The sequence below is a fragment of the Erwinia sp. L03-1 genome (assembly GCF_058686115.1).
In genome coordinates this window covers 4,248,531-4,363,873 of the sequence record NZ_CM178762.1, presented here as the reverse complement: position 1 = coordinate 4,363,873, position 115,343 = coordinate 4,248,531, and the positions used below count along the sequence as shown (strand labels likewise).

The following is a 115,343-nucleotide window of genomic DNA, read 5'->3' as shown; positions in this document are numbered from 1 at the left end:
GCCGGTGTTCCGCCTCGGTGCGGTAGAGGTCAAACTCAAGCCCGCCGCGCGATGGCAGCAGGGCAATGCCGATCTCAAGCGAGCCGCTGACCGCAACGGGTCGTAGCCATTGCACATCCGCCACCTGCGACAGGGCAGGCAAATCGCCCGTCGCGGGCAGCGCGTTCCCTTTCAGGGCGAGTTCGCTGGCGGTTAGCGCCATTTCAATGCAGGCGGCACCGGGCAGGATGCGATTCTCGCCCAGCCGGTGGTCATTTAGCAGGAACTCGTCTGCGCGCAGCGTTTTGTGAAAAGCCTGTTCGGCAAGGGTAGAAATATTGCTATCAATCAGCGGATGCAGCGCGGCGGTGCGCGGTGTTGCAGGGGCGGCCGGCGCCCAGCAATCCTGACGCTGGAAGGCGTAGCCGGGCAGCGAGACGCGTCGACGTAAATGACCGGCGTGCAGTGCGTACCAGTCGACGGCGTGGCCATTCGCCCAGGCCTCACCCAGCGCACCAAGGCGGCCCTGGCGGATCCACTCGGCCAGCGGCGGCGTGTTCGTCGCCTGACGGGCGTTATCACGATGGCCCGTCATCAGCCCGGAGAGATGCTGCTGCGTAAAGGCGCGCAGCGCTTTGACGGCATCCCCGGCTTTCTCCGCCACCAGCGCCAGCCGGTGTTCGTGTGCAACGCGCCCAACCTGGAGCGTCCAGGCCGCGTCCTGTAGCGACAGGTCGGGATGCTGCTCAATAAAGGTGGCCAGCCGTTCGGCCATCGTCAGCAGCGCCGCTTCGCGACGGGCAGAGAGCACGATAAGCGCGGGCTGGCCCGTCTCATCCGCTGCGCGCAGGGGTTCAGCGTACTCCTCCACAATCATATGCGCGTTGCTGCCGCCGGCACCGAAGGCGCTAATCCCGGCGATGCGCGGCAGCTCGCGGGGAACGGCGGTGCCTCCCTCTGAGAGGCCGTTCACCACCGGGCGCTGCCACGGGGCCAGCGTCTGCTGAACGTGGAAGGGACCGCTCTGAAAGTCGATAAAAGGGTTGATAACCTGTGACTGAATGGAGGGCACCAGCGTCTGATGCTTGAGTTGCAGCAGCACTTTGGTCAGCGATGCCATCCCGGCCGCCGCCTCCAGATGCCCGATATTGGCCTTGACCGAGCCAATGGCGCAGCGGCCAGCAGGTTCGCCCGCCACGGTGAAAGCCTTGTTCAGCCCGCTGATTTCAATAGGATCGCCGAGTTTCGTTCCCGTTCCGTGTGCTTCAACGTAGCTGATATGGCGCGGGTCAACGCCCGCCGACGCCAGCGCATCCGTCACCAGATCGGCCTGCCGTTTCGCATTCGGCACGGTGAAGCCGGACGCTTTCCCGCCGTGATTGACCGCGCTGCCGCGGATCACGCCGTAGATAGCGTCGCCATCCGCCTGCGCCTGCGCGAGGGGTTTAAGCACCACTGCGCCGACGCCTTCACCCGGGACATAACCGCTGCCACCTTCGCCAAAGCTGCGGCAGCGGCCATCCGTCGAGAGGAAGTGCATATTAGAGAGCAAATGGTACTTGTACGGATGCAGGGACAGGTTGACGCCGCCCGCGATGGCAACCGATATCTCGCCGCTGCGAAGGGCATTGCAGGCCAGATGGATGGCGGTAATGGAGGAGGAGCAGGCGGTATCAATCGCCAGGCTCGGGCCGGAAAAATTGAAGAAGTGCGAAACCCGATTGGCCACCGACCAGTAAGAGGAGTGCGACGTGGTCCACTCCGCTTCGGGGCTGGTGACCGCGTGGAGCTGATAGTCGCCCCACATAATGCCGACGTACACGCCGACGCGGTTTTCCTGACCGCGCAGCGGGGAAGCCAGCCGGTCAGCGGTATAGCCTGAATCCTCAATGGCCTGCGCGGCGGTTTCCAGAAAGAGCCACTCGTTGGGATCCATAATCTCCGTTTCTTTCGGGGAGATATTGAAATAGCGTGGATCAAAACGCCCGACGTCGGAGAGGAAGCCGCCCCAGCGGCTGTAGCTTTTACCGGGCGTTGCCGCCCCTGGCTGGAACCAGCGCGCCTCTTCCCAGCGTTCAGCAGGGACCTCAGTCACAGAATCACGTCCCTGGCTCAGGTTCTGCCAGAACTGCTCAAGATTTTCTGCTGCGGGATAGCGTCCGGCAAGGCCGGTAATGGCAATATCCCCCTCATAGCCGTGCTGCGTTTTAAACGCCGTCTCCGCTGCCCCGGCGGATGCCGCGCTGTCCTGTCGTGCCGGGCGCAGGGATGCGGATCCCTGCTGGACAGGACGTACGGATGCGGCCGTGTCCTGTGGGGCCAGGCGTAAGGCGGCAGCGGTCGGGGCGGCAGGCGCAGCCGTCTCAGGCAGCAGCGCGCTGCAGGCCTGCTGATAATTGTCGACCAGAAAGCGGCTCAGTTCTTCCATAGTGGGATGCTCGAAGAACAGCGTCATTGGCAGCGATTTGCCAAATACCTTTTGCAGCTCGCTGACCAGCTCTATCGCCACCACTGAATCGAAGCCGTAGTCACGGAAGAAGCCGTGGCGCTCGAAATGCGGCGGGATGCGCAGCCGACGGGCAAACAGGTCGGAAAGATAGCCAACCACCGTATCCTGCACCGCGTGAGGGGCGTCGTGGCCCTGGGGTTCACCGACCGGCGCGGGGTCGACCACGTTCAGCGCTTCCGCGATGCGCGCGGCATCCCCTGGCATTACCACCACCTGCGAGGCGCGGCTGTTAAGGGCATATTCGAAGATGGCGGTGCCCTCATCGGTCAGCAGCGGCACAATCCCGAAATGGCGGTTCAGAATGGCCTCTTCCCTGTCGGTGAGGCGCATACCGCCCTCTTTCCAGTAAGGCCAGTTGATCGACAGCGTTTTGCCGGGGCGTTCACCCCGCTGCTGGAGCCGGTTACGGTGGCTGGCGAAATAATCCTCAAACGCGTTGCCAAAGGCATAATCGCACTGGCCGATATTGCCCAGCACGCCGGTGACGGAGGAGAACAGGGCAAAAAAGTCGAGCGGACAGTCCTGCGTTTCGGCATCCAGCAGCCAGCTTCCCATCAGCTTCGGCGTGATAACCCGTTTAAAGGCCTCCGGACTCTTGCGCAGAATGAAGTTGTCTTCAATCACGCCCGCCGAGTGGATAATGCCGTTAAGCGCGCGGCCCGACTGGCGAACGCTGTCGATCAGCCGCTGTACGTCATCGCGCTCGCTGATATCACAGGCGACATAGTGGGCGGCTCCCCCCTGTTCGGTCAGCGCGATCAGCTGCTGCTGCTGTTTTTCACCGGGCTGCGAGCGGCCGCTCAAATAGACGGTGGCGTCAAAGCGCGAGCAGAGGAAGCGGGCGAAGATCAGGCCCAGCCCGCCCAGCCCACCGGTGATCAGGTAGGTTCCCTGCTGGCGCAGCCTGACCGGCTCACAGAGCGACGGATTCACGCTGGACTGGGCGGCGCTGGCGGTGTGTGGCCGTATCTGATGCGCAACAGGCAACTGCGCCTGGGCGGCAAAGCGGCGCACCAGGCGCACCCCCTGCACGTAGCGTACATCGGCCTCTTTTGAAGGGTCGCTAAATTCGTTGCTGATAAGCGCCGCCAGTCGTGCGGCGTCGTTTTCGCCCTCACAGCACAGTACGCGGCCCGCGTAGGCCGGTTTTTCAATGCGCAGGGTGCGATAAAAACCGCTGAGGGCTTCGACATCGGGCAGGCGCGGGGTGGCAAGATGAAGATGAATAAAGCGTACGCTCTTCACCTTGCGCATCAGCGCCCGGGTTAGCGCAAACAGGCTCTCCGGCCCGGCGCACAGGCGCGCAGCAAAGTCCTCTTCGGCAAGCGTGGGGGCGGCCCACAGGATACGATCCAGCGTGGCGCCCTGCGCCAGCAGCCCATCAACCGCCGCGATAAAATCTTCACTGTTTCCCGGCCGCACAGAGACAACGCCCTGTTGACTCCCGGTGTTGGCCGCGGATGCAAACTGAATTTGCTGGATCTGCGGAGGGGTTTCCCCCTGCGCCAGCAGGCTGGCGAGCCGCTCAGTATCCTGCGCTGCACCGATAATCAGCACCTGGCGGACCGGCGCTTCTGCCTCTGTCGCCGCCTGTGGGATCCACCAGGGCTGGTAAAGGCTCGCCGCTTCATGAGGGGTCAGAGAGGGGGCGGCGGCGCGATGTGCGTTTTCCTGCGCGGCACGCTCCCCGGACAGGCGAAGCGTAACGCCATAGAAACGCAGCGCGATCTGCTCCGGGTTCGCCGCATCGGCCAGGCTGATATCTACCCTGGCCACGCCTTCGCTAAGCGTATTTTCTCCCGCAAGCGTGACGGTAGCCGTCATCGTCGCGCTACAGGAGCCCAGCACCTCCAGCCTCTCCAGCGCAAAGGGAACGATCGGGCCGTTCAGCTTCTCGTCCGGCTGCACGGCGTCCAGCATTCCGGCGACCCAAATCACCGCGGCCTGTAGCGCACCATCCGCCAGGCTGGGGTGAATAACCCAGTTGGCAGGGGCGGCCGTCCCCCGGGCATCAGGCAGCGCCAGGCTGGCGACGCAGGTACGCGGGCCGGCAGCAAGCTGACGCAGAGCGGTTAACCCCTCGCCGTAGTGCATTTGCAGTGCATCGAGCTGTTGGTAGCAGGCTTCCGCATCCAGCAGGCGCACGCCGCTATCACTCTCCGCACGCGGGGATGCGTCAGGCGCAGCTCCCTCCACACGCGAAGATAAGTCAGACGAAACCCCTTCCACACGCGGAGATGAATCTGGCGCGATCCCTTCTGCCGCTACCGTTCCCTGGCAGTAGAGGGTGTCGTCGCTGCCGAGGATCTGAAAGCCCCAGTGCGCCGCTTCCTGCGGGTCCAGCTGAACGTGCAGGTCCTGCGACGCGTTTTGATAGGTCAGCGGTCGTAGCCAGGCCACCTGTGAAAAACTCAGCCGGTGATCATTTTTCAGCGTGGCCGCATCGGTGAGGGCGGCGCGAACCAGTTCCAGGTACATCACGCCCGGCAGGACAGCCTGTCCGGCGATCTGGTGATCGGCAAAAAAGAATTCGTCCCCCTCAAGCTGCCCCTGATAGCGGGAGCGACCGCCGTCAGCCCTGCGTCTGAGCCGGGCGGGCAGGGCGGCGCGCGGTGACGCGGCGCGGCAGGCTGTCGGGATCCAAAAATGGCTGCGGGTAAAGGGATAGCCGGGCAGCCCGATTGGGCGGAAACGCGCCTGCTTAAACAGCTGGCCCCAGGTACCCTCCGCCCCGCGCTGATAGCAGTCGCACAGCCGTTGCAGGAGTGCTGCAAACGCGGCCGACTCCCCCGCTACGCCGACGATTTCATCGAGCAGCGCGGCCGCTTCGACGCTGGCTTGCTCTGCCTCCTGCCTCGCGTGCTCGGGCACCTTAAGCGGGCCGGGGGCGATAGCGCTTTCCAGCGCGGCGATCAGGCCCGGCACATCGCGGGTTACGCAGCTAAAACGGCAGGCGAAGCTGTCGCGACGCGTCAGCAGCGTGGTACTGATATCGGCCAGCGGCACAGCGGGATTTTCACTGAGCCAGTGCGCAAGATCCCGCTGGCTTTGCAGCAGCGCCTCCGGCGTTTTTGCCGACAGCGCGATCGGGTAGTCGCGATACGCCGCAGGCTCATCTGCCGCGAGCCCGCGATCGGCATCGGCAGGCGGCTCTTCCAGCACCAGATGGGCATTGGTGCCGCCAAACCCGAACGAACTGACGCCCGCGCGCAGCGGCGTGTTCGGCTCGATTCGCGCCCAGTCACTTACCCGATCCACGAAGAAGAACGGGGTGGCGGTGGCGTCAATGCGGGGGTTCAGCGCCGAAAAGCTGCGCAGCGGGGGCAGCCTGCGGTTTTTGAAGGCCTGCAACACCTTGATGATCCCCGCCACGCCTGCGGCAGCCTCGAGGTGGCCGATATTAGATTTTGCCGACGTCAGGCCACAGAACGCCTTTTCCAGCGAGACCTTCTGCTGTTCCGCCAGGGTGCCAAATGCCCTGACCAGCCCCTCGAACTCAATGGGGTCGCCCTTCGGGGTGCCCGTGCCGTGTGTTTCAATCAGGCCCACAGTATTGATGGGAATGCCCGCGCGCAGATGGGCGGCCACGATGACGTCGGCCTGCGCAGAGGCGCTGGGGTAGGTGAGGGTGTAGGTCGAGCCGCAATGGTTTATCGCGCTGCCTTTGATCACGCCGTGGATATTGTCGCCGTCGATCAGCGCCTTATCTAAAGGCTTAAGCAGCAGCACGCCAGCGCCTTCTCCCCGCACGTAGCCATCGGCTTCGGCATCGAAGGAGTGGCAGGCGCCGGTTGGCGACAACATGCCCATTTTTTCAAAAGAGGTGTGCCGGGTCGGCGTGAGGATAAGGTTAATCCCCCCGCTGAGGGCGATGTCGCAGTCACCGTGCTGAATGGCCTGGATTGCGCTGTGAATTGCGCTCAGCGAGCTGGAGCAGGCCGAGTCGATCGGCATGCTTGGCCCGCGGAAATCAAAAAAGTGTGAGATGCGGTTAGCAATAATCGAGGTAGCCGTGCCGGTGGCATGATGCGCCTCAACAGGGCTGCCAGCGTTTTCCTGTAGCTCTTTGTAATCGTTATTGAAAACGCCGATAACCACGCCAACCTTGCTCCCCCGCAGCGTGGAGGGAGGGATCCCGGCATCCTCCAGGCAGGACCAGGTCAGTTCCAGCATAATCCTCTGCTGTGGGTCCATAGTTTCAGCAACTTTTGGAATGACGCCAAAGAATTGGTTGTCAAAACAGCCAATTCTGTCCAGAAAAGCTCCCCATTGCGGTCGGGGCTTATCAGAATAATCGTCTGAATTTCCCCTTAAGCCTGAACTATTCCAGCGCAATCCTGAGGCTTCTGTAACAGAATTACGATGGTTTATGACATTATTCCAAAATTCGCTATAATTTTCTGCATCAGGAAATTGACAAGAAACTCCAATGATTGCTATGTCCATTTACTTCTCATTGATTAGGTTGACAGGTGGTTTAAAAACGCACGATATTTTTATATCTAATTGATTAAAAGGACATAATTAATCAGTACAACATTTTTTATTAGTCAGTAAGGTAATCGCAGATTATATTAATAACATTAATTATATTATTTTAATGTATGTATTTTGTTTGCTAGATGTTTCATTGAGCGCGCTAAGCCGCACGAATTGCTGGTTTTACGCCGCAGAAGTAAGTGCTGTGGAAGCCCCGCAGGGATGTGGAGCGCTGAAAACACCCGGTGTTTCCAGAACGACCCTGATGAGTTCAGTAATTTTGAAGGGAAAAGGCGTGGGTGAGCATTGCTCTTATCTTTGCTGGTCTCAGAATCGATAAGTTAGTGTTTCTGATAAAAGAGCAGCCCGATCGGGAGGGTGGCGACGGTAGCCGCGCTTGATGGTTTCCTCAACAGGCGGTTTGCCGCAGAGGTTTTGGGGCAGAGTCACAGTAAAAGAACTGCTCGTCATTGCTGTTTAATGATGATGAATTTGTTGCAGACGTGAAAGCACATGCAGAAGTTCAGAATCACTAACTGGCGCAGCGACAACAACGCTCTTATCAACCATGGTCAGGTTGCAGAGTCTCTGGCCATGGTGCGTGCGCTGAACAAAATGACGAAGGCAGGAATGCCAGAAAGTGTGCGTATTTCCTGAGAGCAGTAACCGGCTATGGGGATGCTTATCCAAAATCTGATTTATTCAGCAAAGCCCCGCTCAGGATACGTTCAGCGCGGATCGATAAGATCGACCACCAGGGACAATATCTCATCCATATCATGTGGCTCAACCGTGGCGGCATAGCTCGCTCTGCATGCCGTCAGGTCAAGCGAGCGCAGCTGATAGCACAGCGCTACCTCGCCGCTGTTCGGAAGGTTATTCAGCACCAGGCTTACGATGCTGGCAATCCGGTATTTTTGCCCCTCAGCTGTTCAAACAGCCGTTAATTGGCGTTATTAATCAGGGCGCAGGTTTATGCCGTACCGTCATGGTGACCGCATATATCGCCATAGCGGCGGCATATCACCGCCACAATACCGCGCAGTACCGGGTGACTCGCCTGAAACCGTACGTTACCTCGACCCGCCATATTCACGGGTTATCTCCTTCGCCGCGCCGATAACCAGCGCGCCCAGCTCGGTTACGCGGTCATCCGTGACGCGGGACACCGGGCCGGAAATGGAGATGGCGGCAAAGGGCTCGCGGTGTTCGTCGTAGATGCAGGCCGCGACGCAGCGCAGCCCCAGGGCGTGTTCTTCATCATCGAAGGAAAAACCGATCTTGCGCACCAGTGCCAGGTTCTCCTTCAGACTGTGCGGCGACATCAGGGTGCGCGGCGTGTAGTAATGCAGCCCCTGCCGGTGCAGCAGCTCGCTGACCTGCGCCTCGGAGAGGTTGGCCAGAAAGGCTTTGCCGGCGCCGGAAGCATGCATCGGCAACTTGCCGCCAATGGGGGCAGACATGCGCATCAGCTGGGTACACTGCACCTGATCGATAATCACTGCCTGACGATCGCTAATGTCCAGCACGGCCAGATTGACCGTCTCTCCCGAATCCTCCATTAGCTTGCGCAGCATCGGGTGGACCAGCGCCAGCAGGTTACGACTCTGCAAAAAGCTGCTGCCCACCACAAAGGCGTGTGCGCCGATGGTCCACAGGCCGAGGTCGCCCACCTGACGGACAAATCCCTGCTGCTGCATTGTGGTAAGCAGGCGATGGGTAGTCGAGTTGGGTAATCCCGCCTGCTGCGCCAGCTCGGTCAGCGCCACGCTGCCGTGGGCATCGGCAATAAACTCCAGCAGCTTCAGGCCGCGGGTCAGCGACTGGACCTGGCCGGCGGGCTGGGCGGGCTGCGCCTGGGCGGCGCGGGGTTTCTTGCCGCGTTTGATAACTGCTGGCGTGGTCATAGCGGATCCCTTCGTTTTCACATTATGGAAACCATTTTCGTTTTATCAGGCGATTTTGCAAGCGGCGCGATCTGGTCGGATCAGTATGCAGCAGAGGCTGAGGTAATCCCCCCATTCTTAACGTAGGTGATAAGTAGAATCAGATCGTGCGTTGTCTATGCTGCATCGGCGTGTAGCCATTCAGCGCCATATTCGGACGTTCGTGATTATGAAACCATTGCCATCGCGTGGCATAGCTCTGCAACTCCTCCAGTGATGTAAACAGGTGCTGCCCCAGCCAGTCATAACGCACCGTCCGGTTAAATCGCTCAATATAAGCGTTTTGTTGAGGGTAACCGGGCTGAATAAAGCGAAGTGTTATATTCTGCTCAGCCGCCCATGATATCAGTATCTTACCGGTATATTCTGGCCCGTTATCGCATCGTTTCGCTGCCGGTTTACCTTTCCATTCAATGAGTTGCTCGAGAGTCCTCACCACACGATTTGCAGGCAGAGAAAAATCCACCTCAATGGCCAGGGCCTCACGATTAAAGTCATCGATAACATTCAGTAAACGGACGGAACGGCCATCCGATAGCTGATCATGCATGAAGTCCATCGACCAGCATTCGTTGCTGTTTTCAGGCACAGCCAGCAGTTCAGGTTTATTCCGTTTCAGTCTTTTTTGCGGTTTGATCCGCATGTTCAGCGACAACTCGCAGTAAATCCGGTACACCCTTTTGCCATGGCTTACTGAATGATTTCGGCTTTGAGTCGTTCTTCGGCATACATCTTTTTGAGACGGCGATTTTCGTCTTCGAGCTCTTTCAGTCGGGCCATCATGGAAGCATCCATACCGCCAAAGCGAGAACGCCACTTGTAGAAACTGGCATTGCTCATGCCGTGCTCGCGGCACAGTTCAGCCACTGGCGTTCCGGCTTCGGCCTGCTTCAGGATGGCTATTATCTGGCTGTCGGTAAAACGTGATTTTTTCATAGAAATCTCCCCGGTTCAGATTACGAGAAAACTCTACTTATGGACACACCGGTTTTTTGGGGGGGATTACCTTACCGTCGGCTACCGCCCGAAAGGCGGAGATCGCGATACGCCACAGGTGAGCGTCACGTGCAAATGGCTGGCGGAGGCGGGTTTTGCGGTGGGAACCGGCGTAAGCCAGACGGTGCTGGACGGCTGTCTGCTGCTGATCCCCGACAGCCGCGAGGAGAGGTGGCTGCGGGCAATGGAACAGCAGCTAAAGGCGCAGCAGCAGGAGCTGGAGCAGGCTAAGCAGCGGATGATCGCCATGCTGGCGTGAAGGTAAAAGCCGGAAGGATCTTTGGGGGATCTCTTCCGGCTTATTTATATTTATTATCCCAGCATATGTTTTAATCTTGCTAAAAATTCTTTACATGCGTCTTCTTCGTTAGCGTAAAATTTCTCTTCAGTACGCTGCCCTCTTTCGCTATAAAATATTCTCCAAAGCATTCCTTCATAAATTAGACACAAAGATTCATTGGATATAACACCAATTGAATAACTATCTCTTGGTATCTTCATTGAAGATAAAATACTCATTAAATCAGACTTATCCACAGTTCCTTCCTGTTTTAACTACTTTTAAATGTTTGGAATCAATTAAAGATTGCACTGACTCGGGTAAAAGGTATTGCGTACCTAAACCAACCTCACCAAACCAGGGTGCTATTTTACTTTCAAGCACTCCTGGAATAGGCTTCATAACTTTATAAACTGTGTATGGTTTAGTTTCCGTTCCTGGAGCCAATGCTCTCATTGAATAAGGGGTTCCGACCGGAGAAGTATATTTACCACCGGGATAACCATAACGGTCAATTAATGTTCCCTTTTCCAAAACCGAAACTTTTACCGGCCCGAAAGCACCATCGTTAGGCGGCCAAAATGTCACCAGCTCCTTACTCAACCCCAGCGGATCAACCCAGCTAAGCGGATTTGGTGCATATTGATACAGGTTCACCCCACCCGCCAGCCCTATCGGGTCCTGCACCGTAAAGCGTCCGACCTGCGGATCGTAATACCGGAACAGATTATAGTGCAGCCCGGTTTCGCTGTCAGCATACTGCCCGGCATAGCGCAGCGGCTGATGGTGCAGGGCAGTTTGCTGCACGATTTTGTGAAAACCTGCCGTCTGTCGGGTAACCTCGCCAAAACTGCCGTAATGCCCGCTCCACCGGAGCTGTCCCTGTTCATCAGTGATTTCCAGCGGGGCACCGTTCAGGTCGGTACTGAACCAGAGAATCTCTCCGCGACTGTCGTCCCGCAGGTGGTCAACCCGCGCCAGCGGGCTGTATGCCTCTTTGGGGTCGTATATGTATGTCTGATACTGACCGTTCTGCTGCTGTTCCTGTAACAGTCGGAAGCCCTGCCACAGGAAGCGGGTCTCAGTGATGCCACGCTGCGTGGTGACGGTTTTACGGATGCGACGGCCCAGGGCATCATAATGGTAGCGTGCCGTAAAGCGGCCCTGCGGGCCGGTGCCTTCTGCCTGTATCAGCCGGTTTTCCGCGTCGTATTCGTAATGTTGCTCATGCAGGCCGCTACGGCGACTGACCAGGTTTCCCCACCCGTCGTATTTCATAAACAGATTTTGCCAGTGCGTCAGGCGGTTATCCGTCAGCGGCAGGGCAGACAGGTCATTATCCGGCAGGAGGTTATCCGCGGCGTCGTAACGGAACGTCCTGGTGCTGTGGTCCGGGCGGGCTTCGTAGTGCCTGAGAAGACGACCTTCCTCATCATAGCCATAAATGGTGTTGCCACGCAGCGTGTCGCTGACGTCAGAGAGTTCTCCCCGCCTGGTGTAGTTGAAGGCGCGTTCGAAGATAGCCTGTTCCGGCAGGTCGGGTGCTAAGCCGCCGATACTGCGTTGCCGGGTACGTCTGCCCAGACTGTCATACTGGCGGGTCTGTTCACGGGTTCCCTGAGTGCGGGACACCTCCCGGTGCAGGCGGTCGCGGGTAAATTCGCTGACCGTCTGCTGATTAAAGCGGATGGCACTGACGTGACCGGAACCGTAGTGCAGCCAGCTTATCTGCTGCCCGCCGGGCAGGGTCAGCGCGGTGAGGTTGTCCAGGGCGTCATAGTCGTAATGCAGTTCACCGTTCACCCCCTGTTCAGTGAGCAGTTTTCCTGCTGCATCAAAGGTAAACTGAATATCATCTGCTTCAATTCCCAGCGCCACGCCTTCAGCGGTCGGCGTGCGCGTCAGGCCGGTAAGCTTCCCGATGTTGTTACGCTGGTAATGGTACCGGGCATCGCGGGTTGTCCGGGAGGTCAGCAGGCCGCTGCTGTCATAGCTGAACTGCTGAACACGCCGGGGAATGCCGCCATCGTTGTCCGGTCTGCCGCTTTCCATAAGAGTGGTAAGCAGTCCCCGTTCATTCCATTCCATCTGCCGGGATGTGTGGTCCGGGCGAATCTCATTTAAAGGACGTCCTGAGGGGTCATAAGTAAACCGGTACTCACCGCCGTTGCCGTTTTCCAGACGCAGCAGATTGCCTCGTGCATCATAGTGCCAGCGACGCATGATACCGTTGCGGCCGGTCTGACTGAGCGGCTGGCCCAGGCGGTTATACGTCCAGGACACTTCGCTTTCCAGCGGGTCACGCCAGGCGTTGAGCTGTCCGTGTTCGTTCCACAGTAGCGTTTCCTGACTGCCATCGGCACGAATAACGGCGGTAAGCTGGCCTGCATCGTTCCACTCCCTCCGGGTGACGTTACCTTCTGCATCCTCGCTGCTCAGGAGCTGACCGAAGCGGTCATACGTAAAGCGGGCTACGCTACCGGAGCAGTCGGTGCGCTGTGTCAGCAGTCCCTGGCGGTTCCACACCAGCAGCACGTCACCGCCACTGGCATCGGTGATGCGGTCCGGCAGCGTTTCTTCGTCGTCAGGATAGTGGTAAGTGCTGGAGTGATTCAGCGCGTCGCTTTCCGACAGCAGGCGACCGTTTAAATCATATGTCGCCTGTGTGGCTGTTAAATCCGGGAAAACCGTGCGGGCGATGCGGTCAGTGTTGCGAAACCAGTAATACTCTGTGGTGCGGCCTGCCGGGTCGGTCTCTGACGTCAGGCGGCCATAACGGTCCCACTGGCTGCGCCGCATGGCTCCGTCAGGCAGGATAACATCGCATAACTCACCGTCGCGGTAAACGAAGCTGGTCTGGCGACCGTCATAATCTGTGAAACGTGCGACGTTATTATCGTCGTCAACCAGCCAGTGTGCCTGTGCGCCATCCTCGCGGGTGGCACGACGGGTGCCGTTTTCAAAATCGTATTCAAAATCAAGCTGCTCACCCGCGCTGTTGCGGTATGCCACCACGCGCGGCAGACCATCAATGTTCCGCCACAGATATTCATTCAGCAGACCGTTGCTGTCCTCATGGCTGCGCAGTAAATCCATGCCATGCCGGCCGTCATACCAGCTGAAACGCCGGCGTACCTGACCGCCGCGTCCGGTGACGCTAATCACCCTGGCCTTATCATCGAAGCCGTAGCTGACCAGGCAGATTTCATCATCCAGCCAGGCCCCGGTCAGGCGAACCTGTCCGCTGACGGTTGTGTAGCGGCAGACTACACTTTGCCCGGCGCTGTCGGTGAGCGCATGCAGGGTATGGTCGTCGTTCCAGTCAAAAAGAATATCGTTACCACAGGGTTCTGTGAGGCGTAGCGGCAGGGAAGGGGAATCGTCCCGCAGGGATGAGTAATGCCAGCGCTCGCCGCTGATATCATACAGTGACCAGCTGTCGTCCTGATGATGTTCCAGCCAGCGTTTCTCGGTTTCACAGAAGGTTCGCTCTCCTTTTGGCACCATCGGGAAGGAAATGTAATCTCCCGAAGGCGCACGCCATACCAGCCCGTCCTGATACCGTTCAAGGCGGGTTTCCCAGAAAAGTGACCAGCCACGGCCCAGCACGCTGTCGCCGGGATTGCCACTGCGCCAGTAACGCTGCCAGACCACCGGCAGACGGGAGGGTAATACAAAGTCCAGCTCGTCATCGCCCGCGAGGAATTTCTGCCCACTGACGATATCCACCGGACGCGCGATGATGCCCGCGGCAGCGGCACCGGTCATCAGCACGCCGGCGCGGCAGGCGATACGGGCCAGTTTGTTGATACCCGGGATTTTACTGAACAGCTTCGCCAGCGCCCCGGCCTTCGCGGCACCCCCTGCGCCACCGATAAGCCCGGCAAATAACAACGTCAGGTCAGAGGCTTTATACAGTTTTTCAGGGACTTCAGACTGTATCGGCAGTGTCTGTTCCGGCTCACCGCCAATGCGCACGTTCCCTGAACCGGTCATGACCTTTCCGCCACAGGTGGTCTGGTCACCGATGCGGGCAGCAGGCAGGCCGTTAATAAATACGCGTGAGGAGCCTTCGGCCATCTGCTGTGAACCACCGTCCTTAGCGCATTCCACCATGCTGTTGGTCGCAATGGCGGCAGGTCTGCCGTTAATGAACACGTTATGCGAGCCGGTGGCGATAACGCCTTCCTTCTGGATGCTGGCCGCGTCCGCATTCGCAATACTGTCCCGTGCTGCCGTCGCCAGTTCACCGGTCAGGTATCCCACCGCCAGGCTGGCCCCGACCAGAAGGACGCCAATGCCGAGACAGGACGCACCGAGACCGGCAATCATCATTGCCCCGGCGGCAATGCCACCGGCAGCCGCAATCAGTCCACCGACAATCGTTCCGGCAATCATCCCTGCCAGCGCATGAGAATGGCCGATATCATCGCCCACGCGTGCCGCTTCAAACATAACAACGTTCCTTAATTGTCAGGTGTTAAACCGAAAACTGCCGAGGAGTGCCTGAAAGCACTGGCTGTCCATGTCCCTGATTTTTTCCACACGGGACATAGTGAACACCAGAATATGCTTCTCCGCTGTATTAAAGACGGCCTGCTGCTGAAAGACCTTCTGGTTATCACGAAAGTAGCTGGCATGCACACATTCACCGTGTGCAATATTTTCCCCCAGCACGGCTGCTTCGCGCAGAGACAGTTTCCATCCTTTAAGATGTTTATCCATGAGCGCTGTCTGGCGGTCAATATAGTCTTGCAGCACCTCTCCATTACTGAGGGTATCTCGTGAGATGTTAAATGCGGGGGCGTTCTCGCCGGGTAGAGTAAAAACATTAACCGTGCGGTCCTGATACTGGTCAGGAAGCGTTATCCGGCCTTCTGTGAACAGACAGGTAGCATGGCTTTCGGACATTGAGCAGATTCCCTGTGCCTGAGAAAACGTAAGTTTGCCACAGGGTATGCCCACTGGCTATATGCGCAACCGGGTTTCATTACGTGAGTAGGATCAATGACCATTAATATCGTGAATAACAACGTCGGCGATAATGCCTTGCCTGGTAAAGTGCTGAAGAACAAAGAGGTTAGGAGGATTAGGTTGTTTGTCAATAATGGGGGAGATACTTTATGCAAAGGATTTGTTAATCCTATAAACACTGCTTGTTATGTTAGAATTCAGTATGCTGACGATTGCTTTACAATTAGTATTGATGATACAGTTAAAGAATAAATAACTGCGCTTAATACCGCTTCACTTTCGTTAGCCCGTGTTTGTTGCTAGGGAAAGGTGAAGCGACTTCCATAAATTGTCTGACATTATTCAATAATTGCCACATTGTTTTGCAGCGATGATTGCGCGTGACGGTTTCGTGCAAGGCCAACCATAAGAGCTCTATTTTGTTTATCCACGGAGAGTAAATTGGCTGATAAATAACAATAAATTTCGGATTATCCTTCAACCATTTCAACGTTTTTTTGCTCTTGTGAATGATGTAATTATCAACGATTAGCGTAATTGTTTTTGCACTGCGGTATGTGCTTTTCAACTTACGTAAAATATTGATAAATAAACCTGAGTTCTTACTTGTCCCGCTGACGTAGTCCACCCGGCCTGTTCCCGCATGAAGGGCTCCTGCAAGGTAATGCTTTTCATTTTTTCCCGGCGTAGGTATACGTTTTTGCTGCCCTTTTTTCTGCCAGTCAGCGCCGATTTTGGGATTCAAATCGATATCCACTTCATCCTCGTAAAAGACCGGATGGTCAGCGCAGTTTTTTTCTAATGCTTCATCAATCGCTGCCAGTTTTTCCTCTTTGTGAGGATCGCGAATATGCAGTGTCGGAGCCGCTCTTCGCCAGACAATTCCCGCCCCGGGTAACCAACGGCGAACTGAGCCAGGATGCAACGTTGAGTTAAATAACTTATTAAGTTCAATCGTTAACATCTCGGTGCTCCACCGTGACCGCAGATACCCGAAGTCCTGAGGAGAGCGCTGAATCAGTAAATCAAGCATGCGCAACATCGCTTCCACTGGCCACTTTTTTTGACGTCCGGCCGGAAGACTTTTTAGACCTTCGATACCAAATAATGTGAACCAGTTAATCCAGCGACCGACAGAGGAACGCGCTGCACACAGGGTTTTAGCGACATAACTGAGCGATTCACCACGATGCAACATCAGCATGGCCATAAGGCGTCTGGAATGGTTTTTATCTGTTGTTTTATGGACAATTTTTTCCATCTGGCGTCTTTCATTATTGGGTATCGGTGCTATGATCGGCATAACTCAGTCCGGTTGTGATGATTTGTGATGTTTGGCGATTGATCAGATCGCTCAAACCGGATTGAGTTCCCTTCAGTGATCTACTATTAAGCGCAGTTATTTATATCCTCAGTAAAGCATTGTTATCTGGGTTCATTTGATTTTTTTAATTATAAAACACTGCTTTATAATGCATCTCTATATATTTTTAGTGCTGCCGATCATCTTCTGATGAACTATTTTTCTGGTGTGTTAGGAAAAGGTTGGAATTAGTTATTTATCACGAATGAAGGAATAAAGATGAAACTTAAACTGTCTACTCTGTATCTATTAAGTGTATGATTTTTTATGCTCAAGCAGATGTGTTATCTAAAGTCGTTTCTGATAATAATAGATGGGCAGTAAAATTTGCCTGTCATAAAAAGAAAGAAAATGAATCATTAACAAATGTTGAAAAACTTCATAATCTTGTATATTTCCCAGTGTCAGGATACGTGTCAACCCCATCAAATACGCTAATGGGGCGATGGGGCGATGGGGCGATGGGGCCATGGTATGAAACGCATTTCACCGAAACGAAAGGCTACCACACAGGCCAAATTACTCCCTCCCTACAACATGACGGTCTCCGCAGTTGCGCAAATGGAAGGGATATCGGAAGCGACTCTCTACAACTGGCGTAGTCAGGCAAGAGAAGGGGAAAATCGGTGCCGGGTGCAGACAAAAACAGCGAACAGTGCCCGGCGCAAGCCCGCCTGGCGGTGATTATCGAGACCGCCACACTCAGTGAGACCGACATCGCGGCGTACTGCCGTAGAAGGTCTGTATCCGGAGCAGATAATGGGGTTTGAGGGTAAACCGTGTAAAAAACCACGCTAATAACATAAGGTATTGTTTTAAATTAAATTTAATTAATCAGGCATTCGTTAAGAAAACCCGGCAAGCGCCAGGTTTGTTCTGAGGATTACTTTGCTGGGTTTTGTGCGGTTTCTTGTCTGACCTCGTCAATCGTGTCACGCATATTGCTCAGACATTCTGCGGCAGCAGCTCCAGCCTTTTCCAGCACGGGTACTGCCTTCGCGAAATACTCATCAATCTTCATCTGATTTGCATGTGTGATTAAAGGTATACCGCATACCATTGATGTGCCGAACCGCTGCTTTAAGGAGTCGGTACTCTTGTCCAGCGAGTTGGTTGCGTTAATCACAGATATTGGATCTTTAATCAACGCCACGCTAAGAGCTGTAGTCAATTCCTCTGTATGATCAGCATCAAGGGTATCACCAATACTGTCAATTTTCCCCGCAAACGCATGGAGCGTTTTGTTGTCTGCCTGCTCTATCAGTTGGATATAAGCTTTCCATTCATTTGATGATGCCATGCAGGAGGACGAGAGAATGCAGGCTGTCAGCAAGATGATCCGCGAAATCATCTCACTACCTCCAGCGTTTTATCTGTTGACTGAATGATTTTTGTGCGAATAACCGGTTTAGGTATTATGCAACCCTCAGAGGCGAATCCAGGTACTTTCGGCGGCTTCCTTTCCCCGTGTATACGAAATAAAGAGCGGCCATAACTTTCGCCAGAGGTCTGTGTCAAAATTGGTGGTATATCCATGCCATGTGTTGTTCTCCTATGCCGCGCTGCGCTCTTTCCAGGAATCAGAGTGAATAATATTGCCGTCCAGATATTTCCAGGTGATTTTTTCATACGTCATTTCGAGCAATTCAAGGTGATCGTGACGTTCGTAGTCCGGGTCTTTAACATCTTCCATAAAGGGGACGACACAGGTAATGCGGGCATTCTCAAGGAGTACGTTAAAATATTCTTCTTCCTGTCCGGCGTAATTAATGCGATAGAATTTAAGCTCGGCAGATTTTAAGAGCTTCCCGGCGCTGACGAACTGATAAAGGTACGGGCTGGAAGAGTCCAGCGCTTTGGTGAGGATAAAGGGAGCATGTTCGCGAGTGGCCGTTATCTTACCGGACAGATCATCTGTGGGGAGAGATACGCTGTGAGCCAGCGCGGTTATCTCTATGCTTCCCTCGCGTTGCTGCACATCAACAGAGCCTTTGACGGGATTTCCCCCATCGTCCTTCAGCCATAAATAAACAGGTATTGCCATTCTGTGAACTCCTTTTCGTGATTAAAGGGGGAATTATCACTTTCTGTTCCTTTATGGAGAAAACACTACTTGATTTTTTATTGATTTAGATCAATAGAATGAATTGCTTTTGATTTTCGTTTCAGACGGAAATACGTGGCGCGGGATATGCCCGTTTTCTCTGCCACCGTTTTAAATGACTGCCCGCCGCCTCCACGCTGACAAGGATTATTGGTGAAGTAAGTGAACGAGTTAATCGTCGTCTGTGGAGAAAGCTGGCGTCGCTGCCTGACAGCTGGCAGACAGCACAACTGGCTGGTGAACCGCGCGTGATAACGTCCTGCTTATCTCCCTGGTAACGCCCGAAGCACGACGGGGACTATCTGACTCAGCGCCTGGGCTATCAGGCCTCTATTTAGTGCGAAGCTGCACATAAACGGATCGAAAGCCGCGCATAAAGCCCGGGCGGCTGCTATCTCAGTTAAGGGCAGTTTAGGGCTTCAGGTGTTGGCCGCCTGACATCCGCCCATGCCTGCGTCTTTTCATAAAACTGTCATCTCGCCAGGTTAGATTGGCGCGGATCTTGCTGGATTGATCCAGAAATCCCCTCAACGACCCACCCGGAGCAGCAGTGATGAAACCAATATTCGCATCTGTTTTAGTCAGTGCCCTTCTTCTGAACCTCACCGGCGCCCGCGCGGCGGACGGCGACCTCGCTGCGCTGGAGAAAGCGGCAAAAAGTGAAGGGGAGGTGAACAGCGTCGGGATGCCGGACAGCTGGGCCAACTGGAAGCAAACCTGGGATGACCTCAGCAACAGGTACGGTATTAAGCACAGCGACACCGATATGTCGTCGGCGCAGGAGCTGGCGAAGTTCGCGGCAGAAAAGAGCCAGGCCAGCGCGGATATCGGTGACGTAGGGTCCTCTTTTGGGCCGATCGCGGTACAGAAGGGGCTGGCGCAGCCCTATAAGCCCAGCACCTGGGAGCAGATCCCGGCGTGGGCGAAGGATAAAGAGGGCAACTGGGCGCTGGCCTACACCGGTACCATCGCGTTTATCGTGAATAAGGACCAGGTGAAGGAGGTGCCGCACAGCTGGGCCGACCTGAAAAAGGGCAAATACGTGGTGACCATCGGCGACGTTGGCGTGGCGGCCCAGGCGGCCAACGGCGTGCTGGCGGCCAGCTATGCGCTGGGCGGCAGCGAGACCAACCTCAAGCCTGCGCTGGCGTTCTTTGGCGAACTGGCGAAAGAGGGACGGCTGGGGGTAAGCGATCCGGTGATTGCCAACATCGAGAAGGGCGAGATTCAGGTGGCGGTGGTGTGGGACTTTAACGGCCTGAACTATCGCGATCGCATCGACAGGAACCGCTTTGAGGTCGTTATCCCGTCCGATGGATCCATCACCTCGGGCTACACCACCCTCATCAACAAATATGCGCGGCACCCTAATGCCGCGAAGCTGGCGCGGGAGTATATTTTCTCTGACGCCGGGCAGATTAACCTTGCGCGCGGCTACGCCCGCCCGATCCGCGCTGAACATCTGACGCTGCCCGCCGACGTGCAGGCCAAACTGCTGCCCGCCTCCGCCTATAAGAGCGCACACCCCATCGCCGATCCGGCTGCGTGGGATAAAGCCGCTAAAATGCTGCCGCGCCTGTGGCAGGAAAACGTCATCGTTAATATGAAGCAGTAGGGAGTCGGAATGAAAACGATTCTGGTGGTGCTGGACGGGCTGAATTATGAGGTGGCTGAGGCGACGATGGGCTATCTCCAGGCAGAGTGCGCACAGGGTAACGGGCAGCTCTATCAGCTGACCTGTGAGCTTCCCTCGCTGTCGCGCCCCTTGTATGAGTGCATTCTTACCGGCGTCACGCCGGTCAAAAGCGGGGTGGTGCATAACGGCGTCAATCGCCTGAGCCGGGAACGCAGCGTGTTCCACTATGCGCGCGAGGCCGGGCTGACCACGGCGGCTGCGGCCTACCACTGGGTGAGCGAGCTGTATAACCGTTCGCCCTGGCAGCCCGCCCGCGATCGTCATACCGTCGATGCGGCGCTGCCCATCCAGTACGGTCACTTCTATTATGACGACGGCTACCCGGATTCCCATCTGTTTGAGGATGCGGAAAGCCTGCGGCTGCGTCATAACCCCGATTTCCTGCTGATCCATCCGATGAATATTGATGACGCCGGACATAAGTTTGGCCTCTCCACGCCGCAGTACCGTAACCGCGCGCGGATGGCGGACGGTTATCTGTCGCACTGGATGCCGGGCTGGCTGGAGGCGGGGTATCAGGTGCTGGTCACCGCCGACCATGGCATGAATGACGATCGCAGCCACGGCGGCGTTTTGCCGGAAGAAACCTCGGTGCCGCTGTTCGTTTTCGGCCAGGCTTTTTCACTGCAAATGGATGCCGCGCCGCTGCAAACCGAGCTGTGCGGCACGCTGTGTGAACTTCTCGGCGTCGATCATGATAAGCCTCTCTGCCCCGAGCTGCTGGCGCGGCGGGAGGCAGAATGATGAGGGGCAAAGGGTTAGCGCTGCTGTGCCTGCTGCCGTTTACGCTGTTCTATATTGCCTTTCAGGTTGCACCGCTGGTGTGGATTGCCATCCACAGCTTCTACAGCGAGATGTATGAAGCCTGGGGCTGGGGCAACTACAGCGATATTCTGACCTCCTCTTTTTACCGTCAGGCGATGCGCTTCTCGCTGGATATCTCGTTCTGGTCCAGCGTCTGGGGCCTGCTTATTGCCCTGGCGGGCGGGTATTCGCTGCATCAGCTCGGCGGCGGCAGGCTGCACCGCTTCCTGATGTCATTCACCAATATGACCAGCAACTTCGCCGGGGTGCCGCTGGCCTTCGCCTTTGTGATTTTGCTGGGGCTAAACGGCTGCGTGACGCTGCTGATGCACAAATATGGCCTGATGCAGACCTTCAACCTCTACTCGGCCGACGGGCTGATTGTGGTTTACAGCTGGTTTCAGATCCCGCTGGGGATCCTGCTGCTCTATCCGGCCTTCGACGGGCTGAAGAAGGAGTGGCAGGAGTCGGCGGCGCTATTAGGTGCCGGACGCTGGCACTACTGGCGGCATATTGGTCTGCCGATCCTGTCGCCCGCGCTGCTCGGCACCTTTGTGATTCTGCTGGCGAATGCGCTGGGGGCTTACGCCACCATTTATGCGCTGACCACCGGTAACTTCAACCTGGTCCCGGTGCGGATTGCCGCGCTGGTCTCGGGCGATATCTCTCTCGATCCCAATATGGGCAGCGCGCTGGCGATGCTGCTGGTGCTGCTGATGGTGGCGATCACCCTGGTGCACCAGTGGCTGCTGCGCCGCAGCTACCAGTACGCAGGCCGGAGGAGCTGACGGATGTCACGGCGTGAATATCTCTATCATCAAGTGGTGGTGTGGCTGGTGTTTTTGATTCTGGCGCTGCCGCTGCTGGCGACGCTGCTCTATGCGCTTTCCACCACCTGGGGAGCCACCATTTTGCCGCAGGGCTTTACCCTCAGGTGGATGGCGCAGCTGTGGAGCGATCCGCGCTTTATGACCGCGCTGGGCCACTCCCTGCTGATTTGCCTGGGTGCGCTTATCTTCTCGCTGGTGCTGGTGCTGCCTGCCATGTTTGTGATTGCTTACTATTTTCCCCGGCTGGACGCGGTAATGAACGTGCTGATCCTGATGCCGTTTGCCGTGCCGCCGGTGGTCTCCTCGGTGGGCCTGCTCCAGCTCTACTCCGACCCGCCGCTGATGCTAACCGGTACGCCCTGGATTTTGATCGGCTGCTACTTCACCCTCGCGCTGCCCTTTATCTACCGTGCGCTGGCCAACAATATGCAGGCGATCAATATGCGTGAGCTGATTGATGCCGCGCATCTGCTGGGGGCCAGTACCTGGCAGGCCGCGCTGCTGGTGGTGCTGCCGAATCTGCGCAAGGGGGCCTTTATTGCCGTGCTGCTCTCCTTCTCATTCCTGATAGGTGAGTTTGTGCTTGCTAACCTGCTGGTCGGCACCCGCTATGAAACGCTACAGGTTTATCTCTATAACGTGCGCAATGAAAGCGGTCACTTCAGCAGCGCCTTAGTGATTTCCTACTTCCTGGTCGTCCTGCTGATCACCTGGCTGGCGAACGCCCTGAACCGCGAGAGAGGCTGAATATGAGCTGGCTGAACGTCACCCGCCTGAGTAAAAGCTACGGTCCGACGATGATTTTTCAGGATATTGATTTTTCCGCCCGCGAGGGGGAGTTTGTTACCCTGCTCGGCCCCAGCGGCTGTGGTAAATCTACTCTGCTGCGCTGTATCGCGGGGCTGACCCCGGTCGATGGCGGGCAGATCCTCCTGGACGGGCAGGACATTGCCCCGCTGACGCCGCAGAATCGCGCCGTCGGCATGGTATTTCAAAGCTACGCGCTGTTTCCCAATATGACCGTGGAGCGCAACGTCGCCTTCGGCCTGAAGATGCAGAAACTTCCGGCATCCGCGATTTCGCAGCGCGTCGCGGAGGTGCTGGAGCTGGTGGAGATGAACGACTACGCCCGTCGCTACCCGCATCAGCTTTCCGGTGGGCAGTGCCAGCGCGTGGCGCTGGCGCGATCGCTGGTGACGCGGCCACGTCTGCTGCTGCTGGATGAGCCGCTTTCGGCGCTGGATGCGCGTATTCGCCGCCACCTTCGCGATCGTATTCGCAGCATCCAAAAGGAGCTTAACCTGACCACGCTTTTCGTCACGCACGATCAGGAGGAGGCGCTGGTGCTTTCCGATCGCATCGTGCTGATGGACCAGGGCAGAATTGTGCAGACCGGTAATGCCGAGGCACTCTATACCCAGCCCGTCAACCTGTTTGCCGCCGGTTTTATCGGCCACTATAACCTGCTGACGGCAGAGCAGGCAGCGCGGCTGACCGGCGAGACCTTCCACCGCCAGGTGGCGCTGCGGCCCGAATCCGTGGTTTTCTGTCCGTCCGGGCAGGGCATTCCGGCGCAGATACTCGGCCACAGCCTGTTGGGGAACGTTATTCGCTACCGGGTTAAGGCAAAAGAGGTTGAGCTGTGGGTCGACGTGCTGAACCGGTCGGTAGAGAGCCTGCATCCGGCGGGCTTTCAGGTCGGCCTGCTGCTGGCGCCGGGCACGCTGCGCGAAGTTGCCTGATAGTGACCAGATATCACGCTGATTAAACACATTTTTTCACCAAATCGACTACGCTTAAGGCGGTAAGCGGGGCGGACAGAATCGCCCCGATGGCATGTTTGTGATGTAACGAGGTCGATACCGGTGTTAACCCTGCTTAATTTACTTTCTGCCGTGGCGCTGCTGATTTGGGGAACGCATATTGTGCGTACCGGGATTATGCGCGTTTACGGTGCTGATTTACGCCGCGTGCTGAGCCGCAGCGTGGCCAAAAAACCGATGGCATTTATGGCGGGTATTGGCGTCACCGCGCTGGTACAGAGCAGTAATGCCACCACGCTGCTGGTGACGTCCTTTGTGGCGCAGGAGCTGGTGGGACTGACGCCCGCGCTGGTGATTATTCTGGGGGCCGACGTCGGTACCGCGCTGATGGCGCGTATTCTGACCTTTGACCTCTCCTGGCTTTCCCCACTGTTTATCTTCTTCGGCGTGGTGTTTTTTCTGGGCCGTAAGCAGACGCGCGCCGGACAGTTGGGTCGCGCCAGCATCGGACTGGGGCTGATCTTGCTGGCGCTACAGCTGATCGTCGCCGCCGCCACGCCGATTACTCAGGCCTCCGGGGTGAAGGTTATCTTTTCGTCGCTGACCGGGGACGTGATGCTGGATGCGCTGATTGGCGCGGTGTTTGCCATTATCAGCTACTCCAGCCTGGCCGCCGTGCTGATCACCGCAACGCTGACGGCCACAGGGGTTATCTCCTTCAAGGTGGCTCTGTGCCTGGTGATCGGTGCTAACCTCGGGAGCGGGCTGCTGGCGATGCTCAATAACAGCACCGCCAACGCGGCGGGCAAGCGCGTGGCGCTGGGCAGCCTGCTGTTTAAATTTATCGGCTCGCTGGTGGTCCTGCCGTTTGTGGATATCCTGGCCGTCTGGCTGCATAAGCTGCCGGTAAACGACGAAGAGCTGGTGATATTCTTCCACGTTTTCTACAACCTGATCCGCTGCCTGATTATGGTGCCCTTTGCCGAGCCGATGGCCAGGCTGTGCCGCCGCCTGATCCGCGAGGAGCCCGAGAGCGATCTGCGGCTGAAACCGCGCCACCTCGATCCCAGCGCGCTGGATACGCCCGCGCTGGCGCTGGCAAATGCCTCGCGCGAGACGCTGCGTATGGGCGACGTGCTGGACCAGATGCTGGCGACCTTCGCTAAGGTCATTCACGGCGAGGTGCGGGAGGATCGCGAAATTCGTCGGCTGGACGACGATGTGGACGTTCTCTATACCGCCATCAAGCTCTATCTCGCCCAGATGCCGAAGGAGGATCTGCCTGAGGACGACTCCCGCCGCTGGGCGGAAATTATTGAGATGGCGCTTAACCTGGAGATGGCGGGCGATATTCTGGAACGGATGAGCGGAGACGTGGCGGACAAATCCCTTAACGCCGGTCGGCCTTTCTCCGTAGACGGGCTGAACGAGCTGGATGCGCTGCTGGAGCAGCTCACCAGTAATCTGCGCCTGAGCCTGTCGGTGTTTTTATCGCAGGATATGACCAGCGCAAAACGGCTACGCCGCGCCAAGCATCGCTTCCGAATCACCAACCGGCGCTACTCGCATAAGCATGTCGATCGCCTGCACCAGCAAAACGTGCAGAGTATTGAAACCAGCTCGCTGCATCTGGGCCTGCTGGGCGATATGAAGCGTCTTAACTCGCTGTTTTGCGCGGTGGCCTACAGCGTGCTGGAGCAGCCAGATGATGAAAGGGATGAGGAGTAGGACAAGGTCAGCCACGACAGGATTCGGGAAAGTGCCTGTATCAACGAATTACCCGAAATGTGGCTTGTCCGCGGGTTTCATCTTCGTTGGGGCGCGATCCGGGAACGGATACGCCTGTAGCGCATTACGCTTGACGTTCTTTAGATTAGCAAGGGCATTTTCCACTTTTCAAGTCAGTCTGAGAAAAATAGCACCGTAGCAATCATGCTTAATGTTCCGCTATATGAGATGTGATTCACAAAAATAAATATTACGGGCTGCTATAAAAAGCGTTGAATATTTTTTAATTTAAAAGGAATTTTATGAAAATGTTAACAGCTTCCGAATGCAATCTTATATCTGGAATGGGGTCAGCCTCTGATTTATATATGCAAATGGTTGCTCAGGATATCGCAAAAGCTATGCTGGCTAATAAATATAAATGCAATGTTAACGATCTCACTAAAGACGTGATTGCATCAGCATTAACCGGTGGGGTAACGGGAGCTTTTGGTGCGGGAGTCGTTGTGCCGGGCGTGGGCATAGTTCCCGGATGGTTGATTGGAGCCGCTTCTGGGGCTGGTATGGCAGCATTCACATACGGAGTATCATGCTGGTGGTAGAAAATAAATCAAAAAAGGCGATACTCAGCTCACTGGGAATGATCTTTACACTTTCAGTGCTAAAATATTTCACTACTGATAGCTTTTTTGAATACAAGAACATTTTCCAGATTTTAACAACTGCAATTTTATTCGGCGCATTAAGCTACAGGTTCATATTCAGATAAGCCCCGGCGAATCGCGCTGACTCCAACAGGCCGTAAAAGAGGTTAGCCTGGCAATATAAACGGTACGCACATTTTCTTCCTTTCTGATACTGCTTCCTTTCAGATACGAAAAAACCGGCTTGCTGACCTCTACGCCGAACAGGCGTATTTCAGGATGAGATAACGCCTTCACCGCAAATCCAGACTGTTCTGGAATCTCTCTCTGTCACCTGTTCTTTCTGATAAAGAACGCTATGCTCTCCTGTCTGACGATGGTGTTTTTTTTTGATTTTTTTTGAGGATGAGATGGGTATGCGTAAACTTCCAGTATTTGTTGTGACCCTTGGCCTGCTGATGTCTGCAACGTCACAGGTTGAAGCGGCAGGCTGTATCAAAGGTGCCGCGGTAGGCGGCGTGGCGGGTCATATCAAGCATCACGGTGTAGCGGGTGCGGCAGCGGGTTGTGCCGTCGGTCATCATATGGCGAAAAAGAAGGCTAAAAAAGCGGACGAAAAGCAGCAGCAACAGCAGCAGCAGAACGCGCAGTAAAGGACGTTGGGGGGTAATCAGACCGCGTTACCCCTTAGCTCTCCCTTCTCACTCCTGCGAACGGGAAGGGATATAAGCCGTTATTTCTTTTTGACGGGTTTACCCGACCAGTATCCTGCCAGCAGCGATCCGGAGAGGTTATGCCAGACCGAGAAGAGGGCGCCAGGCAGCGCCGCCAGCGGGGAGAAGTACAACTTGCCCAGCGTAGCGGCCAGCCCTGAGTTCTGCATACCGACCTCCAGCGCCAGCGTGCGACAGGTTGACTCGTCAAAGCCAAACAGTTTGCCGCCCCAGTATCCACCCAGCAGCCCGATGGCGTTATGCAGAATGACCGCCGCGATCACCATCAGTCCCACTGAACCGATAAAGCCCTGGCTGCCCGCTACCACCGCGCTGATGATCAGCAGAATGCAGACCATGGAAAACGCGGGAAGATACGGCTCCACGCGCCTGACCACGCCGTTGAGCGTATGGTGAATAATCAGGCCAATGCCGATCGGCACCACAACAATCTTGATAATACTCAGCAGCATACCGACCACATCAACCTGAATATGGGTGTCTACATAGAGCTTAGTCAGCAGCGGTGTCGCGAATACCCCGACCAGCGCCGACACCGAAGAGATGGTCACCGACAGGGCCACGTCGCCCTTTGCCAGATAGATCATTACGTTTGACGCGGTGCCGCTGGCGACGCTGCCAACCAGAATCATACCGGCGGCCAGTTCCGACGGCATATGAAAGAGCTTTGCCAGGCCCCAGGCGGCAAGCGGCATTACCAGATAGTGCAGAAAGGTCCCGGCGATAACCGGCGCGGGTCGCGTCAGCACCCGTTTGAAATCGTTGATATTTAGCGTCACGCCCATGCCGAACATAATCAGCATTAACAGCGAGGTAACCCATGGCCCAATACTCAGAAAGGGGGCAGGGGAGTACCAGGCGGCGGCGGAGAGCAGGACTGCCCAGAGTGGAAACAGTCGCGTAACGGTGGCGAGCATAGCCAGACTTCCTTTTTTCAGTCGTTATTGTGGTGTGCAGGATTTGCCATCAGCATTCGGAAGCGTTACTCGAACAAATTGTGATGCAGTTTCTGAATGACTTTTTCAGCGTCCTGGCCGGGGACCAGGAAGCAGAGGTTGTAGCTGCTGGCACCGTAGCAAATCAGGCGCAGATTGACCCCCTCCAGCACGCCAAACACCTCTTTCCCTACGCCCGCGGCCTGGGAGAGCTTATTGCCGATCAGCGCGACCAGCGCCAGGTTCTCTTCCACCTCGACCCGGCACAGCGACGACAGCTCCGTTAGCAGCGCCTGCGTCAGCAGACTGGTGCCCGTTGAGGTGGAACCGGTGGTATCCAGCGTCAGCGCCACGCTGACTTCCGAGGTGGTTATCAGGTCAACGGAGATACTGTGACGCGCCAGAATATTGAACACTTCGGCCAGGAAGCCGCGCGCGTGCAGCATATTCAGGCTGTGCAGCGTCAACAGGGTTTGCTTACGGCGCAGCGCCAGCGCGCGGAACAGCGGGGGATTCTGTGTCTGATTGCACACGCGGGTGCCGCCCGCTTCCGGGTCCCGGCTCGAGCCGACAAAGACCGGGATGTCGCTGCGCACCGCGGGCATCAGCGTGGCGGGGTGCAGCACTTTCGCACCGAAGGTCGCCATCTCTGCCGCTTCTTCGAAGGTGATTTCGTCAATGCGTTTCGCTGAGGGCACCACGCGCGGATCGGTGGTGTAGATGCCCGGCACGTCGGTCCAGATATCAATGCGGCTGGCGTGCAGCGCTTCGCCCAGCAGCGCGGCGGTATAGTCGCTGCCGCCCCGGCCCAGCGTGGTGGTGCGGCCTTTGGCTTCGCTGCCGATAAAGCCCTGGGTAACGATCAGCGCTTCTGCCATACGGGGGGCAAGCTGGGTCTGCACAAGGTCAGCAAGCAGCGCAACGTCAGGTTCGGCGCGGCCAAAGTGATCGTCGGTGCGCATCACTTTGCGCACGTCAAACCACAGAGAGGGGGCGTCGCGCTGGCGCAGCACTTCGACGAACAGCAGGCTGGACATCAGTTCGCCGTGGCTGACCAGTTCGTCGGTCAGGGCGGTTGAGGTTGCCAGCGCCGCCGCTTCGGAGAGCATGGTAATGTTTTCCAGCACGCGATCAATTTCGTCACGGATAATCTCGGGCTGGGCGAGCTGGTCGATGATGGCATACTGAATACGGCGGATTTCGTCCAGCAGCCAGGCGCGCTGCATCTGCTCCTGGCCTTCAGCCAGCGTGACCAGCAGATTGGTCACGCCCGCCGAGGCGGAAAGCACCACCAAACGCGTACCCGGATTGGCAAGCACCACGTCGGCGCTGCGGTTCATGGCGGCGAAATCGGCCACGCTGGTTCCGCCAAATTTAGCCACTATCAGTGTTTGGGACATGTGTTGACATACCTCGTGTCAGGTTAGTTTGCATCAGCGTTGGCACAAGGGAGGAGCAGAAAGGGGGAAGACGTAGAAAAGCGTTTAACTACGCGTCACCCAGAAGCGCCCCACCTTGTTTACCCGCTTACCTGACGCGGCGGCTATGCTCTCTGCGCTAACTTACCGGTTCACTTTTAACAGTTTATCGGAACGCATTTGCCTGCCGCAACGTCAACTAATCAGGATAGGGCGCGGGATATCGTCGCACGCGCCCGGTGACAACCCAGGGGATTCAGCCCCTGTAGTCGATGCTCACCACGCCGCAGGGTTCGCACCTCGGCGTCGCTCCCCCTGATGTGTTTTCGATGGATTCGGCTCCTCAAACACACTGCCTGGGCGACGCGCCTCTTCTGGCTTGCGCATCAGATACGCAAGTAGCCGACTACAAATATCGGGTTATGCGTTCGCTGTCAATCCCTGCCGGTTGAGGGGATCTCATTTTGCACCAGCGCAATCAGCGTGCAGGGGAGCGGCGGCGTCTGCTCACCCTTAACCGCACTCAGCTTTCCCTGCTCGTTATAAACAAACAGCGGGATCACCCCCTGGTTTTTCTCCAGGTACTCTAGCCAGCCAAAGTTTTCATTCAGCCGCGTGGCTTTGAGCGTCGCCCCCTTCGCCAGCAGGCTGCTCAGCCGGGCATAGGTCTGCTGTGGGCCAAACAATACTTCATGCCGGCGGAAGCGCGGACTTTCACTGTCCCGTCGCCCCTTCAGCGTGGCCCCCGAGCGAATGGCGGCCACTTTATCGGCACCAAAAATATGGCTGAAGTGATAGACCGCCAGCGCGTTCTGATGGCGATTAGGGGACAGGGCCAGCACCTGTGCGGTGTCGCTCAGGTCGAGGAAGTTTTCTGCATACTCGGACCAGGCGTTGCCATACCACGCCGGGATCCCCTCCATGCGCGCCTGACGATAGTATTCCCAGCTGCTGTCGGTGACCCGAACCGGAATATCCAGCTTTTTGAGGGCCACGGCCAGCGCACGAGCCACGCTGTTCGCCCCGATAATCAGCACGCCGTGTGGCTCGCGCTGCCTGACGCGCAGCACCCGCGCCAGCACGGCGCTGGTGAGGCTCTGAAGCACCACGGTGCCAATAATCACCGCAAAAACCACCGTCACCAGCCTGTCCGCGCCCTGATAGCCGATTTTTTCCAGCGTCAGCGCAAACAGCGAGCTGACGGCAGCGGCAACAATCCCGCGCGGTGAGATCCAGCTGAGCATCAGCTTTTCACGCCAGTGCAGGTTTGACCCCAGGGTCGAGGCGGCAATACAGAGCGGGCGGGCGATAAACTGCACCACCAGCAGCAGGCCAATCAGCGGCCAGCCCATCGCCACCAGCGCGCTGACGTCCAGCCGGGCGGCCAGAATAATGAACAGCGCGGAGATCAGCAGCGCCGACAGCTCCTCTTTGAACGCGATAATGTCCGTGAGATCGACATCGCGCATATTGGCCAGCCAGACGCCCATCACCGTCACCGTCAGCAGCCCGGACTCATCTGCAATGGCGTTGGAGAGGCCAAAGGCGGTCAGCATCACGGCAAGCACCGCAAAGTTTTGCAGGTATCCCGGCAGCCAGACGCGCTTCAGCGCGATGCCCAGCAGCCAGCCAAAGAGCGCTCCGGCAATCAGGCCGACGGCGGCGGTAAAGCCCAGCGTCCAGAACAGATGCGTTAAGGATTCAGCTTTCTGACGCAGAACAATGAATTCAAACACCATCAGGGTAAAAATAGCGCCAATGGGATCGATAAGAATGCCTTCCCAGCGCAGGATCTGATTAATGGCTTTATTAGGCCGCACCACGCGCATCAGCGGCGCAATCACCGTCGGGCCGGTCACCACGGTAACCGCACCGACCAGCGCTGCCAGCTCCGGGGGGACGTTCAGCAGCCCCCAGCAGGCCACGCTAATGACCAGGAAGGTGAGCAGCATGCCAATGCTAACCAGATTACGTACCACGCTGCCGAGGCCGTCAATTTCATCAAAGCGCAGAGTCAGCGCGCCTTCAAAGAGGATGATGGCCACAGAAAGTGAGACTAAGGGGAAGAGCAGGCTGCCAAACAGCGCATCCGGCTGCAAAACGTGGCAAAAAGGCCCCAGGACAATGCCGAAAATGAGCAGGGGCAGAATAGCAGGCAATCGCAGCAGCCAGGCTACCCACTGGGCTACCAGTGAACTTAATCCGATGATAACCAACAGCAGTGGGGCGGATAACTCCATAAAATTTTTCCTTTCGACGGTAAGAATAGTCATACTGAAAAGCTGAACGGCGTTAATCCCCGTCGCATGAATTATAAATAACCCCGGACAAAAGGGTGGGAAAATCCTGCCCCTGATAGTTTTAGCCTGTTGCAGCAAAAGAGGTGTTGCAGATGACGCTTCCGCTAACATGGCGTCCGGTCTGATTTACGGTTCTTAAATAAAAAGAGTGTGTTGCTATGAAAAATATCAATCCGACACAAACCGCTGCCTGGCAGGCTCTGCAGCAGCATTATGAAGAAATGAAAGATATCAGCATCGCGGACCTGTTTGCCAAAGATGGCGACCGCTTTGCCAAATTTTCTGCCACTTTTGACGATCAGATGCTGGTGGATTTCTCGAAAAACCGCATTACTACCGAAACGCTTGAGAAGCTCCAGGCGCTGGCAAAAGAGACCGACCTGCAGGACGCCATTAAATCGATGTTCTCCGGTGAGAAGATCAACCGCACCGAAGACCGGGCGGTACTGCACGTGGCGTTGCGTAACCGCAGCAATACCCCGATTGTGGTTGACGGCAAAGATGTGATGCCCGAAGTGAATGCGGTGCTGGAGAAGATGAAGTCATTTTCTGAGCGCATCATCAGCGGTGAGTGGAAAGGCTATACCGGCAAAGCGATCACCGACGTGGTGAATATCGGTATCGGCGGCTCCGATCTCGGTCCGTTTATGGTCACCGAGGCGCTACGCCCGTATAAAAACCACCTGAATATGCATTTTGTCTCCAACGTTGACGGCACCCATATTGCCGAAACGGTCAAGGGTCTCAGCCCGGAAACCACGCTGTTCCTGGTGGCGTCAAAAACATTCACCACCCAGGAAACCATGACCAACGCCCACAGCGCGCGCGACTGGTTTTTGAAAACTGCGGGCGATGAGAAGCACGTTGCGAAGCACTTTGCCGCGCTCTCTACCAATGCTAAAGCGGTGGGCGAATTCGGCATTGATACCGCCAATATGTTCGAGTTCTGGGACTGGGTCGGCGGACGCTACTCGCTGTGGTCAGCGATTGGCCTGTCAATCATTCTGTCGGTGGGCTTTGATAATTTTGAGAAACTGCTTAGCGGCGCACACGCGATGGACAGGCATTTCTCCACCACGCCAGCCGAGAAGAACCTGCCGGTGATCCTGGCGCTGATTGGTATCTGGTATAACAATTTCTTCGGCGCTGAAACCGAAGCGATTCTGCCTTACGATCAGTATATGCATCGCTTTGCGGCCTACTTCCAGCAGGGCAATATGGAGTCCAACGGCAAGTACGTTGATCGCAACGGTACGCCGGTTACCTATGAAACTGGCCCTATTATCTGGGGCGAGCCGGGTACTAACGGCCAGCACGCGTTTTATCAGCTGATTCACCAGGGCACCAAGATGGTCCCCTGTGACTTTATTGCCCCGGCCGTGACGCATAACAAGCTGGGCGATCACCACGCCAAGCTGCTATCAAACTTCTTTGCGCAGACCGAAGCGCTGGCATTTGGGAAGTCGCGCGAGGTAGTGGAGAAAGAGTTTACCGATGCGGGCAAATCGGCCAGCGAAGTTGAACACGTGGTGCCGTTCAAGGTGTTTGAAGGTAACCGACCCACCAACTCCATTCTGCTGCGCGATATCACCCCGTTCAGCCTGGGCGCGCTGATTGCGCTCTATGAGCACAAAATCTTCACCCAGGGCGCAATCCTTAACATCTTCACTTTCGATCAGTGGGGCGTTGAGCTGGGTAAACAGCTGGCTAACCGTATTCTGCCCGAGCTTTCCGGCAGCGAGCAGATCAGCAGCCACGACAGCTCCACTAACGGGCTGATTAACCGCTATAAAAACTGGCGCGGTTAATTAATCTCGCTCGCGCAGCGCGCTAAGCGGGTCTGCAGGGCCGGGGGGATCCGCTTCCGGCTCTGTTATCAGGTCTACAGCGGCCGCGCCATGCGGTTTGCACCGAGGTCTGTGGCTGCACCCCTTTATAGCATCAGCGCCAGCATATTCTGCGGTGGTCCTGGTTGACAGATCCGTATTAGCCCCCCCCGCCTGCTAAATCACTCACCGGCGTTAGGAAAAGCCTTATGCCGCGCATAATTACCCCCAATATTTACTCAAGTCGCCTGTACGAGGATGAGGATATTCTTAAAACTGACCCATAAAGGGGGTTTTCTGGCAGGATAATTCTGAAACGTTTGTGCCGGGATTTCTGCGATCTGACGCAAAGTTAATATCTAATTCATTGAAAAATAACTCTTATTAAGCTTTATCCCTCCTCACAAAGCCCGTTAAGCGATAGCTTCCCCTGAACAAGTCATTAATGGCGAATGGTACTAATTAAAGCCATTAAAACAGTCATAAATTTCAATATGTCGCATCATTTCGATAAACATCACCATATTAACCTGAATAATCTCGATTTTCCGCGCGCGAAGACTCCCCCTTGCCAGCCAGGGGCGCTTCATGATTTCTGGTAATTTATTGCCTTATACTGAACGCGCCTGAAACTCTTCAGGCGATATCCATTCATTCAATGAAGGGAAATGCTATGAAAAAAGTCTTATGTGCTGCTGCAGCCATAGTGTACTTAGCGGGTGCTTCTGCTGCGTTTGCTGCACCAGAAGAGACCGGCACCGCAGCCGGTGCGACCGCGGGAACGCTTTCCACGGGAACCGCGACCGCAGTAGGTGTGGGTGCGCTTGGCGCACTGGTCGGCGTTGCGCTGGCGGCGAGTAGTGGCGGTAATGGTTCCAATACGGGCACCACGACCACCACGACCACAAGCACCACGCGTTAAGTACACAAAATTAATCATAACCACACGCCCGTGTGGTTATTTTTCGACATTGTCAGACTTTTCAGGGACTCACACCGTTGCGCTACATACCACTGTTGTTTCTGTGCCTGTTTCTCCAGGCCTGTACCCAAACGCAAAAAGGGCTGGGAGAGACGGTTAAACTCGCCCTGCTTGGGCCGGATGATGTTCAGGTCTCCGATGAACAGGTTGAAAGCCTTCCCTATGCCAGCATGTATCTGCGCGTCGACGGCGGGCAGCGCATCTTTGTGGTGCTGGGCTTTGACGAAAACGGCCAGCAAAAATGGATCACCCGCGACCGCTCAATGGTGGTCACGCAGAACGGCCGCGTGGTCAAAACGCTGGGGCTGAGAGACAACCTGACTGCGGTAACAAACCTCCAGCAGGATCCGCTGGCCGATCCGCTGCATCTGACCGAGGGAGCAAGCTGGACGCGCCTGATAAGCTGGACAGAGGGCGGTAAATTCCGTGCCGGGACGGCCGTTTCCCACTTCAGCCGCCTGAACGATCGGGTGCTTGATATTGCCGGTCGCCGCGTGGCCTGCCGGGTATGGCAGGAGAAGGTCTCCATCGCCGCGGACGGCAGCGCATGGACCAACACCTTCTGGATCGACACCACCACCGGACAGGTTCGTCAGACACAGCAGAAGCCCACCGGCGATGACTTCCTCGTTGAAACCACAATCCTGAAGCCCGCGAAATCATGAAAAAAATAACGCTACTCCTCGCAGGGATCTCACTTGGCGTCTCGCTAAGTGCTTATGCAGAAAGTCAGGTTACGGTGTACTCCCCCGGCCAGACGCAAACTTCCACGGTTGACCATGCACAAAACCTCGCGCAGCTGGTTTCCAGCCCGGCGCTGATGGGAAAAACCTGGTGGCCCGGGACGGTGATCGCCGAAAAGCTGGCAACGGCGGCGGCCATTCAGCAGCAGCAACAGCTGCTGGCGCGCCTGCAGGGCTGGAGCGCCCGGCTGCGTGCGGATGATGACGGCGACAAGGCGGCAGTGGTCGATAACCTGCGCCAGCAGATTGCGGCGGTGAGGGTCACCGGGCGGCAGATTGTGAACCTTGATCCTGACTGGGTGCGTATGCGCCCGGCAGAGAATCGCCGCCTTGAGGGCGACTACAGCGTCTATACGCTGCAAAAGCCTGTCACGCTGACCCTGGCGGGGCTTATCACCGACAGCGGCAAAACCTCATGGCAGCCTGGCCGCAGCGTGGTTGACTACCTTAACGCGCACGACCGCCTTTCCGGTGCCGAACGTAATACCGCCGTGCTGATTTCACCCGAGGGCAGGGTAACGGAGGTGCCAGTCGCCTACTGGAACCGGCGTCACGCTGAACCCGAGGCGGGTAGCACTCTTTACGTTGGCTTCTCCTCATGGTCGCTGCCCGGCGATTATGACGATCTCAACCAGCAGATTGTTTCTGTACTGACGCACCGGATCCCTGACTGATGAAAAAAACCTGTCTTCTCAGCCTGCTGGCTGTCTCCGTTGCCTGTGCCTGCCAGGCGCAGGCCGCGACCTTTGCCGATCCGGTTGGGCCATCGCAGTCTGACTTCGGCGGGGTTGGCCTGATGCAGGTGCCGACCGCGCGGATGGCAAAGGATGGCGAATTTAGCCTCAACTACCGCTATAACGACCAGTACCGCTTCTATTCCTCATCGGTGCAGCTGTTTCCGTGGCTGGAAGCCACCATCCGCTATACCGACGTAAAAACCCGCCGCTACAGCGCCGTGGACAGCTTCAGTGGCAATCAGAGCTATAAAGATAAGGCGTTCGATCTTAAAGCGCGGCTGTGGCAGGAGGGCTACTGGCTGCCGGAAGTCTCAGTCGGGGCGCGTGACCTGGGCGGTACCGGCCTGTTCGACAGTGAATATGTCGTGGCGACCAAGGCCTGGGGACCGTTCGACTTCACCCTGGGGATGGGCACGGGCTACCTTGGCAACAGCGGCACGGTAAAAAATCCGTTCTGCCAGGCCGACAGCAGTTTCTGTAATCGTTCGAACGGCAACGGCACGGCAGGATCGGTTAACGGTAAGGACCTGTTTAAAGGCCCGGCTGCGATTTTTGGCGGCGTGGAGTATCAGACGCCGTGGCAGCCGCTGCGCCTTAAAGCAGAGTACGAAGGCAACGATTATCAGGATGATTTTGCGGGACGCCTGGAGCAGAAAAGTAAAGTTAACGTGGGCGCAGTCTATCGCCTCAGCGACTGGGCCGATGTCAACGTCAGCTACGAGCGCGGCAACACCTTTATGGCCGGATTCACGCTGCGCACCAACTTCAACGACCTGCATTCTGCCGCCGCTGACGTGCCGAAACCGGCTTATAAACCTCAGCCGCAGGGCAGGTTTCTGGAGCCAACCGTCGTCGCCAGCCAGCTGACGGATCTGAAATATAATGCCGGGCTGAACGGTCCAAATTTACAGGTTAAGGGCAATACCCTGTATGCCACCGGCCAGCAGAGTAAGTACCGCAACACGCAGGAAGGGGTCGATCGCGCCAACGTGATCATGATGAACAACCTGCCTGCTAACGTTGATACGCTGAACGTGACGGAAACCCGCAGCAATATGCCGCAGGTGACTACCGTAACCCGCGTTGACAGCCTGCGCCAGCAGCTGGAAGGCTATCCGCTGGGCAAAGAGAAAACCCTCGATCAGCAGCGGGTGGAGCCGGTCGATCCGGGCCATACCGAGCAGGGCTACCATATTGATGCAGACCGGCTGGACTACAGTCTGGCGCCGGTGCTGAATCAGTCGGTCGGCGGCCCGGAAAGCTTCTACCTCTATCAGGTTGGGGTGATGGCCAATGCCAACTACTGGCTCACCGACCACCTGCTGCTGGACGGCAGCGTATTTGCCAACCTGGCGAATAACTATGACAAATTTAACTACAACGGCGCACCGACCGACTCCACGCTGCCGCGCGTGCGTACCCATATTCGCGATTACGTCGAAAATAACGTTTATGTAAATAATCTGCAGGCTAACTACATGCACGCCCTGGGGAACGGCTTCTACGGGCAGATGTATGGCGGCTATCTGGAAACAATGTACGGCGGCGTGGGGGGCGAAGTGCTCTACCGTCCGCTGGACTCTGACTGGGCGTTTGGTATTGATGCCAACTACGTCAAGCAGCGTGACTGGGACAACATGATGCAGTTTACCGGCTACCACGCAAAAACCGGTAATCTGACCGCCTACTGGCGTCCCTCTTTCTTCAACAATCAGGTGTTGGTGAAGGCGAGCGTCGGGCAGTATCTGGCCGAGGATAAAGGCGCGACGATCGATGTCTCACGTCAGTTTGACAGCGGCGTGATAGTCGGCGCTTACGCCACCAAAACCAACGTATCGGCGGAAGAGTACGGCGAAGGGGACTTCACCAAAGGCTTCTATATCTCGATTCCGATGGATCTGTTTACCGCCTCACCAACGCGAGGACGCGCTCAGGTTAACTGGACGCCGCTGACGCGTGACGGTGGCCAGATGCTCGGTCGTAAATACCAGCTTTATGATATGACCTCCGATCGCGATATCGATTTCCGTTAACCCGCCGCAGGCCGCGTCCCTACGCGGCCTGCAACTAAACTTGTGAACTTCATCACACTAAAGCATATTATCCGTGCCAGGACTGTCCTGACGAATAACGTGTTTTTTTGAGGAAGTTTGCATGATTACCGCTTCGCGTATTGCCTGGATTTTACAGATGGTGCTGAATATTGGCCTGATTATGCTGGCCTGTATTCTGGTGGTTTTTTTAGGCAGGGAAACGTTTCATCTGGCCAATGTGCTACTGAATACCGGGGAGCAGACCTCCTCCTATATGCTGATCGACGGCATTGTTATCTATTTCCTCTATTTCGAGTTTATCGCGCTTATCGTGAAGTATTTCCAGTCCGGCTACCACTTCCCGCTGCGCTACTTCGTCTATATCGGCATTACCGCCATTATCCGGCTGATTATTGTCGACCATGAAAATCCGTTAGACACGCTGGCCTACGCCGTAGCGATCCTGATCCTGGTGATCACCCTGTGGCTGGCGAACAGCAATCGTCTGAAGCGTGAGTAGTCAAAATTTCCGATAATGGCACCCGCAGCGGTGTACCCGATCGGCGACTGCGCTACACTATGGCACCGAAATTTTTATCCGAGGACGCCGTATGGCTGATAACGCGCTGGCACAACTGCGCGCCATGGCATGGCTGCCTGTGACTTCGTCGCTGCTCACGCCCCCTCTGCTTGACTGGTTGATGGAAGAAGACTCAATGACCCGGCGCCTGGAGCGGCACTGCAGCCAGGTGACCGTGGAGGTTCAGCAGGAAGGGTTTATTCGCGCTGGGGAGGCGGGCGACGAGGTCGCCCTGCTGCCCGCAGAGACCCGCTACTGGCTGCGTGAGATCCTGCTATGCGGCGACGGCGTCCCCTGGCTGGCTGGCCGCACCCTGGTGCCGGCGTCAACGCTGAATGGCCCGGAACAGATGTTACAGCAGCTGGGTACGCGCCCGCTGGGACGCTACCTGTTTGCCTCTTCCACGCTGACGCGTGACTTTATTGAGCCAGGGCAGGTTGATGGGCTGTGGGGGCGTCGTTCGCGCCTGCGCCTCTCCGACAAGCCGCTGCTGCTGACCGAGCTGTTTCTACCCGCGGCCCCCCTTTACTCATCCCACCCAATGGACAGGAGCCTGTAGCATGGAGAGAACGTTCCCCGCGGGTAAACTCCAGGCCTACAGCCGACTGATGCGTATTGATAAGCCCATCGGGTCGCTGCTGTTGCTGTGGCCAACGCTGTGGGCGCTGTGGCTGGCGGGCATGAGCCTGCCCCCGCTAAAGGTGCTGCTGGTCTTTGTGCTGGGCGTATTTTTTATGCGTGCGGCGGGCTGCGTGGTGAACGATTTTGCCGATCGCAAAATTGACGGCCACGTTAAGCGTACCGAGGGGCGACCGCTCCCCAGCGGCGCGGTCACCTCAAAGGAGGCGAAACTGCTGTTTACCGGACTGGTATTGGTGTCGTTTTGCCTGGTGCTGACGATGAATACCATGACCATCTGGCTCTCACTGGGCGGCCTGGCACTGGCCTGGGTCTATCCGTTTATGAAGCGCTACACGCATCTGCCGCAGGTGGTGCTGGGCGCTGCATTTGGCTGGGCCATTCCCATGGGCTGGGCTGCGGTGAGCGAAACGGTGCCGCCAGCCTGCTGGCTGGTGTTTCTGGCGAACGTTTGCTGGACGGTGGCCTACGATACGCAGTATGCGATGGTTGATCGCGACGACGATCTGAAAATCGGCGTGAAGTCTACGGCAATCCTGTTTGGTCGCTTTGACCGGCTGATTATCGGGCTGCTACAGCTGGCGACGCTGGTGCTGATGGTCATTACCGGCTGGATGCTGCAGTTGGGTAGCCTGTTTTACCTCTCTGTTCTGCTGGCGGGCGCGCTGTTTATCTACCAGCAAAAGCTGATTGTCGACCGGGAGAGAAAGGCATGCTTTCAGGCCTTTCTGAATAATAACTACGTGGGCCTGCTGCTGTTTGCTGGCATCGTACTCAGCACTGCGCCGCTGGCGGGCGGCTAACAGCAAGAGCCAGGGAAAGCGTGGGCGGCTAACAAAAAAGGGTTGGGAGAGGGCGGGCAGATCATTTTAGGGAACCCGCGCTGATTAAAAACCACACAGTTTCTTTTATAAGAAAAGGTGTGAAGCAATGAAATCACTTTCGGCTGGCGCAAACCCTTCACCAGCCCTGCAACCTCTGTCGCCTGGCGCAAACTCTGCGCCAGCCCTACAGCCTGCGCAGCTGGCTCCCACGGAGCGCGACCGTATTCGCGCCCGCTTACGCACCGGCGAGGCGCATCAGGGTGGGCGCCCCATCGCCCGCCGTCAGAGCCTGGACAATGGCTCTCCCCCTTTGCACCTCCAGCAGCAGATTGCCGATATTGAGAAGCAGATAAACGCGGCGCGTGCGAAAGACGACCTGGACGGCGTTCCGGGTGCGCTCAGTCTGGATTTATATAAGCATCTGGTGACGCAGCACCGCTATGAGAAAGCCGCCACGGCCGATCTGTTCGGGTCGCAACCCTGGAAACGTATGCGCTGTGCGCAGTTGCAGAGCACGCCAGGCGGTGAGGTGGCCGCCGCCCAGTACGGTCTGGGGTTTGCTCACGACGATAACGGTGACAAACCGCCTTTTAGTAAGCTGGACATAGCACATGAGATGAACGGGTACTATCAGCGCATGGCTCCCTCCGGGGATACGATCCTCCTCTGTGAGCATCTCTATAAGCGGCGATATCCCCAGGCCCGGCAGCAGGATCAGCACTTCGTAAACAGCGAGTTTATGGCGGATAAAATCCTGAAGGCATTTCACGCGCGGGGACACAATCAGGGTCCGATAAAAGCGGAACAGGTTGCGCCCGGTATTGTTGCGATTAGCTGTGCCAGCGATAAGGACTGGCAGGGGATAGATTTTTTAATCGATAAATTTGGTGCACGTCCGTCAGCGTACCAGGTCGCACGCCATGCCGCGGTGCCACAGGGTAACCCCAGTCCACAGATAAGCGATCCCCGGGTGCAAAATCTTCAGATGATCAGGGCGCTGGGCTCATCCGATCCACAAGGTACCCTCGCGCAGCTCCGCCAGGTTCCCGATATCCTTAGCACGGCGACCCTGGCGCACGCCGATGCCGATATGATTCTCACATTGCTGCATACGCTGACGGTTCCGCAGCTGGCACAGAGGCATCAGCACAACCCGCTGGTGGCGCAGGGATTACAGGGAATATGGCATATCGCTGATTCCATGCCCGCGCTGGCAACGGACAGTACCCGTTTTGGTAATGCGCATCGCGCACTGATGGAAGAGCTGCAGGTTGTTTTAAGCGCGGTACGTCCTTATGCTCCGGGGGCGTTTAAATCCTTTGCATCACACCGCATCCGCGAATCGCTCTCGCAGCAGCAGGCAGCAAAATTAGCGCCGCCTGAAGCCTTTTTGCTCTCTTCCGGCATGCAGGCGCTCACGGAAGGCATCGACACCGCAACGATGGCGACAGGTGGCCGTCTGGCACCCCTGATGAATGGCAGCAAAAGTTCGCAGTTTTACTATGAAGCTCAGGAGTATGCCGACAGCTTCGATACGCCACCCGATTCAGATCCCCACGACGCCGCATTTTATACTTCCCTGAGCGACAGCTTTGTCCCTCACAGCAGTCAACCCGAGCACAGCTGGGCACTGAATGACATTATTGAGGGTATCGGGCAGCAGATTGAGGCGCGTAAAAACAAAAATGCGCCGCTGAACGTTGTCATCGACACCACGATTGAAAAAGGGGGTGAGATGAAAGCGCTAATGGACAAGTTTGCTCCCGCGCTAGCCGACAACCAGCTCCGTTTGCTGCTTTGTAAGAGCCATCAAAAGTTTGCCAATCTGGGGGCATCAAAAGTGCTGGGAGGAAGCATAATCCTGATGGGCGCGAAGACCCCGGAAAATGAAAGTGCGCAGGCGAAGTTCAGACGCTACGAAGCGAGCCAGAACTGGTTTGGCAATGATGAAAGCCAGCTGCTGACGCATCTCACCGGCGCAGCCATAAAATCTGAACCCGAGATGTTAAAAACCGCCATTGATAATGCCAATTTTGTCGTTAAGCACTGCTTTAACGGAGAAAATGGTCATACCCGCTTCGCCGGACACCGCCCCGATAAACCCTTCGCGATGTTTGATAGTTTTACTCACCAGCCCAATGAGCGTTTACCTAAATTCCTGATACGCGGTGATAGCGACGAAACGCTGACCATTAATCCGGTTGATATGGTTGATGGTAATCTGATCCGCGCCAGGGGCTCTTTTGGTTTTACCGAAAGCAATATGGGGGGAATTGGCACGCTGCCTGGCTATGACGGCAAGATGATGCGTTTATCCTTTGGTCAGGAGAACAAGCCCGAGCTGATCGAGCGGTTCTGGATGCTGAGCAGAGAGATGCAGCTCGACAGGCCGCCCTTCACCGCGCAGGCCGCGCGGGATCTGGCCAATAAGCTGGTGAACGATGCCCTGACGCCGGAGCAGCAGCAGAAGCTTTTACATAAGCCTCTGAGCGAGAGGCTACGCCAGGTGGGGAAAAACGAAGCCACGGCGTTAAGCGACAGCCAGCGAAATACCGCCGGGGTGAGTGAGCTGCGGGCAAACGCCGCCGTTTCTCATGGGTATACGCTCAATAAAGTCGCGTCGATTGTCGGCTACCTCAACTTCCTGCTGAGCAGCCAGGAGGTGATGAAAGAGATGGCCGACTCGGACGATCGTCAGGCGCTGCACGATTTGATCCTTGGGCTGACGGAATCAGGTATGCCTGGCGTGTCCCGTACGGGGCAGGAACAGGCGGTGATGCTGCAATGTCAGCTAAGCCTGGAGGATATGTGGAATAGCGAGCCGGAGATGCGGCGCTTTGGCGCGAACAATTTGGTTGCTACCCTCGAGAAAAGTCATCTCAGCCGCAGCGTGGGCATCGTTGATGAGTCGCTGCCGAATCAGGCCTGGCAGGAGCTGTCGCAGGCGCATAAAGACAGGCTGATGAATGCCATCTTCAGCAGGCTGGATGCTAACAGCCAGCTGGAGTTTTTGCACAGCAACAAAGACCGGGTGGCGTGCAACGCGTTTACTGAGGCGTGCGCGATGCAGCTGGCCGGCAGGCTGCGAAATACGCCCCCTCAGGAAACGGCCCGGCACTGGCAGGGTACCATCGCGCAGGCGATGATAGATCGCGGGATTATTGAGCCAGAACCAGAGCCTGCTCAGGGCGATGATCCCTCATCGCCCTGATTATCACTTATGCACCAGGCTACTCATGCTGACTGGGCAGCGTTACGTCGTAAGCCTGATTATCACTCACGCGACAGGCTACTCGTGTACCGCCGCGCTCTCGATGGTCATTCTCACTTCCTGCGTAATCAGCTCGGCCAGTAGATGATAGACCCGCTGCGTCTGCTCTACATGGGCATCGCCGGTGTCGCTGATATAGCCTTCGTCACGTAACGTCAGCACCAGCGTGGAGAAGACCGCCTTATCAAAAAACTCCGGCGCGTTAATGCCGTGCAGCACAGACAGGCGCTGAGCCATGGTCCGGCTCTCTTTCTCCAGCGTACCCCGGTTGATTGACGGGTTGGCGCTGAGGATGGAGAAGGTGATGGCGTAGCGCTGTAGCGTTTCGCGAACGCCCGCCGCCAGCAGCTGCAGGGTGCGGAAACGAGCCGGGCTGAGGCGCAGACTCTCTTCATCAGCGGTGAGCAGGCCCTGGCGGGCCATTTCGCTGACCAGTCCATTAAGCACCGTCGGCAGATCTTCCCTGTTCCAGTGCAGGAACAGCTCGCTTTTAAGCATCGGATAGATGACGCTTATCTGGCGCAGCAGTTCGGCTCGGGTAAGCTCGCGATGCTGCATGACCAGGACGGCGATAAGCGACGGCATGACCAGCATATGGTGAATATTGTTGCGGTAATAGGTCATCAGCACCGCCTGCTCGCGCGGCAGGATGATGATCTCGCCAATATTATCCTGCTCGATTTCAAACTTGTTCATGCCCAGCGCATGATCAAGCAGCGCCTCCGGGGTCATATCCGGCACCGTGGCATCGGGTGAGTAGGGCACGTTGCGCAGTAGCTGTACGTAGCACTCGAGCTGTGCAATCAGCTGTTCGCGCGTCATCGAGCGCTGGCGCGAGGCCAGCAGGGCGGTGACGCAGAGGTTCATGGCGTTAGCCGCCCCGGCGTTGTTTATACGCATCATCACCTGCGAGGCGATGTCGTTAACTGCGGAGGTGAGCCAGGCGGGACGCTGCGCTTCGATAGGATCGATGGCGTCGCGCCATTCCGGGACGCGCTGATTCAGATAAGTGACCAGCGGCAGCGGCTCGCCAAAGTTGACGTAGCCCTGACCCAGGTTGCGCAGCTTGCGTAACCCGCGCACCATCTGTAAAAAGCCCTCTTTCTCTTTGGTCGCGCCACGCAGTTCCTTCGCATAGGTGCCCACCTCCATAACGTGTTCATAGCCGATATAGATCGGCACCAGCGTGATTGGACGGTTGCCGCCGCGCAGCATGGCCTGAATGGTCATCGACAGCGTGCCGGTTTTCGGATCAAGCAGGCGACCGGTGCGCGAACGTCCGCCCTCAACAAAATACTCGACCGAGTAGCCGCGGGTGAACAGCTCGCCCAGATACTCGCGGAATACCGTGGAGTAGAGTTTGTTGCCTTTAAAGGTACGGCGGATAAAGAACGCGCCAAGGCGGCGGAATATCGGCCCGGCAGGCCAGAAGTTCAGATTGATCCCGGCAGCAATGTGCGGCGGCACCAGCCCCTGATGATAGAGCACGTAGGAGAGCAGCAGATAATCCATATGGCTGCGATGGCAGGGAACATAGACTATCTCGTGTCCATCCTGCGCCAGCTGGCGTACGCGCTCGCCGCCGTTAACGTTAATACCCTGATAAAGCTTGCTCCACGTCCAGCCCATAATGCGGTCGGTCAGGCGTATGGCTTCATAAGAGAAGTCGGCGGCAATCTCCTCCATCAGCTCAACGGCATTCTGCTGAGCCTTTTCAAAGGGGATTTTTTTGCTGCGCGCTTCGTCCTCTACTGCTTTAGCAATCGCCCTGGACTGCAGGAGCCTGTTGAACAGGTCCTGGCGAACGGGCAGGCGCGGTCCAACGGCGGCCAGGCGCTGGCGGGCAAAATGCATGCGCGCCACGCGAGCCAGCTTCTGAGCAATGGTTTTATCGGTGCCGTGCTCCGTTGCCATGCGCCGCAGGGAGAGCATCGGCGAAAAGCGCACGAAGCTGTCACGGCCCAGCCACAGTACGGCGAAGAACTTTTGAATGCCGTTAAGCACGCGAAGATGGGGCTGACTCTCGCCCTGAACCTCACGGCCAGGGGCGCGGCCAAACATCACCGATACCGGGACCATCTGCACGTCCAGCAGCGGGTTGCTGCGGTGCAGATCCAGATATTCGTGAAACAGCTTTACCGATTCAATATTCGGCACAAAATAGGGGAATACGCGCGGACCGTCATGAATAAAGACATGGCGGGGCAGCACTGTCCCATCGATTTCCAGCGGATCTAAGGGATCGGGGAGATCCTGTTTGCGACACTGTTCACGTAGCGCGAGCAGATCGGCCTTTGAATCGTAAGGCAGCACATACATAATAGGGCGCGACGTATCAAGCCCCAGTTCAGCGACCGGCTCGGCGGGGATCGCCTTACTCTTTAGCAAGAATTTAACCGGTAAATTCAATAGGTTATAATATAAATTACGCCAACCTGACATAGACAACATGAAGCCTCTTGTTAGCAAAGCGCGGCAAGCATACCAGAAAGCGCCAGTGAGATCTGTGGTGTTGCAAAATGTGCGCCACCCAGACATTGACGTTAAACAGTTCAAAGGGTTCCCTCATTATGACAAATAACGTCACCGGATTGACCAGAATTATCAAGGCCGCAGGTTATTCGTGGCAGGGACTGCGTGCGGCATGGCAAAACGAGGCGGCTTTTCGTCAGGAAGCCATTGTGGCGCTTGTCGCCATCGTGCTGGCCTGCTGGCTGGACGTGACGCCGATAACCCGGGTGCTGCTGATCGGTTCGGTGGTGCTGGTGGTCGTGGTTGAACTGCTTAACAGCGCCATAGAAGCGATAGTGGACCGCATCGGCAGTGAGCGGCACCCGCTGGCAGGCCGCGCAAAGGATATGGGTTCAGCGGCAGTGCTGCTGACTATTCTCATGGCGATGACCACCTGGCTGATGTTGTTAGTGCCACATATGCGATAGACGTTCCAGAATCAGACAAACTGCTGTTTTTTGTCCATCTTTAGGTTTTCATTGCGCAAATACCTGTATATACTCACAGTCGACTGTATAAACAACCAGGGGGCGGGATGAAAGCACTAACGGTAAGACAGCAACAGGTTTATGACCTGATACGCGCCCATATTAACCAGACCGGCATGCCGCCAACGCGGGCAGAAATTGCCGCACAGCTTGGCTTCCGCTCCCCAAATGCGGCGGAAGAACATCTCAAGGCACTGGCACGTAAAGGCGTAATTGAGATTGTGTCCGGTGCCTCGCGCGGCATTCGACTGATGATGGAAGACGAAGAAGGCCTGCCGCTGATTGGCCGCGTCGCCGCCGGTGAGCCGCTGCTGGCCCAGGAACATATCGAAGGCCACTACAAGGTTGACCCAGGTTTGTTTAAACCCAGCGCCGACTTCCTGCTGCGCGTGAGTGGCATGTCGATGAAAGATATTGGCATTATGGATGGCGATCTTCTGGCGGTGCACAAAACCCAGGAAGTGCGTAACGGCCAGGTTGTGGTTGCACGTATTGATGATGAAGTTACCGTCAAACGGCTGAAAAAGCAGGGCAACACGGTCCATCTTCTGCCTGAAAACAGCGATTTCGAGCCGATCGTCGTCGATCTTCGCCAGCAGACCCTGTCGATTGAAGGTCTTGCCGTGGGTGTGATCCGTAACGGTAACTGGGTTTGATAACCGTTTTATCCGTTCTAACTGACTGTTAACTGACGCGCCGCTTCGCCAGCGCGTCAGTTTATCGTTGGCTACCACTCAGCAGACGATGTGTATGACAGTGACTTGCGCAGACACCCGTCGCGCAGTGGGTACCGATGCGATTTCTAAACGCTGCTGACAAAAGCCTCTGGCGGCTTGCGCTGCCGATGATCCTCTCAAATATTACCGTGCCGCTGCTGGGGCTGGTCGATACCGCTGTCATTGGCCACCTCGATAAGCCTGTCTATCTTGCGGGCGTTGCGATCGGCACCACCATCACCAGCTTCCTGTTTATGCTGCTGCTTTTTCTGCGCATGAGCACCACCGGACTGACCGCTCAGGCTTTCGGTGCCGGGTGACAAAGCTGCGCTTGCACGCGCGCTTATGCAGCCTCTCTGCATTGCGCTGGCGGGCGGACTGGCTTTTATCGCCCTGCAATCCCCTCTTACGCATCTGGCGCTGACGCTGGTCGGCGGCGATCCTGACGTGCAGTACCAGGCATCACTGTTTATGCATATCCGCTGGCTCAGCGCGCCTGCCACGCTGGCGAATCTTGTGCTGCTGATATGGCACGCGGCATGCCGTCAGGCGGGATGGGTCGCGCTGTTTTTCTCACTGCTCTATGCCTTTGCCGGGCCTTATATTGTCGCACTGCTTACCTCGATCCCTGCTTTACAGCAGCAGGCGGATCGCTACCTGATTTGGCAGGTCCTTCTGCCGGTATGCGGCGTCTGGTGTTACCTGCTGGATGGCATGTTTATCGGTGCAACCCGCGCCGCAGAGATGCGTAACAGCATGGCACTGGCGGCGCTGGGTTATGGCCTGACCCTGATTACCGTTCCGGTGCTGGGGAATCACGGTCTGTGGCTGGCGGTCACGGTTTTTCTGCTGTTAAGAGGGCTAACGCAGGGCGCGATATGGCGGCGGCACCAGCGCAACGGAACGTGGTTTTTGCCTTCGGGTCAGTGAAATGTATCTTGCATCGCCTGGTTAATCATTGATAAAAAACAGTTTTTTATCCACCCGGGCAGGAATAGTCTTAATCTGCCGCTTATTATCGTGTCGTTCCGTGCAATCCCCTCATCTTCTACTACAATTATCGTTAGGTTAAGCAGTTCAGCAGCGTTTTATATTGCTGCCAGGCGTTATGCTTAGACGATTGTACTAAATCTCTTACACCTAAAGCTCTTTACACTCAAAGTCAGGAGACACAAGATGAATAAAGATGAAGCCGGCGGTAACTGGAAACAGTTGAAGGGTAAAGTGAAAGAAAAATGGGGCAAGCTGACCGATGACGACATGACGGTCGTAGAAGGTAAACGCGATCAGCTGGTCGGTAAAATTCAGGAGCGCTATGGCTACGCAAAAGACCAGGCTGAGAAAGAAGTCAGCGACTGGGAAAGCCACAATAATCACCGCTTCTGATAAGTAAGTTCTTTTCTCTGACAGCATTAAAGCGTTTCAGGAAGATACTCCTACCCAGGCACATGGACCGTGCCGCTTAAACTCCGCATCCCCTTTTCAACCTTTACCCACACCACACCTGAGCGGCAATCATCCAAACCCTGTCCCAGGCAGTTATCATACGATCCAGGCTGAGTGGTTATCCTGTACACACCAACCTGAGCAACGATCTGCGATCTTTACCTCTTTATTGTCCTGAATGTATCTCCTGGGGGCGTTTCTCGCATTCCGGTTAGCGTCCGCGCTTTTTACCGGCATTTTGGGTGTGATCGTGGTGGCAATTGTCCTGATGGGTACAGGCCTCAACCTCGCTACAGTCCCGACATAATCCATGCGTTTCGATGATGCTATGGGACAGGGTAAAGCCTGAGTTAAGGGCCAGCGTATTCAGGATATTTTCAACCCCTTCCGCGTGCTTCTCGGCGACAGACCCGCAGCGATCGCAGATCAGCATGGCAGAGGTGTGGGAAGGTTGCTCAAAATGATGGCAGACAACGTAGCTGTTGGTAGACTCAACGCGATGAACAAATCCCTGTTCCAGCAGAAAATCCAGCGCGCGATAGACGGTAGGGGGCTTAGCCTGGGGTTCCGTGGTGCGCAGCAGATCAAGCAAATCGTAGGCGCTAATGGCCCCGTGGTGTCCGCTCATCAGCCGCAGCACTTCCAGACGCTGAGGCGTCAGTCTTACATTACGCTGCTGACAAAGTGATTCCGCTTGTGACAGGATTTTTTCAGCACTGCTAGTGGTCATTTTTCTTCCCCCTCACGCCAGATCGAATTGTTATGTTATCACGCCCGCCACAAAACGCCGAATCCCCTCGCGCACCTCTTTTGTGAATTAACCGTCAGGGGTAAGCTGCTGAAAAAATTCCAGAAATGATTGGTATTTGACTAAAGGGGCTATCATTAAGCTCTCTTAATCTGTCAGAGCATTTAGAGATATGACGTAAAAGGTCTATAAAACATCTTTTATGTAATTTGCAGCCACAAACGTTACTGACTACCTTGAGATAAGGAATAGCGGCATTTTAAGCGTAAAGGATTGAGATACCGGGCTAAACGATTAGTGTGATAACAGATAAATAAATCGGCAATGAGCTGATAAGCCCACGCATTGTTATTTACTTCACGGCAATGAATAGCTGCCTCTGTGTCCATTATGCAGGCAGTCGCACTCTTCTCGCTTACGTTAAGCGCTTTTTCCTTTTCTGGATGGGTCTACGGTAAAATGATTAAATTGATCGGTAAGTTGAACAGGCTGTCCCGGCCTGCGGTTTTCCCCGTCTTGTTCCTTGCTCCTCTGAGCGCTCTTGCTGCCGGTAATTATTATGATGCGCGTAACGATGCAATGGGGGGAACGGGCGTCGCCTCTTCCACCTACGGCACGGCGGTGCTGGCTAACCCGGCGCTGATGACAAAAGCTCAGCCCGATGATGACGTCAGTATCATTCTGCCCGCGGCAGGGTTACAGGTAACGGACAAAAATAAGCTGATTGATAAAGTCGATGACCTGACCGACAGCGTCGATCGCTACAAGGATATTGCCAGCAGTGGCGCCTTCAACTTTGCCGACTACCCGAAAATCCAGGCTGCCGCGGGCGATCTTGCCAGCCAGCTGCGTCACATAAAGGGCAATGAAGCCTCCGGCACCGCAGGCGCCGCCTTTGCCGTCACCATCCCGAATGAACAGCTGCCGTTTGCCTTTGTGACCAAAGCCTACGGCACGGCCCACATTACTGCTGCCGTCAGCCAGAGCGATATTGATTACCTGCAGGGCGTGGCCGATGGCACGATTTTTCCGCTGCCGGGCGACCAGAGTAAACTGACATCAGCAGGACTGGGGCGCGGGGCCATTGTCTATGACTACGGCATCGCCGTTGCTCATGAATTCAGTATCGCCGGGCATCCGGTGTCGTTCGGCGTGACGCCGAAGTTGCAGAGAACCTACCTGTATAACTACAGCGCCTCGGTTTATAACTACAACAAGTCCGACTTTACTAAAGGGCGCTATAAAAACTCTGATACCGGCTTTAACATTGATGCCGGTGCCGCGACCGATCTGGGCGAAAACTGGACGCTGGGCCTGAACGCGCAGAACCTGATTTCGCGCGATCTGGAGACGAAAGAGGTTAACGGCTATAAGGATACCTATCAGATCCGCCCCATCGTGACGCCGGGGATCTCTTACCATATCGATCGTCTGACCACCGCTCTGGATGTTGACGCCACGCCCACGAAGCGATTTAAATCGCAGGATGAGAGCCAGTATGCGGGTGTCGGTGCCGAGTACCGTCTGCTGAGCTGGTTGCAGCTGCGTGCCGGCTACCGTGCCGATATGAAATCCAACGATACAAACGTGGTCACCGCCGGTTTTGGCATCTCTCCCTATAACCGCGTCCATCTGGATCTGGCGGGTATGAAAGGCGACGACCATACCTGGGGTGCCGTTGCTCAGCTAAACTTCACTTTCTAACGGTGGCGGCAGGGCGCACGTGCTGTGCGTTCCTGCCAACACGTTATGCATCCCGCCACGCCTGCCCCCCATCACTTCCTGAGGCGACACACTCAACGCGCGGTGTTAATGATTGCGGCATCAAGCCGTGATACCATTGCACACATTATCATCGTTTATTAAATATACCGAGTTTGCGCGCTTTATGACCCAGAACCTACCTGCACACCGCTTTTCTGTCGCGCCGATGCTCGACTGGACCGATCGCCACTGCCGCTATTTCCACCGCCAGCTGACGCGTCAGGCACTGCTCTACACCGAGATGGTTACCACCGGCGCCATTATTCACGGCAAGGGGGACTATCTTGCCTGGAGTCAGGAGGAGCAGCCCGTTGCCCTTCAGCTGGGAGGCAGCGATCCCGCTGCGCTGGCCGAGTGCGCCAGTCAGGCCGAAGCGCGTGGCTATAACGAAGTGAACCTGAACGTCGGCTGTCCCTCCGATCGCGTACAAAATGGCCGCTTCGGTGCCTGTCTGATGGGGGAAGCCGGGCTGGTTGCCGAGGGCATTAAAGCCATGCGCGATCGCGTTTCAATCCCGGTGACGGTAAAAACGCGCATCGGTATCGACGAACTGGACAGCTACGAATTCCTCTGCGATTTCATTCGCCAGGTTTCAGAGCAGGGCGGCTGCGAGATGTTTATTATCCATGCGCGTAAAGCCTGGCTCTCCGGCCTGAGTCCGAAAGAGAACCGCGAAATCCCACCGCTGGACTACCAGCGTGTCTATCAGCTAAAGCGTGATTTTCCGCATCTGACCATGGCCATTAACGGTGGCGTGAAAACGCTGGAAGAAGCGAAAGCCCATTTGCAGCATCTGGATGGCGTGATGATGGGCCGTGAAGCTTATCAGAACCCCGGCCTGCTGGCTCAGGTTGACCGCGAGCTGTTTGGCGCTGAAGGCCCAGCCGTTGATCCGGTGGCTGTTGTGCGTTCAATGTATCCCTATATTGAGCGTGAGCTGGCGAATGGCACCTGGCTGGGTCATATCACCCGCCATATGCTGGGCCTTTTTCAGGGCATTCCCGGCGCGCGGCAGTGGCGTCGTCACCTCAGTGAAAATGCGCACAAGGCGGGAGCCAATATTGAAACGGTTGAGCAGGCGCTGTGCCTGGTTGCAGATAAAATCCCAACGGCGTGAATTGTTCACCACTAAATAATCAAATTGACTAACCCCGCCTGCGGGGTTTTTAACCTGACTGAATAATTTCAACAGGTTAGCGTTTTCCCTCTTCTGGCATGATTCTTGTAATACCCCTGTAGCGATTGTTAACAGGAGCCATCTGATGGAAATTTTATTTGTGCTGGGCTTTTTCTTTATGCTGCTGCTCACCGGTATCTCGGTGCTCGGTATCCTTGCTGCGCTGGTCGTGGCGACCGGGGTAATGTTTTTTGGCGGGATGCTGGCGGTTGTCATAAAAATGCTGCCGTGGCTGGCTCTGGCGGTGGTCGTGGTATGGATTTATCGGGCGAATAAAAAATCAACGCCAAAAGTGAGCCGATGGTAGTGAGCCAGTGGTAAAGAGGCGTGAGACACCGCCCTGGCACATTTAGCCCGCAATGTGGCACGGGTCACATTCCTGGACTTTGACCGGCTACTTTGGCATTCAGCCATTCTTTTTTCTTATGATTTCTGCAACCATAGGCGACTGAATTGAAATATATTCATTCGCCGCTGTACCCTACATTCAGCGCGAACTAAAAAAAGAAAAAAGGGCTTCCCACGGGAAGCCCTGCTCACATCTGGCGCGTGGGTAAGCGTGGAGCCAGCCTACGGGATCAGCAGGCTTGAGCCCTGGGTTCCACGGCTCTCCAACGTTTTATGCGCCCGTTGCGCATCCTTCAGCGCAAACTTCTGCTGCTCGGGAACGTCAACCTTTATCGCGCCGCTGCCAATCATCGAAAACAGCTCATTGCTGGCCCAGGTCAGCGCTTCACGCGTGGTCACGTAGCCATTCAGCGAGGGACGCGTGACGTAAAGCGAGCCTTTCTGGTTGAGTATGCCGAGGTTAACGCCGCTCACCGGCCCTGACGAGTTGCCAAAGCTGACCATCAGGCCGCGTCGTTGCAGACAGTCCAGCGAGGACTCCCAGGTATCCTTACCAACGGAATCGTAAACCACCCGCACTTTTTTGCCGTTGGTCAGCTCGCTCACGCGTTTGGCGACATCTTCCTCACGATAATTAATGGTTGCCCAGGCTCCCGCTTTTTTGGCTCGCTCCGCTTTTTCTGCTGACCCTACCGTGCCAATCAGGTGCGCGCCGAGCGCTTTTGCCCACTGGCAGGCTATCAGGCCGACGCCGCCAGCGGCAGCCTGGAACAGGAAAATCTCATCAGGCTGGATAACATAGGTCTGACGCAGCAGATAATGTACGGTCAGTCCTTTCAGAAAGGAGGCCGCGGCCAGCTCGAAGGAGATGCTGTCCGGCAGGATCGCCAGCTTGTCGGCCTGTACGGCGTGAAATTCGCTGTAGGCACCCAGCGCTGACTGGGCGTAGACCACGCGATCGCCCGGTTTTACCGCCCTGATCCCCGCGCCAATGCTTTTGACGACGCCCGCCGCTTCCGTTCCCAGACCGCTGGGCAATGAAGCGGGATAAAGCCCGCTGCGTACGTAGGTGTCGATGTAGTTGATCCCGATGGCTTTGTTTTCCACCACCACTTCACCCGCCTGCGGTTCAGGCACATCGACCTCTACCCACTGCATCACTTCCGGCCCACCGTGCTGGCTGATTTGTATACGTTTTGCCATGGTCACTCCTGCTGATCCAGCGTCATTGAAAGAGGACGACGAGTCACCAAACGGGTATACTTGCGCGTCCCCCACTCAGATTTTTGGTATTGCATCACTATGGCAGGAAATAAACCCACCAACAAATCCGTTGAGAACCGTGAGCCACGGGATCGTCAAATGGAAGGGCTCAAGTTACCGCCTCATTCTCTGGAGGCAGAGCAATCCGTGTTGGGCGGGCTGATGCTGGACAACGAGCGCTGGGACAATGTGTCAGAGCGCGTGGTGGCGAAAGATTTCTTCAGCCGCCCGCATCGAATGATCTTCAGCGAAATGCAGCGCCTGTTAGAGCTGGGTAAGCCGATTGACCTGATAACCCTGTCCGAATCATTGGAAACCAAGGGTGAACTGAGCATGGTTGGCGGTTTCGCCTACCTTGCGGAGCTGTCGAAGAATACCCCCAGCGCGGCAAACATTGGCGCCTATGCGGATATCGTCCGCGAACGTGCGGTCGTCAGAGAGATGATCGCCGTTGCCAATGAAATTGCCGACGCGGGTTACGATCCCCAGGGGCGAACCAGTGAAGATCTGCTCGATCTGGCTGAATCCCGCGTTTTCCAAATCGCCGAAAATCGCGCCAATAAGGATGAGGGGCCGAAAAGCGTCGATCAGATCCTTGAGGCGACCATCGCCAGGATCGAATCGCTGTACCAGACCCCGCACGATGGCGTGACCGGTGTGGATACGGGTTACCAGGATCTCAATAAAAAGACCGCCGGTTTGCAGCGTTCAGACCTGATCATCGTTGCCGCGCGTCCGTCGATGGGTAAAACCACGTTCGCCATGAACCTCTGCGAAAATGCTGCGATGTTGCAGGAGAAGCCGGTACTGATTTTTAGTCTTGAAATGCCCGGCGAGCAGCTAATGATGCGTATGCTGGCCTCCCTTTCCCGCGTCGATCAGACCCGCATTCGTACCGGCCAGCTCGATGATGAAGATTGGGCGAGGATCTCCAGCACTATGGGTATTTTGCTGGAGAAGAAGAATATGTTTATTGACGACTCCTCAGGGCTGACCCCAACGGAAGTGCGTTCGCGCGCGCGCCGCGTTTTCCGTGAACATGGCGGCCTGAGCATGATTATGATCGACTATCTTCAGCTGATGCGCGTGCCGGCGCTGTCCGATAACCGTACGCTGGAGATCGCCGAAATCTCCCGCTCGCTGAAGGCGCTGGCGAAAGAGCTACAGGTGCCGGTGGTGGCGCTGTCGCAGCTGAACCGCTCGCTGGAGCAGCGCGCCGATAAGCGTCCGGTCAACTCGGATCTGCGTGAGTCTGGCTCCATCGAGCAGGATGCCGATCTGATTATGTTTATCTACCGTGATGAGGTATATCACGAGAACAGCGATCAGAAAGGAATTGCGGAGATTATTCTTGGTAAGCAGCGTAATGGTCCGATTGGCTCAGTACGACTCACCTTCAATGGCCAGTGGTCGCGGTTCGATAACTACGCCGGACCCCAGTACGACGACGACTGATCCTCATTCTGCATCCCTGCATTTTTCGTCGGCCATCAGAAAATAGTGTTGGACAGGGCGGCGAAGAATGCGGTTACCTGACCAGGCGGTGTACTGGAACAGCCTGCGGATTGAATCTGACTCATATTGATGACTACGATCTTAAATTACTGACCTGACGTGAAGTCAACGGACGTCTGACTCATCAGGAGCTGAGCGAACGGGTTGGGCATTATGATCTCTTCCTCCCTCCAGCCTCACGGGTAAACCCGACACTATCACCACGATTCTCTGTTGCGTGAAGCCTTGCCTGGTGACAGGTTTCTTCGACGGGGGACGGGGGCTGTCCGCGTTTTACATCCGCTTTTCATCCATTTTCCCACGCTGAATCCCTTTTCTGCCACACTGTGCAGTAACCTGATAAGGAAAATTAGGTTTATAGTGTAGTTTCGCTATATGGCCGGGCTGGGGATGATTCTTACGCTGAACCAGGCGATTAATCCCTAATCGGTTGAACCCAGCCCTGCCATAGCAGAACGTCGAGATTTGAGGGGCTTCCCGTTGGAGCACCTGAACTGCCCAATCATTAAATGGAGATCTGCACCGTGTTTCAAAACGTTGATGCCTATGCCGGCGATCCAATTCTCTCCCTGATGGAGACATTTAAGCAGGATCCGCGACCCCACAAGGTTAACCTGAGCATCGGGCTGTACTATGACGCACAGGGTGCGGTTCCACAGCTGAATGCGGTTGCCGAGGCTGAGGCCCGTCTGACCACTCAGGCATCTGGCGCCTCTCAGTATCTGCCTATGGATGGCCTGCCTGCGTACCGAAGCGCTGTTGCACCGCTGCTGTTTGGTCAGGATCACCCGGCGCTGACAGCGGGGCGTATTGCCACTATCCAGACCGTTGGCGGCTCAGGCGCACTCAAAATTGGTGCCGATTTTCTGAAGGCCTATTTTCCACAGTCGCAGGTGTGGGTCAGCGATCCTACCTGGGAAAACCACGTGGCGATCTTCTCCGGTGCCGGTTTTGAGGTCAATACCTATCCGTGGTATGACGACACCACCAACGGCGTGAAGTTTGACGAGCTGGTTGCTACACTGAAAACCCTGCCGCCGAAAAGTATTGTGTTGCTGCACCCGTGCTGTCATAACCCCACCGGTGCCGATCTGACTAACGATCAGTGGGACGTGGTGACCGGCGTACTGAAAGGACGCGACCTGATCCCCTTCCTGGATATTGCCTACCAGGGGTTTGGGGCCGGAATGGAGGACGATGCCTACGCCATTCGCGCCATTGCCTCCGCCGGACTGCCCGCGCTGGTCAGCAACTCTTTCTCCAAAATATTCTCGCTGTATGGTGAGCGTGTGGGCGCCCTCTCCGTGGTCTGTAACGATGCGGAAGAGGCCTCGCGCGTGCTGGGCCAGCTGAAAGCGACCGTCAGGCGCAACTACTCCAGCCCGCCTAACTTCGGCGCGCAGGTGGTGTCATGCGTACTGAATGATGCACAGCTTAAGGCGAGCTGGCTGAAAGAGGTAGAAGCCATGCGCCTGCGGATTCTGGCTATGCGCCAGACGCTAGTCGACGTGCTCTCCACCGCCGTGCCCGGTAAAAACTTCGACTACCTTGTGAAACAGCGCGGCATGTTTAGCTACACTGGCCTGAGCGCTGCACAGGTTGACCGGCTGCGTAATGAGTTCGGCATCTATCTGCTTACCAGCGGACGTATGTGTGTCGCAGGCCTGAACGATAAAAACGTTCATCTGGTGGCTAAAGCTTTTGCCGCTGTGATGTAATGCCTATCTTTCCGGAAGGAGCCGTATGATGTGGTATCAGCAAACGCTAACGTTAAGCGCAAAACCGCGCGGATTTCACCTGGTCACTGATGAAGTGCTGGGTGAGCTGCGTCGCCTGAAAGACGTACAGGTAGGGATGCTGCATTTGTTGCTACAACATACCTCGGCATCCCTGACGCTGAATGAAAACTGTGACCCTACGGTAAGAAGCGATATGGAGCAGCATTTCCTGCGCGCGGTGCCGGATAACGCCCCCTACCAGCATGACTATGAGGGAGCAGACGATATGCCAGCGCATATTAAATCATCGCTGCTGGGGGTATCGCTGACGCTGCCCGTTGCCCGGGGGCAGCTGGTCCTCGGAACCTGGCAGGGGATCTGGCTGGGGGAACACCGAATACAGGGTGGTGCCCGGCGCATCGTTGCCACGCTGCAAGGAGAATAAGAGAGTATGACTGTTTCGGATCTTCTTACTTACTGTATGGATAAGCCGGGCGCGGAACAGAGCGTGCACAGCGGCTGGAAAGCGACGCAAATTAAACTCGATGATGTGTTGTTCGCTTTGGTGCATGAAGTTGAGGGACGTCCAGCGGTTGCGCTGAAGTCCACACCCGCGCTGGCTGAGCTGTTGCGGGACTCACACAGCGACGTACGGCCCAGTGAACATTTGAACAAGTCGCACTGGAGTACGGTGCTGCTGGACGGAACGCTGAAGGATTCGCAGATCTACTACCTGGTGGATGCCTCATGGCAGCAGGCGCTAAACAGTAAAACGGCGCACTAAGCAGTTTAAATCAGCGGCAGACAGAATTGAAAACGGGGCGAATCGCTTCGCCCCGTTTCAGGTTCCGCGCGGCCTGTTAGCTGCGCAGTGAATCAATGTCGATCACAAAACGATATTTCACATCGCTTTTCAGCATACGTTCGTAGGCTTCGTTGATCTCATCAATTTTAATCATCTCAATATCGGAAGTGATATTGTGCTTACCACAGAAATCCAGCATTTCCTGGGTTTCTTTAATGCCGCCAATCAGTGAACCAGCCACGCTACGACGTTTGAACACCAGGTTAACCACCTGAGGTGCCGGGTGGTCATGCTCCGGTACGCCAACCAGCGTCATGGTACCGTCACGGCGCAGCAGGTTAATAAACGGGTTCAGATCGTGCTGAGCCGCTACGGTGTTCAGGATAAAGTCAAAGCTGTTGGCCTGTGCTGCCATCTGCTCGGGATCTTTAGAGATAACCACTTCATCCGCGCCCAGGCGCTTACCGTCTTCAATTTTGGAAGGGGAGGTGGTGAACAGTACGACGTGTGCGCCCATCGCATGGGCAATTTTCACACCCATATGGCCTAAACCACCCAGACCGACAATCCCGACCTTTTTGCCCGGGCCCACGCCCCAGTGGTTAAGCGGGGAGAAGGTGGTGATACCGGCGCACAGCAGCGGTGCGGCGGCAGCCGGATCAAGGTTTTCCGGGATGCGCAGCACGAAGTCTTCGGTTACCACAACCTGCGTAGAGTAGCCGCCGTAGGTGATGTCGCCGGTAACGCGATCTTTACCGTTATAGGTACCGGTAAAGCCGTTTTCGCAAAACTGCTCCAAATCTTCTTTACAGCTGTCGCAGGTGCGACAGGAGTCGACCAGACAGCCTACGCCGACCAAATCGCCCACTTTATATTTTTTCGCGTGGCCGCCGACGGCGGTGACACGACCAACAATTTCATGGCCTGGGACGACGGGAAAAACGGTGTTTTTCCACTCGTTACGGGCCTGGTGGAGGTCTGAATGGCAAACGCCACAGAATAAAACTTCGATCTGTACATCGTGATCGCGCAGCTCGCGCGGCTGATACTCAAAGGGAGCCAGTTTGGATTTAGCGTCCTGTGCTGCCCAGGCTTGCGTAATATTCATGGTATCTCCAGCTAATGAAAAGTGTCGTGAACGTAACGCAGAAATCTGAACGTTAAGGATAGTCAGTGCAGGTGAAAGCGGGTATGTCTGAACCTGTTTAAATCTTGCCTGATCCTGCAAGATTATGGGGAAGTGGGTGAAGAATGGGGCGGAAAATACCGCCCCGGCTACATATTATTTCATTTTTAATAAAGGCTTGAGAAAGCGGGCCGTGTGCGACGCTTTGCATTTCGCGACCGTTTCCGGGGTGCCGGAAACCAGTATTTCACCGCCGCCGCTGCCGCCCTCAGGACCCAGGTCGACAATCCAGTCTGCGGTTTTAATCACGTCCAGATTGTGCTCAATCACCACAATGGTATTGCCCTGATCGCGCAGCTGATGCAGCACCTCCAGCAGCTGTTGAATATCGGCAAAGTGCAGGCCGGTAGTCGGTTCGTCAAGGATATAGAGCGTCTGGCCGGTGCCGCGCTTGGACAGCTCGCGCGCCAGCTTCACGCGCTGCGCCTCCCCGCCGGAAAGCGTGGTGGCTGACTGGCCGAGACGAATATAGGAAAGACCTACGTCGATCAGCGTTTGCAGCTTACGCGCCAGTGCCGGTACGGCATCGAAGAATTCACGCGCCTCTTCAATGGTCATTTCCAGCACTTCATGGATGCTTCGGCCTTTATATTTGACCTCCAGCGTTTCACGGTTATAGCGCTTGCCCTTGCACTGGTCGCACGGCACGTAGATATCCGGCAGGAAGTGCATCTCTACCTTAATGACGCCATCGCCCTGACAGGCCTCGCAGCGTCCACCACGGACGTTAAAGCTGAAGCGACCCGGCGTATAGCCGCGCGTCCGCGACTCGGGAACGCCGGCGAACAGCTCGCGTACCGGGGTGAATATTCCCGTATAGGTTGCCGGATTCGATCGCGGCGTGCGGCCAATCGGGCTCTGGTCAATGTCGATAACCTTATCGAAGTGTTCCATCCCGCTGATATCGCGGTACGGCGCCGGTTCAGCAAGGGTTGCACCATTCAGCTGGCGTTGAGCGATAGGGAACAGGGTATCGTTGATCAGGGTCGATTTACCCGACCCGGATACGCCGGTGATACAGCTAAACAAGCCTACCGGCAGCGTGAGCGTCACGTCCTTCAGGTTGTTGCCTTTGGCTCCGGTCAGCTTCAAAACCTTCGCGGGATCGGCCTTAACCCGCTCTTTGGGTATGGCGATCTCGCGCTTGCCGCTAAGGTACTGGCCGGTGAGAGAGGCTTCGACCGCCATGATATCGTCTACGGTTCCTTCTGCCACTACCTGACCGCCGTGGACACCAGCGCCTGGCCCGATATCAATTACGTGGTCAGCGGCGCGGATCGCGTCTTCATCATGCTCGACCACAATGACCGTATTCCCCAGGTTCCGCAGGTGAACCAGCGTCTCCAGCAGACGTTCGTTGTCGCGCTGATGAAGTCCGATTGACGGCTCATCCAGCACGTACATGACGCCGACCAGCCCGGCACCAATCTGGCTGGCGAGGCGGATACGCTGCGCCTCACCGCCGGAAAGGGTTTCGGCAGAGCGGGAGAGAGAGAGATAGTTCAGGCCGACGTTGACCAGAAACTTCAGCCGGTCGCCAATCTCCTTAAGCACCTTTTCGGCGATTTTCGCGCGCTGACCGCTGAGTTGCATATTCAGGAAGAAATCCATCGCATGGCCGATGCTCATATCAGAGATTGTCGGCAGCGTGGTGTTCTCAACGTAGACGTGCCGTGCTTCACGACGCAGACGGGTACCGTGACAGCTGGCGCAGGAGCGGTTGCTGATAAACTTAGCCAGATCCTCACGCACGGCGGAAGATTCCGTCTCTTTATAACGGCGCTCCATATTGTGCAGCACGCCTTCAAAGGCGTGGCGGCGTACCGAGGTGTCACCGCGGTCGTTAATATATTTAAACTCAATACTCTCTTTGCCGGATCCGTAGAGGATCACCTGACGGGCTTTTTCACTTAGCGAGCCAAACGAAGCTTCAATATCGAAGTTCAGGTGCTCGGCCAGCGAACGCAGCATCTGGAAGTAGTAGAAATTACGGCGATCCCAGCCGCGGATCGCACCGCCTGCCAGCGACAGCTCAGGATTCTGTACCACACGATCCGGATCAAAATACTGCTGTACACCGAGACCGTCGCAGGTCGGACAGGCACCGGCTGGATTGTTAAATGAGAACAGGCGCGGTTCCAGCTCGCTCATGCTATAGCCACAGACGGGGCAGGCGAAGTTGGCGGAGAACACCAGCTCTTCCACTTCAGGGTCGTCCATATCGGCAACCACCACCGTACCGCCGGAGAGCTCTAGCGCGGTTTCAAAGGATTCAGCAAGGCGCTGCTGCAGATCGTCGCGCACCTTGAAACGATCCACGACGACTTCAATAGTGTGCTTCTTCTGCAATTCCAGCTTCGGTGGATCGGAGAGATCGCAGACCTCGCCATCAATGCGGGCGCGGATATAGCCCTGCGATGCAAGGTTTTCCAGCGTCTTGGTATGCTCACCCTTACGCTCTTTCACAATCGGGGCCAGCAGCATCAGGCGGCGGCCTTCCGGCAGCGCCAGCACGTTATCAACCATCTGGCTGACGGTCTGCGCGGCCAGCGTCACGTCGTGATCGGGGCAGCGCGGCTCACCCACGCGGGCAAACAGCAGGCGCAGGTAGTCGTGGATTTCAGTGATCGTACCCACGGTAGAGCGCGGGTTATGCGAGGTAGACTTCTGCTCAATGGAAATGGCTGGCGACAGCCCTTCTATATGATCGACATCCGGCTTCTCCATTAGAGAGAGAAACTGCCGGGCATAAGCAGAGAGGGACTCAACGTAGCGGCGCTGTCCTTCGGCGTACAGCGTATCGAACGCCAGCGAAGACTTACCGGAGCCTGACAGGCCTGTGACAACGATCAGTTTGTCGCGAGGGATGATCAGGTTAATATTTTTCAAATTATGGGTGCGAGCACCCCGTACTTCGATCTTATCCATTCACAATTCCCGGATTAACACAGACCTCGCCATGCCGGTCCGGCACGGCCAGAATGAAGCCTGTAAGTATGGCACAAAAAAACCTGATTGGATATACAGTGTTCTGGCGCAGCCCGGGGGACAGGATCCCAACGGCTATCCTGCCCCCAACTTAAAAATTTACGATCCCGCGCAGGCCGCTCGCTGTAATGCGGCAAGCCGTATAAAGCCTCTGAGACCCACATCTGAAAGTAGGATATAAAGGTACGCCATGTTAGAATTTTCGGCTTAGACTTAAAGCAGAACAATTATCGGAGAGACGTACATGGCCAGCAGAGGCGTAAACAAAGTGATTCTGGTCGGAAATCTGGGTCAGGACCCGGAAGTCCGCTACATGCCGAATGGCGGCGCCGTTGCCAACATTACCCTCGCCACGTCCGAAAGCTGGCGTGACAAGCAGACCGGCGAAACCAAAGAGAAGACGGAATGGCACCGCGTCGTGCTGTTCGGCAAGCTGGCGGAAGTTGCCGGTGAGTACCTGCGTAAAGGCTCTCAGGTTTATATCGAGGGTGCACTGCAGACGCGTAAATGGACCGATCAGGCGGGCGTGGAAAAATATACCACCGAGGTCGTGGTTAACGTTGGTGGTACCATGCAGATGCTCGGTGGCCGTCAGAACGGCGGTGCAGGCGCGCCAGCAGGCGGCGGTCAGGGCGGCAGCAACAATAACAACGGTTGGGGCCAGCCACAGCAGCCACAGCAGGGCGGCGGTAACCAGTTTAGCGGCGGTTCACAGCCATCCCGCCCGCAGCCTCAGCAGAACAACGCACCGGCCAGCAGCGAACCTCCGATGGATTTTGATGACGATATCCCATTCTGATTCTCGTCTGAGAATATGTCGTTAGCGGGCAAGAGTCCGTTTTAGGGCAGCCAGAAATTCTCTGGTTGTCTTAGCAGGTAAGGCTCCGTCAACGCGGGGCCTTACTGGTTTATGGAAGAATAAAACCCGTCCTTCCTGGCCTCTGCCCCGCCGTTATCAACCAGCGACTGCCCTGTCATTATCTGCCAGCCACTGCTCTATCTGCCAGCCACTGCTCTGCCGTCACCGTCGCAATGCCCGTTGTGCATTAAAGGTGTCGCTTTTACGCCAGGCCACGCCGTCTTTGCGGGCAAATGCCAGACGATACTTCGCCGCGACGTCATCGGGGCGCGCACGTATGTCGGCATTGAGTTTTTCCTTATCCAGCAGTACGCAGTTGACGCGGCTATTCCAGACCTTTCCCATCAGGTCAGCCAGCTCAGCATAGGTCAGCGTGTCACCGGCAATGAAAATGACCTGATTACGTATCACGGGCTGGTAAAAGAAGAGGGCGGCCGTCAGTCTGCCGATATCCTCCGGCGTGGTCAGCGTTACAGCATACGTGCATCTGTTGGGTACCGAGGGGCCAATGCGGCATGCAGAAATCAGCCGTCGTCTGGACCGTGTGACCCAGCGGATGCTCACCCGCACCCTGCGGCAGCTGGAACGTGATGGTTTGATCTCCCGGCACGACTATCGGGAAAAGCGCCCGCGGGTGGAGTACGCTATCACTCCCCTGGGAAAGGGGCTGCTGGTCCATATGTTACCCCTGTGGCGCTGGGTGATTGACTCCGCCGCACAGTTTCGTCAGGCCCGGGGACGTTATGACAATGTGTTGCGGGATGACCAGGAAGAGTGAAGTTGGTATCCTCAGTGGGGTGGGTAGCGATAAGGCGGCGCTGGCGTGTTGCCCTCCCGGTATAAACGGTTACTAAAAATAACGCAGAAAATCGCTCGACTTCACAGGTTAAAGAGTAAATTAGCTGAGCATTTTACGACGCAGCGGGCAGGGACATCAGCAAAGCGTGAGAGGGAGCGATGAACAGGCAGAGACGGCACTTCATGAAGAGATGGTTACTGGCGCTGGGTATAGCGCTTTTTGCACTGCACGCTGCGGCGAAGGAAAACAGCGCCGATCCCCAGTCACTCAGCAGAGATTTTTACAGCTGGTATCTGACGGCGTTAAGTAAGGATGAAAGCCCAATTGACGAACGCGATCCGCTACTGAAAGAGTACGTCACCCCGCAGCTGTTACAGAAAATCTACGTTCTGATAAAAAGCCCGGACGGCATGGATGATGACTATTTTCTGCAGGATCAGGACTATAGCGATGGCTGGGTCGATCACGTTAGCGCTGGGAAATTCACCATTAACGGTGAAACGGCCTCAGGGGATGTGACCCTGGGCAGCGATGCCAACGACAGGCAGCTGCTGTTGATAACGCTGCATCGGGATCGCGATGGATGGAAGATCGATGATGTGGCAAAAGAGAATCCGTAGCCCTGGGTTAACAGGGCTGTAAACCGGTAAAACTTAGCGGCACCGATCGGCGAATTGTTCAGCCATGGTATCCAGCAGTTCATAACGCCTGCGCGCTTCAGCGCGCTTTTTACTGGCGATGTCTTCAAGCGGCTTGCGCGCGATAGGCATCGGCAGCGTATAAAGATTCTCAGACAGCGGCTGCGCGTTCAGCGTTTCCCAGAATTCGTTATAGTTCGCATGGAAGAGGCTCTTCTTCTTCAGGCGATAACGCAGGCTGCGGAAAATATGCCCGCTGTCGCTGACCGCCTGTATCTGAGTAATTCCCGTCGCAGCAGCAAACAGCATCAGCGTCTCCAGCAGCAATCTTTTAGGGAACAGGCCGTAGCAGGCTTTTGTCGCCTCACGGATCAACTCATGTGGCGTATCGCGATGGGCTCCCTGAATACCACCTATAATCAGCACCTTTACGCCCTGCTGTTCCGTCACTGCAAAGGTCAGCATGGCCAGTTTAACGCCATCACAGGTCACAAACAGGTTCACCTCTCCCTCTCTTTCACAGCTGCCGGTACAGGCAAGGGTGATACTGAAGGCTTCACCGTTCTTTCCCGCAAATTCAATCAGCGCAACGCCCTCTTTGGTCAGCATCGCCTGGCGTAAACGTACCGCGCTGAGATCCTGAGCGAAGCGGTAGTGATCAATTATCGCCTGAGCGCGTTTAACCATCGGCATGCCACCATAAAGGTAGGGGCGATGGATTTTGCTTGGTAGCGTGTGCTGGATCGGCAGAATATCACGCATTACCGGACTCTCTGAGATGGCGCTGACAAGCCTTTGGGTGGCTATCGGGTAGGCCAGCGAGCGGAACAGATACTTAATACGGTAGTCGCGATCGAACCACAATCTTCCTGGCGTTAGCTTGCCAGTAACCAGGGACAGGAAAAAGGTCAGGGAAGTATCCTGACGAGGTGCTACCGCAGTATCAGACATGTTCTGCATTCCAGGGGGGGAGGGGTAAAACGGCATTATAAAGATGTCACTATCAACACAGAGTAAATGCGTTTTTAAGGTTGATGTTTGTTTAGGGTTTGTTGAGAAAATTCCTAATGGATGTGGGCGCTAATCTACATTACCCTCCGTGGAACGTGGCCTGGCGGGTGGCTCAGCAGACAATCGGGGGGTATAAACCGTCCTGTAGTACATATTTTTTTGGTACCAGGATAAGAGCGATCCCGAGGCAGCTGGTACATTGATTAACCTGCACCAGTACGCAATTAACCCTAAAAATCTTCTTCAGACTGGCCGTAATGTGCCTGGTTTTGTATCACATTTGTGATGTAAGGCACTTTTTTAGGAGTGTTCCTGCCCCCTTAACCGCCGTTTATTTTCTCAGGTGCCTGGCACAGCTCAGAATTGTTCCGCTATAAGAATAATCGCTAATGGCATTCATCTATATTTATGGACAGTAAATGTGAGCTACTTAATGCCGTTTCGCCTGAATCTGAGACTACGGAAAATTTATCAATCCAGTGTTAACTCAAATTTTACCCTTAAAAAGTGCGACAGGACATCAATGTTAAGAGGCAATACATAAGGAAACGGCAGTCTCAGGACGTCCCGATGATGAATAAATGAGCAGAAAAGGTCTTATCCTTAAGTTTGCCTTTATTGTTTTCCTGGGTGCGCATTACGCTACGGCGTCATGATATGCGGTTTGGTAAGGGTTGGGGGGCGGGATGGCAGTTTTCTGACGCGGCTTTTCTCTTGATATGGATCAAAGTTATGAATCATTTAAGACCGGGGAATTATTATGATTTTTCACGCCTAAGAGGGGGTGGTTGAACAATCAGTAAGAAGGCTTAATGTCATAGAGTGCGCATTTATCTTTGAAAACAAAGATAAATGCGCATTTAACTACATGAAAATGAAGGGTATTTTTCTGACCTGAAACGCGATCACAGCTAAGCTGGTGAAATTGGATACAGTTAACACATCAAGTAAAAACGACTCCACGGAAACTATTTATAGATTTCAATTAGCATTAAAGATATTTAAAATTGGCATCAGCAGTCACGGGTTTTAAGAATATTGTGTAAGCCCTAGTGATTTTCACAATTGTAAGGATAGTGGTAAACACTACGGCTAATATCAAGCAGGCGACAGCTTCGGCGGGTTCCGATTTCAAACGTATCCTGAAGGTAATTCACCGCCTGCCGCTTATCGTGGGTGGTAAAGAAGTTCTTTAAAACGCTTTGCAGCATCTCCTTATCCGAAGAGAGTATCTGCAGTTCACGTTCAAAGTGGTGCACTTTATCTTCCAACTCCTTGATTTTTCTTCCTTCCTCTGAGGATAATCCGGCATATTTCTTCTTCCAGCTATAGAAGGTGGCCTCAGAAATCCCCAGTTCTTCACAAATCTCTTTAACCTTTACACCACTATCAGATGCTTTAATGGCATTGGTGATTTGCTCTTCGCTATATCGTGACTTTCTCATAAATGCTATTACCTTTCTTAACTATAATGTGATGAGAGTAACTGCACTATTTAATGGATCTGATTAATGAACCAATAAGGGCAATGACATTAAGTGCGCGATTTTTATGACAGTCATTAAGTTAAGGGATTATGGATAAATATCATCATGGGATTTCTCCGATTTTATTTCTAAAGGCCGGAGTTAGCTTTCGATATTTGGGTTTTTGTTATAAATTCGTTTCATGCCGACAACAAGACCAGCGTCTAATTCAGAATTCTCCAGCAGGCGAAGGAGGTTTTCTGTGCGAATCTGTTTTCCGTCAGACAGCTCTTTCAGACGAAGACCGAGGGTTTAAAGACCAGGTAAAGACAGAAAAAGTTATTGCCGTAAGGTAGTATTTTAAAATAACGCTTTTCGTTAAGAGCGAAAGCTATACTGCTGTATGATTAAAAATATTCAGGCGTCTTTTTTCGCCAGGGGAAATTCAGCAAATTTCTTTTGTTGTAAACAAGGATGTACCGTTTTTTGCAGTAAGTAGTTCGTGTCAAAAGGATGCTTTAATGAAACACAGTGTTATGTCAAACGCCGCCTGGATGATGTCGGAAAAAATCGTTTCCGTCTTCGGCGTGATATTTGTGACGTCTTATGTCGCGAAATCATTTGGTCCTACTGTCTTTGGACAAATAGCATTTTCTGCTTCACTTTTTTCAATTGTTCAGACGGTCGCCATTTTTGGCACAGAGACCATTTTATTTAAGAGTATTAGCAAAAGCGTGCCAAAGGGGATGCGCCTGATGGCGGTAGCGAAGCAGTTGCGGATGGCGCTTTTGCTCATACTTTCTTTACCCGTATTACTTTACGTTTGGCTGACCATGCGCGAAAACTTTATGGTATTTGCGATCGCCTCTTTTCTGTCGGCCATGTTTGTTACACAGGATATTTTTAGCGTTTACAATAATGCGCGACTGGCGTCGAGAATGAATACCGTCGCCAATGCCACAGGAATGATACTGAGCTTCGCCATCAGTTTTACCATTGCCTGGATGAAGCTCAGCCCGTTACTGTTATCGCTGTCGATTGTTGCCGTCACGCTGGTGCCCTATCTGATCAAACGCGGCATGTTTTATCAGGCGCAAAGCATTACTCCGCCACCCAGGCGTAAACATAAAACCTATCTGCGCTACCTGCTGCATGCGGGCCTGCCGCTGGCCATATCCAGCGTGTTTATCTCGATTCAGGTGAAGCTGGCGCAGTTTTTTCTGGTTGGGGTGGGATCTGCGCATGAGCTGGGGCTGTTTACCGCCGCGAACACGATATCGGCCTCGTGGATTTTTATCCCGGTGGCGATCATTACGTCCTGCTTTACGGAGATATTCAGAGCGCGGTCAGATGTTGCAATCCGGCTGGCCTCAAGGCTCTACGGCTATGTTATGGCAGTCTCATTTCTGATGCTTATTTTCATTGCGCTGTTTGGCGACAGTATTATCAGTGTCCTCTTTGGACACGACTACACACAATCTGGAAATCTCGTTACGTTATTGTCGTTAGCAACCTGCTTTTCGGCAATGGGGACAGTAGCTTATCGCTATATGGTGAAAGAGGGTGGTTTTAATTATCTGTTGGTAAAGATTATTTTACTGGTGGTAATTAGCGTGGCAACCAACTGGTTTTTCATCCGTTCCTGGGGGTTAACAGGCGCAGCCTGGAGTGTTCTTGTGACGGAACTCTTATCCCTGACCGTAATGAACTATTTCTTTAAGAATGCCGTCATTCTTAAAATACAGCTTTCCTCACTTAACTACAAAACCTACAAATGAGGTGAAAAATGTTCAAGCTCAAAACTGAACTGAGAAAAGGCGTCTTATATCTGTTAAAAAAGATGCCATGGTCCTACCAGGACAGAATTTATTATTTCCATAAATTTAGAAAGTTACCTAACATTCGCCAGCCGAAGTTATTTAATGAGAAGGTTTTATATCGTAAATTTATCACCGGGGACTACGTTCGTTATGGGATCCTATCGGATAAAATTCTTGTGAGAGACTATATTTCAAAAACCATCGGCGAAGAGTATCTCATTCCGCTGCTGTATGAAACGGCCGATCCCATTACGCTGCTGGGACTTAAATCATTAAAAAATACCGTTATCAAACCGAACCACGGCTCCGGTATGGTAGAAATCTTTCTGGATGAGCCGGACTGCATCCAGAAACAGCTGTTGATTAAACGCTGTGAAGAGTGGCTAAGTCGTGATTTCTCGCATGAAGCACGCGAGATCCACTATCGTTACATCAAGCCCAGGATTCTGGTGGAGCAGTATGTGGGCGACGGCAAGTTCGCTGCTATTGACTACAAGTTTCATATGTTCAATAAAAAAGACGGCAATTATGAGTACGTGCTGCAGGTGATTTACAACCGCATCGGCAACTCGCCGCTCTCTATGAACTTTTACGTCAACAATCTTAGCCACTGCTTCTACAAGATCCGCGATACGGGCCTGGATATCAGCAGCGATCGGGAGACGCTCGAGAAGGCTCTGGAGTTAAGTAAGAAGCTGGCGAGTGACTTCGATTATGTTCGCGTTGACTGGTACATCAGTGAGGGCCAGATCTACTTTGGCGAGCTGACTTTCACCCCGGGCGCGGGGATGGTCACCGGACTGGAACAGGGGCTGGATAAAATGATGGGTGATATGTGGCTCCAGGAGCGTAAATCTGCCGCGCTGCCGCGGGCGCATCGCCCGGAAGAGACAGCGCCTCTACCTGCTGTATTTAAGAAGATCTGATGATGTGGTTAAGGTAAACGGTGAGCCGCCTGTTACTCAGAATTTGCGGCTCACGGGGGCGGTTAAGGCATGGGGTAATCGGCGGGCGTGTGGCTCATTACGTCGATGAAGACATCTTTAGTGACGTGCCAAAAATTTTGTAGATTGCTCATGCTTAGCGTCATGCCCAGCAGGCCGGTTACAAACCAGCAGGACATGCCGATCCCGATGCCGGTAAAGATAAAGGCCATTGCGTTATGGCTGCTTTTACGGCACCTGACGTTAAATGTGCTGGCCAGAAACATCATCACAGCACTCACCAGTTCCCATCTCATCAATATCAGGCTTGTGGTTAAGGTTCCCATATCTCGTTCAAACTCCGCGAATAACTGCCCTGACAATAGGTAGTGGCATCACGCGATTTGGACGAAGGGTTGCCAGGATAAGCCCTTAGTCGAAGCTGACCCAGAGGTCATATAAGTGTGACGACGGTCACATTATATCACTCGTTTTTAAAATTTGAATAATTTTTAGGCATTAAAGCAGGCTATTGCTGTGATATCCCATGCCAGCACTGCAGTCAAAGGCATAGCTGGTCTGACGGGTCAGCGACTGGCGGCGCATGCTATGGCGGTAAGCGGTAGGCGTCAGGGAAAACTGGCGGCGGAAGACGCGGGAAAATGTCTGCTGCGAATCATAGCCATACTGCATCGCAATATCAAAAACCGACCGCTGCGTCTTACGAAGCGCTTCAGCGGCCAGCGTTAACCTGCGCTCACGAATATATCCCCCCAGCGTCTGTTTGGTCACGGCGCGAAACATCCGCTGCAGATGCCATTTTGAATAGCCCGATTTAGCGGCGACGTCATCAATTGACAGGGTTTTGTCGAGATTATTCTCAATCCAGTCGGTCAGTGTGTGGATGATGTTGTCATGCATACGTCTTTTCTCCCTGGTTCAGCTGCGCTGTCAGCCCCGGATGGGTAAATTGCGCCAGAAACGATGTCGCCTTCTCAATGGCCGCTGAGTATAATTCCTTAAGTTAACTTGAGGTAAAGGGCAAAATGAAAAAAAATCTCCACGGCGCGAACAAGCGTGAACTGACACCAGGCGATGTGGCACAGCGCTGTGGCGTCGCCGTATCAGCGCTCCATTTCTATGAAAGTAAAGGATTAATCAGCAGCTTTCGCAATCCGGGAAATCAGCGGCGCTATAACCGCGACGTACTGCGACGGGTCGCAATTGTTAAAATTGCCCAGCGCATCGGTATACCTCTGGCAACCATTGGTGAGCATCTGCTGCAATTTCCACCGGGAAAAAGGATGTCGCCTAAGGACTGGCGAGGCCTGACCGAACGCTGGCGGCAAGAGCTGGATCGACGTATCGCGACGCTGACCCGACTGCGCGACGACCTGGATGGCTGCATCGGCTGCGGCTGCCTGTCTATGGCCGACTGCCCTTTGCGCAACCCTGATGACCGCCTTGGCGAACGGGGGACCGGTGCGATCCTGCTGGAGCCGACGAACGAGCCATAAGGTCTATACTCAACGCTTCGCAATCACTATAAGGCCAGCCCATGATTACCGTTCACCATCTGAATAACTCCCGCTCACAGCGCGTACTCTGGATGCTGGAGGAGCTTGACGTTGCGTATGAAATCAAACGCTATCAGCGAGAAGCGTCGATGCTGGCACCCGAGGCGCTAAAAAAAGTGCATCCGCTGGGCAAATCTCCGGTTATTACCGATGGCGATCGGGTTATTGCGGAATCCGGCGCGATCCTTGAGTACCTTGCAGAACGCTATGATAGCGAAAACCGACTAAAACCTGTTGATGATGACGCGCGTCTTCAGGCTCGTTACTGGCTGCACTACGCCGAAGGATCGCTGATGCCGCTGCTGGTAATGAAGCTGATCTTTGGCCGGATGGGGAAACCGCCGGTGCCCTGGCTGTTACGCCCGATTGGTGGCGCATTCGGCAAGGGGGTGCAAAAGGCGTATCTCGATAAACAGCTGACCACGCATCGGGAATTCATTGAGCAGCACCTGAGCCATAATGCATGGTTTGCCGGTACGCAGATAAGTATTGCCGATGTGCAAATGAGCTTTCCGCTACAGGCGCTTTCGGCGCGTGGCGGGGCGGAAAACTCACCGGCTATTCAGGCATGGTTAAGCAAAGTGCAGGCCCGAAGCGCCTGGCAGCGCGCCCTGCAACAGGGCGGCGAAGTCAACCTCGGCTAAATCTTCCCCTGAAATTAGCATGAGCGGCGCAGGTGGCTTCCTGCGTCACCCTGTCATAAGAAAGTGCTATTAGAGCGCGTTATGCCGGGTGGGTAGAGTCACCCTGGTGGCTAACTGAGCAGGGTGACCGCCCTGACGACCCTGTCGGCGTAAATATATGCGCGATCGGAGTTGAATCTGCGGCATTAAAGGCTGGATAATCGTTTGCCTTTTAAAACAATGCGGCTTTTTGCGTGGCGTAGTTAACGTTTCCCTTTTTTTCCGATCGCCGCCTCTGAGGGGGCTTTTGCGATCTGTGAACATAGCGGCCCAGGATGTAAACGTTGAACCCGGTTGAGCTTCCTGCACCACGCATTGATAAATCATAAAAATTTTCAGGGGATTTTCACTATGTCGACTCCTTCACAACCGGCGCGCGGAACGTTAGATGCCTGGTTTAAGATCTCAGCGCGAGGAAGCTCCGTTCGTCAGGAGATTCTGGCGGGCCTCACCACCTTCCTTGCTATGGTTTATTCGGTGATTGTGGTGCCGTCTATGCTGGGCAAGGCCGGTTTCCCACCCGCGGCGGTATTTGTTTCAACCTGTCTGGTCGCTGGTTTTGGTTCGCTGATTATGGGAATGTGGGCCAATCTGCCCATGGCTATTGGCTGCGCAATTTCACTGACGGCCTTTACCGCTTTTAGCCTGGTGCTGGGTCAGCATATCAGCGTGCCGGTGGCGCTGGGGGCAGTATTCCTGATGGGGATCCTCTTTACCATCATTTCAGCGACCGGTATTCGGGCCTGGATCCTGCGTAACCTGCCGATGGGTGTGGCACATGGGACAGGCGTCGGCATTGGGCTTTTCCTTCTGCTGATCGCGGCCGACGGCGTAGGCCTGGTCGTGAAGAACCCCGCACCGGGCTTACCGGTGGCGCTGGGTGATTTCGCCTCTTTTCCGGTGATTATGTCGTTACTGGGGCTTGCAGTCATTTTTGGGCTGGAGAAGCTGCGCGTGCCGGGCGGTATTCTGCTGACCATCATTGGTATTTCCGTTATCGGGCTTATTTTCGATCCGGCAGTGAAATACCAGGGGCTGTTTGCACTACCCAGCCTGCACGATGCACAGGGAAATTCGCTGGTTTTCAGCCTGGATATTCTGGGGGCGCTCAAACCTGCGGTGCTGCCAAGCGTGCTGGCGCTGGTCATGACGGCCGTATTTGACGCCACCGGCACCATCCGCGCCGTAGCCGGACAGGCTAACCTGCTGGATAAAGATAATCAGATTATCAGCGGCGGCAAAGCGCTGACCACGGACTCCGTCAGCAGTATTTTTGCGGGTCTGGTGGGCGCTTCTCCAGCGGCTGTCTATATTGAATCGGCGGCGGGTACGGCGGCGGGTGGCAAAACGGGCCTGACGGCAATCGTGGTGGGCATCCTGTTTCTGCTGATCCTGTTCCTTTCTCCCCTGGCGTATCTGGTGCCTGGCTATGCGACGGCACCGGCACTGATGTATGTTGGCCTGCTGATGCTTAGCAACGTTTCAAAAATTGATTTTGAAGACTTTGTTGATGCGATGTCCGGGCTGCTGGCTGCGGTATTTATCGTTCTGACCTGTAACATCGTTACCGGTATTATGCTCGGCTTTGGTTCGCTGGTTGTCGGTCGGATTTTTGCCGGTGAGTGGCGCAGGTTGAACCCAGGTACGGTGATTATTGCCATCGCACTGGTGGCCTTCTATGCGGGCGGCTGGGCCATCTGATGCCTCGCGGGGCCGTTAATACGGCCCGTTAACTTTTCAGGTTATTCTGCGTCGATAGCGCACATCCTGTTTTTAAACCATTTAATTTTTTGTTTTACTATTGCAGCGAACAAGCTGATTTAATCGATTGGATCACGTGTAAAACCCAGGAAGCCGTTTAAGGAAAGCATGGAAATCTTTTTTACTATCCTCATATTAACGCTGGTGGTGTCGCTGTCTGGCGTCGCTGCCCGCATCATTCCCTTTCAAATTCCGCTGCCGCTGGTACAGATAGCGATGGGGGCGCTGCTTGCCTGGCCTACGTTCGGGCTGCATGTAGACTTCGACCCCGAACTGTTTTTGGTGCTGTTTATCCCGCCGCTGCTCTTTGCCGACGGTTGGAAGACGCCAACCAGCGAGTTCCTGCATCACGGACGCGAAATTATCGGTCTGGCGCTGGTGCTGGTGCTGATCACCGTGGTGGGTATTGGCTATCTGATTTACTGGCTGGTGCCGGGTATTCCCCTGCTGGGTGCCTTTGCCCTGGCGGCAGTACTTTCGCCCACCGATGCCGTGGCATTATCCGGCATTGTCGGAGAAGGGCGCATCCCGAAAAAAATTATGTCAATCCTGCAGGGTGAGGCGCTGATGAACGACGCGTCTGGCCTGGTGTCACTGAAGTTTGCCGTTGCGGTCGCGATGGGAACGATGGTGTTTACCGTGTCGGGCGCCACCCTTGAGTTCTGCAAGGTCGCGATTGGTGGTCTGCTGGCCGGGATCGCAATCTGCTGGCTGTATGGTAAGTCGCTGCGCCTGTTCAGCCGCTGGAGCGGGGACGACCCGGCAACCCAGACCGTGCTGCTGCTGCTGCTTCCCTTTGCCTCTTACCTGATTGCGGAACACATTGGCGTATCCGGTATCCTGGCCGCCGTCGCGGCGGGTATGACAATCACCCGCTCTGGCATTATCCGTCAGGCCCCGCTTGCTATGCGTCTGCGTGCTAACAGCGTCTGGCAGATGCTGGAATTTGTCTTTAACGGCATGGTCTTCCTGATGCTGGGTCTGCAACTGCCGGGTATCCTTGATACCTCGGTAAGCCAGGCGAAGGCTGATCCTAACGTCGAGTTGTGGATGCTGTTTGCCTCAGTAGTGATGATTTATGGCGCACTGATGATAGTGCGTTTTAGCTGGCTGTGGATGATGCAGTTAATCAGTAAGCGCGTGCTTAAAAAGAGCCCGATGGAATTCAGCAGCTATTCGCTGCGTGAGCTGTTAATTGCCTCATTTGCGGGCGTACGCGGTGCCATTACGCTGGCCGGTGTACTCTCCATTCCGCTCTACCTGACCAATGGGGATGCCTATCCTGCTCGCTATGAGTTGATATTCCTCGCGACTGGCGTGATCCTGCTGTCCCTGCTGGTGGGTGTAGTGCTGCTGCCCCTGCTGCTGCGTGGCATTCCCGGCATGGACAAAACGGCGCATCGACATGAAGTGCAAATGGCGCGCGCGGTTATGGCGGGTACGGCGATTGAAAGCCTGCATAAAATGGAGGAGCGTCTGATTGCCGACACCGAAGAGAACATTGACGTTGAACTGCTGAAAGAGGTGAGTTCGCGGGTGATTGGCAATATGCGCCGCCGGGTGGATGGTAAAGAGGATTTAGAGCGGGCGCTGTTTGCCGAAAATCTTGAACGCCGCTTCCGCCTGACTGCGCTTCGTGCGGAGCGCGGGGAGCTTTATCATCTGCGTGCGACGCAAAAAATCAGCAACGAGACCATGCAGAAACTGCTGCACGATCTTGACCTGCTGGAAACGCTCCTTATCGAGAAAGAAGAGTAGCCATCGCCCCCGCGGACTATCAGGGTTCGCGGGGGTATTCTATATTCGTTCGTCCCATTATCCTTTCTCCCTACCATTTATCCGTTCATCCGTTCATCCGTTCATCCGTTCATCCGTTCATCCGTTCATCCGTTCATCCGTTCATCCGTTCATCCTTTCATCCAGTTATCCATTTATCCATTTATCCATTTATCCATTTATCCAGTTATCCATTTATCCATTTATCCATTTATCCATTCTCCATATCCATTCATCCTGCATCCATTTATCCGCGTTTGTTTAGCCGTGATCTTAACCGTGGCCTGTTTCATTTTAGTACGCTGCCGGTAGTGATATCGTCATTTCGCCTCGCCTCGCCCCTTCGCCTTAAACGCTCTATAATCCTGGCGGTCAGGATGACCATATAGAAAAAGAGGGTAATGACGTGTCGGAAAGGAATTCGAAGGGCGGGAAGAGAGTCACCCAGACGCCACACGATCTGGTGTTCAAGCAATTTCTTACTCATCCCGAAACCGCGCGGGATTTTATGCAGCTGCATTTGCCGACGGAGCTACAGGCGCTCTGCGACTTCAGTACCCTTAAGCTGGAGTCAGGAAGCTTTGTTGAGGAGAGCCTGCGCCCCTATTTCAGTGACGTCCTTTACAGCCTGAAAGCCAGCACCGGGGATGCCTGGATCCACGTTCTGATTGAACACCAGTCCACGCCTGATAAGCATATGGCCTTTCGGCTACTCCGCTATGCTGTGGCAGCCATGCAGCGCCATCTTGATGCCGGCAATAAGAAGCTGCCGCTGGTTATTCCGGTGCTGTTCTATACCGGCAGGCGGAGCCCCTATCCTTACTCCACCAGATGGCTGGACGACTTTGACAATCCTGTGCTGGCGCAGATTCTCTACAGCGGGAATTTCCCACTGGTCGATGTGACAATTATCGCTGATGACGACATCATGAATCACCGTAGTATGGCGGCCCTGACTCTGCTACAAAAGCATATTCACCAGCGTGATCTGACCTGCCTGCTTGACAGGCTGGCTACCGTTTTGCTGAAGGAGCACATGACAGGACAGCAGCTGGTTTCGCTGATAAACTATCTGTTACAGGCGGGTGAGACTTCAGATGCAGAGGCCTTTGTACGCGAACTGGCACAGCGGGTGCCGCAACATGAGGAGAAACTGATGACCATCGCACAACAGCTTGAACAAAAGGGCATTGAGAAGGGCATCGAAAAGGGTATTCAGCTCGGTGAGCAACGCGGTATTGAGAAAGGTGAACGTGAAGCCACCCTTAAAATTGCCCGCACCATGCTGCAGAATGGTATCGATCGCCCTACTATCGTTAAAATGACCGGCCTTTCAGAAGAAGTCCTGGCGCAGATCCGCCACTAAACGTCGTTTGGGTGGCCTTCACTGCAAATGAACCGGCTTAAACCGATAGCGTGGGCGCTTCACCCGGCCAAAACTCCCGGCAGCAAGCTATCCATGCCTGGGCGCTTTTTGACAGATAGCTCCCTTCCCGCCAGATCAGCCCCAGCTTCCAGACCAGCTCCGACTCCAGAGGCAGCCACAGCAGGTGGGTTTTATCCAGCCGCTGGCAGATAGGCTCCGGTAAAATCGCCACGCCCATTCCTGCCTGCACCATTGCTGCCAGAAAATCCCACTGACCGCTGCGCACCGCAATCTGCGGTGTAAAACCGCTGGCCTGAAAGGCGCGCATTAGCTGACGGTTAAGCGAAAACTCCTCGTTATAAATCAGGATCGGATGTCCGGCCAGTTCGGCAATGGGCATATGCGTCCGCCGCAGCCAGGCCTGGGTCCGCGGTACAAGGACGCAAAGTGGATGGCTCATCAGCGGCAGGGCGTTGAGCGGTAAATCGTCGGCGACCGGCAGCGCGGTCAGGGCAATATCGAGCGTGCCCGACAGAACGGCCTGCTGTACGGTCAGTCCACCAAATTCAGAAATCTTCAGCTCCACGCCGGGGTAGCGCTGGCGAAACGCGGAAATCGACCCCGCAATCTGCATGCCGACCATCGGAGGAATACCCAGCCGCAGTTCGCCGGTTTTCAGATCGTTAATGTCGCTAATTTCTGCCTCCAGCTGCTTAAACTCCTGAAGGATAGTGACACCACGCTGATAAACCGCCTGACCGGTATCGGTTAGATGCAGCTTGCGGCCCTCGCGGATCAGCAGCGTACAGCCCAGCTCATCCTCGAGCTGACGCAGCATTTTACTGATGGTGGGCTGGGTAACAAAAAGCTGCTCAGCCGCACGGGTAAAGCTTTGCTGGCGCACCACTTCCACAAAATAACGCAGGGCCCGAACGTCCATAAACATTCCTGTAAGGCATAGTTTGAATAATATTAAGTCATTTTTTTCACACTTTGATACCGCTTTATACTATTTCTCTACACCGTTCAGGAGAAATTATTATGGCGTTGGTCTCGCGCCCGTCGATATCCGGCAGATGGCAGTGGGTGCAGGTTCCGCTTCAGGTCGCGCTTTATGTCGCTTTTTTTCTACTGGCCGAACAGCTGGTGGACCGTCTGCATCTCCCCTTACCGGCGAATATCGTCGGTATGCTGCTGCTGCTGGCGTTGATTATGCTGCGCGTGCTGCCGTTAAACTGGGTGAGGGCCGGCTCGCGCTGGCTGCTGGCCGAGATGCTGCTGTTTTTTATACCCGCCGTGGTGGCAGTGGTGAACTATTCACAGCTGCTGCGCGTAGAGGGCTGGCGCATCATGCTGGTGATAGGCATCAGTACGCTGCTGGTATTGAGCGCTACCGCGCTGGTCGTGGATCGCGTGTACCGTTTCGAGATTTGGCTTGCCCAGCGCAGGCGGGAGAAGGGCGATGAGTGATTTTTTTATCAGCATGCTGTGTCTGGTGGCAACCGTACTCATATACCTGCTCAATAAGCGCCTGTATCGCCGCTGGCACAGGCTGTTACTAATGCCGCTGGTGATGACGCCGATGGTTTTGGTCGCCCTGCTGTTGCTCACCCATACCTCATGGCAGGACTATATTGGTGAGAGCCACTGGCTACTCTGGCTGCTGGGACCGGCAACGCTGGCATTTGCCGTGCCGGTGTACGAAAACAGGACGATTATTCGTCGTCACTGGCTCTCGCTCAGCGCGGGTGTCATTACCGCAACGTTGGTTGCCGTTTGCAGTTCAGTCTGGCTGGCCCGGCTGCTGACCCTGCCGGAGGCGATTCAGCGCAGCCTGGCCGTGCGTTCCATTACCACACCCTTTGCGCTGGCGGCAGCTAAGCAGATTGGTGGCCAGCCCGATTTGGTGGCGCTGTTTGTGGTGATTACCGGCGTGTTTGGTATGGCAACGGGCGATCTGCTGTTTATCCGGCTGGCGGTAAAACAGGGGATGGCGAAGGGTGCCGGTTTCGGTGCCGCCTCGCACGGTGCCGGTACGGCGCGGGCCTATGAGATTGGGCAGGAAGAGGGGGTAGTGGCAAGTCTGGTTATGATGCTTTCTGGCGTGGTGACGGTGATCCTCGCCCCCGTTATCGGCCATATTATGTGGGCCGCACTCTGACCGCTTGCGGGTGGCTTCTGTATTTGCGGCGGAGGTGAGCGCGCAGGTGCGTCAGAGGTCGGAGAGAGATGCGCGTAAAGTGTGCGCAGATAAGCGGATTTCTCATGTTATTCAGCCTGAAGTTGGTTTACTCTGCGAAGCCGCCGGTAAACGGCGTGAGTAAATTCATCAGGAGAATAAAATGAAAGCAGTGGCAACTCTTGCAGGCGCAGTGGCGATTTTCACCCTGGCAGGTCCGGCGCAGGCAATCGAAGGCGGCGTTGACGTCGGCGAGCATTACACTAACGTGCGCGTGGGAATGGGGACCACCTCGCCAGGCTTTGCGCTGTCAGGTAACTGGCTACGCAGCGATCACGACGGCAACGCTGAAAGCGTCGGTCTGGGCTATAACGTCGCGGTTGGCGACCTTTTTCTCTCCCCAACCGTGAAGGTTATGTCAACCAACCCTACCGACAGTAAGGATGGCTACGCCGTCGCGGTCGGTGGCAGCGCACAGTACGCGGTGACCAGAATGTTTAACGTTTTTGGCGAGTATTACTACTCCCCGGATGCATTCTCCAGCCATATTGATGACTATCAGGAAGCCTCGGCGGGCGTAAGTTTCCAGCCGATTTCGCTGGTGGACGTGCGCGTGGGCTATAAATATATGACCATGAACGGCAAAGATGGCCGTAAAGATAATGTGATTGCTGATGGTCCGTATGTCGGTGCAGCGCTGCATTTCTGATGAAAAAAAGGCGAATCTCGCGATTCGCCTCTCTTCCCCTCACTGGCGCTAATGCAGCTGGCCGTCGTCTATTCCTATCCCCGTTTGTGACCTGACAAACTGCGCCTTAAAGCGCAGACGCTCCTGTTTGCCCTCGGCTGAACTGTCCGTTACCGAGAACAGCCAGATGCCAATGAAGGCTACTGCCATGGAGAAAAGCGCAGGGTATTCATAGGGGAAAATCGCTTTACTGTGCCCCAGTACCTGAACCCACACCGTCGGGCCCAGGATCATCAGCACCACTGCCGTCAGCAGCCCCAGCCAGCCACCGATCATCGCCCCACGCGTTGTCAGCTTCGACCAGTACATCGACAGCAGGATGATCGGGAAATTACAGCTGGCGGCAACGGAGAAGGCCAGCCCCACCATAAAGGCAATATTCTGCTTCTCAAATAAAATGCCCAGCGCGATGGCAACGAAACCCAGCACTACCACGGTGATTTTGGACACTTTTAGCTCCTGCCGTTCCGTTGCCTGGCCCTTACGCACCACGCTGGCATACAGGTCATGCGACACGGCTGAGGCACCGGCCAGCGTCAGCCCTGAAACCACGGCCAGGATGGTGGCAAAGGCGACCGCAGAGATAAAGCCGAGAAACAGACTGCCGCCTACGGCATCCGCCAGATGTACCGCAGCCATATTATTCCCGCCAATCAGCGCGCCCGTGGCATCCTTAAACGCCGGATTCGCCCCGACCAGCAGGATGGCCCCGAAGCCGATAATAAAGGTAAGAATATAGAAATAGCCCATAAAGCCGGTAGCGTAGAACACGCTTTTCCTTGCCGCGCGCGCATCGCTGACGGTGAAAAAACGCATCAAAATATGCGGCAGACCGGCGGTGCCAAACATCAGCCCCAGGCCGAGCGACAGCGCTGAAATGGGGTCGTTAACCAGGCCGCCGGGCCGCATAATCGCGATGCCTTTTGGATGAACCGCAATGGCCTGTGTAAACAGATTATTAAAGCTGAAACCCACCGTTTTCATCACCATGATGGCCATAAAAGTGGCGCCAAACAGCAGCAGTACCGCTTTGATGATCTGTACCCAGGTGGTGGCCAGCATGCCGCCAAACAGCACGTAGAGCATCATCAGAATTCCGACCAGCACTACGGCAACATGATAGTTAAGCCCGAACAGCAGCTGAATAAGCTTACCTGCGCCTACCATCTGCGCAATCAGATACAGCGCCACCACCGCCAGCGATCCGCAGGCGGAGAGCGTACGAATCGGAAGCTGTTTCAGACGGTATGAGGCGACGTCGGCGAAGGTATAACGCCCCAGGTTACGCAGGCGTTCGGCGATCAGGAACAGGATAATGGGCCAGCCGACGAGGAACCCGAGCGAGTAAATCAGTCCGTCGTAGCCGGAGGTATAGACCAGCGCCGAGATCCCGAGGAACGAAGCCGCCGACATAAAGTCTCCGGCCATTGCCAGACCGTTCTGAAAGCCGGTGATATTGCCGCCAGCGGTATAATAATCACTGCGTGAGCGGGTGCGTTTTGCGGCCCACCAGGTAATCCCCAGCGTGGCGGCGACAAAGACGATGAACATCACGATGGCTTCATAGTTGACCGGTTGCCGCTCAACCGCACCGCTGAGCGTATCAGCCGACAGGGCAGAAAAGGTGGTCGGTAACAGCAGGGCAGGAAGCATGTACACCAGGGGGCATCGTTTCATCCCTTCACCTCTTTCAGCAGCTGACGCGTCAGGCGATCAAACTCGCCGTTAGCCCGCCAGACGTAAAGACCAGTGAGCAGGAAGGAGATAAGAATTAAACCGATACCGATGGGAATACCACGCGTCACGCTGGTACCCGCATAAAGCGGCGTGCCCAGCCAGCCCGGTGCAAAGGCGATCAGTAAAATAAAACCGACATAAAGGATAAGTACAATGGCGGTGAGCAGGGCGGCAAAGGTCTGGCGTTTTCTGACCAGCTCTTTAAAGCGCGCACTCTTCTCCATCCGTTGATAAATAACGTCATTCATCACAGTTTCTCCAGAGGGTATAGTGTGGCGGTCTTACCCAGTGCTGCCGGATAATGTCCGCCTCCGGAATGCTCTTTAATAATTATTGCGAACTAAATGACTGCGCGTAATATCGCTTTACGTTGTTGCGCACCCGGTTTGCGCCATGTCGGTTAATGTTATAATGCGTAAACCAGAAACTTTATTTATTCGGCTCTCAGCAACGGTCTGAAAATTAATGTGGGTTCTGAAAAGGTATGTTAAGGAATATTATGAGAGCCTCATGATAATAAAAATGAGGCTCTCGTATGCATGAATCTTCACCAGGGGGCTTAAGGCATTTTAATCGCCTGTTTTTCCTCTAGCAATTTATCCACTACGCCCGGATCGGCCAGCGTAGAGGTATCCCCCAGGTTACTGACATCACCGGCGGCGATTTTGCGTAATATCCGTCGCATAATTTTTCCCGAACGGGTTTTTGGCAGTGAATCCGTCCAGTGCAAAATATCCGGCGTGGCAATGGCGCCAATCTCCTTACGTACCCAGTTGCGGACTTCAGTATATAACTCCGGTGACGGTTCTTCACCGCTGTTAAGGGTAATATAGGCGTAGATCGCCTGACCCTTAATACTGTGAGGGATGCCAACAACGGCTGCTTCGGCTATTTTGGGATGGGCAACCAGCGCAGATTCAATCTCGGCCGTCCCCAGTCGGTGGCCGGAGACGTTAAGCACGTCGTCCACGCGGCCGGTTATCCAGTAGTAGCCGTCCTCATCGCGCCGTGCGCCGTCCCCGCTGAAGTACATGTTTTTAAAGGTAGAAAAATAGGTCTGCTCAAACCGGTCGTGATCGTTAAACAGCGTGCGGGCCTGACCAGGCCAGGAGTCGATAATGACCAGATTGCCTTCGCAGGCCCCTTCCTGCGCATTACCTTCGTTATCCACCAGCGCAGGCTGGACGCCAAAGAAGGGTTTAGTTGCCGAACCCGCCTTCAGCTCGGTGGCACCGGGCAGCGGGGCGATCATGAAGCCGCCGGTCTCCGTTTGCCACCAGGTATCGACAATGGGACAGCGGCCATCGCCAATTTTGTTGTAATACCACTCCCAGGCTTCCGGGTTGATGGGCTCGCCGACTGAACCGAGGATCCTCAGGCTGGTACGGTGGGTCCCGGCTATTGCCTTATCGCCCTCCGCCATCAGTGCACGGATAGCCGTTGGCGCCGTATACAGCAGCGTGACCTTATGTTTGTCCACCACCTCAGCCATGCGCGCTGGCGTTGGCCAGTTGGGTACGCCTTCAAACATCAGCGTGGTGGCACCACAGGCCAGGGGCCCATACAGCAGGTAGCTGTGCCCGGTGATCCAGCCCACGTCAGCGGTGCACCAGTACACATCTTCAGGGTGATAATCGAACACGTATTTAAAGGTGGCGGCGGCATAGACCAGGTAGCCGCCGGTGGTGTGCAGAACGCCTTTAGGTTTGCCGGTGGAACCCGAGGTATAAAGGATAAACAGGGGATCCTCAGCGTTCATCTCTTCCGGCTGGTGGTGGGCGCTGGCCTTATTCACCAGCTCATGCCACCAGATATCCCGGCCGTTTTCCCAGCCCGATTCCACACCCGTGCGGCGGAAAACCACAACGTTGGTGACTGACGTGACTTTCGGGTTCGCCAGCGCAAGGTCGACGTTCTTTTTCAGCGGGATGGTACGTCCGGCGCGGAGACCTTCGTCTGCGGTAACGACCAGTCTGGCATTGGAATCAATAATGCGGCCAGCAACCGCGTCCGGTGAAAAGCCACCAAAGATGACGGAGTGCACCGCGCCAATGCGCGCGCAGGCGAGCATGGCGATAGCGGCCTCGGGCACCATTGGCATATAGATGGCGACCACATCGCCCTTTTTAACCTCCAGCTCCTTCAGCGCGTTGGCGAAGCGGCAGACTTCACGATGCAGCTCGCGGAAGGTCAGCGTTTTGCTTTCACTGGCGTCATCGCCTTCCCAAACGATCGCCGGATGGTCACCCCGGCTGTGCAGATGGCGATCAAGGCAGTTGGCAGCAAGGTTCAGCGTACCGTCTTCAAACCAGCGGATATCGATATTACCCGGCGCAAACGAGGTGTTTTTCACGCGGGTATAAGGCTTAATCCAGTCGAGGATCTGGCCCTGTTCCCCCCAGAAGGCATCCGGGTCCTGTACCGATAGCTGGTACATTGACTGATACTGTTGGGCATTAATCAGGGTGTGCTCCGCAATGCTGGCGGGGACGGGATGTCTGTATTGTTGGCTCATGGCTGATCTCCTTGAAGTTGTTAATACTATGTCAACCAAAGGTTAAATGGGGTATGGCGCGTGGCTTTGTTTTCTTTTTGCGCGACAGATCACGTCATAGCGCCCTTAATAAGAATAAGGGCATTAATGACCTTAAGTCAGCGGCTTAAAAGGGCGTAAGCAGTCGCTTAAGTCATTTCATAACGAAACTCACCGTGTAATTTTTAGTCAATTAAATCCGGCGATGCACAGCGGGCAAAGACCTGATTTGCATACCTATGCGTAATGCGTTCGCAATATTGCCAATTATAACAACAGGTTAAATTTTTGGGCCCGTTCCAGAGCTTTATCCTGTCAGGTGCTAATAAAGTAGCCACAATTCACGCAGGCTTGCATTTGTACCAGTGAAAATGGTACTTATCATCTGCCTGAAAATCAGGTATCAACCATCCCATATCCGTGAATTAGCCGACTTCGGCAAAGCCTCCCTTGAGCGTGATTCATTCCGCAGTCCACCGCGGAGAGCGGGTTTTGTTAAGGAAAAGATAAGTTATGAAAGCTGCTAAATTCAGCCTGGCCTGGCAAATATTGACGGCGCTGGCCCTGGGGATCATCGTTGGCGCGATACTGCATAACCAACCCTCCGACCGTGAATGGTTAATCACCAATATCCTCAGTCCGGCCGGTGATATCTTTATTCATCTGATCAAGATGATTGTTGTACCTATCGTTATCTCTACCCTGATTGTAGGCATTGCCGGCGTGGGTGATGCGAAAAAACTGGGACGTATCGGTGTAAAAACCATCGTCTACTTTGAAGTGATTACCACCATTGCCATTGTGGTAGGTATTACCCTGGCGAACGTGTTTCAACCCGGCTACGGCATTGATATGTCGACGCTGGCAACGGTGGATATCTCTAAGTATGAAGCGACAACGGCGCAGGTGCAGGGTGGGGCACACAGTCTGGTCACCACCATCCTTTCGCTTATCCCGCAGAATATTTTTGCTGCAATAGCGAAAGGTGACATGCTGCCGATTATCTTCTTCTCGGTACTGTTTGGACTGGGGCTCTCTTCGCTGCCGTCTGAACACCGCGACCCGCTGCTGAAGGTGTTCCGCTCGACCTCTGAAGCCATGTTCAAGGTAACGCATATGATTATGCGCTATGCGCCGATTGGCGTCTTCGCGCTGATCTCCGTGACCATTGCTAACTTCGGCTTTGCCTCGCTGTGGCCGCTGGCTAAGCTGGTTATTCTGGTTTACGCGGCGATCCTCTTTTTCGCCTTTGTGGTACTGGGTACGGTTGCCCGCATCTGTAAGCTGCGTATTACCACCCTGATACGCATCCTGAAAGAGGAGCTGATCCTGGCGTACTCGACCTCCAGCTCTGAAACCGTGCTGCCGCGCATTATGGAGAAGATGGAGGCCTACGGCGCGCCCAAGTCGATTTGCAGCTTTGTCGTCCCTACCGGCTACTCGTTTAATCTGGACGGTTCCACGCTCTATCAGAGTATTGCTGCGATATTTATTGCCCAGCTGTATGGCATTAACCTGTCCATCGGTCAGGAGATCGTTCTGGTACTGACCCTGATGGTGACATCTAAAGGTATCGCCGGCGTGCCTGGCGTCTCCTTTGTGGTCCTGCTGGCGACGCTGGGCAGCGTGGGCATTCCGCTGGAGGGGCTGGCGTTTATTGCTGGTGTCGACCGTATTATGGATATGGCGCGTACAGCCCTTAACGTCATTGGCAACGCACTGGCAGTGCTGGTTATCGCCAAGTGGGAGCACCAGTTTGACTCAAAGCGGGCCGTTGCTTATGAAGCAAAAATGAAGCATGTGGCGTTGAATCCTTAACACCTGGCCTGCCCGGGAGCAACACGGCGTGGGGCGTCAGGCAGTTAACGCTGCGACGGCCCACGCTGGCCCGCTCCATCCGTTATCTTTTAACCTCAATATGCGAGCGTAAGCGGCGTATCCTAAAGAGTACGATGGCAGCGGCGGGAAAGGCTGGTGCTATAACGTCGGCGTAAAGTGGATCTTCTAAACCGAAATACGTTATTCCATCGGAATAGATTCTTTCTCAGGGCTGGCTGCGGTCAGCCCATTATTCCATAAACGCTGGCGCTATGGACGGTGGCAACCCTTGAATGAATTTCCTGTCTCACCCACGGGGGGAATTGACTCCCTTATTTTTTTCCGCACACCCACTCTTTTTTTTAGCAGGAAAACCTGCCTCGCTCACTCCTTCCTTTTCGGTTTATGCTCAGGATAAAAAAATCCCGAAGTGGCTGTATTTACAATGAAATAAAGTAGCCCGTTTATATAGCCTGTCCGGCCGCCGTGGTGATAACTTCCGGTAATATTGTATTACTTAAGTAATTTCTCATCGCGGAACTGTAGCGCAACATAATTTATCTTTGCAATTAAACTGCAAGCTGACTATATCTTCTGATATTGGCTTTTTTATCTATAAATCAGCATGTTTTAACTGGTGTGAAAAAAGATCCAGATGTTTTTATAAAAATATTACGGGTTAATTATTTTTAACTTAACTTAATGAGATTTTCAGGGCCGGACGATCCCAAAGGGAATTGCACCCAATTATTATTAATCCCGAGCCTTTGCCGGGCGGTATAGTTATAGCTGAAAAAAGGTTATTCCTTTACCTTCCAGTGGTGTTATTACTATTCCCGCTAATAGCAGGGGGGTGGCCTGTTATTACCCGGAGGAAATATGTCTTTCAGATTAAGCACGATAACGCTGGGGTTATTTTCCGCGCAGATATTTATCATCTCCTGCGATCCGCTTTACGCTGAAGTCTTACAGGAATTTAATCCTGCCGATAATGATAATCGGGTCGGGGCGATAGGGGTAAGTGATGGTACTGCCCATGTGCTGACCGGTAATCAGCGTTTTACGCCCGGCGTGAATGGCGCGCAGTCAACGCCACTCTCTTCTCTGGCCGAGTCTGGCCGCATCGTGGGCGGAAGTGAGCTGATTGGTGCTGAGCGGCTGGATCCCGGCCCGAGGAACTTTGGCATTACCATCCCCGATGCCACCACCGGCGGCAATACGACTTTCCAGGTCTATAACCCCGATCGGCTGGTTGCGTTGCCGCCCGTGTCGTCGGCCACGTCGGTGCCGGATATCGTTAACGTGGGGGATGCACAATATATTAACGCTCGGGTTGCCTCGGTTAACAATGGCAGTCTGGATGTCGATATTGGGGAGCAGGGCGTATCCCCGACCGCCAGTACCAACGGCTGGAGTATGGCGGCCAAGCAAACGACCCTGTTCGATGCCAATGGCAGCACAGATAACGCCACCATTGGCTGGCTTTCGCAGAACCGTATCACCTTCTCTGCGGCGGCGGCTGACCCTGCCGTTCCCGGAACCTATCTTGTCACCGACGTGGCCACCTACAATGGCACTTTCAGCATAAGCACGCTCGATGGCAAGAGTGCTAATTTTAACGTCACCGACGCGGTCAGCTTAAAGCGCTACAATGACTGGCTTATCAGCCAGCTAAGGGCTGGTAATCTTAGCACCTCAAACTATCTGACGGCGTTCAATAAAGCCTTTTCAACCGCGAGCCAAAATATCTCCTACACCATCAGCGCGGACGACCCGGCTGATGATGTGGCGCAGCCGGTGGGCGAACGCGTGGTCATTAACGCCAGCGGCGCCAGTGCCAGGGTAAATATCGCCTCTTCCGCCCGGCTGGAAGTAGTTGGGGCAAACGGGGGCGCGATACGGGCAACAAACGGAGCCAGCGTAGATAATCAGGGCAAGGTCGCCAGCGTGGGAGGATTGGGGCAGGATAGTGCGGCCATTAATCTGGACGCCAGCAGCGGCACCAATAACGGCGTGATCAACGGCAACTTTCTGAACAAAATTGATGGCACCGGCGTCGCAACAACGGGATATAACGCCAATGGGGTCAACGTAGCCTCTGGCAGCACTTTTGATAATAACGGTATTATTAACTTCGCCTCCACCGGGAATCCTGCGGGCGGCTATACGGCAGGCATCAACCTGACCGGTGCCTCCAGCGCAAATAATTTTGGCAATATCAACGTTGGCGTGAATGGCTCAAGCGCCAGCGGCACCACATCCGGCGTCGCCGTAGATAACGACTCCCGCTTTACCAATGAAAGCAGTGGGCTAATCGTCATTGGTCGGGGGGCGCAAAATAGCCTGACGGAGAGCGTTGCCGACACGGCCGTTAATCAGAGCGAAACCACCAGCGGTATTTCCCTTACCGGTAACGGCACCGCCGTCAATAACGGTCATATTGTGATTGGCAGCCGGGTTCAGAATGCTGCCGGGCTGCTGGCAACGGGCGGTGCGAATGCTACCCTCGTTAATAATGGCATCATTGATGTTAACGGCGCAGCCGTTAGCGTGCCGCGTGAAAACGTCGGGCTGGACGTGGTAAATGCCGGGGCAAACGGCGGCATCAACAATGCAGGCACCATCAATCTTAACGGCGTAAACGCTACCGGGATGAAGGTCCTGGCGACCGACGGCCAGCAGGCTTCCGCCGCCTCGACCGGGACGATTAACGTTGCGGGTGGTGCGGACCCCGCCAGCGGTACGAGGAATTTTGGCGTATGGGTCGAAGGGCAGGATAGCGCAGCGGCTACCGCCAGCATTGACGGACCGATCAACCTTTCGGGCATCGGGGCGATTGGCGTTCATGCCAGAGGAAATGCGACCGTTAATGTTAACAGCGCAGCCGTGCCCAGCTTCAGCGAGGGCAGTAGCCAGATAGCGTTTTTTGCTTATGGTCCCAGTGCGAAAATCAACGTCATCGGCAACAGTGACTTTGATGTCACCACCACCGACTCCACCCTATTCCGCCTGGAGCAGGGGGCTGATTTCGACGGCAGCGGGCTGTCGCTGACCGCCTCCGGTGAGCGCTCAGTTGGGGTGCTGGGCACCGGGACGACCGGTACCGAGGTGAATACGCGAGATGCTAATCTGCTGGTGTCCGGCACCGGGGCGACCGGGTTAATCGTTGAGGGGGGGGCGAAGGGAACACTGGATGCGGCAACCCAAATCTCCCTCACGGGCGTTGGCTCGGTGGGGGCAATTGCGGATGGGCAGAAACATACCTTAGCGGGTAAAAACAGTGGCACGGCCCGCGCTGACACTTCTCTGACCTCCAGTGCTGCACTGACATCCTCGCAAAATGGGCTGACCGGGCTGATTGCCCGTAACCGCGCCCAGCTCAACAACAGCGGAAATATTACCTTTACCGGCACGGGCGCAACCGGAATGCTGATCGAGAGCGGGGCGGCCGGCATTAATAGTGGAACGATAGCGATAAACGATGGCGGAACCGGGATTCAGGTCAACGGCACCACCAGCCAGACGACGACGGTCAGCAATGCAGGCACAATTAACATCGAAGGTGGCAGCCTGACCTCACGTACGCGGGGCGTCAGCGCGTCCGGCCAAAGCGCCACCGCCACGCTGACCGGCGCACTGAATATGAATGGTCCGGGTGCCATCGGTGCCGAAGCGCTCAATGGCGCGCGCGTGAATGTCGCCTCAACCGCGACGCCCAGCTTTAACAACAGCGATCAGATTGCCTGGCATGCCGCCGGGGCAGGATCGGTCATCAACAGCGCCGACAGCGCCAGCAACGTCCCCACCGATCGCTCAACGCTCTACCGTATTGATGATGCCGCCTCGCTCAATTTTACCTCCCCCGCCAGTATCACCCTGAGCGGAGCCGATACCACCGGCGTTATCGCCTCCGGCCCGGACAGCCTGTTTGCTGGCGGCAGCAGCCAGTTTATCGCTAACGGCTCGGGTGCAACCGCGCTGAGGGTGGAAGGGGGCGCAGGCGGCACGCTGGATAACGGCAGCGCTATCACCCTGAATGGTAATAACAGCGTTGGCGTGCTGGTGAACAATCTGCGAACCGATCTGAGCAATGTCCTTAACGGCTCGGCGGCCGATACGCGGGTGAGCAGCGGTGCCAGCCTGACGGGCAGCGGCCAGAATGCCGTTGGTTATGACGTCGCCAATGGCGCAGCGCTGGTGAATCAGGGCAGCGTGGCGCTGTCCGGTGCCAACAGTATCGGGATACGCAGCCGCAGCGGCAGCACGATTAGCAATAATGGCAGGGTTAACGTTGCGCAGGGCACGGGGCTGGATATCAGCGGTAACGGCACGTCGACGGCGAGAGGCGGGGCGATTAACGTCAATGACGGTGTGGCAGGCGTACGTATCAGTGACGGCGCGCAGCTCTCACTCGCCGGTAGCGATACCCGCATTACCACTTCAGGAACGGCGCATGGCATTCTTCTCGATAGCGGTGCGGTCGGGCTTAACGCCAGCGATGCCACGGTTAGCGTTAACGGCAGCGGCAGCGGCATTGAAAACCGCGCGGAAATCGCAAACGTCAGGTTGAATAATGTCACCCTCAACAGCGCAGATGGCAGCGGTATCCGCACGGCAGTCCCTTTCGATCCGGCCTCAACCGTTACCACCAACGTCAACGGTAGCGGAGTCGGTCTGAACTTTACCCAGGCCAGCGGTGCGGCTGCCAGGGATGATCTTATCCTGGGCAGTGGCTACCAGTTTAACGTTGGTGGGGCGGGCGGCACCGGGATAGTTGCCAACACGACAGGAAACGTCAGAACCGCCGCGAACGTGAACATTACCAGCAGCAGCGGGGGCTCGGCCCTGGTGGCCGCCAGGCCAGGCTATGTGCTGAATACGGGCACATTTGTCTCGGCCAGCACCCTTGCGCCCGTGGTGGATCTACGGGGAGGTACCACCCTTTTTGAGAATCTGGGGACTATTACCGCCACCTCTCCGCTGGGCCAGGCCGTGGCAGGCAGCAATGCTGATGATGTGATCCTACTGGAAGCGGGCGACGTCATCGGAGACGTCAACACCGGCGGGGGGAGCGATAACCTGAGCTGGACCGGGGGCACGCTCAACGGCAGCATTACGCTGGGAAATGGGGTTAACAACCGGGCATTGATTAACCACGTTGCGCTGGATCGGACGCGGCATATTACTGACGAGGGAGGCACCGAAGGCATGCTGACGTTGCAGAGCATCAGTTCGCGCGGAGGGTCGTTCAGCGCCGACGATCTGAGCAGAGGGGTAAACCTGGGCAGCGGCTGGAGTACCATCAACTTCTACGATACGCAGTGGGAGCTGACCGATAATCTCAGGCTGGCGCACAGCACCGTTAATATCGGTCCCGGCTCCACGCTTTATGCAGGGAATGACGTCCATCCGGTGATAGCCGGCGGCAGCGATAATTCGGTCACGGTCAACAATGCAGGCACGATTGATTTGACGAACGGCAGCGGTACAGCGGGTAACGACCTGACCATAGAGGGAAACCTTGCCTCCCAGGAGGGGAGCGTGAGGCTTAACACCCTGGTCAATGAGGGCGGTGCACTGAGTAATCAGTTCACTGACCATCTTCAGGTGGAAGGCAATGCCACGGGCACGACGCTGCTGGAGGTTGTCCCCACGGCGCTGAGTAACGCCAATCTGACCGACCTTAATCACAGCGGCACCATTGAGGGCTATGAGGGGATATCGCTGGCGCAGGTAGCCGGGAATGCCAGCCCCAACAGCTTTGCACTCAAGGGGGGCTACCTGGCGCTGGGGCCATGGAGCTACCAGCTATACAGCTTTGCGCCGGGAAGCAGTGACGCGTTTCAGCGGCGCGTAGCCGGGGGAAGTGATAATCAGTTTTGGGATTATCGGCTGGCTAACGGCTATATCTGTAAAAACGGCGAGTCCTGTATCCCGCCTACGGAGGTCTCCCCCGTCTCGCCGGATCTGTGCGTGGTCAATGGGGTGAATCGCTGTGCGCCAGGCCGACCCGCCGTGGTGCCCCAGGTACCCGCATACATTTCAGTGCCGGTAGGCCTCGCGTACTATACGACGGCGATTCTGGATGATTTACACAAGCGTCTGGGCGAGCTGCGCCAGCAGTCAGCGCAGCCGGACGGCAGCGGCGGGGAGATGTTCCTGCGCTATACCGGGTCGAATATGACCTATAAAACCAGCCAGTCCTTCCGTGATTTCGGCTACGACGTGGATATCGACTACAGCGCGATGCAGATTGGCGGCAACCTGCTGCGGTTTGACGGGGTCAGCGACAGCCTGCGCGGCGGGGTGGCCTATACGCGGGGTAACACGCGGCTTCGCCCGCATGCCGCAGACGGCTACAGCAGCACCACCTTCGACAGCGACAGCGTGGCCCTGTACGGCACCTGGCAGCGCGATAACGGGTTCTATCTCGACGGTGCGCTCTCGTACGACTGGCACCGTGGTGAGACCGATATAGCCCGTCAGAAAGCGGTAGCGAAGCTGAAAGGCAAAGGCTGGACCGCCTCGCTGGAGAGTGGCTGGCCAGTTGAATTTGCCAATGGCGTGCGGCTGGAGCCACAGGCGCAGCTGATGGTCCTGCACCTGGCCATGGACAGCCTCACCGATAAGGATAATCTGACGGTCAGTTACCCCGATTATCATCTGACCACCGGACGGCTGGGGGCCAGGCTGGATCGTACCTGGACGGACGACAGTCAACGGCAATACACCCCTTATCTGCGGGCCAACTACCTGAAAGGCTGGGGCGGCGACGGGAAAACCACCATTGGCACCAGAGGCTATGAGGATATCAGCCACACCTTCAGCGGTGGGAAATATGGTCAGATGTGGGAGCTGGGGCTGGGTGGCACCACCCGTTTTAAAAACGACGTCTCAATGTATGCGGAAGCGGACTACCGCAAAGCGATCGATGGCAACGGTGGGAAAGGCTGGCGCTATAGCATGGGCGTAAGATGGGCGTTCTGAGTCTGCTGCGCGGGCTGAGTAAAGCCAGCCCGCAAAATGGCGTTTACAGGCTAAAGATCCGCTCATTCCCGCCGAAAATAATAAAAAATAATAATCATTTAATTCAAGCTCAGTCCTGCCACTGCTTCAAGGACCCATCGCATGCGAACCAATCTACCCGTAACCCAGCAGGAATATCCTTTTGACGACAGCGCGACGCTGATGTCGACCACGGATACCCAAAGCCACATCACCTACGCTAATGATGCGTTCATCGCGGTTAGCGGCTTCGAGCCTGATGAGATTAACGGGCAGCCTCATAATACCGTGCGCCACCCGGATATGCCGCCGGAAGCCTTTGCTGATATGTGGGCGACGCTGAAGCAGGGTGAACCCTGGACGGCGCTGGTCAAAAATCGCCGTAAAAATGGCGATCACTACTGGGTCAGGGCAAATGCGATTCCGGTGGTGCGTGAAGGGAAGGTGCAGGGCTATATGTCTGTGCGAACCAAACCGGGCGCAGAAGAGATTCAAAAAACCGAACGGCTCTACCGCGAATTCCGCGAGGGGAAGCGTAAGGGCTGGCACTTCCATAAGGGCTTGCTGGTGCGCACCGGTCTGCTGAAGTGGACCTCAATTTTTAAAACCCTGCCGCTGCGCTGGCGTATCCGGACTACTTTGGCCGCCATCCTGCCATTCACCCTGGCGGGCGCCTGGGCGCTGGGTATGGCCGCGCAGCCACTGGGCCTCTTTGCGGGTATCATGGCCGTGTTGCTGTTTATGGCCTGCGCCTGGCTGGAGCAGCAGGTCTCCCGCCCGATCGAACGCGTTTGCCAGCAGGCGCTTCAGGTAGCGACCGGCGCCAGTCATAAGGTCGATCAGCTTGACCGGGTGGACGAGGTGGGCACCACGCTGCGTGCCGTCGGCCAGCTGGGACTGATGTTTCGCTGGCTGGTGGATGATATCAGTGGGCAGGCCGTAAACGTCCTCAGCGGCAGCGATGCCATCGCGCAGGGGAATAACGATCTCAGCCGCCGTACCGAACAGGCGGCAGCAAACGTACAGCAGACCGCCGCAACGATGAATGAAATGACCGCGACGGTGAGAAGCAATACCGAAACCGCCAGGCAGGTGGATACCCTGTCGCAAAGTACCCGGGATGCGGCGATGCAGGGCGGGCAGGCCATGAATGACATGGTGGATATGATGGATGAGATCGCCCTCAGCTCACAGAAAATCGCCAGCATAACCAGCGTCATCGACGGTATTGCCTTTCAGACGAATATTCTGGCGCTCAATGCCGCAGTAGAGGCCGCCCGCGCCGGGGAAGAGGGCAAAGGCTTTGCCGTGGTCGCAGGGGAAGTACGCAGCCTGGCCCAGCGCAGTGCAAAGGCCGCCAGTGAAATTAAGGCTCTGGTTGAAAACAGTACGGCTAAGGTCCAGTCCGGCAGTCAGCATGTCAACGATGCCGGAAAGACGATGGAAGCGATCGTTTCCCAGGTGCAGAACGTCACCGCGCTGGTTGCTCAGATTAGCGCGGCTACCGCTGAACAGGCGACTGCCCTCAGCGAGGTCAGCCTGGCGGTGGAAGATCTGGATAATATTACCCATCAAAATGCGGCAAGGGTCGAAGAGGGTGCCCAGGCGTCGGATCGTATGGCGCGGCAGGCCACCAGGCTGGTTGAGGCGATCAGCGTATTTCGTTAACCGTCTGGTCAGTGCTGCTCTGGCTTGCCTCCGAAGCCTGCGCGTAGCTGTCATTCGCTGACCTGTCGGTCAGCGCCTTTTCCGCTCACTGAAGCCACAAAAAAAAGCAGACCTCTCGGTCTGCTCTCGGGAACGCCCTGGTGTTGGCGTGATAGAAACTGAATCAGGGTGCCTCGCGGCGGTCAGAGGCTGTCACCTCTGACCGATACTTTAATCACGTGCGTTTATTCTGTCCGACACTTATGCACCAGAAAACCCATTATTTTTAAATTATTTAGTCATCTCATGCAGCTGATTTATTAGCAAAATGTGATTGTTCCTGCAAAGAATGCGTTATCAGACACGCTTTAAGCGCCTACAGCATTAATAGTAGTTTTTTTTAAATAATTTTCCGCTTTTTAATTCTAAATGGGCAGATTAAAGCGCGCTCTTTGCCTGAAATGAGCCTGCTGCGTGAGCATTGATGAGGCTGCAAGATATTATGCTAAATAATGCATGATACGAAATAGAAATAATTAGCTGTTCTGCGTAAGGAAATTCCTGGTTATATTGGCCTGCCCGACTCTTCCTGTTCATGCGGCGGCCCCTTTCAGGGCCGCCGATCCGTTCACAGGCTGACGCTCTCTTTTTCCGGCTGTGCATTCAACACCTGTTCAAAGCTGCGCAGACGCTTGTAAATGGACAGCAGTTCCACCAGCGTTGTCCAGGAGTTAATCAGATACTGGAACGAGCTGCGCACCTGATCAAATACATTCGTTATCTGCGTCATCAATCCCAGGGTAATCGCGCCGGTAATGATGGAGGGAAACAGGACGAAAAGGCTAAAAACGGCATCAAGCTGCAAATAGAGGATACGGGCAATATTGAAATATAGGTAATGAAAGTAGAGGCGAAAATAGTTTTTACGCACGTTAGAAAAAAGTTTGCGTACGGTCGGCGGCGTTGCGCGCTGCGGATCATCTTCGCCATAGACCAGCTCTTTACGATAGGCGGCTTCCACCCGCTGATTACGGAAGGAGAGTCCAGGAAGCTTAATGCCGATTACGGCCAGCATACCGGTGCCCAGCAGCGACCAGAGGATGGCGGCAATCACCAGCGCGTAGGGAATACTGCCCAGAATCGGCACGGTCTTCACATGCACCGACAGCGCGACCAGTACCGGTAGAAAGGCAATCAGCGTCATAATCGCGTTAATAAAGCTAACGCCCATATCCTCAAGCGTGGACGAGAAACGCATGGTGTCTTCCTGCACACGCTGTGCTGCTCCCTCAATCCCGCGCAGCTGTGACCAGTGCGCCATATAGTAGTTGTTCATCGCCGTGCGCCAGCGGAAGACGTAATGGCTGATAAAAAACATATTAAGTACGTTAATGACCACCGCGATCAGCGCAATACTCAGGAAACCCGCCATCTGCGTATAAAACGTCTCAATTTTAACGGTATTCGGGTGGGACATCGCCTGCTGAATCAGATCGTAAAAGGGCTCATACCAGCTGTTGACCGCCACGCCAACCTGCACGGAAAACCAGGTGGCAAAGATAATCAGCGCCGATCCGAGCACCGACCAGCGCTGCCACGGGTGAGGGCTGAACAGGAACCACATACCAGCAAACAGGGTGACCACCACCAGATAATAGAGATAGAAAGCCAGCCCGCCCGGCGCAATAAACCGCAGCGCGTTATTGGGCAATGGTGCGCTGGCATTTCCGGAAAACAGCGGCAGGTGAAGGATCCAGTCTCTGCCGCCGCCAAACCATAGCAGGATGGCAAGGGCGCTCCAGAGAACAACACTGCTGAAGAACAGCGCTGGCCGGGGGAAGAAAGATTTAAACATAGGCACTCCGCTGTTAATGTTCTCTTTTTATAACGCTTTTTAACGTTAACGGTCACATCGCGGTTGTTTCTATTAATTTCAGCGCCGCAGGGATTGTTAATGAATTAGTGCTTTTTTGTTTGTTTTGCTAAATTCTTGCAGGAAGAACTGTTAAACTTAGCCTTTGTTACCGGTAACAATGGTGATTAATACCCCTGATTTTTCAATCATTACTAAAATAGACCCTCAGGCAATCGTCAAACCCGATCGTTTTCATGCGGCTTACGCGTGAATAAGGCAATGTTATGTCGCAAGAAAAGAAGGGGAACTCCCGCAGAGAGTTCCTGCTTAAAACTATTACCCTCGCCCCCGCCGTCGCCATTGGCACCAGCGGGGTAGGTTCACTCACCGCCGCAGTGCCTGCCATGGCTAAAGAGCCTGTTCCCAGCGGGCCTCAGCGGGCCAGAACCTACCAGCCCAGCTGGTTCACGCCGGAAGAGTATGCCTTCCTCCAGGCTGCGGTCGCCCGCCTGATCCCCGCCGACGATCGGGGGCCTGGCGCGCTGGAAGCGGGCGTCGCGGAGTATATCGACAGGCAGATGAACACGCCCTATGCCACTGGTGTTAACTGGTATATGCACGGACCTTTCCACCCCGAGGCCGATAAGGCGCTCGGCTATCAGCTACCGCTGGTGCCGCAGCAGATCTACCGCCTGGGCCTGGCCGACGCCGATGCTGCTGCCAGAGCGAAGCACGGCAGCGTCTTTGCCAGCCTGAATGCGGAGCAGCAGGATGCGCTGCTTGAGGCCTTTGAAGCCGGGAGCGTCGAATTCAGGCAGGTTCCGTCCACGCTATTCTTCAGCTATCTGCTGCAAAACACGCGGGAGGGTTTTTTCAGCGATCCCATCCACGGCGGCAATCAGGGAATGGTTGGCTGGCAGCTGATTGGTTTTCCGGGCGCGCGCGCGGACTTTATGGACTGGGTTGAGCGAGGTGAACGCTATCCGTTCCCACCGGTCTCGATTCGCGGGGAGAGGAGCTGATTATGGGCACTGAAATGAAAAAGGTTGATGCGGTAATCGTCGGTTTTGGCTGGGCCGGATCAATAATGGCGAAAGAGCTGACCGAGGCTGGTCTGAATGTCGTGGCGCTCGAGCGTGGACCGCATCGCGATACGTATCCGGACGGCGCCTACCCGCAGGTAATTGACGAACTGACCTATAACATCCGTAAAAAGCTGTTTCAGGACCTGTCGAAAAGCACCGTGACCATTCGCCACAATTCAACGCAGACCGCGCAACCCTATCGCCAGCTGGCGGCATTCCTGCCGGGAACCGGTACCGGCGGCGCAGGGCTGCACTGGTCGGGCGTTCACTTTCGCGTCGATCCCATTGAGCTGCGGATGCGCAGCCACTATGAAGAACGCTACGGTAAAAAATTTATCCCCGAAGGGATGACCATTCAGGACTTCGGGGTGACCTACGAAGAACTTGAACCCTTCTTCGATAAGGCAGAAAAAGTCTTTGGTACCTCAGGTTCTGAATGGCGCGTCAGGGGGAAAGTCGTCGGTCAGGGCAAGGGTAACCCGTTCGCGCCCGACCGATCGCAGCCTTTCCCGCTGCCCGCCCAGAAGCGGACTTTCTCGGCACAAATGTTTGCCCAGGCGGCAGAAGCAGTGGGTTACCATCCTTACGACCTGCCCTCGGCCAATACCTCCGGCCCTTATACCAACACCTATGGCGCACAGATGGGGCCATGCAACTTCTGCGGCTACTGTAGCGGTTATGCCTGCTACATGTACTCGAAGGCTTCGCCAAATGTCAATGTGCTGCCCGCCCTGCGCCAGGAAGCGGGATTTGAGCTGCGTGAGAATTCCAACGTGCTGCGCGTAAACCTGACGGCAGATAAAAAGCGTGCCACCGGCGTCACCTATGTTGATGCACTGGGTCGTCAGATTGAGCAGCAGGCCGATCTGGTCATCCTCTCCGCATTCCAGTTTCATAATGTGCATCTGATGCTGCTCTCGGGTATTGGCAAGCCTTACGATCCGGTGACGAATGAAGGGGTGGTGGGCCGCAACTTTGCCTACCAGAACATCTCCACAATTAAAGCCTTCTTCGATAAAAGCGTCTTTACGAATAACTTTATTGGTGCGGGCGGTGCGGGCGTCGGTGTGGATGACTTTAACGCCGATAACTTTGACCACGGCAAATATGGTTTTGTCGGCGGGTCACCTTTTTGGGTGAACCAGGCAGGCGTGAAGCCGATTTCCGGCCTGCCTACTCCCCCGGGTACGCCCGGCTGGGGCAGCAAGTGGAAGGCGGCGGTGGCCGATCACTACACGCACCACGTCTCCATGGATGCGCACGGTGCGCACCAGTCCTATCGCAGCAACTACCTGGATCTGGATCCCACCTACAAGGACGCCTTTGGACAGCCGCTGCTGCGTATGACCTTTGACTGGCAGGAAAACGACATCAAAATGTCGCAGTTTATGCATGGCCGCATGCATAAAATCGCCGAGGCCATGAATCCCATGATGATCAGCGGCTCGCCAAAAATGCCGGGAACGCACTTTGACACCACCGTTTACCAGACCACCCATATGAACGGCGGGGCAATAATGGGAGACGACCCGAAAACCAGCGCGCTGAACCGCTATCTGCAAAGCTGGGACGTACCGAACGTGTTTGTGCCGGGAGCTTCGGCGTTCCCACAGGGTCTGGGATATAACCCGACTGGCCTGGTGGCCGCCCTGACGTACTGGTCGGCGAAGGCGATCCGTGAACGGTATCTGAAGGAGCCAGGCCCGCTGGTGCAGGCGTGAGGAGATCCACGATGAAAATGTTAATTTCTGCCCTGTTACTGGGGATGACCACCTGTGCCGCCTTAGCGGATGAAAGCGGTGCGGCGCAGATCAAACGCGGCGAATACCTGGCACGGGCAGGCGACTGTGTAGCCTGCCACACCAAAATGGGCGGCAAACCCTTTGCGGGCGGGCTGCCGATGGCAACGCCGATCGGCACCATTTACTCTACCAATATTACCCCCGATAAAAAAACCGGCATTGGAAACTACAGCTGGGATGACTTCCAGAAAGCGGTGCGGCACGGCGTGGCAAAAAATGGCCAGACGCTCTATCCGGCAATGCCTTATCCCTCTTATGCCGTGGTGAGCGATGAGGATATGCACGCGCTCTACGCCTGGTTTATGCACGGCGTGCAGCCGGTTGAACAGGCTAATCGTAAGAGCGACATTCCCTGGCCCCTCTCGATGCGCTGGCCGCTGGCGATCTGGCGCGGCATTTTCGCCCCTGACGTTAAGGCTTTCCAGCCGCTCAGCGGGCAGGACGCGGTGCTGGCGCGTGGGCAGTATCTGGTGGAGGGGTTAGGCCACTGCGGTGCCTGCCACACGCCGCGTAGCCTGACCATGCAGGAAAAAGCCCTGAACGACAGTGAAGGCAGCGACTATCTTGCCGGCAGCAGCGCGCCCATTGATGGCTGGACCGCCAGTAATCTACGCGGCGACAGCCGTGATGGACTGGGGGGCTGGAGCGAGGATGAGCTGGTGCAGTTCCTGCGCACCGGGCGTAACGACCGCACGGCGGTATTTGGCGGGATGACGGACGTCGTCCAGCACAGTCTGCAACATCTGAGCGCGGAGGATGCAACGGCCATTGCCCGCTATCTGAAGTCGCTGGGTGCACGCGATCCGAGCCAGGTTGGTTTTGCGGCCGATAATGCTGAAGCCAACGCGCTCTGGCACGGCGATGACAGCAAACCGGGAGCGTCGGTCTACATTGATAGCTGTGCGGCCTGCCATAAAACTGACGGCAGCGGCTACCAGCGCTTCTTCCCGATGCTGCGTGGGAATGCCGTGGTGCAGTCCGGGGATCCGACGTCGCTGATCCATATTGTCCTCAGCGGTGCCACGCTGCCCGGCGTAAAGGGTGCACCCTCGACCATCACCATGCCGGCGTTTGGCTGGCGGCTGAGCGATCAACAGACGGCTGACGTGGTCAACTTTATTCGCACCAGCTGGGGGAATACGGCAAAAACCCCGGTCAGCGCGCGCGATGTGGCGAAGGTGCGCAAAGAGATGGCAGAACCGCAGGGAAGCCCCGACGTCGAGAAGCTGATCGAAGTGAAATAAGCCTGAGCAGAACGGCCAGCGGGCTGGCCGTTCTGCTTTTCAACGGGTCTCCTTCTCCGCCTGGAGGCCGTTCTGGCCAGAAATTGATAGCCCCTCCAGCGCGGTTAACAGCGCATCCACCTTTGGCGTAAGCTGCTTTCTGCGCGGCCACACCACGTAGAGCGGCAGGCCAGTGACGGCCAGTTCGGGCAGAATTTGTACCAGCTGACCCTCAGCCAGCTGTTTTTCCATCAGCCAGGTCGCCATTTGTGCCACGCCCAGGCCGGCGACAACGGCGGCAACCTGCGCTTCGCCGTCTCCCAGTGCCATGCGGTGCGGGACGGTGCGCGTAGCAATGCGCCCGTCAGGCGAGGCGATGTACCACGGGCTGGTGCTGCCGTCCACGCGGTCATAGACAATAGCCTGGTGAGTGCTAAGTGATTCAAGTGAATCTGGCGTGCCGTGCTGCGTCAGATAGTGCGGCGCGGCGCAGAATATCAGCTGCTCGTTGCCCAGATAGCGAAATCCCAGCGAGGGCGGATACTCTGCCGGGCCACCGATGCGCACGGCGATATCCACACCCTCTTCAAACAGGTCAACAAAGCGGTCGGAGAAGGCCAGGCCGATCTGCATATCCGGATTCTGCTGGCAAAACAGCGTAAGCAAAGGCATTACGCTCATCCGGCCAAAGGTGTGCGGAACGGCGATCCGTAGCCTGCCGACCGGACTGGTGCGCTGTGCCGCCAGCACCGATTCCGCTTCCGCCAGCTCGCTCAGCACCCGATTACAGGTGTCGTAAAAAGCCTGTCCCGCGTCGGTAAGCGCCAGACGGCGCGTGGTGCGTTCGAACAGCCGCGATCCCAACCGGTTTTCCAGCCGTGCAATGCTTTTACTGACGGCAGAACTGGTCAGATGCAGGCTCTCTGCGGCGGCGGTAAAGCTGCCGTGCTCAACGGTGGCCACAAAGGGCGTGATCCCCCGTAGTCGATCCTGACTGTGCATGATTGATGACTCTTATTCATTAATGGTGTGAATTTATACCTGAGATAAGAATTTAATTCTCTATTAAGCTTAACTGATAATCAAAACAGGAGATAAATTATGCAACAGCGTGCATTAATCGTTGGCGTCAGCGGCGTGATTGGTACCGCCCTGGCCGAACAGCTGAACACCGATGGCTGGCAGGTTCTGGGTCTGTCCCGTGGCCGTACCGCCGTCCCGGCAGGCTGCATCTCACTGACGGCGGATTTGACCGACAGGGAGTCCGTAAAGCAGGCGCTGAAGGATGTTAAGGTCGATAAGGTCTTTTTCAGCGTCTGGGCGCGTCAGGAAAACGAGAAAGAGAACATTCGCGTAAATGGTGCGATGGTACGCAACGTGATTGACGCGCTGGGCGAAGGCTTGAAAGGCGGCCACGTTGCGCTGGTCACCGGGCTGAAACACTATCTGGGGCCGTTTGACGCCTACGGTAAGGGTGCCGTTCCGGTAACACCGTTCCGTGAAGAGCAGGGCCGTCAGCCGGTTGATAACTTCTACTACGCGCAGGAAGATGAAGTCTTTGCTGGCGCAGAGAAATATGGCTACACCTGGAGCGTCCATCGCCCGCATACCATTATCGGCTTTGCCCTGGGCAATGCTATGAACATGGGGCAGACGCTGGCCGTCTATGCCAGCCTGTGCAAGCAGACTGGCCAGCCGTTTATCTTCCCTGGCTCGAAAACCCAGTGGGAAGGCGTGACCGACATGACCGATGCGCACGTCCTTGCGCAGCAGCTGGAGTGGGCTGCCACCTCGCCTGCTGCCCGGGATCAGGATTTTAACGTCGTCAATGGCGACGTCTTCCGCTGGAAGTGGATGTGGAGCGAGATTGCCAGCTACTTCGGCATTGAGGCGGCGCCGTACCCGGATGAGATGCAGCCGCTTGATGGCCGAATGGATGCCGCGCCCGGGCAGTGGAAAGCGATTGCCCACCAGTTCGATCTGAAAGAGGACGACATCAGTCGTCTGGTGTCCTGGTGGCATACCGACGCCGACCTGGGCCGCCCAATGGAAGTGATCACCGATATCAGCAAAAGCCGCAAGGCGGGCTTCACGGGCTATCAGTCTACCCGGGATGCGTTTATCACCCTGTTTGATAAGCTGAAAGCCGAAAAACTGATCCCAGCCTGATTCAGGCGGCGCTGCGCGCGGTGAATTCCGCGCGCAGCAGGCCATAAAAAGCGCTGTCCCAGCGCGCTTCTCCTACCGCTACGCATGCCCGCCTGACCCCCTCACACACAAATCCCAGCTTTTCGTAGGTGCGCACCGCCGCCCGATTCTGCGGATAAACAACCAGCTCAAGCCGTTCGATAGCGGGATCCTTAAAGGCGGTATGGATCATGACGTTCAGGAGTTCGCCCGCCAAACCTTTTCCTCGCAGCGCCGGATTGACGGCCACGCGGCACAGGCAGGCAAGATGGTTCTCCCAGTCAAAGTTCAGCTGCGCTACCGCCGCGAGCCGGCCGTCACGTCGCGTGGCAAAGGTGAGCAGGCGTGCGGGCTGCTGTTCATCGGAGTCAAGCAGCGTACGCATAAATCCCGCCGTCAGCGGCCAGGCGACACCCGGCCCGGCCCACTGCGTCACCGCCTGCTGGGAGGAAAACCAACTGCGCAGCTCGCGCTGATCTGCCGCGCGGAAAAAGTCGATGTGCATGCTCTTGCTCCTCTCTGATTTATGCTGGGTGGCCAGGGTGAAAGAAAAGTTCAGTCTTTCCATCTTATTTGCAACGACTGTTTCCTGATGGAAACAATGCAGCTAAAAAATGCTTAATTGTTGCGAATAAGGGCGGGGAGGGTAGGATGGCTTTAACAGGTTATGACGCCCCCCACCTGCATAAGGGAGGGGCGCAGACTGACACTCTTAATTTCTGAACAGGCAGGTGTGCTCATGAGTAATAAAACCATTCACTGGAACGGCGGCTTACAGCCAGAAGCGGTAAAAATTCTGTCTGCTGACGGCGGGATGATCGTTTGCCCAACCAAGGTGGGCTACATCATTATGACTTCTGATGCCAAAGGCCTGGAGCGTAAGTTTGACGCCAAGCAGCGTAACCGTAATAAGCCGGGCGTGGTACTGTGCGGTTCGCTGGAGCAGTTAAAAGAGCTGGCTCAGCTGAACCCGGAAATTGAGTCCCTGTATCAGCAGCACTGGGATAACGATGTGCTGCTGGGCTGCATCCTGCCGTGGAAAGAAGAGGCGGTGGCGCGCATTCCGGAAGATGGTTCGAAAGAGCTGATGATGGATCGCCGTCAGACCAGCTGCTTCGTGATTAAATTCGGCGTACCCGGTGAAAATCTGGCAAAAGAGCTGTGGGAAAATCACGGCAAGTTTTCATTCGCCAGCTCGGCTAACCCATCAGGTAAGGGTAACCGTGGTCTGGTAGAAGGCATCGGTGAGCGCATTGAATCACAGGCGGATCTGATCATCGAAGCCAATGACTACGTGAAATCTATCCAGCCAAACGAATCAGAGAAGACCCGCTACGAGCAGGGCGTGATGGTAGCGATGGTAGATGAGAGCGGCAAGCTGGTACCTGAACAGAAGGGTGAGCGCAATATTACCCCCTGTCCGGTCCTGATCCGTAAGGGGCTGGACGTGGACAAAATCATGTCCATGCTGTCTGACACCTTCACGACCTGGGATTACCGCCACGGTAACTACTACTGATGTCAGCGCGGGCGGCCCCTCGCCGCCCGATCATGCCTGCGCAGTATCCCCCTGCAACGCCTTCTGCAACGCCTCCATAAACAGCCTGACGCGCGGCGATATTACGGCCTCATGCCGGTACAGGATGTACGAGCGGTACAGCTCCATTTCCCATTCCGGCAGAACCCGCTGAAGCCTGCCCGCCTTTACTGCGGCCTGGGCGATATAATCCGGCAGATAGGCAATGCCGGTTTGCGCAATCGCAGAGTTGACCAGCGCCGTACTGTTATTGGCACGAAAGCGGCTGCGAACCTCAATATTTCGTCTCTGCTTGTCCTTTTTAAACGGCAGCGAGAGCGTATGCGCCGGGCCGCGGAACAGAATAAAGTCATGGCGCGGCAGATCGTCCGGCCCGAGAATGGGGGCGAAGCGCTGAAGGTACTCGGGTGCAGCATAAAGTCCCCAGCTGATATCCATCAGGGGTTTAGCGTTCGCCTCCTCTGGCGCATCACGGCGGATAACAATCGCGATATCGACATTATCTTCGACCAGATTAACGGGGCGATCGGTTAGATCCAGATCCACGCTGACGTGCAGGTTACTGGCCACAAACTGGTTCAGCACCGGCACAATACACTGGCAGCCAAAGGTGACCGGGGCCACAACGCGCAGGCTGCCGGTCGGCTCTTCATGATACTGGCGTATAAACAGCTCGGCGCTTTTCACCTCGCTTAGGATGCGCGCGCAGTAGTGATACCAGGTCATGCCGACCTCAGTGACCTGAATTTTCCGCGTGGTGCGTTGTAATAACCGGGCACCGAGGCGTATTTCAAGGGCCGAGATCTCCTTACTGACCGAGGACTTCGACAGCCCCAGGGCCTTTGCCGCATCGGTAAAGCTAAGCGTCTCCACCACTCGGGCAAAAACGATCATTGCGTGCAGGTTTTCAACATCGCTCATGGTCGCGCTCCTTCTGGCTTTTCGCGGCGGCTTTCACCCTCACCCGGTCACCGCCGTAGAAGTTATCAGGTGGCCGGGGCGGGCGTCTGTCAGTCAGTTATTGAGGGCCGTAGCTTAGAGGGTGGGCGGGATGAAGTAAATATGTAAGAGCAGGGTTTTCTCCGTTAATATTTATTCTCAACACAGTTAATATTACATTAATATTTTGCTGATAAAGGTTGATATATCCGCCAGTGAGTGAGGGTAAAGCAAGGTGATATTATTTATGTTTTGAAATATAGATTCATGTCAGGTAATAAAATCATCGGCTTGCATTATGAGACGAGGGTACTATACTGAACGCTTAAATTAAAAAATACACTGCAAACATTGTCGATATTAATTGGCATCAGGAGGTTTTTATCACTTTTAATCAAAATGACCTGATCGTTGACAATAACCGTACTGATTATGAGGCCTGGTATAACGACTATGAGGCCAGCTCAGACGCGCTGCCTGAGCCGCAGCCGGAGCCGATTAGCGGCCTCCCCGCGCCGGATATCCTGACGCCGTCCGACCGATACCAGGAACTGTTTTCGGCGGTACAGAGCGCCCGTATATTCACCGACAGTAAAACCTTTGCGGACTGTGCGCCAAAAATAGAGCCGGAACGTATTTTATATCGTTATTATATCCAGCGTGAAGAGGCCGATTTTAATCTGCTGACCTTCGTGCTGGAGAATTTTGATCTGCCGCGGACCCACGACAGCCGCTATATTTCAGACCCTGCGAAAAATATGGGGCAGCATATTGACTCCCTGTGGCCGGTGCTGACGCGCCAGCCTGAGAAACATTCGGAGTTTTCTTCGCTTCTGCCCCTGCCTGAACCTTATGTGGTACCGGGCGGGCGCTTTAGTGAAACTTATTACTGGGACTCCTACTTCAGCATGCTGGGCTTCGCCGCCAGCGGCCGCGACGATCTGATGCGCAATATGGCGGACAACTTCGCCTGGCTAATCGATACCTATGGCCATATCCCGAATGGCAATCGGACTTATTATCTCAGCCGCTCTCAGCCGCCCGTTTTTGCGATGATGGTCGAACTGTTTGAAAAAGATGGCATTAAGAAAGCGAAGCGCTACCTTAAACAGTTAAAACGTGAACATGCTTTCTGGATGGAAGGGGCTGACTCCCTGACGCCAAACGAAGCTTATCGCCATGTGGTGATGCTGCCGGGCGGCGAGGTGCTTAACCGTTACTGGGACGATCGCGATACGCCGCGCGATGAATCCTGGATTGAGGACGTGGAAACAGCCCGAAATTCTTCACGTCCTGCCAGTGAGGTCTACCGCGACCTGCGCGCCGGAGCGGCTTCCGGCTGGGATTTTTCTTCACGCTGGCTCAGCGAGCCTGGCCGTCTGGAAAGTATCCATACAACGCGCATTGTGCCGATCGATTTGAACGCGTTTCTCTATAAGCTGGAAACCACCATCGCCCGGCTGGCAGCGGCGGATAACGACCCGCTGACGGCGGAGCAGTTCCAGCAGAAGGCAGAGCGTCGCCGCGCCGTCGTGGATAAATACCTGTGGGATGCAGAAGCCGGACTTTATCGTGACTATAACTGGTGCGACCGTGAAAAAGGCATGTTCTCTGCGGCCTCCGTAACGCCCCTTTACGTCGGGATGGCCGGGTATGAGCAGGCAACCCGTATGGCGGCGGCAATTCGATCGCATCTGCTGGCTCCCGGTGGGGTGCTCTCGACGGTTGACGAAACCGGCGAGCAGTGGGACAAGCCTAACGGCTGGGCGCCTGTGCAGTGGATGGCGATAGAAGGGCTGAACCACTACGGCGAAGAGCTGCTGGCGAAAGAGATCGCCACGCGCTGGCTACAGATTGTAGGCGCAACCTACGATCGGCACCATAAGATGGTTGAGAAGTACAACGTCGCTGGCCGGGCGCCGGTGCTGGCCGGAGGGGGGGAATACCCCCTCCAGGACGGCTTTGGCTGGACAAACGGTGTGACCCGCCGCCTGCTGGCAATGTACCCGGATGCCATGCCCGCGCGCTAATAGCTGATGCGCATCCCTGTGTCCCGCTGAAATTGCAGGCTGATGCGCATCCCTGTGTCTCGCCGTAATTGCAGGCTGAGGCACTTTTATGTGTCTCGCCGTAATGACAGGCTGATGCGCTTTCAGTGTCTCGCAGTCACCTCAGGTAATCTGTTTTTCTACTCTCAGGTCATCGCAACTGGGCGTAAGTCTGCCTGGATGGATTATTCTTTTCCGGCCTGCGCCCGCTCGCGACGATTACCCATAATCTGATGCAGGTTCATCTCGATCCAGTCGGCCAGTCCTGTTACCTGACCACGCACCTCCTGCCCCAGAGGGGTAAGACGATACTCTACGTGCGGCGGAACAACTTCCCACGCAATACGCTCGACGAATCCGTCTTCTTCCATAAACCGCAAAGTCTGCGCCAGCATCCTTTCGCTGACGCCACCAATCTTTTTGCGCAGTTCGCCGAAGCGAAGCGTTTCCTCCTCCAGCGCCACCAAAACCAACAGGCTCCAGCGGGAGGTTAGACGCTTGAGCACCTCGCGTGAGGGACAATCAGTATTCAATAGCTCGCCGCGACGAAACTTTTCACTGAGGGGGGAGAGAGGCTGCGTGGATTTTTTTTTCATACTAACATTCCTGTGCGTACTTACTTTTAATTAGTATATGACTTAGGCTGATAGGGTTAAAGCACATTCGCAGGCCCGGGCCGCGGAAAAATTTCACTACAGCATAAGGAGCACATGATGATTGCTGTTACCGGTGCAACAGGTCAGCTTGGCCGTTTAGTCATTGATGCATTATTAAAATCGACGCCGGCAGGTGAGATTATTGCCGTCGTACGTTCACCTGAAAAAGCCCGCGATCTTGCCGCCCAGGGGATAGATGTCCGTCAGGGAGATTACACCCAACCTGAAACGTTGCTCAGTGCCCTTAGCGGGGTAACGAAAGTTCTGCTGATCTCCTCTAACCAGCTGGGCGAGCGTGAATCGCAGCATAAGGCAGTGATTGCCGCTGCCAAAGAGGCCGGGGTGAAACTGCTGGCCTATACCAGCCTGCTGCATGCCGACACCACCCCGATGGGCCTCGGGAAAGAGCATCTCGCGACCGAGCGGGCTTTAATTGCCTCCGGCGTGCCCTATGCCATTCTGCGCAACGGCTGGTACACCGAAAACTATGCGGCCAGCATTGCTCCGGCGATGGCTCATGGGGCGTTTATTGGTGCCGCGCAGGAGGGGAAAATCGCCTCTGCGAGCCGTCAGGACTATGCTGAAGCCGCTGCTGCGGTTTTGACGCATGAGAATGCGGCTGGAAAAATCTATGAACTTGCAGGCGATAGCGCATACACCCTGGCGGAATTTACCGGCGAGATCGCCAGACAAAGCGGCAGGGATATTCACTACATCAATCTGCCTGAAGCCGAGTTTGTCGGGGCGTTAAAAGAGGCCGGGTTGCCCGATGCGTTAGCGGAAATGCTGGGTGATTCCGATGCCAGCGCGGCGAAAGGGGCGCTTTTCGACGACAGTCATACTCTGAGTCAGCTGGTGGGGCGTTCTTCCACGCCCTGGCAGGAGGTAATTAAGGCGTTTATTAATCAACAATAACGCCTTGAAGGCAACCCGCAGCCCCCAGGGCTATTCCCCTGTATTGATTCGATCTTAAACTCAGGGGAAAGGGATGCGGGTAAAATAGTTACGGGTGTTAACTAATATATTTGAAAGAGTGACTCAAATATCTTGAATATCGGTTAAACAATGAATATTGCACTATGGTTAATACTCATTGTTTAACTAAGGCTTTTGCGCATGTCTGTATTAAAAAAGATTACCCTGCCGCTTCTTATTGGTACCGCACTCTACTCACAGTTTTCTGCCGCCGCGCCTGAAAGCTACGCAATGGATTCAGGCCATACCTCTGTTATGGTCTCCTGGACCCACTTTGGTTTCTCACATCCGACCGCCGATCTATCGAACATAACCGGTAATATTGATTTCGATGCAAAAGACGTGACTCATTCAAAAGTGGACGTTTCCATCCCGGTTGATACGATCAACACCCATGTCGATGCGCTGACCAGCGAATTTAAGGGAGCGGATTATTTCGACGTGGCGAAGTTCCCGACTGCGACCTTTAAGAGTACGAAGGTGGTCAGCAAAGGGAAAAATAAAATGGACGTCTACGGCAACCTGACTATCCGGGATATCACCCGCCCTGTTGTTCTGCATGCAATATTGAACAAGCAGGGTATGCATCCGATGGTGAAAAAAGAAGCAGTAGGATTTGACGCAACCACAACGTTCAAGCGTTCAGAGTTTAAGCTGGATAAGTATGTGCCAGCAGTAAGTGATGACGTCGTACTGACGATTTCGACAGAAGCCTACGCAAAATAAATTTGCCAAGGGCAATTAACCGCCCGATGTTTCGGGCGGTTAGCCGCTCCAGGCACGAAAGGGTTCAACTGAAGGTAAAATGAGCCACGCTCTGATCAATACGCGATTGCATCATGTTATAACCTCAATGCTTGTCCTGGCAGGGGATGATCCCGGCTTGGGGGCATGTTTGCGCCATCCTGCCATGAAATAATATTTACCCTGGGAACAGTAAATTCTTCGAAACGTTGGATTTATGTTCAGGGCAGCCAAAAGCATGCATGATCGCCACGTTTACGCCTTAATCATTCGTATTTGATTGTATAGATAAGGGTAGTCTGGTATTCACCCACTGATTGTTTATTGCTAAGCGAATAATAGCCAGCCCGCAGTGGAACAGTCACGTTTGAGAGTGACGATTCAAAGTTTCCAACCTTAAATTTTTCGCCCAGAGAAACGGGTGTCCAGATATTCTCTTCTGAGCGGGATATTTGCATGGCAATCTGATCCGATATTTCACCCGTCGCTTTATTCTTAAAGGAGAAGACCCCCTGTTTCTCCAGTCCGGAAACGCCAGGGCCTGTTAACGTCATCCAGATCCCCAGGGTACTCCACAAATTAGAATTACAAAATAGCCTGATATTAAAGTCGCTACTGACACCCGGCGTGCTGCCCGTTCCTGAAACGCGATGGATACTCAGGGGGGGAAGGGTGACACGGTAATTTTCATCGCCCGTAACATCACAGGTTTGTGTGGAGAAACTCAGCATACTGGTATTTCTCATCATAAATTGTAGACTACCATTACCCACTGAACCTATATCGAACATGACCACCGTATTGCTCTGAGGATCCAGGTTAACATTTTCTCCTGTCTTTATTAGATCGATAACCACTTCCGAATCAAAATTGAGGTAACGATCGGTGGGTGAGCCCATAATGAAAAGAGTGCGCGTTTGATAATCCGTTTTCAAACTTTGCGCACCCGTGAACTTTTGGCCATTTATTGTGATGGAAAGGCCTAAACCACTCTCTCTTCCGAAAACGCCGTCGAGGTTTTTGACATTAAAATAAATATATTCACTATCGAACACCCCTGAACTGCGTGGGGCCTTGGCACACCAGGTCTTAAAGTTCATGGTTTTACTGTAAATTACCGTCCCAACCGGTAAGCCGGAGGGAATTTGGGACGGGATGGTTTTAAAGTCAAATTCCGTCGTCCCCACATAATTATCGCTAAAGCCACAGGTGAGGTCCGCTCGCGTATAAAAACTGGCCGTGAGTGAGAAAATTAGCAAACAGGATTTTATCATTTGCATTACGTGTCCCTTCATCGCTGTCTTAACCCTCAGGTTGGCCCGGGGTCTTAAGATGTGCCATCAACGCGGGTTTTACTGCGCCGTGGGTAAGTGCATCCGAAGCCAGTGGCAGACAGATGCGGTGGAGCCTTGTAAACATTTTGGGGGGAGAAAGAGACGGCGATTCAGGTTCAATATTAAAATTGCAGCCCATTTCGCTTTTGCTTCCCCAACGCACTGAAAGACTTGCGTCATCTTCCTTCAGTCGAACATATATCTGCCCACCCTGGGCGACCACTCCCACGTCCTCGCCATTGGCTTTTTTCACCGCCGCGCCAAAGGGCAACGCATTACCATCCGGAAGCTCAGCACGGATCAGGACCATACGTCCGCGCTGCGTTGGGTAGTCGATTCTTACAATCGCTCCCTGATGTGGTGCCACCTGCTGGCTGGTATTTTGCAATTCCACATTCCAGGGCAGCCCTTTGGGACTGATAGCGATCTGATTAATACGGTAAGGGTTCAGATAAGGCACGAGGGCCATGCCATTTTTATCAAGGCTAACGCCAGAGTAACCCTCTACGGTGGCCCCGGCTGCGTGCTGAGCAGAGACGACGGCGATCGTGCTGAGGTTGCTATAAGGGCTGAATATCAGGCCATCAGAGATACCTACAATACTGCCGCTAAGTCCGCCTGACAGGCCGTAGTAGCCTTTACCACCAGAGTAACCCGCGTTCATTGTTGTGTCGGAAGAGACATAATTTCCATTAAGGCTGCCGGAGTAATTATTGTTTTTATCCTTACTGGCCGAAGCGTTATATCCCATTTGATTACGTTCACCGGCCTGACCACTAACACCTAACTGGCTGGTAGATCCCTTTTTTTCCAGGGTGGTATAGCTGTTAAGGTTGGCAGCGTGCTGCCCGGTACCTAATGGCAGGGAGAAATTAAGCAGATACTGCGTTTCCGAATCTGCCTGGCTGAAGGTTTTGTTTATCGACAGGCCATAGCTCAGGAAGCCGTAATGATTATTGTAACCAATCTGAAACTGCGTATTGGTATAGCCTTTATTCCAGTAATTTTCTCTGAAACCGGATAGGTAGACCTGCCCCAGATTTTCACTTAGCTGTTGGCTCAGAGTTAATGAGATTCGGTTTTTAGGCCGATTAAGTCCCCTTAGCAGATTGCCTCCGGGACTGTTTTTAATTAAATCCTGGAGATATACCGCATTGTATATATCCAGATAACCGGGTGATGAGAAGCGGTAAGCCGCCAGAGAGATATTGCTGTTAGTCGACATCAGCAGTTTGCTGTAGCTTGCCTTCATGCTGACGCCATGACGTGATTCTTCTTTATATTTAAAACGTGTACCAGAGATATCAAACGAGAACGCACCGACCGGCGTGCCCAGGGCGCTACCGATTACACCTGAGCTCCAGTTGCCAGTGCTGGTTAACCCCGTATAGGCTGTCAGCAAATTACTGATACCTTGCTTATAGGTAGCCTGAAAAACGACGGGTTGCTCTTTGATATTGAGATTACGCAGCTGGCCTGCAACAAGGCCGTAATTTTTCATTCCAGGCCGCAGGAGCTGGGTAACAGAAGAAAAAGGAACGGAAAAGGAGGATCGCGTTCCATCCGCCTCAGTTACGGTGACGTCTAAATCACCACCATAGCCTGACGGGTAGAGGTCGTTGATAGAAAACTCCCCGGGCGGTACCGTGGTTTCATAAATTACATTTCCACGCTGCTTAATGGTGATTTTGGCATTGGTTTTGGCCATGCCCCTGACGACAGGCGCGTATCCCCGGAGTGAGTCAGGTAGCATCAGATCTGCAGTCGCCAGCTGGACGCCGCGAAAAGAAAAGGAGTCGAAAATTTCACCAGAAGTGCTGGCGTCGCCTATCAGTAAGCGTGAATTCAGGAGGACAATGTCCCGCTGCACATTGGTACTGAAACGGTTGTAGCGTCGGCCCGCTGCCTGATTCCAGTGCAGCGTACCGGCGTGGCGCAGGAGCCAGGGGCCAAGATTCAGCCCGGACCTGAGATCGCCATAAAATGATCGACTAACATTGTTGCCATTATGCTGTTCGAAGTAGCTGGTATTATAACTGGCATACAGGCCATTTACGCCATAGGTCCACATCGAAGGCGGAACATACCCGCGTGCCAGCTGGTTTAGGTGAGCCTGCGGAATGGATAAGTCGATGCGCATAGCCGAGATATTCATCACCAGGCTGCCGTCCGGCAATACTTCCTGTAAGGTCATGCACTGCGACGGCTCTGTGAGACGTTCCATTAATTCGGGCGAGATAACGCTGGTTTTTATTGCCGACAGTGTGATGATTTCCTGGTTGATGCAAATTCTTGAATGGCCTGCTTTTTCTGAAACGTTAATACTGCTACGACCAATAAGTCGGCCATTCACATAGACATCCGGAAAATATTCACCGGGTAATATCCGGTATGCCCCATTGAATCGGGAGATATCAATATCGCCGCCAGCGATGCGGTTAAGAAAGTCGGGACTAAATTTAACCGCAGCCATTAAAGGGGGTTTTATGAATATTGACACACATATCATTGTAGTGAATGAGAGAACGAACCGGGAAAGTACGCGGAGTTTCATATGATCATCCTTGAGTTACTAAAGTGACATTCAGCTCTCTGTAAGGGGGCGCTTAATCATTGCACCATAATCATTAATGTAATTTAAGAAAACCTGGTAATCCTTGTCCAGATATTCTCTTTTCAGATTAATTGACGCTGTAGTAAAAGGTGAAATCATACTACCCTGTACAGTTGCAATAATTTTACTTCCGCGCCGGATGTCCAGGGACGAAAGCGTAATGTGAAACGCAGAACTGTTTTTTACATAAAGTTTAACGGTGTCACCAGGTGCTTCTTTGGAAACCAATAAATCTATTTTCGCGATGGCATCGGTAAAAGAAAACTTATTAAGCCCGGTCGGCCTGAAAAAGAGTTTCATCCTTGTGCGGAAGGCCATCTGCAGTTCGTTATCGTCATTGTTTTCAGCCTGAGGAGGAATATCTAATATATTGAACCAAAAAACACTCTCTCTTTCTTTCGGTAGTGCCTGCCCGGTATAGGTAATTCTCAGGCTTTGTCCCTGGCCGGGTTCAATGCGAGAGACAGGCGGTAATATTAAAAAAGGGACATCCATCGTGTTTATTGTTTGTTCTTCGTTGCCTTCGTCTATCCACGCCTGTACAAGAGAGGGTTGTATCCCTTTATTTTCAAGTCGGACAATGACTTCCTTTTCTTTTTCATTATAAATAATTCGAGTGCCGTTAATGATAATGCCAGCACTTATAATATTTGAAAAAGCGAAGAGGGATAAAACAGCGGATCTGGCGATAAGATTACATAAATTCATCGTATATTCCTTAATAAATCGGGGTGAACCCCCGATTTATTAAAAGTACAGGTTATTATTAATCGTAATCGATAGCATAGGTCACTTTGGTATCAATTTTTCCCGGTTTAACGTCGTCTTTGACGGCATAATAGCGCATTTTATAAACCAGGTTGGCAGCTCCCCCTACCAGATCTGTTGCGGCGTTAGTACGCTGGCTGCTGCTACCTGCCTGAAGTACGTCGTCCTTATCGTTCAGCAGCTGAACGTCAACGTTTTCTGCACCCTCAGCCGTATTATTGGTATTAATCAATCGGCCGGTGACGGCATCAACAGCGGCACCTGTTTCAAACCAGGCGCGCACGCCACCTGTGGCGGGTGTACAGTTGGTCAGCTTGATCACAAAGCTGGTACTACCGGCAGTATCGCCCGCTTTAGCCAGGTTTCTGGTCGATAATTTTGGCAGACTTACGGTACCGTTACCGGACTTGTCATTATCTAAAGCGACATCACAGGTAGAGGCGGTTATCGCGCCGTCAACAATAATTGTACCTGATGGTGTCGCCAGGGTCGGGAATGAGACCAGAGCGCTGGACGCTATAACTAATGATGCAATGAGTGTCTTTTTCATCTTATATTCCTTTATAAATATGTTCACAACGGTAAATTTAAGTTTATCTATTTAAATTCTGGAACGATTTAAAAAAACTAATTGGGCCTTTAATTCAGAAAGGGTTACTTTCCGCTAAGCCAGTAATGAAAATACAACCGAGCAGAGTCAACGCCTGTTATCGCTATAGCTAATTCCCCGAACGCAACTTTACTCAGTACAACCACCCTGGCCGACTGTTGGGGCAGGGCCGGTAACAGGGCTTATCCATTAGCGTCAGCGAAATTCATTGCGAGATTCCAGTGATTGACCACGCAATAAAGAGCGTCCTGGACGTCTCGCTATAACCGCCGTAATCATGCCGACCAATGTACTGATAGCGCCAACGCCCAGCCCACCCCTCTGAGCGCCGCCGCTAGCAGCACTTTTTCATATTGCGATGGTCCCAACTACGGGGAAAAAAATTACAGCAGTACCAGGGGGCTAAAAAAGTTGCCCCTGATACTTGATTTATTTCTGAAGGATGTCGTTTATGCATTGATTGAGCTCTCTTGTTTTATAGTGTTAACAACAAATTTCGAGAGCTGAGATTATCGGTAAGGCTACTGTCCAACAATAGTATAAAGTCTAAAGCCTAATTAAAGAGATTTTTTTTGTTGATAATTTTTAATTCACCCTTATCAAGACAAATTACCCGGTCAGCGCTGAGGATGGTTTCAGGGCGATGCGCTATTATAATTCTGGTTATTTTCATATTCGATATTTCGTTATTAATAGCGCTTTCTCTTGCAACGTCAAGGTGGCTGGTTGCTTCATCGAGAATAAGCAGTTTTGGACGTCTGTAAAGAGCCCTGGCCAGCAGAATACGTTGAATTTGCCCCCCTGATAAAGAAGATCCCATATCGCCAACC

Annotated in this window: 88 protein-coding genes, 4 pseudogenes and 1 riboswitch (2 of these 93 cut by a window edge); of the genes and pseudogenes, 55 read left to right on the top strand and 37 right to left on the bottom strand. The window is 55.0% G+C overall.

Annotated elements, in window-relative coordinates; all coding sequences use genetic code 11:
* Window positions 1-6,934, bottom strand: partial view of an SDR family NAD(P)-dependent oxidoreductase gene (locus AC4PCC_RS19985; protein ID WP_492125680.1) — the beginning only. 9,482 nt of this gene lie to the left of the window's left edge; only the first 6,934 of its 16,416 coding nucleotides appear in the window; the start codon lies at window positions 6,932-6,934; its stop codon lies off the left edge, out of view.
* A 603-nt stretch (window positions 6,935-7,537) separates the two neighbouring features.
* On the opposite strand from AC4PCC_RS19985, the pseudogene AC4PCC_RS19980 reads away from it, so the two are divergent.
* A pseudogene (locus AC4PCC_RS19980) lies at window positions 7,538-7,624 on the top strand (hypothetical protein); the annotation flags it as partial.
* 71 nt (window positions 7,625-7,695) lie between these two features.
* On the opposite strand, the gene AC4PCC_RS19975 reads toward AC4PCC_RS19980, so the two are convergent.
* The 3 genes and pseudogenes from AC4PCC_RS19975 to AC4PCC_RS19965 form a co-directional block, all read right to left on the bottom strand.
* On the bottom strand, window positions 7,696-7,854 hold the full coding sequence (locus AC4PCC_RS19975) for a hypothetical protein (protein ID WP_492125679.1): 159 nt from the start codon (window positions 7,852-7,854) through the stop codon (window positions 7,696-7,698).
* Window positions 7,855-8,040: 186 nt separating this feature from the next.
* Entirely contained in the window at window positions 8,041-8,874 is an 834-nt protein-coding gene (gene iclR, locus AC4PCC_RS19970; RefSeq protein WP_492125678.1) for a glyoxylate bypass operon transcriptional repressor IclR, read from the bottom strand.
* Window positions 8,875-9,013: 139 nt separating this feature from the next.
* Window positions 9,014-9,849 (bottom strand): annotated as a pseudogene (locus AC4PCC_RS19965) (IS3 family transposase).
* 19 nt (window positions 9,850-9,868) lie between these two features.
* Between AC4PCC_RS19965 and AC4PCC_RS19960 the strand changes: the two are divergent.
* Entirely contained in the window at window positions 9,869-10,168 is a 300-nt protein-coding gene (locus AC4PCC_RS19960) for a SymE family type I addiction module toxin (protein WP_492127580.1), read from the top strand.
* 53 nt (window positions 10,169-10,221) lie between these two features.
* On the opposite strand, the gene AC4PCC_RS19955 is transcribed toward AC4PCC_RS19960, so the two are convergent.
* The 4 genes from AC4PCC_RS19955 to AC4PCC_RS19940 form a co-directional block, all read right to left on the bottom strand.
* Window positions 10,222-10,446, bottom strand: a complete 225-nt coding sequence (locus AC4PCC_RS19955) for a hypothetical protein (protein WP_492125677.1) — start codon at window positions 10,444-10,446, stop codon at window positions 10,222-10,224.
* A complete protein-coding gene (locus AC4PCC_RS19950) occupies window positions 10,439-14,644 on the bottom strand; it encodes a glycohydrolase toxin TNT-related protein (protein ID WP_492125676.1) in 4,206 nt (1,401 codons plus the stop codon). The genes AC4PCC_RS19955 and AC4PCC_RS19950 overlap by 8 nt, the downstream gene beginning before the upstream one ends.
* Before the next feature lie 18 nt (window positions 14,645-14,662).
* Window positions 14,663-15,100 carry a DcrB-related protein gene (locus tag AC4PCC_RS19945; RefSeq protein ID WP_492125201.1) on the bottom strand — a complete coding sequence of 146 codons (438 nt, stop codon included), beginning with the start codon at window positions 15,098-15,100 and terminating at the stop codon, window positions 14,663-14,665.
* Window positions 15,101-15,425: 325 nt separating this feature from the next.
* Complete coding sequence (locus AC4PCC_RS19940) at window positions 15,426-16,466, bottom strand: IS630 family transposase (protein ID WP_492125675.1); 1,041 nt, start codon at window positions 16,464-16,466, stop codon at window positions 15,426-15,428.
* Between the two features lie 513 nt (window positions 16,467-16,979).
* On the opposite strand from AC4PCC_RS19940, the gene AC4PCC_RS19935 reads away from it, so the two are divergent.
* The gene (locus tag AC4PCC_RS19935) at window positions 16,980-17,210 is read left to right on the top strand and encodes a transposase (protein WP_492125674.1); all 231 of its coding nucleotides are present in this window, start codon (window positions 16,980-16,982) and stop codon (window positions 17,208-17,210) included.
* A gap of 199 nt (window positions 17,211-17,409) precedes the next feature.
* On the opposite strand, the gene AC4PCC_RS19930 is transcribed toward AC4PCC_RS19935, so the two are convergent.
* Both AC4PCC_RS19930 and tssD read right to left on the bottom strand, forming a co-directional pair.
* The gene (locus AC4PCC_RS19930) at window positions 17,410-17,877 is read right to left on the bottom strand and encodes a hypothetical protein (RefSeq protein WP_492125673.1); all 468 of its coding nucleotides are present in this window, start codon (window positions 17,875-17,877) and stop codon (window positions 17,410-17,412) included.
* Between the two features lie 201 nt (window positions 17,878-18,078).
* Window positions 18,079-18,570: a type VI secretion system tube protein TssD gene (tssD, locus tag AC4PCC_RS19925; protein WP_345829927.1), complete on the bottom strand. Its 492-nt coding sequence runs from the start codon at window positions 18,568-18,570 to the stop codon at window positions 18,079-18,081.
* Between the two features lie 613 nt (window positions 18,571-19,183).
* Between tssD and AC4PCC_RS19920 the strand changes: the two genes are divergently transcribed.
* From AC4PCC_RS19920 to AC4PCC_RS19885, 8 genes are all read left to right on the top strand, one after another.
* The gene (locus AC4PCC_RS19920; RefSeq protein ID WP_492125672.1) at window positions 19,184-20,245 is read left to right on the top strand and encodes an ABC transporter substrate-binding protein; all 1,062 of its coding nucleotides are present in this window, start codon (window positions 19,184-19,186) and stop codon (window positions 20,243-20,245) included.
* A gap of 9 nt (window positions 20,246-20,254) precedes the next feature.
* A complete protein-coding gene (locus AC4PCC_RS19915) occupies window positions 20,255-21,070 on the top strand; it encodes an alkaline phosphatase family protein (protein ID WP_492125671.1) in 816 nt (271 codons plus the stop codon).
* Window positions 21,070-21,918: an ABC transporter permease gene (locus AC4PCC_RS19910; RefSeq protein WP_492127579.1), complete on the top strand. Its 849-nt coding sequence runs from the start codon at window positions 21,070-21,072 to the stop codon at window positions 21,916-21,918. The genes AC4PCC_RS19915 and AC4PCC_RS19910 overlap by 1 nt, the downstream gene beginning before the upstream one ends.
* 3 nt (window positions 21,919-21,921) lie before the next feature.
* Entirely contained in the window at window positions 21,922-22,707 is a 786-nt protein-coding gene (locus AC4PCC_RS19905) for an ABC transporter permease (protein WP_492125670.1), read from the top strand.
* A gap of 2 nt (window positions 22,708-22,709) precedes the next feature.
* Window positions 22,710-23,702 carry an ABC transporter ATP-binding protein gene (locus AC4PCC_RS19900; RefSeq protein ID WP_492125669.1) on the top strand — a complete coding sequence of 331 codons (993 nt, stop codon included), beginning with the start codon at window positions 22,710-22,712 and terminating at the stop codon, window positions 23,700-23,702.
* 123 nt (window positions 23,703-23,825) lie between these two features.
* Complete coding sequence (locus AC4PCC_RS19895; RefSeq protein WP_345829933.1) at window positions 23,826-25,451, top strand: Na/Pi cotransporter family protein; 1,626 nt, start codon at window positions 23,826-23,828, stop codon at window positions 25,449-25,451.
* Between the two features lie 302 nt (window positions 25,452-25,753).
* Entirely contained in the window at window positions 25,754-26,053 is a 300-nt protein-coding gene (locus tag AC4PCC_RS19890) for a hypothetical protein (RefSeq protein ID WP_492125668.1), read from the top strand.
* Window positions 26,054-26,511: 458 nt separating this feature from the next.
* Complete coding sequence (locus AC4PCC_RS19885) at window positions 26,512-26,748, top strand: hypothetical protein (protein ID WP_416249332.1); 237 nt, start codon at window positions 26,512-26,514, stop codon at window positions 26,746-26,748.
* Window positions 26,749-26,828: 80 nt separating this feature from the next.
* Here AC4PCC_RS19885 and panS read toward each other — a convergent pair whose 3' ends face one another.
* The 3 genes from panS to AC4PCC_RS19870 all read right to left on the bottom strand — a co-directional run bounded on the left by panS (window position 26,829) and on the right by AC4PCC_RS19870 (window position 31,422).
* A complete protein-coding gene (panS, locus tag AC4PCC_RS19880) occupies window positions 26,829-27,746 on the bottom strand; it encodes a ketopantoate/pantoate/pantothenate transporter PanS (protein WP_492125667.1) in 918 nt (305 codons plus the stop codon).
* Between the two features lie 65 nt (window positions 27,747-27,811).
* Window positions 27,812-29,164, bottom strand: a complete 1,353-nt coding sequence (gene lysC, locus AC4PCC_RS19875) for a lysine-sensitive aspartokinase 3 (protein WP_492125666.1) — start codon at window positions 29,162-29,164, stop codon at window positions 27,812-27,814.
* A gap of 219 nt (window positions 29,165-29,383) precedes the next feature.
* Window positions 29,384-29,564: riboswitch (Lysine riboswitch) on the bottom strand.
* Window positions 29,565-29,616: 52 nt separating this feature from the next.
* Window positions 29,617-31,422, bottom strand: coding sequence for a cation:proton antiporter (locus AC4PCC_RS19870; RefSeq protein WP_492125665.1), 1,806 nt, complete (start codon window positions 31,420-31,422; stop codon window positions 29,617-29,619).
* Between the two features lie 218 nt (window positions 31,423-31,640).
* Here AC4PCC_RS19870 and pgi point away from each other — a divergent pair, with 218 nt between their 5' ends.
* From pgi to AC4PCC_RS19825, 9 genes are all read left to right on the top strand, one after another.
* Window positions 31,641-33,290: a glucose-6-phosphate isomerase gene (gene pgi / locus AC4PCC_RS19865; RefSeq protein ID WP_492125664.1), complete on the top strand. Its 1,650-nt coding sequence runs from the start codon at window positions 31,641-31,643 to the stop codon at window positions 33,288-33,290.
* A gap of 691 nt (window positions 33,291-33,981) precedes the next feature.
* Window positions 33,982-34,230 carry an exopolysaccharide production protein YjbE gene (gene yjbE, locus AC4PCC_RS19860; RefSeq protein ID WP_067704547.1) on the top strand — a complete coding sequence of 83 codons (249 nt, stop codon included), beginning with the start codon at window positions 33,982-33,984 and terminating at the stop codon, window positions 34,228-34,230.
* 77 nt (window positions 34,231-34,307) lie between these two features.
* Window positions 34,308-34,955 (top strand): YjbF family lipoprotein, encoded by a 648-nt coding sequence (locus AC4PCC_RS19855; protein ID WP_492125663.1) that lies wholly within the window; start codon window positions 34,308-34,310, stop codon window positions 34,953-34,955.
* Window positions 34,952-35,707: a capsule biosynthesis GfcC D2 domain-containing protein gene (locus AC4PCC_RS19850; RefSeq protein ID WP_492125662.1), complete on the top strand. Its 756-nt coding sequence runs from the start codon at window positions 34,952-34,954 to the stop codon at window positions 35,705-35,707. The genes AC4PCC_RS19855 and AC4PCC_RS19850 overlap by 4 nt, the downstream gene beginning before the upstream one ends.
* Window positions 35,707-37,803 carry a YjbH domain-containing protein gene (locus tag AC4PCC_RS19845; protein ID WP_492125661.1) on the top strand — a complete coding sequence of 699 codons (2,097 nt, stop codon included), beginning with the start codon at window positions 35,707-35,709 and terminating at the stop codon, window positions 37,801-37,803. Before AC4PCC_RS19850 ends, AC4PCC_RS19845 begins: the two co-directional genes overlap by 1 nt.
* A 121-nt stretch (window positions 37,804-37,924) precedes the next feature.
* On the top strand, window positions 37,925-38,323 hold the full coding sequence (gene psiE / locus AC4PCC_RS19840; protein WP_492125660.1) for a phosphate-starvation-inducible protein PsiE: 399 nt from the start codon (window positions 37,925-37,927) through the stop codon (window positions 38,321-38,323).
* Window positions 38,324-38,414: 91 nt separating this feature from the next.
* Window positions 38,415-38,942 (top strand): chorismate lyase, encoded by a 528-nt coding sequence (ubiC, locus tag AC4PCC_RS19835; protein ID WP_067704529.1) that lies wholly within the window; start codon window positions 38,415-38,417, stop codon window positions 38,940-38,942.
* Between the two features lies 1 nt (window position 38,943).
* On the top strand, window positions 38,944-39,825 hold the full coding sequence (gene ubiA, locus AC4PCC_RS19830; protein ID WP_492125659.1) for a 4-hydroxybenzoate octaprenyltransferase: 882 nt from the start codon (window positions 38,944-38,946) through the stop codon (window positions 39,823-39,825).
* A 127-nt stretch (window positions 39,826-39,952) separates the two neighbouring features.
* On the top strand, window positions 39,953-43,057 hold the full coding sequence (locus tag AC4PCC_RS19825; protein WP_492125658.1) for a hypothetical protein: 3,105 nt from the start codon (window positions 39,953-39,955) through the stop codon (window positions 43,055-43,057).
* Between the two features lie 78 nt (window positions 43,058-43,135).
* Here the strand turns inward: AC4PCC_RS19825 and plsB are convergent, their stop codons facing one another.
* Window positions 43,136-45,559, bottom strand: a complete 2,424-nt coding sequence (gene plsB / locus AC4PCC_RS19820; RefSeq protein WP_492127578.1) for a glycerol-3-phosphate 1-O-acyltransferase PlsB — start codon at window positions 45,557-45,559, stop codon at window positions 43,136-43,138.
* A gap of 128 nt (window positions 45,560-45,687) precedes the next feature.
* Here plsB and AC4PCC_RS19815 point away from each other — a divergent pair, with 128 nt between their 5' ends.
* The 4 genes and pseudogenes from AC4PCC_RS19815 (at window position 45,688) to AC4PCC_RS19800 (ending at window position 48,218) form a co-directional block, all read left to right on the top strand.
* Window positions 45,688-46,056, top strand: a complete 369-nt coding sequence (locus tag AC4PCC_RS19815) for a diacylglycerol kinase (protein ID WP_067704514.1) — start codon at window positions 45,688-45,690, stop codon at window positions 46,054-46,056.
* A 107-nt stretch (window positions 46,057-46,163) separates the two neighbouring features.
* Complete coding sequence (lexA, locus tag AC4PCC_RS19810; protein ID WP_067704511.1) at window positions 46,164-46,772, top strand: transcriptional repressor LexA; 609 nt, start codon at window positions 46,164-46,166, stop codon at window positions 46,770-46,772.
* Between the two features lie 137 nt (window positions 46,773-46,909).
* Window positions 46,910-47,762: pseudogene (locus tag AC4PCC_RS19805) on the top strand (MATE family efflux transporter).
* Window positions 47,763-48,008: 246 nt separating this feature from the next.
* On the top strand, window positions 48,009-48,218 hold the full coding sequence (locus AC4PCC_RS19800; RefSeq protein WP_067704503.1) for a CsbD family protein: 210 nt from the start codon (window positions 48,009-48,011) through the stop codon (window positions 48,216-48,218).
* Window positions 48,219-48,489: 271 nt separating this feature from the next.
* On the opposite strand, the gene zur is transcribed toward AC4PCC_RS19800, so the two are convergent.
* Complete coding sequence (gene zur / locus AC4PCC_RS19795) at window positions 48,490-49,008, bottom strand: zinc uptake transcriptional repressor Zur (RefSeq protein WP_492125657.1); 519 nt, start codon at window positions 49,006-49,008, stop codon at window positions 48,490-48,492.
* A 477-nt stretch (window positions 49,009-49,485) separates the two neighbouring features.
* On the opposite strand from zur, the gene AC4PCC_RS19790 reads away from it, so the two are divergent.
* The 3 genes from AC4PCC_RS19790 to pspG all read left to right on the top strand — a co-directional run bounded on the left by AC4PCC_RS19790 (window position 49,486) and on the right by pspG (window position 52,274).
* Entirely contained in the window at window positions 49,486-50,730 is a 1,245-nt protein-coding gene (locus AC4PCC_RS19790) for a conjugal transfer protein TraF (RefSeq protein ID WP_492125656.1), read from the top strand.
* A gap of 184 nt (window positions 50,731-50,914) precedes the next feature.
* Window positions 50,915-51,907 carry a tRNA dihydrouridine(20/20a) synthase DusA gene (gene dusA, locus AC4PCC_RS19785; RefSeq protein WP_067704693.1) on the top strand — a complete coding sequence of 331 codons (993 nt, stop codon included), beginning with the start codon at window positions 50,915-50,917 and terminating at the stop codon, window positions 51,905-51,907.
* 145 nt (window positions 51,908-52,052) lie between these two features.
* Window positions 52,053-52,274, top strand: a complete 222-nt coding sequence (pspG, locus tag AC4PCC_RS19780; protein WP_197473303.1) for an envelope stress response protein PspG — start codon at window positions 52,053-52,055, stop codon at window positions 52,272-52,274.
* Window positions 52,275-52,537: 263 nt separating this feature from the next.
* Here pspG and AC4PCC_RS19775 read toward each other — a convergent pair whose 3' ends face one another.
* Window positions 52,538-53,518 carry a quinone oxidoreductase gene (locus tag AC4PCC_RS19775; RefSeq protein WP_492125655.1) on the bottom strand — a complete coding sequence of 327 codons (981 nt, stop codon included), beginning with the start codon at window positions 53,516-53,518 and terminating at the stop codon, window positions 52,538-52,540.
* 99 nt (window positions 53,519-53,617) lie between these two features.
* Between AC4PCC_RS19775 and dnaB the strand changes: the two genes are divergently transcribed.
* The 4 genes from dnaB (at window position 53,618) to AC4PCC_RS19755 (ending at window position 57,595) form a co-directional block, all read left to right on the top strand.
* Window positions 53,618-55,033 (top strand): replicative DNA helicase, encoded by a 1,416-nt coding sequence (dnaB, locus tag AC4PCC_RS19770; RefSeq protein WP_067704489.1) that lies wholly within the window; start codon window positions 53,618-53,620, stop codon window positions 55,031-55,033.
* 584 nt (window positions 55,034-55,617) lie between these two features.
* On the top strand, window positions 55,618-56,811 hold the full coding sequence (locus AC4PCC_RS19765; RefSeq protein ID WP_492125654.1) for an amino acid aminotransferase: 1,194 nt from the start codon (window positions 55,618-55,620) through the stop codon (window positions 56,809-56,811).
* Between the two features lie 28 nt (window positions 56,812-56,839).
* Window positions 56,840-57,256: a secondary thiamine-phosphate synthase enzyme YjbQ gene (locus AC4PCC_RS19760; protein ID WP_345831531.1), complete on the top strand. Its 417-nt coding sequence runs from the start codon at window positions 56,840-56,842 to the stop codon at window positions 57,254-57,256.
* A gap of 6 nt (window positions 57,257-57,262) precedes the next feature.
* A complete protein-coding gene (locus AC4PCC_RS19755; protein ID WP_416249355.1) occupies window positions 57,263-57,595 on the top strand; it encodes an MmcQ/YjbR family DNA-binding protein in 333 nt (110 codons plus the stop codon).
* A 76-nt stretch (window positions 57,596-57,671) separates the two neighbouring features.
* Here the strand turns inward: AC4PCC_RS19755 and AC4PCC_RS19750 are convergent, their stop codons facing one another.
* A complete protein-coding gene (locus AC4PCC_RS19750; protein ID WP_492125653.1) occupies window positions 57,672-58,724 on the bottom strand; it encodes an NAD(P)-dependent alcohol dehydrogenase in 1,053 nt (350 codons plus the stop codon).
* A 174-nt stretch (window positions 58,725-58,898) separates the two neighbouring features.
* Window positions 58,899-61,730, bottom strand: a complete 2,832-nt coding sequence (uvrA, locus tag AC4PCC_RS19745) for an excinuclease ABC subunit UvrA (protein WP_492125652.1) — start codon at window positions 61,728-61,730, stop codon at window positions 58,899-58,901.
* Window positions 61,731-62,034: 304 nt separating this feature from the next.
* Between uvrA and AC4PCC_RS19740 the strand changes: the two genes are divergently transcribed.
* Window positions 62,035-62,589 carry a single-stranded DNA-binding protein gene (locus tag AC4PCC_RS19740; protein ID WP_067704468.1) on the top strand — a complete coding sequence of 185 codons (555 nt, stop codon included), beginning with the start codon at window positions 62,035-62,037 and terminating at the stop codon, window positions 62,587-62,589.
* A 222-nt stretch (window positions 62,590-62,811) separates the two neighbouring features.
* Here the strand turns inward: AC4PCC_RS19740 and AC4PCC_RS19735 are convergent, their stop codons facing one another.
* Window positions 62,812-63,060, bottom strand: a complete 249-nt coding sequence (locus AC4PCC_RS19735; RefSeq protein ID WP_492125651.1) for a hypothetical protein — start codon at window positions 63,058-63,060, stop codon at window positions 62,812-62,814.
* A 70-nt stretch (window positions 63,061-63,130) separates the two neighbouring features.
* On the opposite strand from AC4PCC_RS19735, the pseudogene AC4PCC_RS19730 reads away from it, so the two are divergent.
* A pseudogene (locus AC4PCC_RS19730) lies at window positions 63,131-63,427 on the top strand (winged helix-turn-helix transcriptional regulator); the annotation flags it as partial.
* A 203-nt stretch (window positions 63,428-63,630) separates the two neighbouring features.
* Entirely contained in the window at window positions 63,631-64,068 is a 438-nt protein-coding gene (locus AC4PCC_RS19725) for a DUF3828 domain-containing protein (protein ID WP_067704464.1), read from the top strand.
* Between the two features lie 33 nt (window positions 64,069-64,101).
* On the opposite strand, the gene AC4PCC_RS19720 is transcribed toward AC4PCC_RS19725, so the two are convergent.
* On the bottom strand, window positions 64,102-65,037 hold the full coding sequence (locus AC4PCC_RS19720; protein ID WP_492125650.1) for a VirK/YbjX family protein: 936 nt from the start codon (window positions 65,035-65,037) through the stop codon (window positions 64,102-64,104).
* Between the two features lie 1,109 nt (window positions 65,038-66,146).
* Window positions 66,147-66,542, bottom strand: a complete 396-nt coding sequence (locus AC4PCC_RS19715) for a transposase (protein WP_067704458.1) — start codon at window positions 66,540-66,542, stop codon at window positions 66,147-66,149.
* A gap of 542 nt (window positions 66,543-67,084) precedes the next feature.
* Here AC4PCC_RS19715 and AC4PCC_RS19710 point away from each other — a divergent pair.
* A complete protein-coding gene (locus AC4PCC_RS19710) occupies window positions 67,085-68,341 on the top strand; it encodes an MATE family efflux transporter (RefSeq protein ID WP_492125649.1) in 1,257 nt (418 codons plus the stop codon).
* A gap of 8 nt (window positions 68,342-68,349) precedes the next feature.
* A complete protein-coding gene (locus AC4PCC_RS19705) occupies window positions 68,350-69,309 on the top strand; it encodes an ATP-grasp fold amidoligase family protein (RefSeq protein WP_492125648.1) in 960 nt (319 codons plus the stop codon).
* Between the two features lie 62 nt (window positions 69,310-69,371).
* Here AC4PCC_RS19705 and AC4PCC_RS19700 read toward each other — a convergent pair whose 3' ends face one another.
* Both AC4PCC_RS19700 and soxS read right to left on the bottom strand, forming a co-directional pair.
* Window positions 69,372-69,653: a YjcB family protein gene (locus tag AC4PCC_RS19700; RefSeq protein WP_067704448.1), complete on the bottom strand. Its 282-nt coding sequence runs from the start codon at window positions 69,651-69,653 to the stop codon at window positions 69,372-69,374.
* A gap of 172 nt (window positions 69,654-69,825) precedes the next feature.
* Window positions 69,826-70,227 (bottom strand): superoxide response transcriptional regulator SoxS, encoded by a 402-nt coding sequence (gene soxS, locus AC4PCC_RS19695; RefSeq protein ID WP_492125647.1) that lies wholly within the window; start codon window positions 70,225-70,227, stop codon window positions 69,826-69,828.
* Window positions 70,228-70,352: 125 nt separating this feature from the next.
* On the opposite strand from soxS, the gene soxR reads away from it, so the two are divergent.
* The 5 genes from soxR (at window position 70,353) to AC4PCC_RS19670 (ending at window position 76,469) form a co-directional block, all read left to right on the top strand.
* On the top strand, window positions 70,353-70,823 hold the full coding sequence (gene soxR / locus AC4PCC_RS19690) for a redox-sensitive transcriptional activator SoxR (protein WP_067704442.1): 471 nt from the start codon (window positions 70,353-70,355) through the stop codon (window positions 70,821-70,823).
* A gap of 41 nt (window positions 70,824-70,864) precedes the next feature.
* Window positions 70,865-71,527, top strand: coding sequence for a glutathione S-transferase family protein (locus AC4PCC_RS19685; RefSeq protein WP_492125646.1), 663 nt, complete (start codon window positions 70,865-70,867; stop codon window positions 71,525-71,527).
* A 390-nt stretch (window positions 71,528-71,917) separates the two neighbouring features.
* Window positions 71,918-73,267, top strand: coding sequence for an NCS2 family permease (locus AC4PCC_RS19680; RefSeq protein WP_345829959.1), 1,350 nt, complete (start codon window positions 71,918-71,920; stop codon window positions 73,265-73,267).
* A 168-nt stretch (window positions 73,268-73,435) separates the two neighbouring features.
* Window positions 73,436-75,085: a Na+/H+ antiporter gene (locus AC4PCC_RS19675; RefSeq protein WP_067704431.1), complete on the top strand. Its 1,650-nt coding sequence runs from the start codon at window positions 73,436-73,438 to the stop codon at window positions 75,083-75,085.
* A gap of 424 nt (window positions 75,086-75,509) precedes the next feature.
* Window positions 75,510-76,469, top strand: coding sequence for an Rpn family recombination-promoting nuclease/putative transposase (locus AC4PCC_RS19670; RefSeq protein WP_492125645.1), 960 nt, complete (start codon window positions 75,510-75,512; stop codon window positions 76,467-76,469).
* Window positions 76,470-76,506: 37 nt separating this feature from the next.
* On the opposite strand, the gene AC4PCC_RS19665 is transcribed toward AC4PCC_RS19670, so the two are convergent.
* On the bottom strand, window positions 76,507-77,409 hold the full coding sequence (locus tag AC4PCC_RS19665) for a LysR family transcriptional regulator (protein ID WP_067704417.1): 903 nt from the start codon (window positions 77,407-77,409) through the stop codon (window positions 76,507-76,509).
* 101 nt (window positions 77,410-77,510) lie between these two features.
* Here AC4PCC_RS19665 and AC4PCC_RS19660 point away from each other — a divergent pair, with 101 nt between their 5' ends.
* The 3 genes from AC4PCC_RS19660 to AC4PCC_RS19650 all read left to right on the top strand — a co-directional run bounded on the left by AC4PCC_RS19660 (window position 77,511) and on the right by AC4PCC_RS19650 (window position 79,357).
* Window positions 77,511-77,939 (top strand): CidA/LrgA family protein, encoded by a 429-nt coding sequence (locus AC4PCC_RS19660; RefSeq protein WP_492125644.1) that lies wholly within the window; start codon window positions 77,511-77,513, stop codon window positions 77,937-77,939.
* Window positions 77,932-78,630, top strand: a complete 699-nt coding sequence (locus AC4PCC_RS19655; protein ID WP_492125643.1) for an LrgB family protein — start codon at window positions 77,932-77,934, stop codon at window positions 78,628-78,630. The genes AC4PCC_RS19660 and AC4PCC_RS19655 overlap by 8 nt, the downstream gene beginning before the upstream one ends.
* Before the next feature lie 181 nt (window positions 78,631-78,811).
* Window positions 78,812-79,357, top strand: a complete 546-nt coding sequence (locus AC4PCC_RS19650; protein ID WP_492125642.1) for a YfaZ family outer membrane protein — start codon at window positions 78,812-78,814, stop codon at window positions 79,355-79,357.
* A gap of 48 nt (window positions 79,358-79,405) precedes the next feature.
* On the opposite strand, the gene AC4PCC_RS19645 is transcribed toward AC4PCC_RS19650, so the two are convergent.
* From AC4PCC_RS19645 to acs, 3 genes are all read right to left on the bottom strand, one after another.
* Window positions 79,406-81,049, bottom strand: coding sequence for a cation acetate symporter (locus AC4PCC_RS19645; protein ID WP_492127577.1), 1,644 nt, complete (start codon window positions 81,047-81,049; stop codon window positions 79,406-79,408).
* A 20-nt stretch (window positions 81,050-81,069) separates the two neighbouring features.
* Window positions 81,070-81,381 (bottom strand): DUF485 domain-containing protein, encoded by a 312-nt coding sequence (locus AC4PCC_RS19640; protein WP_067704401.1) that lies wholly within the window; start codon window positions 81,379-81,381, stop codon window positions 81,070-81,072.
* A 311-nt stretch (window positions 81,382-81,692) separates the two neighbouring features.
* A complete protein-coding gene (acs, locus tag AC4PCC_RS19635) occupies window positions 81,693-83,648 on the bottom strand; it encodes an acetate--CoA ligase (RefSeq protein ID WP_492125641.1) in 1,956 nt (651 codons plus the stop codon).
* Between the two features lie 531 nt (window positions 83,649-84,179).
* Between acs and gltP the strand changes: the two genes are divergently transcribed.
* From gltP to AC4PCC_RS19620, 3 genes are all read left to right on the top strand, one after another.
* Window positions 84,180-85,484 carry a glutamate/aspartate:proton symporter GltP gene (gene gltP, locus AC4PCC_RS19630; protein WP_345829965.1) on the top strand — a complete coding sequence of 435 codons (1,305 nt, stop codon included), beginning with the start codon at window positions 84,180-84,182 and terminating at the stop codon, window positions 85,482-85,484.
* An 879-nt stretch (window positions 85,485-86,363) separates the two neighbouring features.
* The gene (locus tag AC4PCC_RS19625; protein WP_492125640.1) at window positions 86,364-92,471 is read left to right on the top strand and encodes an autotransporter outer membrane beta-barrel domain-containing protein; all 6,108 of its coding nucleotides are present in this window, start codon (window positions 86,364-86,366) and stop codon (window positions 92,469-92,471) included.
* A 141-nt stretch (window positions 92,472-92,612) separates the two neighbouring features.
* Window positions 92,613-94,157, top strand: coding sequence for a methyl-accepting chemotaxis protein (locus tag AC4PCC_RS19620; protein ID WP_492125639.1), 1,545 nt, complete (start codon window positions 92,613-92,615; stop codon window positions 94,155-94,157).
* A gap of 607 nt (window positions 94,158-94,764) precedes the next feature.
* Here AC4PCC_RS19620 and sbmA read toward each other — a convergent pair.
* Window positions 94,765-95,991 (bottom strand): peptide antibiotic transporter SbmA, encoded by a 1,227-nt coding sequence (gene sbmA / locus AC4PCC_RS19615; RefSeq protein WP_492125638.1) that lies wholly within the window; start codon window positions 95,989-95,991, stop codon window positions 94,765-94,767.
* A 284-nt stretch (window positions 95,992-96,275) separates the two neighbouring features.
* Between sbmA and AC4PCC_RS19610 the strand changes: the two genes are divergently transcribed.
* From AC4PCC_RS19610 to AC4PCC_RS19600, 3 genes are read left to right on the top strand one after another with little or no spacing between them, the layout of a single operon-like run.
* Window positions 96,276-97,013, top strand: coding sequence for a gluconate 2-dehydrogenase subunit 3 family protein (locus AC4PCC_RS19610; protein WP_492125637.1), 738 nt, complete (start codon window positions 96,276-96,278; stop codon window positions 97,011-97,013).
* Window positions 97,014-97,015: 2 nt separating this feature from the next.
* Entirely contained in the window at window positions 97,016-98,797 is a 1,782-nt protein-coding gene (locus tag AC4PCC_RS19605) for a GMC family oxidoreductase (protein WP_345829970.1), read from the top strand.
* A gap of 11 nt (window positions 98,798-98,808) precedes the next feature.
* The gene (locus tag AC4PCC_RS19600) at window positions 98,809-100,122 is read left to right on the top strand and encodes a c-type cytochrome (protein ID WP_492125636.1); all 1,314 of its coding nucleotides are present in this window, start codon (window positions 98,809-98,811) and stop codon (window positions 100,120-100,122) included.
* 39 nt (window positions 100,123-100,161) lie between these two features.
* Here AC4PCC_RS19600 and AC4PCC_RS19595 read toward each other — a convergent pair whose 3' ends face one another.
* On the bottom strand, window positions 100,162-101,103 hold the full coding sequence (locus AC4PCC_RS19595) for a LysR family transcriptional regulator (RefSeq protein ID WP_492125635.1): 942 nt from the start codon (window positions 101,101-101,103) through the stop codon (window positions 100,162-100,164).
* A 99-nt stretch (window positions 101,104-101,202) separates the two neighbouring features.
* On the opposite strand from AC4PCC_RS19595, the gene AC4PCC_RS19590 reads away from it, so the two are divergent.
* A complete protein-coding gene (locus AC4PCC_RS19590) occupies window positions 101,203-102,270 on the top strand; it encodes an SDR family oxidoreductase (protein WP_492125634.1) in 1,068 nt (355 codons plus the stop codon).
* 1 nt (window position 102,271) lies between these two features.
* Here AC4PCC_RS19590 and AC4PCC_RS19585 read toward each other — a convergent pair whose 3' ends face one another.
* Complete coding sequence (locus AC4PCC_RS19585; protein ID WP_492125633.1) at window positions 102,272-102,793, bottom strand: GNAT family N-acetyltransferase; 522 nt, start codon at window positions 102,791-102,793, stop codon at window positions 102,272-102,274.
* 234 nt (window positions 102,794-103,027) lie between these two features.
* Here AC4PCC_RS19585 and AC4PCC_RS19580 point away from each other — a divergent pair, with 234 nt between their 5' ends.
* Entirely contained in the window at window positions 103,028-103,807 is a 780-nt protein-coding gene (locus AC4PCC_RS19580; RefSeq protein ID WP_067704367.1) for an L-threonylcarbamoyladenylate synthase, read from the top strand.
* 30 nt (window positions 103,808-103,837) lie between these two features.
* Here AC4PCC_RS19580 and AC4PCC_RS19575 read toward each other — a convergent pair whose 3' ends face one another.
* Window positions 103,838-104,746 carry a LysR family transcriptional regulator gene (locus AC4PCC_RS19575; RefSeq protein ID WP_492125632.1) on the bottom strand — a complete coding sequence of 303 codons (909 nt, stop codon included), beginning with the start codon at window positions 104,744-104,746 and terminating at the stop codon, window positions 103,838-103,840.
* A gap of 425 nt (window positions 104,747-105,171) precedes the next feature.
* Here AC4PCC_RS19575 and treF point away from each other — a divergent pair, with 425 nt between their 5' ends.
* Entirely contained in the window at window positions 105,172-106,794 is a 1,623-nt protein-coding gene (gene treF / locus AC4PCC_RS19570; protein WP_492127576.1) for an alpha,alpha-trehalase TreF, read from the top strand.
* A 203-nt stretch (window positions 106,795-106,997) separates the two neighbouring features.
* Here the strand turns inward: treF and AC4PCC_RS19565 are convergent, their stop codons facing one another.
* The gene (locus tag AC4PCC_RS19565) at window positions 106,998-107,408 is read right to left on the bottom strand and encodes a winged helix-turn-helix transcriptional regulator (protein WP_492125631.1); all 411 of its coding nucleotides are present in this window, start codon (window positions 107,406-107,408) and stop codon (window positions 106,998-107,000) included.
* A gap of 117 nt (window positions 107,409-107,525) precedes the next feature.
* On the opposite strand from AC4PCC_RS19565, the gene AC4PCC_RS19560 reads away from it, so the two are divergent.
* Window positions 107,526-108,383 carry an SDR family oxidoreductase gene (locus tag AC4PCC_RS19560; protein WP_492127575.1) on the top strand — a complete coding sequence of 286 codons (858 nt, stop codon included), beginning with the start codon at window positions 107,526-107,528 and terminating at the stop codon, window positions 108,381-108,383.
* Window positions 108,384-108,584: 201 nt separating this feature from the next.
* Window positions 108,585-109,169 carry a YceI family protein gene (locus AC4PCC_RS19555; RefSeq protein ID WP_492125630.1) on the top strand — a complete coding sequence of 195 codons (585 nt, stop codon included), beginning with the start codon at window positions 108,585-108,587 and terminating at the stop codon, window positions 109,167-109,169.
* A gap of 284 nt (window positions 109,170-109,453) precedes the next feature.
* Here the strand turns inward: AC4PCC_RS19555 and AC4PCC_RS19550 are convergent, their stop codons facing one another.
* From AC4PCC_RS19550 to AC4PCC_RS19530, 5 genes are all read right to left on the bottom strand, one after another.
* On the bottom strand, window positions 109,454-110,467 hold the full coding sequence (locus AC4PCC_RS19550) for a fimbrial protein (protein WP_492125629.1): 1,014 nt from the start codon (window positions 110,465-110,467) through the stop codon (window positions 109,454-109,456).
* Between the two features lie 22 nt (window positions 110,468-110,489).
* A complete protein-coding gene (locus AC4PCC_RS19545) occupies window positions 110,490-112,994 on the bottom strand; it encodes a fimbria/pilus outer membrane usher protein (protein WP_492125628.1) in 2,505 nt (834 codons plus the stop codon).
* 111 nt (window positions 112,995-113,105) lie between these two features.
* Window positions 113,106-113,843 carry a fimbria/pilus periplasmic chaperone gene (locus AC4PCC_RS19540; RefSeq protein ID WP_492125627.1) on the bottom strand — a complete coding sequence of 246 codons (738 nt, stop codon included), beginning with the start codon at window positions 113,841-113,843 and terminating at the stop codon, window positions 113,106-113,108.
* A gap of 58 nt (window positions 113,844-113,901) precedes the next feature.
* Window positions 113,902-114,453: a fimbrial protein gene (locus AC4PCC_RS19535; protein WP_492125626.1), complete on the bottom strand. Its 552-nt coding sequence runs from the start codon at window positions 114,451-114,453 to the stop codon at window positions 113,902-113,904.
* 613 nt (window positions 114,454-115,066) lie between these two features.
* A protein-coding gene (locus tag AC4PCC_RS19530) for a peptidase domain-containing ABC transporter (protein WP_492125625.1) crosses the window boundary here: on the bottom strand, window positions 115,067-115,343 show its final stretch. 1,850 nt of this gene lie beyond the right edge of the window; 277 of the gene's 2,127 nt are visible here — the last part of the coding sequence; the start codon falls outside the window, past its right edge; its stop codon occupies window positions 115,067-115,069.

Coding starts and splice junctions, on each gene's coding strand:
- iclR (WP_492125678.1), bottom strand. CDS start 8,874: ATGACCACGCCAGCAGTTATCAAACGCGGCAAGAAACCCCGCGCCGCC.
- AC4PCC_RS19950 (WP_492125676.1), bottom strand. CDS start 14,644: ATGTTTGAAGCGGCACGCGTGGGCGATGATATCGGCCATTCTCATGCG.
- AC4PCC_RS19945 (WP_492125201.1), bottom strand. CDS start 15,100: ATGTCCGAAAGCCATGCTACCTGTCTGTTCACAGAAGGCCGGATAACG.
- AC4PCC_RS19940 (WP_492125675.1), bottom strand. CDS start 16,466: ATGCCGATCATAGCACCGATACCCAATAATGAAAGACGCCAGATGGAA.
- AC4PCC_RS19935 (WP_492125674.1), top strand. CDS start 16,980: ATGGGGCGATGGGGCCATGGTATGAAACGCATTTCACCGAAACGAAAG.
- AC4PCC_RS19930 (WP_492125673.1), bottom strand. CDS start 17,877: ATGATTTCGCGGATCATCTTGCTGACAGCCTGCATTCTCTCGTCCTCC.
- tssD (WP_345829927.1), bottom strand. CDS start 18,570: ATGGCAATACCTGTTTATTTATGGCTGAAGGACGATGGGGGAAATCCC.
- AC4PCC_RS19920 (WP_492125672.1), top strand. CDS start 19,184: ATGAAACCAATATTCGCATCTGTTTTAGTCAGTGCCCTTCTTCTGAAC.
- AC4PCC_RS19915 (WP_492125671.1), top strand. CDS start 20,255: ATGAAAACGATTCTGGTGGTGCTGGACGGGCTGAATTATGAGGTGGCT.
- AC4PCC_RS19910 (WP_492127579.1), top strand. CDS start 21,070: ATGAGGGGCAAAGGGTTAGCGCTGCTGTGCCTGCTGCCGTTTACGCTG.
- AC4PCC_RS19905 (WP_492125670.1), top strand. CDS start 21,922: ATGTCACGGCGTGAATATCTCTATCATCAAGTGGTGGTGTGGCTGGTG.
- AC4PCC_RS19900 (WP_492125669.1), top strand. CDS start 22,710: ATGAGCTGGCTGAACGTCACCCGCCTGAGTAAAAGCTACGGTCCGACG.
- AC4PCC_RS19890 (WP_492125668.1), top strand. CDS start 25,754: ATGAAAATGTTAACAGCTTCCGAATGCAATCTTATATCTGGAATGGGG.
- AC4PCC_RS19885 (WP_416249332.1), top strand. CDS start 26,512: ATGCGTAAACTTCCAGTATTTGTTGTGACCCTTGGCCTGCTGATGTCT.
- panS (WP_492125667.1), bottom strand. CDS start 27,746: ATGCTCGCCACCGTTACGCGACTGTTTCCACTCTGGGCAGTCCTGCTC.
- lysC (WP_492125666.1), bottom strand. CDS start 29,164: ATGTCCCAAACACTGATAGTGGCTAAATTTGGCGGAACCAGCGTGGCC.
- AC4PCC_RS19870 (WP_492125665.1), bottom strand. CDS start 31,422: ATGGAGTTATCCGCCCCACTGCTGTTGGTTATCATCGGATTAAGTTCA.
- pgi (WP_492125664.1), top strand. CDS start 31,641: ATGAAAAATATCAATCCGACACAAACCGCTGCCTGGCAGGCTCTGCAG.
- yjbE (WP_067704547.1), top strand. CDS start 33,982: ATGAAAAAAGTCTTATGTGCTGCTGCAGCCATAGTGTACTTAGCGGGT.
- AC4PCC_RS19850 (WP_492125662.1), top strand. CDS start 34,952: ATGAAAAAAATAACGCTACTCCTCGCAGGGATCTCACTTGGCGTCTCG.
- AC4PCC_RS19845 (WP_492125661.1), top strand. CDS start 35,707: ATGAAAAAAACCTGTCTTCTCAGCCTGCTGGCTGTCTCCGTTGCCTGT.
- psiE (WP_492125660.1), top strand. CDS start 37,925: ATGATTACCGCTTCGCGTATTGCCTGGATTTTACAGATGGTGCTGAAT.
- ubiC (WP_067704529.1), top strand. CDS start 38,415: ATGGCTGATAACGCGCTGGCACAACTGCGCGCCATGGCATGGCTGCCT.
- ubiA (WP_492125659.1), top strand. CDS start 38,944: ATGGAGAGAACGTTCCCCGCGGGTAAACTCCAGGCCTACAGCCGACTG.
- AC4PCC_RS19825 (WP_492125658.1), top strand. CDS start 39,953: ATGAAATCACTTTCGGCTGGCGCAAACCCTTCACCAGCCCTGCAACCT.
- plsB (WP_492127578.1), bottom strand. CDS start 45,559: ATGTCAGGTTGGCGTAATTTATATTATAACCTATTGAATTTACCGGTT.
- AC4PCC_RS19815 (WP_067704514.1), top strand. CDS start 45,688: ATGACAAATAACGTCACCGGATTGACCAGAATTATCAAGGCCGCAGGT.
- lexA (WP_067704511.1), top strand. CDS start 46,164: ATGAAAGCACTAACGGTAAGACAGCAACAGGTTTATGACCTGATACGC.
- AC4PCC_RS19800 (WP_067704503.1), top strand. CDS start 48,009: ATGAATAAAGATGAAGCCGGCGGTAACTGGAAACAGTTGAAGGGTAAA.
- zur (WP_492125657.1), bottom strand. CDS start 49,008: ATGACCACTAGCAGTGCTGAAAAAATCCTGTCACAAGCGGAATCACTT.
- AC4PCC_RS19790 (WP_492125656.1), top strand. CDS start 49,486: ATGATTAAATTGATCGGTAAGTTGAACAGGCTGTCCCGGCCTGCGGTT.
- dusA (WP_067704693.1), top strand. CDS start 50,915: ATGACCCAGAACCTACCTGCACACCGCTTTTCTGTCGCGCCGATGCTC.
- pspG (WP_197473303.1), top strand. CDS start 52,053: ATGGAAATTTTATTTGTGCTGGGCTTTTTCTTTATGCTGCTGCTCACC.
- AC4PCC_RS19775 (WP_492125655.1), bottom strand. CDS start 53,518: ATGGCAAAACGTATACAAATCAGCCAGCACGGTGGGCCGGAAGTGATG.
- dnaB (WP_067704489.1), top strand. CDS start 53,618: ATGGCAGGAAATAAACCCACCAACAAATCCGTTGAGAACCGTGAGCCA.
- AC4PCC_RS19760 (WP_345831531.1), top strand. CDS start 56,840: ATGTGGTATCAGCAAACGCTAACGTTAAGCGCAAAACCGCGCGGATTT.
- AC4PCC_RS19755 (WP_416249355.1), top strand. CDS start 57,263: ATGACTGTTTCGGATCTTCTTACTTACTGTATGGATAAGCCGGGCGCG.
- AC4PCC_RS19750 (WP_492125653.1), bottom strand. CDS start 58,724: ATGAATATTACGCAAGCCTGGGCAGCACAGGACGCTAAATCCAAACTG.
- uvrA (WP_492125652.1), bottom strand. CDS start 61,730: ATGGATAAGATCGAAGTACGGGGTGCTCGCACCCATAATTTGAAAAAT.
- AC4PCC_RS19740 (WP_067704468.1), top strand. CDS start 62,035: ATGGCCAGCAGAGGCGTAAACAAAGTGATTCTGGTCGGAAATCTGGGT.
- AC4PCC_RS19725 (WP_067704464.1), top strand. CDS start 63,631: ATGAAGAGATGGTTACTGGCGCTGGGTATAGCGCTTTTTGCACTGCAC.
- AC4PCC_RS19720 (WP_492125650.1), bottom strand. CDS start 65,037: ATGTCTGATACTGCGGTAGCACCTCGTCAGGATACTTCCCTGACCTTT.
- AC4PCC_RS19715 (WP_067704458.1), bottom strand. CDS start 66,542: ATGAGAAAGTCACGATATAGCGAAGAGCAAATCACCAATGCCATTAAA.
- AC4PCC_RS19710 (WP_492125649.1), top strand. CDS start 67,085: ATGAAACACAGTGTTATGTCAAACGCCGCCTGGATGATGTCGGAAAAA.
- AC4PCC_RS19705 (WP_492125648.1), top strand. CDS start 68,350: ATGTTCAAGCTCAAAACTGAACTGAGAAAAGGCGTCTTATATCTGTTA.
- AC4PCC_RS19700 (WP_067704448.1), bottom strand. CDS start 69,653: ATGGGAACCTTAACCACAAGCCTGATATTGATGAGATGGGAACTGGTG.
- soxS (WP_492125647.1), bottom strand. CDS start 70,227: ATGCATGACAACATCATCCACACACTGACCGACTGGATTGAGAATAAT.
- soxR (WP_067704442.1), top strand. CDS start 70,353: ATGAAAAAAAATCTCCACGGCGCGAACAAGCGTGAACTGACACCAGGC.
- AC4PCC_RS19685 (WP_492125646.1), top strand. CDS start 70,865: ATGATTACCGTTCACCATCTGAATAACTCCCGCTCACAGCGCGTACTC.
- AC4PCC_RS19680 (WP_345829959.1), top strand. CDS start 71,918: ATGTCGACTCCTTCACAACCGGCGCGCGGAACGTTAGATGCCTGGTTT.
- AC4PCC_RS19675 (WP_067704431.1), top strand. CDS start 73,436: ATGGAAATCTTTTTTACTATCCTCATATTAACGCTGGTGGTGTCGCTG.
- AC4PCC_RS19665 (WP_067704417.1), bottom strand. CDS start 77,409: ATGGACGTTCGGGCCCTGCGTTATTTTGTGGAAGTGGTGCGCCAGCAA.
- AC4PCC_RS19660 (WP_492125644.1), top strand. CDS start 77,511: ATGGCGTTGGTCTCGCGCCCGTCGATATCCGGCAGATGGCAGTGGGTG.
- AC4PCC_RS19655 (WP_492125643.1), top strand. CDS start 77,932: ATGAGTGATTTTTTTATCAGCATGCTGTGTCTGGTGGCAACCGTACTC.
- AC4PCC_RS19650 (WP_492125642.1), top strand. CDS start 78,812: ATGAAAGCAGTGGCAACTCTTGCAGGCGCAGTGGCGATTTTCACCCTG.
- AC4PCC_RS19645 (WP_492127577.1), bottom strand. CDS start 81,049: ATGCTTCCTGCCCTGCTGTTACCGACCACCTTTTCTGCCCTGTCGGCT.
- AC4PCC_RS19640 (WP_067704401.1), bottom strand. CDS start 81,381: ATGAATGACGTTATTTATCAACGGATGGAGAAGAGTGCGCGCTTTAAA.
- acs (WP_492125641.1), bottom strand. CDS start 83,648: ATGAGCCAACAATACAGACATCCCGTCCCCGCCAGCATTGCGGAGCAC.
- gltP (WP_345829965.1), top strand. CDS start 84,180: ATGAAAGCTGCTAAATTCAGCCTGGCCTGGCAAATATTGACGGCGCTG.
- AC4PCC_RS19625 (WP_492125640.1), top strand. CDS start 86,364: ATGTCTTTCAGATTAAGCACGATAACGCTGGGGTTATTTTCCGCGCAG.
- AC4PCC_RS19620 (WP_492125639.1), top strand. CDS start 92,613: ATGCGAACCAATCTACCCGTAACCCAGCAGGAATATCCTTTTGACGAC.
- sbmA (WP_492125638.1), bottom strand. CDS start 95,991: ATGTTTAAATCTTTCTTCCCCCGGCCAGCGCTGTTCTTCAGCAGTGTT.
- AC4PCC_RS19610 (WP_492125637.1), top strand. CDS start 96,276: ATGTCGCAAGAAAAGAAGGGGAACTCCCGCAGAGAGTTCCTGCTTAAA.
- AC4PCC_RS19605 (WP_345829970.1), top strand. CDS start 97,016: ATGGGCACTGAAATGAAAAAGGTTGATGCGGTAATCGTCGGTTTTGGC.
- AC4PCC_RS19600 (WP_492125636.1), top strand. CDS start 98,809: ATGAAAATGTTAATTTCTGCCCTGTTACTGGGGATGACCACCTGTGCC.
- AC4PCC_RS19595 (WP_492125635.1), bottom strand. CDS start 101,103: ATGCACAGTCAGGATCGACTACGGGGGATCACGCCCTTTGTGGCCACC.
- AC4PCC_RS19590 (WP_492125634.1), top strand. CDS start 101,203: ATGCAACAGCGTGCATTAATCGTTGGCGTCAGCGGCGTGATTGGTACC.
- AC4PCC_RS19585 (WP_492125633.1), bottom strand. CDS start 102,793: ATGCACATCGACTTTTTCCGCGCGGCAGATCAGCGCGAGCTGCGCAGT.
- AC4PCC_RS19580 (WP_067704367.1), top strand. CDS start 103,028: ATGAGTAATAAAACCATTCACTGGAACGGCGGCTTACAGCCAGAAGCG.
- AC4PCC_RS19575 (WP_492125632.1), bottom strand. CDS start 104,746: ATGAGCGATGTTGAAAACCTGCACGCAATGATCGTTTTTGCCCGAGTG.
- AC4PCC_RS19565 (WP_492125631.1), bottom strand. CDS start 107,408: ATGAAAAAAAAATCCACGCAGCCTCTCTCCCCCCTCAGTGAAAAGTTT.
- AC4PCC_RS19560 (WP_492127575.1), top strand. CDS start 107,526: ATGATTGCTGTTACCGGTGCAACAGGTCAGCTTGGCCGTTTAGTCATT.
- AC4PCC_RS19555 (WP_492125630.1), top strand. CDS start 108,585: ATGTCTGTATTAAAAAAGATTACCCTGCCGCTTCTTATTGGTACCGCA.
- AC4PCC_RS19550 (WP_492125629.1), bottom strand. CDS start 110,467: ATGCAAATGATAAAATCCTGTTTGCTAATTTTCTCACTCACGGCCAGT.
- AC4PCC_RS19545 (WP_492125628.1), bottom strand. CDS start 112,994: ATGGCTGCGGTTAAATTTAGTCCCGACTTTCTTAACCGCATCGCTGGC.
- AC4PCC_RS19540 (WP_492125627.1), bottom strand. CDS start 113,843: ATGAATTTATGTAATCTTATCGCCAGATCCGCTGTTTTATCCCTCTTC.
- AC4PCC_RS19535 (WP_492125626.1), bottom strand. CDS start 114,453: ATGAAAAAGACACTCATTGCATCATTAGTTATAGCGTCCAGCGCTCTG.